Origin of the sequence: Citrobacter sp. wls615, from assembly GCF_005281355.1 — a bacterium.
In the GTDB taxonomy this organism is placed as follows: domain Bacteria; phylum Pseudomonadota; class Gammaproteobacteria; order Enterobacterales; family Enterobacteriaceae; genus Citrobacter; species Citrobacter werkmanii.
The window spans coordinates 1-115,343 of record NZ_SZXM01000019.1 but is presented as its reverse complement, the minus strand read 5'-3'; the positions used below and the strand labels follow the sequence as shown (position 1 = coordinate 115,343).

Below are 115,343 nucleotides of genomic sequence, written 5' to 3'. Positions count from 1 at the left end.
GGAACTGCGTAAACAACCCCACAGGATCACGCCGACAACCGCAAAAATTATCGGCGGCGCAACCATAATTACCCAATCAGGAAATTCGGAGCCATGACGTACGGTTGATGCCGAGCTGATAATCATGGCTATCGTACCCGGACCGGCAGTGCTTGGCATTGCCAGCGGTACAAATGCAATATTGGCAGTCGGTTCGTCTTCCAGCTCCTCTGATTTGCTTTTCGCCTCTGGAGACTCATGCGCCTTCTGCTGTGGAAACAACATCCGAAAACCGATAAACGCAACGATTAACCCACCTGCAATACGTAATCCGGGGATCGAAATCCCGAAGGTATTCATCACCAGCTGCCCGGCATAGTACGCCACCATCATGATGGCAAACACATACACAGACGCCATCAGGGACTGACGGTTACGCTCTGCGCTGTTCATATTACCGGCAAGGCCAAGGAACAACGCCACGGTGGTTAACGGGTTTGCCAACGGTAACAGGACTACCAGCCCCAGCCCTATTGCTTTAAACAAGTCCATCATAATGTCATCTTTCCTGTGCGTTAATCGTCAACGGCAAGTATAAGGTGAAAGCCGAGTGATAAGCCATTTTCACGGTGTAAGGATTCATTTTTCGCCCGCACCTATAACCCATAATTATCAGACCGTTAAAATTATATACGTCAGTTGATGAGCCTGCTGATTTAGCAAAACGTGGCATTTGCCGACCCATTCATTTGACTTATATTTGCCTAAGCAATAATATCAGCCGTGACTAACTACTTGCCAGGGCAACCATTGTGAAAAGCACCAGTGATCTGTTTAACGAAATCATCCCACTGGGTCGTTTGATCTATATGGTTAATCAGAAAAAAGATCGTTTGCTAAACGACTATCTGTCACCGCTGGATATCACAGCATCACAGTTCAAAGTGCTCTGCTCCATCCGTTGTGCGGTGTGCATTACCCCTGTCGAATTGAAAAAAGTGCTGTCTGTCGATCTTGGCGCCCTGACGCGGATGCTGGACAGGCTGGCCTGTAAAGGCTGGATAGAAAGGCTTCCGAATCCACATGATAAGCGTGGCGTGCTGGTGAAACTCACCGAGCATGGCGCAGCAATTTGCGAGCAGTGTCACCAATTAGTCGGGCAAGACCTGCACCAGGAACTAACAAAAAACTTAACGGCGGATGAAGTAGCCACGCTTGAGCATTTGCTTAAGAGAATCCTGCCGTAAACAGAAAAGAGGTATGACGATGTCCAGACGCAATACTGACACAATCACTATTCATAGCATTTTGGACTGGATCGAAAATAACCTTGAATCACCGCTCTCGCTGGAAAAAGTGTCTGAGCGTTCAGGTTACTCCAAATGGCACCTGCAACGGATGTTTAAAAAAGAAACCGGTCATTCACTGGGTCAATACATCCGCAGCCGTAAAATGACTGAAATAGCGCAAAAATTAAAAGAAAGTAACGAGCCGATTCTTTATCTGGCGGAGCGTTACGGCTTTGAATCTCAGCAAACGCTGACCAGAACGTTCAAAAACTATTTTGATGTTCCGCCGCATAAATACCGTATGACCAATATGCACGGCGAGTCACGCTACTTGCTTCCGCTCAATCAGTGTAATTGCTAATCGCCAGTTAACGACGTAACCGAGGAAATGATGAAAATTCTGTCTTATGCGATGCTGGCCCTGCTGTTGGTTGTTTCGGGCCAGAGCATGGCGGAACAGACTGCGCAACCCGCCACCCAGAACAGTCGTGACACAATGATTATGCCCCCTGCGCACGATCAGTCCCCGTTCGATTTTAATCATATGGGTGCCGGCAGTGATAAGTCCGACGAATTGGGGGTGCCTTATTACAATACACGCAACCTGTAATTCGTTTTTGCCCCGCCACGGCGGGGCTTTTTATTACCCTCTCACCTGCACTATCTTGCGCAAACGAAAGCCAAATACATTAATATACAGCCCAGCCATAATCAGCAGCGCACCCAGCAGTTGCAAACCCGTGAGCGTTTCATCCAGCAACACAGCTGCACTTGCCAGACCGACAACGGGCACTAACAGCGACAGCGGCGCTACCCGCCAGGTTTCATAACGCCCAAGTAATGAACCCCAGATTCCGTAACCCACAATGGTCGCCACAAACGCCAGATAAACCAGTGACAAAATGGTGATCATATCTATCGCCACCAGGCTCTGCACAATTTGTGTCGGACCATCAAGCAGTGCGGATGCCAAAAAGAACGGGATAATGGGAATTAAAGCGCTCCACACGACCAGGGACATCACAGCCGGACGCGACGTGTGCTGCATTATTTTTTTGTTAAAGATATTGCCGCAGGCCCAGCTTAGCGCCGCCGCCAGCGTCAGCATAAAACCGAGCATGCCGACATGCTGCCCGTTCAGACTAGCTTCAATCAATACCAGTACGCCAAAGACGGCCAGCGCAATCCCTACCAGCTGTTTCCCCTGCAAACGCTCGCCAAAAACGAATGCCCCCAGAATGATGGTGAAAAACGCCTGAGCTTGTAATACCAGCGAAGCTAACCCGGCAGGCATACCGAATTTGATGGCGCTAAAGAGAAACGCGAACTGCCCAAAACTGATGGTCAGGCCATAACCGAGTAACAGCGAAAGCGGGATTTTCGGGCGGGCAATAAAGAATATCGCCGGAAATGCCACCAGTAAAAATCGCAATCCTGCCAGCATCAATGGCGGCATATTGTGCAGGCCAACTTTAATGACGACAAAGTTCAGGCCCCAAACGACAACGACCAGCAACGCTAACAACCCGTCTTTACGTGACATACCACCGCCCTTGCAAATATTAAATTTTTGTAAACAAGTTAAGGTAACGGAAATCATTGTACCGGAACAGATCATTAATTCAGGTAGGCTATTGAGGGCATTTTCCGACAACTTATTGAGTGTACATCACACTTTTACCATACTATTTGTTTCTGATATCTAAAAAAAACATAACAACATGCATTGTCGGGCAGGAAAATGAATATCTCTCTGAGACGGTCCACTCTCGCGTTACTTGCATCATCCTTGTTATTAACCATTGGGCGCGGCGCTACGCTGCCATTCATGACGATTTACCTCAGTCGGCAGTATAACCTGAGCGTCGATCTGATCGGTTATGCGATGACGGTCGCCCTGACTATTGGCGTCGTTTTCAGCCTTGGCTTTGGTATTCTGGCCGACAAGTTCGATAAAAAACGCTACATGCTGCTGGCTATCTGCGGCTTTGCCTCTGGTTTTATTGCGATCCCACTGGTGCATAACGTCGTGGTGGTGGTGCTGCTCTTCGCCCTGATCAACTGCGCCTACTCCGTCTTCGCAACGGTGCTGAAGGCCTGGTTTGCCGATAATCTCTCTGCCACCAACAAAACGAAAATTTTCTCGCTTAACTATACCGTGCTGAACATCGGCTGGACCGTTGGCCCCCCGCTGGGCACCCTGCTGGTGATGCAAAGTATTAACTTACCGTTCTGGCTGGCGGCCGCCTGCTCGGCTTTACCACTGGTGTTTATCCAGACGTGGGTAAAACGTTCAACGGTAGTATCAGAAGGTTCAAACGCCGCGGTTTGGTCACCCTCGGTGCTCCTGCGCGACAGAGCCTTATGTTGGTTTACGTTGTCGGCATTTCTGGCGTCATTTGTTGGCGGCGCATTTGCCTCCTGTATTTCACAATACGTGATGGTAGTCGCCAACGGTGATTTTGCCGAAAAAGTGGTAGCGGTCGTTCTGCCCGTCAATGCCGCCATTGTGGTATCGCTGCAATATGCCCTTGGACGCAGGATCACTGCCGCTAACATTCGACCGCTGATGACAGTAGGCACAATCTTCTTTGTGCTCGGCCTGGTTGGTTTCATGTTTTCCGGCAATAGCTTATGGTTCTGGGGTATTTCTGCGGCCCTTTTCACGATCGGTGAAGTCATTTACGCCCCGGGCGAATATATGCTGATCGATAACATAGCCCCGGCCGGCATGAAAGCCAGCTATTTTTCCGCCCAGTCGCTGGGCTGGCTTGGTGCCGCGGTAAACCCATTGGTCAGCGGCGTCATTTTGACCACATTACCGCCATGGTCGCTGTTTGTAGCGCTGATCGTGGCGATTGTCCTTGCCTGGGCGTTAATGATAAAGGGTATGCGCGCCAAACCCTGGGATCAGACGGCGGTCTGCTGATTGTTATCGCGACAGATCCATAGTGGTTCTGTCGCTTATCTCAAATGGCCACCAGCCCTCGTACTCCCTCGGATTCCATATTCTCGCCGGAACCGCTTTGAATAATACTTCCGCGCGACATAAGCAGGTATTTGTCAGCCAGCTGCTGCGCAAAATCATAGAACTGTTCCACCAGCAAAATGGCCATATCACCCCGATGCGCCAGGTGAGAAATAACCTGACCAATCTCTTTAATTACTGACGGCTGGATCCCCTCGGTGGGCTCATCAAGGATCAACAACTGCGGCCGACTGGCCAGCGCCCGTCCAATAGCCAGTTGTTGTTGTTGTCCACCGGACAAATCTCCGCCCCGTCGATACTTCATCTCCTGTAGCACTGGAAATAGCGCGTAAATATCATCTGGCACTCGCCGGGCGTCCTGTGCTGAAAATCGGGAAAGGCCCAGCAGCAAGTTCTCTTCCACTGTCAGACGCGGAAAAATATCGCGTCCCTGCGGCACGTACGCTACACCGGCTCTGACCCGTTGATGTGGCTTCCAGTACGTGACATCTTTCTCCTGCCACAGCACGCTTCCACTACGGGCAGGGATAAGCCCCATCAGGCATTTTAAGAGCGTTGTTTTACCCACGCCGTTACGCCCCAGCAGACACGTCACCTCACCGATACGCGCTTCAAAGCTCACGCCACGCAGAATATGGCTGCCGCCATAATATTGATTCAGTTCATTTACCTGCAGCATCAGCCCTCCTTACCGTCCAAGATAAACTTCAATAACCTGCTCATTGGCCTGCACATCGCGCAGGCTCCCTTCAGCCAGCACTCGCCCTTGATGCAATACCGTAACGTGGTCAGCAATTGTCTCGACAAATCCCATATCATGCTCAACCACCATCAGCGAGTGCTTCCCGGCAAGCTGGCGAAACAGTTCCGCGGTGTATTCCGTCTCCGCATCCGTCATCCCCGCCGCCGGCTCATCCAGCAGTAGCAAATGCGGCTCCTGGACCAGCAACATGCCGATCTCAAGAAACTGCTTTTGCCCGTGCGAAAGCAGCCCGGCACGGCGTTCGCGATCGTTTCCCAGGCGCAACAGCACCAGCATTTCATCGATGCGGTCCCGCTGTTCACCCGAAAGGCGCGCCCGTAAAGACCCCCAAACGGATTTATCGTTTTTCAGTGCCAGCTCCAGATTCTCCACCACTGTTAATGCTTCAAATACCGTGGGCTTCTGAAATTTTCGTCCAATCCCCTGACGCGCAATGGCGATAGAATCAAACGCCATTAAATCAATCGACTGATCGTAAATCGCGCGGCCGCTTTGCGGTCTGGTTTTGCCGGTAATGACATCCATCAACGTCGTTTTTCCGGCACCATTAGGACCAATAATGCAGCGCAGTTCCCCTACGCCAATATCAAGTGTGAGATCCGTTAGCGCCTGAAACCCATCGAAGTTCACGTTGATTTTTTCCAGCTGCAATACCGGGTCGGTTTGATTGCGAAATCTGTCCCCTGGCAACTGGCGGGTAAAAAGACCTTCATCTGGCTGCATTATTTGTCTCCTTTGCGAAACAGACCAATCACGCCACGGGGTAAAAACAGCGTAACGCCAATAAAAATCAGGCCAAGAAACAGTTGCCAGTATTCAGGCATGATTACCGTAAACAGACTTTTAGCGCCGTTCACCAACACAGCGCCAAAAACCGGGCCAATCAGGGTTCCGCGACCACCGAGGGCGACCCAAATCGCCGCTTCAATCGAGTTGGTCGGTGACATTTCGCTGGGGTTAATGATGCCCACCTGCGGAACATACAGCGCACCAGCCAGCCCGCACAGCACAGCGGAAAGCGTCCATACCAGCAGCTTGAAGCCTTTCGGATCATAGCCACAGAACATCAGCCGATTCTCGGCATCGCGCACGGCAGTCAGGATACGACCAAACTTACTGCGCGCCAGCGCCAGTCCCAGCCATAACGCCAGCACCAGTAGCATCACCGTCGCCAGAAACAGCGCGATACGGGTTGAGGTCGCGGTCACGGGGAATCCCAGAATAGTGGTAAATCCGGTGAAACCGTTATTTCCACCAAACCCGGTTTCGTTACGGAAAAACAGCAACATGCCAGCGAAAGTCAGGGCCTGAGTCATGATGGAGAAATAGACGCCCTTGATTTTTGAGCGAAAGGCAAACCAGCCAAACACCAGAGCCAGCAGGCCGGGTACCAGCACAACCAGCAGCATGGCCCAGATAAAGTGTTGCGTTCCCCACCAAAACCAGGGCAGTTCGGTCCACGACAGAAACGACATAAAAGCCGGTAGTCCTTCGCCGGAGGCCTGACGCATCAGGTACATCCCCATCGCATATCCCCCCAGCGCAAAGAAAATGCCATGACCCAGTGAGAGCATTCCGGCATAGCCCCACACCAGATCCAGTGCGACCGCTACAATGGCATAGCACAGGATTTTCCCAGCCAACGTTAGTGTCCAGACGGAGATTGCCAGCGGATGATCCACCGGGAGCAGCGCCAGAAATGGCAGAATAATGAGCGCCAGCAGCAAAAACAGCCCCAGGATGCGCGTCACGCGCGGCGCTTTTCGTGCCAGCGTTAATGTCATTGGCATAGTCATTAGTCAATAACCCTCCCTTTCAATGCGAAAAGTCCCTGAGGTCGTTTCTGGATAAACAGAATGATCAGCACCAGGATCATAATTTTGCCGAGAACAGCCCCCATCTGAGGCTCAAGAATTTTATTGAAGATCCCGAGACCAAACGCCGCTGCCACACTCCCAGCGAGTTGTCCAACGCCGCCAAGCACCACCACCAGAAACGAATCAATAATGTAACTTTGCCCCAGTTCTGGCCCCACGTTACCCAACTGCGACAGCGCCACGCCACCCAGCCCGGCAATCCCTGAACCCAGCCCAAAGGCCAGCATATCGACTCGCCCGGTGGGCACGCCGCAGCAAGCCGCCATATTGCGGTTTTGCGTCACCGCGCGCACGCGCAGCCCAAGACGGGTCTTATTCAGCAATAACCAGGTGAAGAACAGCACCAGCATGGCAAAGCCAAGCACCACAATTCGGTTCCACGGCAAAATCAGATTGGCATAGACCTGAATCCCCCCGGAAAGCCATGTCGGATTGGCGACCTCGAGATTTTGTGCACCAAAGGTCATTCGCACCAACTGGATCAGCATCAGGCTGATCCCCCATGTAGCCAGTAGTGTTTCAAGCGGACGGCCATATAAATGGCGGATCACACCGCGCTCCAGCAGCATTCCTACTGCCGCGGTAAGTAAAAAGGCGACCGGAAGCGCAATGACCGGGTACCAGGCTAACCATTGCGGAAGAAACTGCCCCATCAGCTGTTGCACCATCCAGGTACAGTAAGCGCCGAGCATCAACATCTCGCCATGCGCCATATTGATGACACCCAGCAGCCCGTAAGTAATCGCCAGCCCTAACGCCGCCAGCAGCAAAATAGATCCCAGAGACAGCCCCATAAAGGCTTGCCCAAGAAGATCGCCAACCTTCATGCGGTGTGCGATGGAATTCAGACTTTCGTCGGCGGCAGCGCGAACGCGGGCATCAGGCTCATGTTCTGCGCGGGTGAAGGGTTGTAATTTCGCCTGGGTTTCAGGGTCGTTTGACGCCCCCAGCTGTTCAATTGCCTGCCGCCTGACCTCGGGCGAGGTGCTGGTCAGTCGCAGGTTAGCCAGAGCAATAACCAGGGCAGATTTCACATTAGCATCCGGTTCCTGCGCCAGTCGTTGCTGCAAAAATGACAGCATGCCAGGCTGAGCCTCACGCTGTAATATCCTGGCTGCGGTGCTCCTTTCCGTGACACTGTCACTTAAAAGTTGATGAACGGCCAACGTTCCGGCAACCAGATTGCGCAGCCGGTTAGTCAGCCGGACTTTTTTTAGCTCACCGTCAGGACCTGTTGCCCTCCCCAACGGTTGTGCTTGCGCCCCATCCATGACAAACGCATTTTTCGCGCTATCGGTCAGCAGATTTTCATCTCGCAGCGCCTTAAGCACGGGTAAACGCTTAAGGTCAGGATTTGTCGCCCACTGTTCAAGTAAGACAGCCTGCTGCGTCCGGTTGGCAGCGGTAAAAGTATCGGCATCTGATGCCTGCGCTATCCACGGCAAAAACCACGTCAGCAACATCACACCACGAATAAAGCGCATGGCTTTCATGAGCATTCTCCCAAGCGTTGCCCTCCCGCAGGAGGGCATAAGATCAGTTGCTGGCGGTTTTCACGGGTTGTTCAGATTTTTTATCATTGCCGGCGATATACGGGCTCCACGGCTGGGCACGGACCGGCTCATCGGTTTGCCACACCACATTAAACTGACCGTTGCCTTCAATCTCGCCAATCATGACGGGTTTATGCAGGTGATGGTTGGTGGCATCCATCGTGAGGGTAAAGCCAGATGGCGCGGCGAATGATTGCCCAGCCATTGCAGCACGGACTTTATCCACATCGGTAGTTCCGGCTTTTTCTACTGCCTGTGCCCACATATGTAGACCAACCCAGGTGGCTTCCATTGGGTCGTTTGTCACAACCGAATCCGCATTCGGTAATTTGTGCGCTTTGGCATACGCCCGGTAATCCGCGACAAACTTCTTGTTAGCCGCATTATCGACAGACTCAAAGTAGTTCCAGGCGGCAAGGTTGCCTACCAACGGTTTCGTATCAATACCGCGTAATTCTTCCTCGCCTACGGAGAAGGCCACTACCGGAACATCGGTGGCTTTCAGACCCTGGTTCGCTAACTCTTTATAGAATGGAACGTTAGAATCACCGTTGATGGTTGAGACCACCGCCGTTTTTCCCCCTGCGGCGAATTTTTTGATACTGGCGACAATGGTCTGATAATCACTGTGTCCGAACGGGGTGTACACCTCTTCGATGTCTTTATCGGCAACGCCTTTCGAATGCAAAAAGGCACGGAGAATTTTGTTAGTCGTGCGCGGATAAACATAATCAGTCCCCAGCAGGAAGAAGCGTTTCGCACCACCGCCATCCTCACTCATCAGATACTCAACCGCCGGAATCGCCTGCTGATTAGGTGCCGCGCCGGTATAGAAGACGTTAGGCGACATTTCCTCGCCTTCATACTGCACCGGATAAAACAGCAAACCATTTAACTCCTCGAATACCGGTAACACCGATTTACGCGAAACCGATGTCCAGCACCCAAACACCGCCGCCACTTTGTCCTGACTCAGCAACTGTCGGGCTTTTTCAGCAAATAAGGGCCAGTTCGAGGCCGGATCAACCACAACCGGCTCCAGCTTTTTGCCCAACACGCCGCCCTGCGCATTGATTTCGTCAATAGTCATCAACGCCACATCTTTCAACGGCGTTTCGGAAATCGCCATCGTTCCGGATAACGAATGCATGATGCCCACTTTAATAGTGTCAGCCGCCTGGACGCTAAAACTCATGCCCATTGCCATAACGGAGGCCGATAACGCAAAAGCTTTTAAAAATGTACGACGCTGCATAGTTTCACTCCTGAAATTAGATTCGCTGAAAGCTCCGGTGCAGCCGGGCAGACAAAACGGTGCAAATTAAGGGGATTCAGAAGTAATAAGGCAAAAACGATGCCAGATATTAAAACATCATATAAAATCAAGGCATTAGAATCGTATAACTCAGTAACTGGATGAAAACATTTCATCAAGAAGGGGGATCGCCAGGAAAATTGAACCACCATGAGACAGCGTTGCATTATAAACGTGCAACAATTTGCGTCGGGTTCGCATAGCAATGACTGTGGAAATCAGCATAAAATCGTGGTTAATTTGCGCAAGGATAAGCGCGCCTTGTCACTATTATTTATTTCCCCCGACGAAATCGCGTCAATTTTTTACATTTCAGACGAAATAATCACACAGTTCAGCCTTTGTTTAAGTTGCAATTGCTACTATAGTCATAAGCGAGGTGAACTTAAGGTAAGAGAGGAAACTCACAGATAAAGGAGCATTTACTATGCTGGGTAATATGAATATTTTTATGGCTGTTCTGGGAATTATTTTATTTTCCGGTTTCCTGGCCGCGTATTTTAGCCACAGATGGGATGATTGATGAACGGCGATAGTCCTGAACCGAACCGGCCCCTTGTCGCGTCACTGCACAAGGGGCCATTTTTTTACCTGCATCGCCTTTCCGGCACCTTTTCCCTGGCCACAGATAAAAAAAACCGCCGGATAAACCAGCGGTAAATGCTTGCATGGATAGATTTGTGTTTTGCTTTATACGCTATCTGGCAATTCCCTGCGAAGATAGCGGATAGTCTGCTAACCTAGCATCGGCAACCCCAATGAAAGCTAAACGAAACGCAACTAACATAAAACGGCTTAGATGAATTTCACGCGCTGAGGTGGAACGAAGGCCCATCACTGGCGTTAACCAGCGTGATCTGCTCGCGTTCATCCATAAACATACAGCGATTCCTGCCGCTCTGTTTTCCCTGGTACATCGCTCTGTCTGCCCGTCCAAGAGCGGTATCTAATTTTTCATCCCGCTGAGCTCTGGTGATACCGGCCGTTACGGTGATGGCGATCTCTCCATCTGCGTAGGGGATTTTTTGCTGGCCTACAAGCTGACACAATCGCAACCCTGCCTGGCGGGCCTGCTCGTCAGTTTTGGTTCGGATGATGATAATAAATTCTTCGCCACCGTAGCGGTACGCAACTTCATCATATCGCGTCCATGCCAAAAAATTTGCTGCCAGAGCGCGTAATACCACGTCCCCCACAAGATGACCATACGTATCATTAACGTGTTTAAAACGGTCGATATCCAGTAGCAATATATAAAGATTAAGCGGCCCGGCATCGATTAACTGTTGGTCAAAAGACTCATCGAGCATTCTTCTGCCAGGTAAGCCTGTTAATATGTCGATATTACTGCGGATACTCAGCAAATATATTTTATAGCCCATCACAGCAGACGTAAATGCCAGTAACGCATTCTCGAATTTGGTGAAATGCCATGGATAACTACGTTTCTCCAGTATTGCCGATAGCAAATCCTTCCCTGATAAATGCATTTTTTCGTGAACATTATTTATCTTATTCACATAGCTACAATCATCTTCATTGCGCAGCGATTGATTATTAAGCCACTGTCCAAACTGACAAACGAAATGCGCGTTGTCACCCATGATATCCGGTTGCGTAGCATTCGAGGTTACTGCGCAACGGAACATATTCACCAGCCATTTATAGTGGGCATCAATGGACTTGTTTAACTCGATCAAAATTGCATCTATTTCCGTAGTATTTCTCATCATCACGATCTTCCTCCCTGTTCGAACGTTTCTGATGCAATCATCTTAACGACAAAAAAGAAAACTTATGTAAATTTTTTATTTTGAGAATAAGCCTTATCAGTTTCAGTAATGAACATAAGATAAGACCGGGCATCACGCCCGGCTCTGCGCAAGATCTAAAAATGCTTACGCGCTCAAACCACGATGTGCCAGCATCGGCTCCATGCGGGGATCGCGCCCGCTCCACTTGCGATAAAGCTCAGCTAAATCAGTGCTATTCCCGCGGGACAAAATCGCTTCGCGGAATTTCTGTCCGTTTTCGCGGGTTAATCCGCCCTGCTCTACAAACCACTGATAACCGTCATCGGCCAGCATTTGCGTCCATAAATAGGCGTAATAACCCGCGGCATAGCCACCGCCAAAAATATGGGCAAAATAACTGCTGCGATAACGAGGCGGCACGGCCTGAAGATCCAGATCTTCTGCCGCCAGCGCCTGCTGCTCGAATTGATCAACCGAAGAAGATGACGCGCTCATCTCCAGACTGTGCCAACGCATGTCCAACAATGCGGCACTGAGCAGTTCGGTCATATCGTAGCCTTTATTAAACAGGCTGGCCCGCTGCATTTTATCCCGCAACGCCTGCGGCATTGGCTCTCCGGTTTCGACATGACGGGCAAATCGGGCAAAAACCTGCGGATGGCTCGCCCAGTGTTCGTTAATCTGCGAAGGAAACTCGACAAAATCACGCGGTGTGTTAGTCCCTGAAAGCGTGGCATAACGCTGAATGGCAAACAGACCGTGTAACGTGTGGCCAAATTCATGGAACAACGTAATGACATCATCCCACAACAGTAACGCGGGCTTACCCGTTGCGGGTTTTTGATAATTACAGACATTGTAAATAACCGGTCGGGTTTCGTTCAGCTCCGATTGCTCAACAAAATTGCCCATCCATGCCCCGCCGCTTTTTGATTCACGGGCGAAGAAATCACCGTAAAACAACGCTAGTCCTACGCCATCGTGGTCGAAAATTTCCCATACCCGCACGTCCGGGTGATAAACCGGAATGTCGAATCGCTCAACGAATTTGATACCAAAGAGCTGATTGGCCGTCCAGAAAACACCCTCGTTCAACACCGTATCCAGAGCAAAGTAAGGTTTAAGCTGTGCCTCATCAAGGGCGTATTTCTCACGGCGGACCTGCTCAGCATAAAATGCCCAGTCCCAGGCCCTGACACTAAACCCTCCCTGCTCTTGATCGATGACTTTCTGGATTTCTGCCTGTTCATCCAACGCACGCTGGCGCGCGGCCGGAACGATCGCCCGCATAAACGAAAGTGCCGCTTCAGGCGTTTTAGCCATCTGGTCGGCGGTTTTCCAGGCCGCATAATTGGCAAAACCGAGTAATTTCGCCTGTTGCATGCGGATGTCGACCAGACGCTGAATAATAGCCTGGGTATCGTTATCGTCATCGTGTTCAGCCCGCGTCCACGCCTGGGTAAACAGTTCTTCACGGATCTGTCGATTGCGTAACACGGCAAGCGCCGGTTGTTGAGTGGTATTCACTAACGGAATAACCCAACGTGATTCGAGCCCCTTTTCTTTTGCAGCCTCAGCGGCAACGGCAAGTTCTTCTGCGCTAAGCCCGTCAAGCCGCCGGACATCATCCACCACCAAAGCACCGGACTTGTTCGCCGCCAGCAGACGCTGATTAAACTGACTGGTCAGCGTGGCTGACTCGGTATTGAGCGCTTTGAGTCGTGCTTTGTCGGCCTCATTCAGACGGGCGCCTGCCAGTACAAAACGCTGGTAAATGACCTCCACCAGGCGCAATGATTCGCTATCCAAACCTAATGTATGACGTCGTTGCCAGACAGCCTCGACGCGGGCGAAAAGCGCACTATCAAGGTAGATATCATTGGCAAGCCCCGCCAGTTCTGCTGAGAACGCTTCGTCAAGGCGCTGTAGTTCATCGTTGGTGTGCGCCGACGTCATCGCGAAGAAAACGCTGGTTACGCGCGTGAGTAATGCGCCACTTTGTTCAAGTGCCAGGAGAGTATTGGCAAAATCAGGATCCTGAGGATTGTGTACAATCGCCTCGATCTCTGCGCGTTTTTGCCGCACGCCCTCATCAAACGCCGGACGATAATGCTGCACGTCAATCTGATCAAACTGCGGCGCCTGATACGGCAATGTGCTGTGGTGTAAAAAAGGATTCGTTAACGACATCTTTCACTCCTGAAAACGATTTGTTTACCAGAGTAGACTTCCCGGGAATCGACCGCAATCCTGTTAACCAGGAATAGCTCTGAACAGAAATGACGTGCTATGGTAGTACTACATAAAAAGCGTTGAGGAACAGTGAGATGATCGTTTTAGTAACCGGAGCAACCGCAGGTTTTGGTGAGTGCATTACGCGTCGTTTTATTGAGAATGGGCATAAAGTTATTGCCACCGGACGCCGTCAGGAGCGCCTGCAGGAACTTAAAGATGAGCTGGGTGACCGACTCTATATCGCGCAACTGGACGTACGTAATCGCGCATCGATTGAAGAGATGCTGGCGTCCTTACCTGCTGAATGGCGCGATATTGATGTTCTGGTCAACAACGCGGGTCTGGCGCTGGGCCTCGAGCCTGCCCACAAGGCCAGCATTGAAGACTGGGAAAACATGATCGATACCAACAACAAAGGCCTGGTTTATATGACCCGTGCCGTGCTGCCTGGTATGGTTGAGCGCAATCGCGGACATATTATCAATATCGGCTCTACCGCCGGTAGCTGGCCATACGCCGGCGGTAACGTTTATGGCGCGACCAAAGCGTTTGTCCGTCAGTTTAGTCTCAACTTGCGTACTGACTTACACGGGACAGCGATTCGTGTTACCGACATTGAACCAGGTCTGGTTGGCGGTACGGAATTCTCTAACGTGCGTTTCAAAGGCGATGATGCCAAGGCTGAAAAAGCTTACGAAAATACCACTGCGTTGACCCCGCAAGATGTTACAGAAGCGGTATGGTGGGTGGCTTCGTTACCTGCTCATGTCAACATTAACACCCTTGAAATGATGCCGGTCACGCAGTCTTTTGCCGGGCTGAGTGTCCATCGGAGCTAATTTCCCTGCCCGGCCTTGCGCCGGGTATAGATAGCCTGAAATAAGTGATAAAATATCTGGGTTAACTCTCTAAAAAGTAAGAATGAATGACCGTAGAAACGCAGCTCAACCCTACACAGCCTGTAAATCAGCAGATTTACCGTATTCTTCGTCGCGATATCGTGCATTGTCTGATTGCGCCTGGTACGCCGCTGTCGGAGAAAGAGGTTTCCGTACGCTTCAATGTTTCACGCCAGCCGGTACGAGAGGCATTCATCAAACTGGCAGAGAACGGTCTGATTCAGATCCGTCCGCAGCGTGGCAGCTACGTGAACAAAATTTCGTTGTCGCAGGTGCAAAACGGTTGTTTTGTTCGCCAGGCAATTGAATGTGCCGTGGTCCGCCGCGCCGCCACCCTGATCACCGATAAACAGTGCTATCAGCTCGAACAGAATCTGCATCAGCAGCGCATTGCGATTGACCGAAAACAAATTGATGATTTCTTCCAGCTTGACGATGAGTTTCATCAGAAACTGGCTTTAATCGCCGAGTGCCAGCTCGCCTGGGACACCGTCGAGAATATTAAAGCCACCATTGACCGCGTTCGCTATATGAGCCTGGATCATATTTCCCCTCCTGAAATGCTGCTTCGCCAGCATCACGATATCTTTGCCGCACTTGAAAAACATGATGGTGACGGCGTCGAGCGCGCAATGATGCTGCACCTTCAGGAGATCGGTGAGTCTGTGCAGCTTATTCGCCAGGAAAATAGCGACTGGTTCAGCGAAGATTAATTTTACGCTCACCTCTCTGCGGGGTGAGTTGTCCTGCGTTTACCCTCTCCTGCACATCTCTCTAAAAAAAGCTGTGATTTTGATCGAAAACAAAAAAAATCCTTAGCGAGAAGCGTATTTATATTGCGCCCGTTACGTGGGACCAGAGGCCCACGGGCTTTGACGGTGAGTTGGAAAGGAGAAAACACCATGAAAACATACGATCGTAACCGCAACGCAATCACCACTGGCAGCCGCGTCATGATTAGCGGCACCGGACTCACAGGCCGCATTACAGCGATAGACACCGATGGCCTGACCGCTGAGCAAATTCGCCGTGGCAAAACAGTGGCAATCGAAGGGTGTGAAGGTAAATATACCCCTATCGAGTTGATTCGTTTGGGCATGAACTAATTGGTGTGAATGCCAGAAAACTCTGCGCCATCTGGCTCGCTGAAAGCCAGATGGCGTCATAAATGATGCCCTTCGTTACTTCAGTTTTGCTGCATACTTCGCAACCGTTGCCTTCGCCCCTTCAGCCAGTAAAGCAAGATAGGCTTCTGTGACCTGGTTTTTGAATAGTTCTACCTGCGGTAATTCGCGACCAAAAATGGCATCAATCGCCAGTAACGCCTGAACGCGTGCTTCCCCCTCGGGACTACTGCGAACCGCAGTCTGGATCACCGGCAACAGCGGATCGCTGATTTCAATCGCCTGACCGTGTTCATCCACACCGCCGACATAGCGCATCCAGGCGGCTACGCCCAGTGCCAGCAGCGCAAAATGGCTGCCATGCGCAATGTGCCAACGAATTGAATCGAGCATACGCTGCGGCAGTTTTTGGCTACCATCCATCGCAATCTGCCAGGTACGGTGACGCAGAGCCGGGTTGCTGTAGCGCTCAATGAGCAGATCGGCATAGTGCTGCAGATCCACACCTTTCACTTTCAGCGTCGGCGCCTGTTCCTGCAACATCAACGCTCGCGCGGCAAGACGATAATTTTCATCCTCCATGCAGTCGTTGATATGCTGATAACCCGCCAGATAACCAAGATAGGCAAGGAAAGAGTGACTGCCGTTGAGCATACGCAGTTTCATCTCTTCAAAGGGGATCACATCCGATACCAGCTCCGCCCCGGCCTTTTCCCATGCCGGACGACCGGCGACAAAGTTATCTTCAATTACCCACTGACGGAACGGTTCACAGGCTACGCCTGCCGGGTCGCGTACCCCGGTGATGTGTTCAATTTTGTCCAGCGTCTCCGGGGTAACCGCAGGAACAATGCGGTCAACCATTGTAGACGGGAACGTCACATGCTGTTCGATCCATGCAGCCAGTTCAGCATCTACCGCTCGGGCATACGCAGTGACGACATTGCGCATCACGTGGCCGTTTTCAGGCATGTTGTCGCAGGACATCACGGTAAATGCGGCTAACCCCGCAGCTTTGCGGCGCGCCAGAGCTTCAACTACCACGCCTGGCGCAGTTTTTGGTTGTTTTGGATTTTGCAAATCGGCGGCAATCATGGGGTTGTCTAACATCAGTTGCCCCGTCGCCGGAGAGTGGCAATATCCTTTCTCGGTGATGGTGAGAGAAACGATCGCCACCTGCGGTTCGCACATCGCAGCCAGTACGCTTTCCAGACCATCTACCTGCGCATGCAGCGCGTTTTTCACCACACCAACGACTCTGGCAGTCCACGCATCCGCAGACATTTCCGCAACGGTATACAGATAATTTTGCTGTTTCAGATCGGCAATCTGCTGCTCACCGCCAATCAGATTTACTTCGCAATAACCCCAGTCACTGCCGTGTTCTGCAGCCAGGATGTCAGCATAAACACCCTGATGTGCGCGATGAAACGCGCCAAATCCCAGATGAACAATACGTGGGACCAGTGTGGTACGATCGTAGTCAGGAAGCGCAGCCTTTGCCGCTAAGAGCTTGTTTTGCATGGTATGGCCTACTTATCTATGAAATCAGGACTGTCTCAGAGTAACGCCTGTAGGGTTGTATGTTTTGATTTGCATTAAGCTTTTCATAATTGGTATGACATCATTTAAAGCTGTGTAATAGCATGGCGGAGCATAACCGTATCCGTCCATGCTATTACCAGGACTTAGCTTATCTGGGTCGCCGAACAACGAACTTTATTCGTCTGACTCACTTCAGCGGCATCCTCAAGCACACTCAGATCGCGGTCTTTCACTTCCGGCATCAGCAGCGCAGACACCAGACCGATCAGTGAATAGGCAATGACCATCGCCAGAATTGGCCACCAGGAATTGGTCATGTTACAGAAAATACCGGCCAGAACAGGTCCAAAACCAACGGCTACCAATCCGCCTGCCTCTTTTGAAATCGCCATTCGCGTAAAGCGATTACGGGCACCAAACATTTCAGCCATGGTGATATTTTCGAGAGCAAATAATCCCAACACAGCAAAGTTATGAATAACAATCAATGCTGTCATAATAACGCCCGGGCTATACGTTTTATCCACCACAATTGACAGCATCGGGTAAGCCAAAATAATGGCTGAGATATTGAGGATAATATAGGGTAAACGACGACCAAATTTATCAGACAACCAACCGAGCAGCGGTATGGTAATAAATCCAAGTACCGAGCTAATCATTAACGCATCGGTGGGTATTGATTTATCAAATAACAATGTCTGTACTAAATAACCGGCAAGAAAGGTTTGGATTAACCCAGAGTTGCCCGCCTGACCAAAGCGTAAACCGGTTGCCAGCCAGAACGATTTACTGGTAAACATCGCCCCCAGCGTATTTTCCGACGCATTGTTTAATGCCGACGCATTTTCTTCATCATTAACTTTCTCAAATACCGGGCTTTCTTTGAGATTCATACGTAACCAGATGGCAAAGATCATCACCACAATACTGGCAAGGAACGGAATGCGCCACCCCCAGGCTAATAATTCCTCACGGTCAAGAGCAAAGAACATCACCGCCCAGATTGCCGTTGCGCTAAGGGTCCCACAGTTGGTTCCCATGGCGACAAGTGAGGAAATAATCCCGCGTTTCCCTTTCGGCGCATACTCGGCAAGCATCGTTCCCGCCCCCGAGATCTCAGCCCCCGCGCCAAGCCCTTGCACAATACGCAGCGTCACCAGCAGTACGGGCGCAAAGATACCGATTTGCGCATAGGTTGGTAGAACGCCGATTAATGTTGTACAAATCCCCATCATGGTGATAGTAATAAACAACACCTTTTTACGCCCGATGCTGTCCCCCATCTTGCCAAATATAAATGCCCCGACGATACGAGCAATATATCCCGCACCGTAGGTTCCCATTGCTAAAATGAGGGCCATCGCCGCAGATTGTTCCGGGAAAAATATCTCATGGAATACCAGTGCGGCACCCAAAGAATATAACTGAAAATCCATAAATTCGAGCGCAGTACCTAACCATCCGGATACGGCGGCTCTGACCAGATCTTTGGTGGATCTTTCGTGTTTTTCTTGATTCATATTGGCTATCTCGTAGAGGTAAGATGCGTACCACTTACTCGCAGTTATTTATATTATTCAGTGAATGTGAGTAAAACTTTGCAGCAGTGCTGCTGATCTTTCTCGAACAATTCAATTGCGTCTGTAACGTGGTGATAGTCAAAAGTATGGGTAATAAGTTGATTAGGATTGATAAGTCCGTTAACTAACCAATCAATAACAATCGGGAATTTATTGGCATTTAATCTTGAGGAATAAATTGAAAGTTCTTTCCCGGTAATGCCCTGCTGAACAATCTGACAAGGTTCGCTGGAGAAGCCCATCAGGACAATCCGTGCGGCTGGCGATGCCAGCGTGATAGCCTCCTGTAAAATGGATGGATGACAAGCCGCATCCACGATGATGGTCGGCTTAAGCCCTTTTTCCGCCAGGAAATCTTGCAACGATTGCTGACCATTATTTATTACCCAGTCAGCGCCGCACTGCTTCGCCATGCTCAGGCGTTCTTCGATTCTGTCGGCAATCACCAAGGTTTTTACTTTATAGACACGTTTAAGCGCCTGTACGGTGGTTAGCCCCATAGGCCCTGCACCATAAATCAGCGCAATATCATTTTCTGTAGGTTTAATTTGTCCGGTTACGTTCGCGGCGATGGTAAAAGGCTCTACCATGACGGCATGTTCATCAGGAACGGCATCGGGGATCGTCCAGGCATTTTTTGCCGGTACCACGGCGTACTCGCTAAAACCACCATCGCGATGAACGCCCAGCACCACCAGCGATGTGCAAACGTTAGGTTTACCTATTGAACAGGGATAGCAATGCCCGCAGCTGATAACGGGATCAACGGATACTCGTTCCCCCATTCGCGCACGATCAACACCTTCCCCTACCGCATCGATCACGCCAAAAAATTCGTGGCCGATAACGCGAGGATACTGCGCAAATGGATTATGCCCACGGTAAATATGGCTATCGGAACCACAAATTCCCGCCAGTTTTACCTTCACCCTCACCTCTCCCGCTGATGGCTCTGGAACGGGCCGCTCGGCAATGACCAGCGTATTTGGTTTTTCAATCACAATACTTTTCATAGCAAATCACTCCTTACCAGTTCCACAGCGTGCCATCTTCCAGGCGAGCGACAGGCAGATATGCCGGGTCATACGGATATTTCGCCGCCAGTTTTTCATCAAACTCAATACCAAGGCCTGGCTTATCGCCCGGGTGCATGTAGCCGTTATCAAAAGTCCAGTTATGCGGGAACACTTCCAGCATTTGCTCGGAATACCCCATATATTCCTGAACGCCGAAGTTCGGCACCCACAGATCAAAATGCAGTGCTGCGGCCATGCATACGGGTGACAGATCGGAAGGTCCATGCGACCCCGTGCGTACCTGATACAGCGAGGCGAAATCGGCAATACGGCGCATACCGGTAATGCCGCCCGCATGGGTAATGGTGGTGCGGATATAGTCGATCAGCTGTTCTTCGATCAGCTGTTTGCAATCCCAGATGCTATTGAAAACTTCCCCTACTGCAATCGGCGTGACCGTATGCTGGCGGATCAGGCGGAAACACTCCTGGTTTTCGGCTGGGGTTGGGTCTTCCATCCAAAACAGACGATATTGCTCAATGCTTTTGCCAAACCGGGCAGCTTCAATCGGCGTCAGGCGATGGTGCATGTCATGTAGCAGATGTTCGTTAAAACCAAATTTATCGCGAACAGCGGCAAACAGTTTTGGCGTGAAATCGAGGTATTTCTCTGTAGACCACAACTGCTCTTCCGGCCACTGCCCTTTGGTCGCGGGTTCATAGGCCAAACCTTTGCCTTTTGACATACCGTAAGTGGTTTTCATGCCCGGTACGCCGCACTGTACGCGAATCGCTTTAAAGCCCATCTCTTTATGTCGCGCGTAATCTTCCAGCACATCATCTACGGTATGGCCTGTGGTGTGGCAGTAAACCATGACGCCTTCGCGAGACGCACCGCCGAGCAACTGATACAACGGCATGTTCGCCGCTTTCGCTTTGATGTCCCACAATGCCATATCTACTGCGGAAATCGCCGACATGGTGACCGGACCGCGACGCCAGTACGCGCCTTTGTAGAAAAACTGCCAGATGTCTTCGATTCGATGCGCGTCGCGACCAATAAGTTGCGGACAGACATGATCTTTCAGATAGGACGCCACGGATAATTCGCGGCCATTTAAGGTGGCATCGCCCAGCCCGGTGATCCCATCATCTGTCGTTATTTTTAACGTTACAAAATTACGCCCCGGGCAGGTGACAAAAACTTCAGCCCCGACAATCTTCATTTTTTCTTCCTTACATCTGTTCTTGAGATGCAGGAAATTTACTCAACTGAACTACTACCATACAAGTATAAAGATCGAAAAAGCGCTCGTTGATCACAAAAAAGGCGCTATGCGCGCCCCCATCCAGCCACGATAATCAGCATCCCGCACAAGGCCACCAGCGCACCAGACCAGTCATACAGGCTGAGTTTTACGCCATCGACAAAGCGCAGCCATAGCAGCGCAGTGACAACATAAACACCGCCATAGGCCGCGTAAACTCGCCCACTCGCGGCGGGATGCAGCGTCAGCAGCCAGACGAATAAGGCCAACGATACACCGGCGGGTACCAACAGCCACGCCGTAGCGCCTCGTTTAAGCCAGAGCCAGGGTAAAAAGCAGCCGATGATTTCGCATAAGGCGGTGACGAAAAAAAGAAAGGTGGTCTTAAGCATTGACGTTATTCAGTTACCTTCGGTTTAACCATGATACGACAGAATATCGCCAACGTATCCATATCCGCTCAGTGGGTATGCCCTGAAGCAGGAATAGTGTAGAATTTAGCCCTGTTTTATCGTTTTTCCCTTTCTCATAAAAGGAATTCGCCATGAATATTACACTGACCAAACGTCTGTGTCTGACGGCTATGCTGACGCTTGCGGCGGCTGTGTACACCTCTTCAGCATTTGCTGAAACCAGTAAACTGGTCATTGAATCCGGGGACAGTGCGCAAAGCCGTCAACAGGCCGCAATGGAAAAGGAACAATGGAACGATACCCGCCAACTACGTCAGAAAGTGAACAAGCGTACTGAGAAAGAGTGGGACAAAGCCGACGCGGCCTTTGATAGCCGTGATAAGTGCGAACAGAGCGCCAATATTAACGCCTACTGGGAACCTAACACCCTGCGCTGCCTCGACCGTCGTACTGGCCGTACCGTTGCACCATAATGACTGTGCCCCTAAAGGATATTGCAAGGATACAATATGACTAGCGCCCTCAGTGTTAAGCTGCGCCCGCTGGAGCGTGAAGATTTACGTTTTGTCCACCAGCTTGATAACAACGCCAGCGTTATGCGTTACTGGTTCGAAGAACCTTACGAAGCGTTTGTTGAGCTGTCAGACCTGTACGACAAGCATATTCACGACCAAAGCGAACGTCGCTTTGTGGTGGAATGCGAAGGTGAAAAAGCCGGGCTGGTGGAGCTGGTAGAGATTAACCACGTCCACCGCCGGGCTGAATTCCAGATTATTATTTCGCCCGAATATCAGGGTAAAGGTCTGGCTTCGCGGGCGGCAAAGCTGGCGATGGATTATGGCTTTACCGTTCTCAACTTATATAAGCTGTATCTAATCGTTGATAAAGAGAACGAAAAAGCCATCCACATCTACCGTAAACTCGGCTTTATGGTGGAAGGTGAACTGATTCATGAATTCTTTATCAACGGTCAGTACCGCAACACCATCCGTATGTGTATTTTCCAGCAGCAGTATCTGGCAGAACACAAAACGTCTGGTCCTAACCTGCTACAACCTACCGCTCAATAAAGGCGATTAGTAGTAATCGATGGTATTTTCAATCGAGTAATGATGTTCAACTGCTGGCTTCACGCTTTCGTCAACGATAACCAGCTGGCAGTTGACCGGGTTGGCGTAGTTATCGTACTTACAGGTTTGCCTGACATTACCTAATGGATGATTGTTCAGCATACTCACCGCCGTGTAATCCAGCTTCTTCAGCGGATCAACCGACGGTTTGGCATCAACCTGTAAGGTATTGTCTTTACTGACGGTAGTTTTACCCAGCGGGTAGCCTTCCGCGTCATAGCGGTACTGGACTTTCATCTCTTTTCCCGTGGCAGAAACGACAAAGCCGTTATCGTCGGTATCCCACACCACACCGGCAGCAGGCAGTTCCGCTAGCTGGCATTTACCTTGTAAGCGGATCTTTTTTTCCAGCGTTTCGGCATCGCGATAATAGTTGGCATCCAGAACCAGCGCCATTCCGGTATTATTTTCGATATCGTGCAGTTCAAGCGTATCGAAACACCCTTCCTGCGAGAGCGTACCGACAACGCGCTTGGAAACTTCACCTTTATCATTAAGAAGCGTCTGACTGAAATCTTTCACTGGCCCACGCAGCGGATCGAAATCAAATTCATTGGAAAAACTGGCCATTTCCGGTGTAAAAGAAACCAGCCCTTTGGCGTTATCACACCCGACCAGTACGGCGCACAGGAAAACTAACAGGGTCTGTTTCTTCACATTTTTCACCCGGATAAGAAGATAATTCTCAATCATATTAGCAAATACAATTATTTACACCAGAAATGCTACTCTTAGTTCATGTCGTTCACAAAAGGAGCTGATGATGAAATACATAACAGGAATTGCCGCAATCTTACTGGTAGCTGCCTCCCCACAAGTTCTGGCGGCACCAGCGTCCTGCGAACGCGTTAAGAGCGATATCGAACAGCGCATCATAAATAATGGCGTCGCAGAGTCCAGCTTTACACTGAACATTGTCCCCAACGATCAGGCCGATCAACCTGATTCACTGGTGGTAGGCCATTGTGCAAACGATACGCACAAAATTCTCTATACCCGGACTAACAGCGGCAACGCCCCTGCCAATAGTTCGCCTGCACAGGACGGGCACGCCGCCGAACCGCAATAAATCTCCCCCTCCGTACGCGGAGGGGTACTCCTGTTTGATATGCATTAAGATGGCATACCTATAAGGGGGTAAACTCATTCCATTATTAGCATGCTATTAATTTCGTTATAAATATTTATATATAACGATAACTATAATGGAGTGAGTTATGTCGGAAACTGAGCAATATGGAGGCATCAGCCGCAGGACATTAGTGAAATCCTCGGCTATCGGTTCGTTGGCGCTGGCCGCGGGCGGGTTATCGTTACCTTTTGGAATGCGCACCGCAGCGGCTGCGGTACAACAGGCGTTACAACCAGCTGAAGAGAAAGTGGTTTGGGGCGCTTGTTCCGTAAACTGCGGCAGCCGTTGTGCCCTGCAACTGCACGTCAAAGATGACGAGGTCGTATGGGTGGAGTCCGATACGACCGGAGACGATATTTATGGTCAGCACCAGGTGCGTGCCTGTTTGCGTGGACGCTCAATCCGTCGACGGATCAATCATCCGGATCGCCTCAATTATCCTATGAAGCGTGTGGGCAAACGCGGTGAGGGTAAATTCGAACGCATAACCTGGCAGGAAGCGCTGGATACCATCAGCACCAGTTTAAAAAATACCGTACAGAAATACGGTAATGAGGCCGTGTATATCAACTACACCTCTGGCATTGTCGGCGGCAATATTACTCGCTCCTCCCCTTATGCCTCGCTGGTCGCTCGCCTGATGAACTGCTATGGCGGATTCCTGAGCCATTACGGCACCTACAGTACCGCACAAATCGCGGCGGCAATGCCTTACACCTACGGCTCAAATGACGGCAACAGTACCTCCGACATTGAAAACACGAAGCTGGTGGTGATGTTCGGCAATAACCCTGCCGAAACGCGCATGAGCGGCGGTGGCATAACATACTTCCTTGAGCAGGCCCGGGAGCGTTCTAACGCCCGCATGATCGTCATCGACCCGCGTTATACCGATACCGCTGCGGGTCGTGAAGATGAGTGGATCCCTATCCGTCCGGGAACCGATGCCGCACTGGTGGCGGGAATCGCCTGGGTCCTGATTAACGAAGATCTGGTCGACCAGGCGTTCCTCGACACATATTGCGTCGGTTATGACGAGAAAACCCTACCCGCTGACGCCCCCGCTAACGGACACTACAAGGCCTATATACTTGGCAACGGCGATGACGGTATCGCTAAAACGCCCCAATGGGCCTCGCATGTCACCGGGATCCCGGCCGAGCGCATCATTAAACTGGCCAGAGAAATCGGTAGTACAAAACCGGCGTATATTTGTCAGGGTTGGGGTCCACAACGTCAGGCTAACGGCGAACTGACTTCGCGCGCGATCGCGATGCTGCCAATTCTTACCGGCAACGTTGGCATCAACGGTGGCAATAGCGGTGCACGAGAATCAACCTACACCATCACGATTGAACGCATGCCGCTGCCGGATAATCCCATCAAGACCCAGATATCCTGCTTTAGCTGGACCGACGCCATCGCCCGTGGCCCGGAAATGACCGCAACCCGCGATGGCGTGCGCGGGAAAGATAAGCTCGATGTACCGATTAAATTTATCTGGAACTACGCGGGCAATACCATTACTAATCAGCATTCAGATATCAATAAAACGCATGAGATCCTTCAGGATGATACGAAATGCGAAATGATAGTGGTCATCGAAAACTTCATGACTTCCTCGGCGAAATATGCCGATATTCTGCTGCCGGATTTAATGACCGTCGAACAGGAAGACATCATTCCTAACGACTATGCGGGCAACATGGGATACCTCATTTTTATTCAACCCGCGACGTCACCGAAGTTCGAACGCAAACCGATCTACTGGATAATGAGCGAAGTCGCCAAACGCCTTGGCAATGATATCTATCAACGGTTTACGGAAGGCCGTACTCAGGAACAGTGGCTCCAGTATCTGTATGCAAAAATGCTGGCCAAGGACCCCGCGCTCCCTTCTTATGACGAGCTGAAAAAAATGGGGATCTATAAACGCAAAGATCCTAACGGGCATTTTGTCGCCTACAAAAAATTCCGCGACGATCCGCAGGCAAATCCGCTAAAAACTCCGTCAGGAAAGATTGAAATTTACTCCAGCCGACTGGCGAAAATTGCCAACACCTGGGAATTGCAGAAGGACGAAGTAATTAGCCCGCTTCCCGTCTACGCCTCCACGTTTGAAGGGTGGGACGATCCTAAACGTAGCGCATTTCCGCTGCAGTTGTTTGGCTTCCATTACAAATCCCGTACGCACTCCAGCTACGGCAATATCGATGTTCTGCAAGCGTCCTGTCGTCAGGAAGTGTGGATCAACCCCGTCGATGCCCAAAAGCGTGGTATTGCAAATGGCGATATGGTGCGGGTCTTTAACGACCGCGGTGAAGTACGTATTCCGGCCAAAGTAACGCCACGGATCCTGCCTGGCGTCAGCGCAATGGGCCAGGGTGCATGGCACGATGCCGATATGGCCGGCGACAAAATTGACCATGGCGCCTGCGTCAATACGCTGACAACACAGCGCCCTTCACCGCTGGCAAAAGGCAACCCACAGCACACTAATCTGGTCGAGATCGAGAAGGTTTAAGGACTAACCCATGACAACTCAGTATGGATTTTTTATTGATTCCAGTCGTTGCACCGGGTGCAAAACCTGCGAGCTGGCCTGCAAAGACTACAAAGACCTCACTCCTGACGTCAGTTTCCGGCGGATATATGAATACGCTGGCGGTGACTGGCAGGAGGATAACGGCGTCTGGCATCAGAACGTTTTTGCCTACTATCTCTCCATATCCTGTAACCACTGCGAGGATCCAGCCTGCACCAAGGTTTGTCCTAGTGGGGCTATGCATAAGCGCGAAGATGGTTTTGTCGTGGTGGATGAAGACGTATGCATCGGCTGTCGCTACTGTCACATGGCCTGCCCATACGGTGCGCCGCAATACAATGCCGCCAAAGGTCATATGACCAAGTGCGATGGCTGTCATGATCGCGTCGCCGACGGCAAAAAGCCTATCTGCGTTGAGTCCTGTCCGCTACGCGCGCTGGACTTTGGTCCGATTGATGAGTTGCGCAAAAAACATGGTGAGCTGGCGGCGGTTGCCCCGTTACCGGGCGCACACTTCACCAAACCGAGTATTGTGATCAAACCCAATGCCAATTGCCGCCCGACCGGGGATACCACGGGTTTTCTGGCTAATCCGAAGGAGGTGTAAAATGGGAAATGGATGGCATGAATGGCCGCTGGTCCTGTTTACGGTGCTGGGCCAATGTGTGGCCGGGGCGCTGATCGTGAGTGGGTATGGCTGGTTAACCACCAAAGACGATGTGGCAAAACGACGTATCGTGCGCAGTATGTTTTTCCTGTGGCTGGTGATGGGCATCGCCTTTCTCGCCTCAATAATGCATTTAGGTTCACCGCTACGCGCGTTTAACTCGCTGAACAGAATCGGCGCATCGGCGCTCAGTAACGAAATCGCCAGCGGTTCGCTGTTTTTCGCGGTTGGTGGTCTGTGGTGGCTGGTGGCGTTTCTCGGTAAAATGCCGGCTACGTTAGGTAAAATCTGGCTGCTGCTCAGCATGTTGCTTGGTCTGGTTTTTGTTCTGGCGATGACTAACGTCTATCAGATAGACACCGTTCCGACCTGGTATAATGGCTATACTACGCTGGCGTTTTTCATGACGATGTTGCTGAGTGGCCCGATGTTTGCCGCCCTGCTGCTACGCGCTGCGAGCATGTCGTTTAACGCCGCCAGATTCGCCGGAATCAGCATTCTTGCCCTGCTGGTGACCGTGGCCGTTATCGTTTTGCAGGGCGTATCGCTCAGCGAAATTCACAGTTCGGTACAACACGCCAACGCTCTGGTTCCCGACTACGCAAGCTTACAGGTCTGGCGCATCGTGATGCTGGCTGCGGGGCTGGGTTGCTGGATATGCCCGCTAATTCGTCGCAAAGAACCGGCTGTCGGCGGATTGGCGCTGGGTTTAATTTTCGTGTTTGCCGGTGAAGTTATTGGCCGCGGTTTGTTTTATGGCTTACATATGACAGTCGGAATGGCTGTTGCAGGTTAACACTCGGGTGCGGGGCAACCCGCACTTTTCAGGATTGTTTGCATGACCCATTTTTCACAACGTGACAACTTCTCTACCGCGGCGCGCGTATTGGGTGCGCTGTTCTACTATGCGCCAGACAGTGCGGAAGCTTCTGCGCTGGTCAGTGCGCTTAAAACCGATGGCTGGCAGGCGCAGTGGCCGCTTGCACCCACGTCCCTTTCTGCGCTGGCTGAACAACTGCAGACCGAGGCTGATGAGCCGCTCCCGCAAGCCTGGCAGCAACTGTTTGTCGGCCCTTACGCGCTACCTTCTCCACCCTGGGGTTCTGTCTGGCTGGATCGTGAAAATGTCTTGTTTGGCGATTCCACACTGGCATTACGTCAGTGGATGCGGGACAACGGGATCCAGTTTGCCATGCAGCAAAATGAACCGGAAGATCACTTCGGCGCGTTGCTGTTACTGACGGCCTGGCTTGCTGAAAACGGACGCCACACGGAATGCGAACAGTTATTAGCCTGGCATCTGCTACCGTGGTCAACTCGCTTCCTTGACGTGTTTATCGAACATGCGAACCACCCGTTCTACCAGGCTTTGGGTGAACTGGCGCGACTGACGCTGGCACAGTGGCGATCGCAATTACTGATCCCAGTAGCCGATAAACCTATATTTCGTTAATTTCGCCGCAGGCAAGACGTTTCTTGCCTGCGTTCCATCCCGTTGCGCACGCTGAGCTTTTGCTTCTGCTGCCAAATAGCCGCAAAATAAAGCGTCTGAATTTCCCTGTCTGGCCACTCATGCATCATTTACATGCTTACCCTGACCTGCGTGCGATGTTTCGCCGCCTGCTGATCGCCGCGCTGATTGGTATCCTTGCCGCGTTAGCCGTCGCGGGTTTTCGCCATGCCATGTTCCTTCTTGAATGGTTGTTCCTGGGCAACGACACGGGCAGTCTGGTCAATGCGGCGACAAACCTTTCTCCTATAAGACGCATGCTGACGCCCGCGCTGGGCGGCCTGGCAGCTGGCTTACTGCTCTGGGGTTGGCAAAAATTCAACCGTTTACGACCACAGGCTCCTACAGATTACATGGAAGCCCTGCAAACGGATGGACAATTCGACGTCAGCGCAAGCCTGGTAAAGTCACTGGCATCGTTACTGGTTGTCGCCAGCGGCAGTGCTATCGGGCGCGAAGGCGCCATGATTTTGCTGGCGGCGCTGGCCGCGTCCAGCTTTGCCCAACGCTTTACACCCCGCGCTGAATGGAAATTATGGATTGCTTGTGGCGCGGCTGCAGGTATGGCCGGCGCGTATCATGCCCCGCTGGCGGGCAGTTTATTTATTGCTGAAGTCTTGTTTGGCACGATGATCCTCGCCTCGCTGGGGCCGGTGGTGGTATCCGCCGTCGTCGCTTTGCTCACCACTAATGTGCTGAGCGACAGCAATGCATTGCTCTATGCCGTGCACTTCACACGGGAACTGCATGTGCTGGAATACGTCATGATCGTCAGTACTGGTCTGGTTGCCGGCGTCTGCGGTCCGCTGTTCATGTGGTTGATGACCGCCAGCCATAATGGCTTTTTACGCTTAAAACTCTCGCCACCGTGGCAACTGGCGCTTGGCGGGCTGATCGTTGGCCTGTTGTCGCTGCTCACTCCTGCCGTTTGGGGAAATGGCTACAGCGTGGTGCAGTCATACCTACTCTCGCCACCGCTATTGACCGTGGTGAGTGGGATCTTTATCTGCAAGTTACTGGCTGTGCTTGCCAGCAGTGGCTCCGGTGCGCCGGGTGGGGTGTTTACGCCAACGCTGTTTGTCGGTATGTCTGTCGGCATGCTGCTGGGACGGGCGTGGGGATTATGGCTTCCGGGTCCGGATGAAATTGCCATTCTGCTGGGATTAACGGGGATGGCCACGCTACTGGCAGCCACCACGCATGCGCCAATTATGTCTACATTGATGGTTTGTGAAATGACCGGGGAGTATCGCTTGCTCCCCGGATTACTGATCGCCTGCGTGGTGGCGTCAGTGCTGTCGAGAACGTTACGCCACGACTCTATCTACCGACAGCACGCTGCCAAGCATTGACAGACGGATATACTGTGACAGCTCGCGCTGCTCTGCGCGAGGCAGATACGGCAGTTCGCCGATTAGCGGCGCAGGTAATTTTTTGCTCAGCACATCAATGATTTCCGCATAATGCGCCAGCCCTGGGTTGATTCGGTTTGCGACCCAGCCAAGCAGCGGCAATCCGTCGCTGGCAATCGCCTGTGCGGTAAGGATGGCATGATTAATACAACCTTCCTGAATACCGACTACCATCAGCACCGGCATTTGTTCCTGTACCACCCATTCAGATAGCGGACGCAGATCATTCATCAGACTCCGCCAGCCGCCGGTGCCTTCCACGACAACGTGATCGACTTTTTCACTCAGACTTGCGAGACCGTTGGAAAGCAAGGTGTAATTGACCGGACCACTATGCGCTACGCTACTTTCGTCCTCGCTCAGCGCAATCGGGTTGACCGCCTCATAAGGCAGTTCGATGGATGACACACTTTGCAGCACCAGCGCATCTTTGTTGCGCAAGCCTTCAGGTGTCTCTTTGCTTCCTTTGGCTACCGGTTTGTAGCCCGCGACACTTTTACCCCCTGACGCCAACGCTTGTAGTAATGCGCGGGAAACCACGGTCTTCCCAACAGAAGTGTCTGTACCTGTAATAAAGAAACGCTTCAGCATCACTAACTCCACCGTTATGCTTTGAAAATATAAGTCAGGAAAATAAAACAGTGGAGAAAGTCTAAGGTATGACGACCGGAATCAGCTTGAGATAGCGCAATTTTTCGTACAACAGTTAAAAAATGTTAACCCTGTAATAGACGTATCAACAAAGAACCGTTATACATCGCGTCCTTAACGAGCGCGGCCCCTGCCATCGTCCCCTGATTAGTAAACTGCGTACTTTCGACGACAATATGCCGACTGTAAGCCGGGAGCGCCTGCTGACGAATGCTGTCAGCAATGGTGGGAAACAAAATATCCGCCGCTTTACTGAGCGGAGAACCAATCAATATCTTTTGGGGGTTGAACAAATTCACCATAATAGCAAGGATACGTCCGACGTGGGTCCCGACACCGCTAATGATATCCTTCGCCAATAAATCACCCTGCATGGCTGCCAAACACAGCGCGTCCACTGTTAACGGTTGTCCATGCAGTGAAGAGCTCATTGACTGCTTCAGCCGCACCTGCGCGAGTTCCAGTACGCTGTCGACGCTGGCGATGGTTTCCAGACAGCCATGATTACCGCAATAGCAACGTTTACCGTAGGGATCGACCTGCGTATGACCAATTTCCACCAGGCTACTGCTACCGGCATGCAGTAAATGACCGTCGGTTATCACCCCTGCACCAACGTTATGATCAATGACGACCTGAATGACATCGCGTGCGCCACGCGACGCGCCAAAAAGCGCCTCCGCCATGGTCCAGGCGCTGATATCATGCTGAATATAGACCGGCACACCGGTATGGTTTTCGAGCGCTTCGCCCAGCGGCATCTCTTTGACGTCATCGTAAAACGGCATGCTATGAACGATGCCGTTTTCGGTATCGATTATGCCAGGTAGCGTGATGGCGATGGAGGTCAGGCGTTCCAGCTTTTGCTGGTGGCGGATGAAAAACTGATCGACCTGGGTAATGACACGTTGCAGCAGAGGTGTTTCACTGACCAGCGCCATTTCCAGGCAATCCTCAACCACCAACTTGCTGCTCAGATCGCGCAGCGCCAGAAAAATCTCGCCGCGACTGATGCGAATAGATAGATAGTGCCAGGCTTCGGTTTCGACAACCAGCCCCACGGCCGGACGCCCACGACTCCCCGCTTCCTTGATTTCCAGCTCTTGTACCAGGTGTGCTTCAAGCATTTCTCGGACAATTTTGGTAATACTGGCAGGCGCCAATTGTGCCAGGCGAGAGAGATCAATACGCGATACCGGTCCCAGCTGATCAATCAGGCGATAGACCGCGCCCGCATTGGTCTGCTTAATTTGATCGATATGCCCAGGCTGACTATCAGCAACCACCACTTACTCCCTTTATTTTCGCGCTCCGAAATAATCTGCGGGCTATGGTGAAGCACTTCAATGGCTCCCGTCAACTTTTTACTTAGCCTTGTGATTTACTGCACATTTTCACCCATATTTAAACTAAATTAATCGCCTGGACCGCCGCCAGCAGTTGTTCACGAAAACGTTGCGCGGCATGACTTTGCTCATGATGCTTAGGCCAGACTAACCACATTTCGGAGACGGCATCTTCTTCCGCTATCGGGATCCAGCACATTTCATACAGTTGCACACGTTTAAAGGAAGCAGGCAGGATCGAAACGCCCAATCCCGCGGCCACTAATCCAATGATGGTCATCGCCTCGCCAACCTCCTGAGTTATCGTCGGTTTGAGGTTATAGCGACGCATCAGGCCCAAAATGTCGTCATACAACCCCGTTCCCACATGCGGGTCAAAAAAGACAAAAGGCTCATTAGCCAGCTCAGCCAGCGTCACTACGGGCTTTTGCGCCAACGGGTGCGCTCGTGGGATCATCGCCATCAGCGGTTCATGCAGAATAACCTCTCGCGCCAGCGTTTCCGGGAGTTGCGTGTTACGCATAAGCCCCAAATCCAGAGTGCCTTCGTTAAGTGGAGCAATTTGCTCGCGCGTATTCATCTCGCGGGTTTGCATATGCACCACAGGATAGCGCTGGCGAAACAGGGAGAGCGTATCTGACACCGCTTTGATAAACGGCGCTGATGACGTAAAGCCGATACGCAACTCCCCCGCTTCTCCGAGATGCAAACGCTCTGCACGGGCGGCGGCTTCATTAACCATGCCAAGGATCTGCCGACTGTCCGCCAGAAACTGTTTTCCGGCGGCTGTGAGGGCCACGCTGCGGTTAGTTCGCGCCAATAACCGGGCGCCAATCTGCTGTTCCAGGATTTGGATCTGCTGGCTTAACGGTGGTTGCGAAATATTCAGCCGCGCTGCCGCCCGGCCAAAATGCAACTCTTCCGCAACCGCCACAAAGTAGCGTAAGTGACGAAGTTCAATATTCATATTTTTAAAATATTATTTGAGATTATTAATATATTAGACAGAATATTGGGATTTTCATACTCTTAAGGCTGGTCCTGTAGTAGCAAAATATTAAGCAAGGATTCCAAGTGAGTCGTACAACAACGGTCGATACCGCGCCGGCAAGCGATATTGACGAGAGCGTTACCCTGCCGGATGGTTTTATCAAACGCGGTACATCCCCTTTTATGCGCGTTACGCTGGCGCTGTTTTCTGCCGGGCTGGCGACATTTGCCCTGCTCTATTGCGTGCAGCCCATACTGCCGGTGCTCTCGTACGAGTTTGGGGTTTCCCCTGCCAGCAGCAGTATTTCGCTTTCCATCTCTACGGCAATGCTGGCCATCGGTTTACTGTTTACTGGCCCACTTTCCGATGCGATAGGTCGTAAGCCGGTAATGGTTACGGCACTGCTACTCGCCTCCTGCTGTACGCTGCTTTCAACAATGATGACCAGCTGGCACGGGATTTTAATCATGCGCGCGCTGATCGGTCTGTCGCTGAGCGGCGTGGCGGCAGTGGGGATGACCTATCTGAGTGAGGAAATTCATCCCAGCTTCGTGGCTTTCTCAATGGGTTTGTATATCAGTGGCAACTCAATTGGCGGTATGAGTGGTCGCTTGATCAGCGGCGTATTCACCGACTTTTTCAACTGGCGTATCGCGCTGGCGGCGATCGGCTGTTTTGCCCTCGCCTCCGCGCTGATGTTCTGGAAAATTTTGCCAGAGTCCCGTCATTTCAGGCCCACGTCGCTGCGACCTAAATCATTGTTCATCAATTTCCGTTTGCACTGGCGCGACAGGGGGTTACCGCTACTGTTTGCGGAAGGTTTTTTGCTGATGGGGTCGTTTGTCACACTGTTTAATTACATCGGCTATCGCCTGATGCTCTCTCCGTGGGAACTCAGTCAGGCAGTTGTCGGCCTGTTATCCGTGGCATATCTGACCGGGACCTGGAGTTCGCCGAAAGCAGGCTCCATGACCACCCGCTATGGTCGCGGCCCGGTGATGATCGTTTCAACCGGCGTGATGCTTTTTGGGCTATTGATGACCCTGTTTACCTCACTATGGCTGATCTTCGCCGGGATGCTGCTCTTTTCTGCCGGGTTCTTTGCCGCGCACTCCGTGGCAAGCAGTTGGATTGGGCCACGGGCGAAACGCGCTAAAGGCCAGGCCTCTTCCCTGTATCTGTTCAGCTATTACCTGGGCTCCAGTATTGCCGGTACGCTGGGCGGTGTGTTCTGGCATAGCTACGGCTGGAACGGCGTGGGCGGATTTATCGCCCTAATGCTGGTGCTGGCGTTGCTGGTCGGTGCGCGTTTGCACCATCGTCTGCACGTTTAATCAAGGATGCCCGGCTTCGGGCATCATCACTTATGAAGACGCTGCCATTTGCAGGACAATAACCGTCCCGTTCATCACGATATGCAGCGTCATCGGCATCAGCAGTCCGTTGCTTTTCAATCTGGCAAGGATTAAAACCTGCGACACAAGAAACAGCATCAGCAGCGTGCGCAGATCCACATACTGGGTATGCATCACGGCAAAAATGATCGATACCACGACTGACGACAGCCAGGTTTTATTATTGAACCAATACTGGAATGCGTTGAATAAACAGCCCCTGAAAACAATTTCTTCATAAACTGGCGCAAAAAATATCAGGGTCAAAGCGGATACCCACAGCGCGTAGCTGTTTAAGGATATCTGGCTGGTTACCCACGCTTCGGTTTGTCTGAGACCTATCAACCACGGCAAGATAAGCTGAATAAAAAGCAGGGCCGCAAATAAAATGCCAAACCACCGGGCATTGAAGATCCCTTTGCCCAGCCCTTCTCTTTTTCTGAAGAAGAAATAATACAGCGGAACCAATACGATAAATTCCAGCATAAACAACAGCGGGAAGAGTAATCCTTTGGCGAGCAGCTCCTGGCTTGCGGGAAAAAACAACGGGGTAAACGTGAGGCCAAACATCAGCAAAAACATAGAAAAACAGCCAGTAACGGCTTTGGTCCGGGCGATATATTGGTTGTCGACATCCTGTGACATACAATCTCCTTGCGCTTGTCGAGTATAAGATGATGAATTATCGATATATGATAAAAATTCTCATTATCATTGACAACCTACCAACATTTACCCTATGGAGAATCCGTCAGCGGCAACCAAAAACGGAAGCACGCGCCTGCCGTTGAATTAACCAGATTGATATCGCCTCCATGCAGTTCAAGCATTCTTCGCACAATCAACAATCCCAGACCGCCACGCTGCTCACGGGGAGTTAACGCTGTCGGGCGCTGAAATAATACTTCGCGTACTCCCATTTCCACGCCAGGACCACTGTCCTGCACTTCTGCTAACAGTCGATCTTCATCACGCCAGATTTTTAGCCATACATCCCCCCCGTCAGGCGTATGGCGGATAGCATTATCCAGCAAATTGGTCACTACCCTTTCCATCATCGATAAATCGGCATTTACCAGCGGTAACGGCCCCATCACGTCAAGGTGTAACTGCAAATGACGTGTGGCAACAGGGAGATCAAACTTCTGCGCCACATCCTGGATCAACTCGCCAAAAGCAAAACGTTCGCGCTGAGGTTTTATGCCTCCGTGCTCCAGCCTCGCCAGCTCAAACAGTTGTTGTGACAGATGGCGAACCTTATGCCCCTGGCGCAACGCGATACTAAGATAATGCCTGTTTTCCTCTGGCGTTATTGTGTCCGCTTTCAGCGACAACATTTCCAGATACCCCAGCAGCGAGGTGAGCGGCGTGCGTAAATCATGAGATATATTGGCAATAAACTCTCTGCGCTGGCGATCGCTGTCAGCTAACAAATCCCACTGCTGCGCAATTTGCTGTGCCAGTTCAATAAACGCATTGTTCAACAACGCAATTTCATTCCCCGGTGACGGTACGGGCTTTTTTTGCGCCAACTGCTTAATGACGCTAATACTGTCCTGCTCCATTTTGACCACCTGCGCGGTCAACCTTTTTACCGGATGCGTCACCCATCGCCACACCAACAAGCCCGCAATTCCGCCGGCTAATAAAACCAGAATTAATGTTCCTGTCACGGTGTTCAAGAGCGTTTTCTGCCAGGCGGTATTTGCCAGCATATGCAGATTTTCGCCCTGGAGAACAATGTACAGATAACCATGTAGTTGGCCGTTAAGCATCACTGGCGCCGCACTAAAGACCTTCTGCTGATTGCTGCGCGGATCATCGCCATACACTGGCAAAGCATCCGAATTTAGAAAACCCTGGATCGGCTGCACGGTAATTTTCTGGCGCTGAATATGCCCGGGCGGTGCGGCATCGGCGAGTATGTCACCTGCAGGTGAAACCAGATACAGTTCAACGCTTGGATTGAGCGTCATCAGGTGATTAAACAGTCCTTTTAATGTCTGTCGATTGATCTGCCCGCGGGTATCAATCAGAGCCTCACTTTTGACAATCTTGCTCGCCAGTTCCAGCGACAGCCTTTGCACCATGGCATCGCCATATTTTTGACTATTACGCAGCTGGACAACGCTGACGGCTACCGCGCAAATCAACATAATCGCGGTAAATACCAGGGTCAGCCGCTGGCTTAAAGACAGTCGATAAATCATGACTGATGCTCCGCGTTATTCGCCGCAAGCTTATAGCCTCGTCCCCAAACGGTAAGAATAATTTCCGGCTCAGCAGCATCTTTTTCAATCTTGGTCCGCAGACGATTAATATGACTGTTCACCGTATGCTCATACCCTTCGTGCTGGTAGCCCCACACATGATCCAACAGCGCCTGACGCGAAAAAACTTCGCCAGGATGACGAGCGAAAAAATAGAGCAGATCGAACTCACGGGGCGTCAAATCGATTGATTTGCCATGCTGGCGGACTTCACGGGCTAAGGGATCTATCTCCAAACCATGGATGTTAATGATCCCCGCTTCCACACGCAGATTCTGGCTCATCGCCTCCTGACGGCGAAACAACGCCTTCACGCGGGCCATCAGTTCCAGTATGGAGAAAGGTTTGGCTAAATAATCATCGGCTCCCATCTCCAGCCCCAGAACGCGGTGAGTTTCACTGGTACGGGCGCTAATAATGATGACGGGTAAATAGAAACTCATTTGACGAATGCGACGACATATTTCCAGACCATCGACACCCGGCAGCATTAAATCGAGGATAACCGCATCCCAGACATGTTTTTCCAGTTGTTCAAGCGCGCGCGTTCCATCCGCCTCATGGATAATTTCGTATCCCTCATCCTTCAGGCTAAGCTGCAAAAGTGAGGCAATATCGCTGTCATCTTCCACCAAAAATATCTTTTTTGCGCCGGCCATCAGTATCCTCTCCCTCTCATCGTTGTGAAAGCTTACCTCAGGCAAGGGGCGGAAGTTATCACAAAATTTTTAACTTTTCGTGAGGATCCTGGGATACGCCAGGATACAGGATGTCGTTACAGAAAGTCAGGCATCAACAGGGAAACGTCGCTTTGTTTTCCTTAACATGAAAATAAAAAGGAACAGTTATGCAGAAAAAACGTACACTTCGGGAAGCTGATGTTACCGCCGAATCAGTTTTTTTTATGCAAAGACGACAGGTCCTCAAAGCGCTTGGAATAGGCGCTGCAGCCGCTTCACTCTCCTCCCCGACACAGGCGAATCTACTGAATTGGTTTAAGGGCAACGATCGAACGCCTGCACCGGCGGGAAAACCGCTCGAGTTCATAAAACCGGCTGCCTGGCAAAGCACACTGCCCCTGACGCCGGAAGACAAGGTGACGGGCTATAACAATTTCTATGAATTTGGTCTGGATAAGGCCGATCCTGCCGCCAACGCCGGTAGCCTGAAAACCGATCCCTGGACATTAACCATCAGCGGTGAGGTGAACAAACCCTTAACGTTGGAGCATGATGCGTTGACCACACGTTTTCCGTTAGAAGAACGTATTTACCGGATGCGTTGCGTTGAAGCGTGGTCGATGGTTGTGCCGTGGATTGGCTTTCCCTTACATAAATTATTGGCGCAGGTTGAACCCACCAGCGACGCCAAATACGTTGCCTTTGAAACACGTTACGCCCCCGATGAAATGCCCGGTCAGAAAGATCGCTTCATTGGTGGCGGCTTGAAATACCCCTATGTTGAAGGTCTGCGTTTGGATGAGGCCATGCACCCTCTTACCCTTCTGACCGTGGGCGTGTATGGCAAAGCGTTGCCGCCGCAAAACGGGGCGCCGATACGCCTGACGGTCCCCTGGAAATATGGCTTCAAAGGTATTAAATCGATTGTCAGTATCAAGCTGACACGTGAGCGCCCGCCGACGACCTGGAATATGTCAGCACCGAATGAATACGGTTTTTACGCCAATGTTAATCCGCATGTCGATCATCCTCGGTGGTCTCAGGCGACGGAACGTTTTATCGGTTCCGGTGGGATTCTCGATGTGCAACGCCAGCCGACGTTGCTTTTTAACGGTTACGCCAGGGAGGTGGCATCGTTATATCGGGGCATGGATCTACGGGAGTATTTTTAAGTGAGGCTCACCGTAAAACAGATAACTGGCTTGAAAGTGCTGCTGCATCTCGCCGGTTTTTTACCCCTGCTATGGCTCTTCTGGGCAGTGCAACAGGGTGCGTTGGGCGCCGATCCCGGGAAAGACATTCAGCATTTTACCGGCATTACTGCGCTAAAATTTTTGCTTGCTACCCTGCTGGTATCGCCGCTCGCACGCTATGCAAAGCAGCCTTTGCTGTTTCGTACCCGACGGTTGTTAGGATTATGGTGTTTTGCCTGGGCCACACTGCATCTGACCAGCTATGCGCTATTGGAACTGGGTATACAAAATTTGGGATTGTTGGGACGTGAACTGGTTTCACGCCCATGGCTAACGTTGGGCATGGCGGGTTGGGTTATCTTACTCCTGCTGACGCTGACCTCCACGCAGGCCGCCCAGCGTAAAATGGGCAAACGCTGGCAAACGTTGCACAACTACGTCTACCTGACTGCCATTTTACTCCCGGTTCATTACCTATGGTCAGTCAAAGTGTTGTCACCGTCCCCTATTATCTACGCCTTCTGTTTTATTGTGCTGCTGGTATTTCGCTATAAAAAGTTGTTACGCAAAAGCGAATACAAAGGTGTGTTTATGAAAAGTGAATGAATCACGGTAAACTTCTTACCCACACCAAAACAGAACGAGAACAAAAAATGAGTAACAATGATAATTACCATCAACTCACCCGCACGTTCCAGCGCCTCTCTCGCTTCTCTCACCTTTCGGCTATCGCCAGTTGGGACATGTTTACCATGATGCCGCCGGGCGGCAGTAAAGCCCGCGGCGAAGCGTTGGCTGAACTAAGCGTGCTTGAACATCAGCTGTTAACCGACCCGAAGGTAGCCACGTGGATCGCCGCAGCAAAACAGGAAGATCTTAACGATGTTGAGCAAGCGAATTTGCGCGAAATGTCGCGACTGCATCACCAGGCATCCCTGCTGCCTGAATCACTGGTAGAAGCAAAGTCGCTGGCGGGCAGTCGCTGTGAGCATGCCTGGCGCAGCCAGAGACCCGCGAACGATTGGGAAGGATTCTCCGAGAACCTGAAAGAAGTCGTGAAGTACAGCCGCGAAGAAGCCCGACTGCGTGCAGACGCTAAAGGCTGTTCACCTTATGACGCGCTACTGGACATCTTTGAACCAGAAATGACCAGCGCCCAACTGGATGTCCTGTTTGCGGACGTGAAAAACTGGCTGCCCGATCTACTCACCAGGGCAGTGGCAAAACAGTCTCAGCAAACGCTTATCGCCCCGGTTGGCCCCTTTCCGACGGCTGTCCAGCGAGAGCTGGGTCTGGAAACGATGGCGCAGTTAGGATTCGACTTTACGGCTGGCCGACTGGATATCAGCGCACACCCCTTCTGTGGCGGCGTACCGGAAGATGTGCGCATTACTACCCGCTATGACGAAAATGAACTCCTCAGCGCGCTGTTTGGCGTGATTCATGAAACCGGTCATGCCCGCTATGAGCAAAACCTGCCGCGTAACTGGTCAGGACAACCTATCGCTCTGGCACGCTCAACAGCCATTCATGAGTCGCAAAGTCTGTTCTTTGAGATGCAATTGGGGCGCAGTAAAGCATTCCTGACGCGACTCATTCCGGCGGTGACGCGTCATTTTGGCGATCAGGCTGCGTTTGAAGAGAGCAATTTCATTGCCTGGAACCAGCAGGTAAAACCCGGGTTTATCCGCGTTGATGCCGACGAGGTGAGCTATCCTGCTCATGTGATCCTGCGTTATGAAATCGAGCGAGCGTTAATTAACGGCGACATTGAAGTGGATGATATTCCGGCGCTGTGGAATGAGAAGATGCAGGCCTGGCTTGGACTGTCAACGGTGGGGGATTATCGCAATGGCTGTATGCAGGATATTCACTGGACCGACGGCGGCTTTGGCTACTTCCCGTCTTACACTTTAGGCGCTATGTATGCGGCGCAATTGTTCAGCGCAGCTCACCGCGCATTACCGGATCTGAACCAGGAGATTGCGCAAGGAGAGTTTTGCGCCCTCTTTGACTGGCTACGCCAGAATATCTGGCAGCATGGCAGTCGTTTTACCACGGAACAACTCATTACCCAGGCCACCGGAGAGCCGCTCAGCAGCCGCTATTTCCGCGCTCACCTGGAAGCCCGTTATTTGTAATCTCCTGCCGTGAGTCATTGTACATATCGTTACACGCCGATACCAATGACTCACGGAAGCCCAGTAATTACAGCGATATAGTTATTTCAACGGCCCCGCAGTGGGGTTGAATGAAAAACCAAATCGAGGGTATGAGAATGAAAAAAGTATTAGCTCTGGTTGTTGCCGCTGCTATGGGTCTGTCTTCTGCTGCATTTGCTGCTGAAACAACTGCTACCACCGCGCCAACTGCTGCAACGACGAAAGCGGCCCCGGCGAAAACCACGCATCATAAAAAACAGCACAAAACTGCGACGCAAAAAGCGCCAGAACAGAAAGCTCAGGCGGCGAAAAAGCACACCAAAAAAGCAGCAACCAAACCTGCTGTAGAACAAAAAGCTCAGGCCGCTAAAAAACACACCAAAAAAACCGTAAAACACGACTCCGCGAAACCAGCCGCTCAGCCTGCTGCATAACACGCCTGTAGTCACTATGGCGCCCCCCACGCCGTAGCATACGGCGCTAAATCATCCAGATTTGGCGCCGCCTTTCGGAGGGTAAAATGGTGTCACATTACCGCTTTGAGTTCATTCTTACGGCCCTGATTATTTGTGCCCTCATCGCCATGCATTTTTATCTTTCCTGAGTGTAGTTATCTGATTTTACTCCCACTTTCCCGCCGTCCCGTCTATAGTATTAACTGAGGGTTTGCTGTTAAAAATCATAATTCCCCACCAGAGTGTGATATGCATAAAACCATTGCTATGTTACTGGGTTCAATTTTTTTAACTCCTGTCGTTGCGCATGCGGAACAGCCAGCAACGTCCAGCGCTGAAGCAGAAAATATAAAAACGCTGTTTTTTGGACATGACGATCGCATTAAGGTGACTGACCCAACGCAATCACCATGGGACGCTATCGGACAACTGGAAACCGCCAGCGGTAACCTGTGTACCGCTACGCTCATTTCACCCCATCTGGCTCTGACTGCCGGACACTGCTTACTTACGCCGCCAAAAGGTAAACCTGATAAAGCCGTGGCGTTACGCTTCGTGTCGAAAAAGGGTATCTGGCGTTATGAGATCCACGGAATTGAAGGCCGGGTTGATCCTTCGCTCGGCAAACGTTTAAAAGCCGATGGTGATGGCTGGATTGTGCCCCCCTCCGCCGCCCCATGGGATTTTGGTTTGGTGGTGTTGCGTTATCCACCTTCCGGTATCACACCGCTGCCATTATTTGAAGGTGATAAAGCGGCATTAACCGCGGCGCTGAAAACCGCGGATCGTAAAGTCACGCAGTCGGGCTATCCGGAAGATCATCTTGACGATTTGTACACGCATCAGGATTGCGTGGTGACCGGCTGGGCGCAAAATACCGTTTTGTCACATCAGTGCGATACGCTCCCGGGCGACAGTGGGTCGCCATTGATGCTGAAGACGGATTCCGGCTGGCAATTGATTGGCGTACAAAGCTCCGCTCCGGCGGCGAAAGATCGCTGGCGGGCAGATAACCGCGCGATTTCCGTGACCGGGTTTCGCGACAAACTGGAAGCGCTGGCCAAGGGATAACGCATACTGCCCGTATTAACGGGCAGCACTTTTATCAGGCCAGTTTTATCATGATCATTCCGGCCAACAGCAATGCCACGCCGATCCAGCCTTTATTGTTCAGACGCTGACCAAACAGCACCCAGCCTGCGGCTAACGTCGCGGCAATCCCGAATCCGCCCCATAAGGCATAGGCGACGGAGAGATCGATGCCTTTTACCGCCTGCGACAGCGCACTAAAAGCCGCTAAAACTGCAGCCAGCGACAGCACGCCATAAGCCTTGCGGCGAAAACCATCAGAAAACTTCAAAAAGACGTTAGCCACGATTTCCAGAACGATAGCCATGCCAAGCCAGGCGCCATGAACCCATTCAAACTGCTGCATGGGTCACCTCTCTGCCCGCTTTGGCAGGCTTTCGTGTACCGGATTTAATCAGCACAATACCTACCACCAGCGAGACCAGACCAGCCACCTTCATCGTGGACAAGGTTTCGTCAAATAACAGCACGCTGAACAGCGTAATAAATAAAATACCGATACCTTCCCATAAGGCATAAGCTACGCCGAGGGCAATTTTTTTAACGGCAAAACTGAGAAAAATATACGATAAGGCGATCATTACCAGCATTAAAATAAAGCCTGAATTACCATGGCCCACGCTCGCCCATTTCATTGACAGCGTACCGGTAATTTCAGCCGCGATGGCCAGACCTAATAATATCCAGTAAAACATGATGCTTCTCCTGCTTGAGAATATAGTCCTTTGGGCCTACTGCATGCAGTAAACCAAAAAATAAAATCAGTTAGCTCAGCGCACAGCGCCAGCTCAGGCAGAAGAAGGGACTAAAGCGCGTTGCGCCAGTGTTGCTCACCCGCAAGCAGGAAAGTGGAAGAGGTACGAAGAAGTGTAGGTAAAAGCAAAAACATCCTGAACATATTGTCCATAATATTACAATTATCCGCAGTGTTGCTTCTCATCATCGCGGATGATAATTGTCCTCGGTAGTTAAACACAGATGATTTGTATCATAGGTTCATTACGAACTCAAAGCCTTTTCACTTCTTTACCAGCCCCGTTTGATTTTTGTTATAACGGCTCGACGCAAATCACATTATTATTCAGATTCAAAAAGTAAAAGCACAGGAATACACATGGCGAAACCGATCATTACGCTTAACGGTCTAAAAATAGTCATTATGCTGGGCATGCTGGTTATCATACTGAGCGGCATCCGCGTTGCCGCAGATATCATCGTGCCCTTTATTCTGGCATTATTTATTGCCGTTGTGCTGAACCCTGTGGTGCAACGCATGGTGAAACTTCGCATACCGCGCGTATTCGCAGTGTCATTGCTGATCGTAATTATTGTAATGCTAATGGTGCTGCTATTAGCCTACTTAGGTACATCCTTAAATGAGCTTGCGCGGACGCTACCGCAATACCGTTCTTCACTGGTTATCCCGCTGAAAAATCTCGAGCCTTGGCTACAGCGCGCAGGGATAGGCGTTTCGGTGGATGAGCTCGTCAAATACATCGATCCGAACGCGGCAATGACGCTGGTCACTAATTTACTGGCGCAGCTGTCTAATGCCATGTCATCGATATTTTTACTGCTGCTGACGGTGGTTTTTATGCTGCTGGAAGTCCCGCAACTGCCCAACAAACTGAAACAAATGATGAGCCGGCCTATTGAGGGAATGGCAGCGATTCAACGCGCCATCGACAGCGTATCGCACTATCTGGTACTAAAAACGGCAATCAGCATTGTGACCGGACTGGTCGCCTGGGGCATGCTCGCCGCCCTCGACGTGCGCTTTGCCTTTGTCTGGGGATTGCTGGCCTTTGCCCTCAACTATATTCCTAATATCGGTTCCGTGCTGGCAGCCATCCCCCCTATTGCTCAGGTGCTGGTATTTAACGGTCTTTACGACGCCCTGGTGGTGCTGGCGGGTTATCTGATCATTAACCTGGTGTTCGGGAATATCCTCGAACCGCGGATTATGGGACGTGGGCTTGGACTGTCCACGCTGGTGGTGTTTCTGTCGTTGATCTTCTGGGGCTGGTTGCTGGGTCCTGTGGGGATGCTGCTTTCTGTCCCGCTGACCATCATCGTCAAAATTGCGCTTGAGCAAACCAACGGCGGGCAAAGCATTGCCGTTCTGCTTAGCGATCTCAACAAAGCGTAAATTGTCGCCCCGCCTGCGCGGGGCTTTCGTTTATCGTTTAGCACGTAGCGCCAGGGTGGCACTCAACAACGTAAATAACGCAATTATCCACGCCATGGTCCATGGCGTGCCGTCACTGAACGCGGCCAACAGTAATGATGAGATAATGCCGCTACCGTATTGTAATGCGCCAATCAGCGCGGAGGCTGAACCAGCGATGTTCGGTACCGCATCCAGCGCTGCGGCCGTTGAGGTGGCCGCAATAATGCCGTTCATTGAGAACAACAGGAATATGGTAATGATAATGGCCACAATTCCCCCGCACTCCAGCTTAACCAACAGGGCAAGCGCAACCGCAGCCAGCGCCGCCAGCATCGTCGCATATTTCAGCAGTTGCTCCAGGGGATGCCGTTGCACCAGCCTACGGTTTAACACGCTCATCGCCATGACGCCTACAATATTTAGCGCAAACAGCCAGCCATAATGCTGAGGATCAACATGGTAATAGCTAATATAAACAAATGGCGATCCGGTAATAAACGCATACGCGCCGACGTAATAAAACGTCAGGCTCAGGGTGTAGCGCATAAAACGCCCATTAGATAACAGGGAACGGTAATTACGAAATGCGCCCGTCAGAGAAGCTTTCACCCGTTTTGCTTCAGGTAGTGTTTCTGGTAGCCAACATAAAGAGACACACATTAGCGCGCCAATCAGCACCAGCAGCCAAAAAACTGCGTGCCAGGTGCTCAGGCGAATAATTTGCCCGCCAATCAATGGCCCAGCTATCGGCGCAATCGCCATTATCAGCACCAGCGTCGAGAGCATTTGCGCCGCACGGGTACGCGCAAAGAGATCGCGGATCATTGCCCGGGCCAGCATAGGCCCAGTACAGGCGCCAAGGGCCTGAAATACCCGCCAGAAAACAATCTGCGTGATGCTTGTAGACATCGCACATCCTGCAGACCCGATGATAAAAAGCACCATGCCAATAAACAGCGGTTTACGCCTGCCCAGATGATCGCTAATCGGTCCCCAAATCAGCTGTGCGATAGTAAAACCTACCAAAAATCCGGTGATCGTAAGTTCTACATTGCCATGTAAATCCGTGGCCATTGTCGGCATTGCCGGAAGATAAATATCGGTAGAAAGTGAGGTAAAGGCCATCAGGCCACTGAGGATCAGAATAAAACTAAGGCCGGTGTGGCTTGCTGTAGCCACCGGCGATGCCAGTTCATTTTTACGCATAGCGCTCTGTCATGTTGAAGAAACAGACCACAGTATATATGCGACGTATTGCGGTGATTAGAGGGCTAAAATGGCATAAGTTTATGAACCATAATCATGAATAATGGCAACGTTAGCGGCAGATACTGTGATTCCACTCCAGTATTTGCTATCCAGAAATGAATTTAACTCATAGGTCCATGCGGGATTCACAGACTAATAGTACCCACAGAAAATTGCTAATCTGCGGTCAATACAAAGATGAATGCTCAGGAGAATCCCATGAATACAAAAGTACTCAATAACGGTGTTGAGATGCCCCTGCTTGGTTTTGGCGTTTATCAAATGACCGATGCCGCCGAATGCGAGCAAGCCGTACGGGATGCCATTGATTCAGGTTATCGCCTGATTGATACCGCTGCCTCATATCTGAATGAAACTCAAGTAGGGAACGCACTCAGGCAAAGCAGTGTGCCACGTAATGAGCTTTTCGTGACCACCAAGCTGTGGTTACAAGATGCAAGCTATTCCGGCGCAAAGGCGCAATTTACGCGGTCCCTGCAACGCCTTCAGCTTGATTATATTGATCTTTATTTAATCCATCAGCCCTATGGAGATGTACATGGTGTCTGGCGCGCTATGGAGGAGTTATATGAGGAAGGAAAAATCCGTGCGATTGGCGTGAGTAATTTTCATCCGGATCGACTGGCTGATTTAATGGCCTTCAATCGCGTGATTCCTGCCGTAAACCAGATTGAGGTAAACCCATTCCATCAACAGCCACATGCGGTTGCCTGGATGCAGAGCAGAAACATTCAACCACAAGCCTGGGCACCGTTCGCCGAGGGACGTAATGACCTGTTTCAGAACCCGGTTTTAGCGGCTATTGGGGAAAAATATGGCAAAAGCATCGGTCAGATCGTGCTGCGCTGGATTTATCAGCGCGGAATTATTTCACTGGCGAAAACCGTGCGTAAAACGCGTATGACCGAAAATATTCAGGTGTTGGATTTTAGCTTGACCCCGGAAGAAATGACGCAAATTGCCGCCATGGACAGCGGAAGCAGCGCGTTTTTCTCGCATCGAGATCCGGCTCGAGTGGAATGGATCACCCAGCGGAAGCTGGACGTTTAAAAAAACGGCCTCCGCAGAGGCCGTCTTACTTTTAGCTAACGATTACAGCGCCTTCAGAATCGCATCCACGCTGGCCTTGGCATCGCCAAACAGCATATGGGTGTTTTCTTTAAAGAACAGCGGGTTTTGTACGCCAGCATAGCCGGTGTTCATTGAACGTTTAAACACGATAACGTTCTGCGCTTTCCACACTTCCAGCACTGGCATACCGGCGATCGGGCTGCGTGGGTCATCCTGCGCCGCCGGGTTTACCGTATCGTTGGCGCCAATAACCAGTACGGTATCGGTGTCGGCGAAATCATCATTGATTTCATCCATTTCCAGCACAATGTCATATGGCACTTTGGCTTCCGCCAGCAGCACGTTCATATGACCCGGCAAACGCCCTGCTACCGGGTGGATCCCGAAACGCACTTTGATGCCGCGGGCACGCAACTTCTCAGTAATTTCCGCCACCGGATATTGCGCCTGAGCCACAGCCATACCGTAGCCCGGAGTGATGATCACGGAATGCGAGTTCTTCAGCATTTCTGCTGTGTCTTCTGCATTAATCTCCCGGTGTTCACCCACCTCTTCATCAGAACCCGTAGATGAGCCATCAGAACCGAAGCCGCCCGCAATAACGCTGATGAACGAACGGTTCATTGCCTTACACATAATGTAAGACAGGATCGCACCGCTCGAACCTACCAGCGCACCGGTAACGATCAGCAGATCGTTGCTGAGCATAAAGCCTGCCGCTGCCGCCGCCCAACCTGAATAGGAGTTGAGCATTGAAACGACTACCGGCATGTCTGCCCCACCGATGGACGCCACCAGATGCCAGCCAAAGGCCAGCGCGATGATGGTCATCACCAGCAGCGCCAGAACCTGCAGGCCAACGCTTTCAGTACGAACAAACACCACCAACAGCAAGAAGGAAACGACCAGCGCCGCGAGATTCATCTTGTGACGATTTGGCAGCATTAGCGGTTTAGAGGAGATCTTGCCGCGCAGTTTGCCAAAGGCCACCACGGAACCGGTAAAGGTCACCGCACCGATGAAGATACCGAGGAACACTTCCGTCAGGTGAATGTTCACCAGAATCGGTTCCAGGCCCGTATCGTGATACAGGTAGCTGTTAAAGCCCACCAGTACCGCTGCCAGACCAACGAAGCTGTGCAGAATCGCCACCAACTCCGGCATCTCGGTCATCTCGACTTTTTTCGCCAGGCGGATACCAATCGCGCCGCCGATGATCATCGCCACCAGGATCCAGGCAACATTGCCGGTATCCGGGCCAAAAATCGTCGCAATCAGCGCAATCGCCATTCCGGCGATACCGTAGTTGTTACCCTGCTGGGAGGTTTCGTGTTTCGAAAGTCCCGCCAGGCTGAAAATAAACAGGATCGCGGCAACAATGTATGCAGCTGTAACTAATCCTCCAGACATATGCTACCCCTTAGTTTTTCCGGAACATTTTCAGCATGCGCTGAGTCACGGTGAAGCCACCGAAAATATTAATGCTGGCAATAAGCACCGCGATAAAGCTCAGGAAACTCACCCAGCCACCCTGGCCAATTTGTAACAACGCACCGACAACGATGATCCCGGAGATGGCGTTGGTCACGGACATCAGCGGAGTATGCAACGCGTGCGACACATTCCAGACCACGTAGTAACCCACCACGCAGGAAAGCGCGAACACCGTAAAGTGACCGAGGAACTCTTTCGGGGCGACGTCGGCAAGCCAGCCAAACAAAATGACTACCAGCGCCATCAGCGCATATTTACGCCATGGTGAAACAGGTTTTTTCTCTTCTTTCGGCGCTGGAGCCGCTTTTGGCGCAGCCTGCGGCTGAGCTGAAACCTGAATCGGTGGCGCAGGCCAGGTAATTTCACCCTCGCGAACCACCGTCACGCCACGCACCACCACATCGTCAAAATCAACGGTAATGTTGCCGTCTTTCTCTTTGCACAACAGTTTGAGCAGGTTGACGAGGTTGGTACCGTACAACTGGGAAGACTGCGTCGGCAGACGACCTGGCAAATCGGTATAACCGATAACCTTCACACCGTTCGCGGTGGTGGTCACCTGGTTTGGCACGGTATATTCGCAGTTACCGCCATTTTGCGCGGCGAGATCGACAATTACACTCCCCGCTTTCATCGAATCAACCATTTCGCGGGTGATCAGTTTCGGCGCTGGTTTGCCCGGGATCAATGCCGTTGTAACGATAATGTCGACATCTTTTGCCTGAGCGGCGAAAAGCGCCATCTCGGCTTTGATGAATGCTTCGGACATCACCTTAGCGTAGCCGTCGCCGCTGCCCGCCTCTTCTTTAAAGTCCAGTTCGAGAAATTCAGCGCCCATACTCTGAACTTGTTCTTTCACTTCCGGACGGGTATCAAACGCGCGGACGATAGCGCCCAGGCTGTTTGCCGCCCCGATCGCTGCCAGCCCCGCCACACCAGCACCAATCACCATGACCTTGGCAGGTGGAACCTTGCCCGCGGCGGTGATCTGTCCGGTAAAGAAACGGCCAAATTCATGTGCGGCTTCAACAATGGCGCGATAGCCGGCGATATTCGCCATCGAGCTTAAGGCATCAAGCGACTGCGCACGCGAAATACGCGGCACGGAGTCCATCGCCATCACCGTCACATTCCGCTCTGCAAGCTTTTGCAGCAGCTCCGGGTTTTGCGCGGGCCAAAGAAAACTCACCAACGTCGTGCCCGGATTCAGCAACGGAATTTCCGCCTCTTCCGGCGCATTGACCTTCAGAATAATCTCTGACTGCCAGACAGCATTCCCGTCCACAATTTCTGCGCCTGCCTGCACAAACGCGTTATCGTCAAAACTCGCCAGTTGACCTGCGCCGCTTTCAACCGCGACGCTAAAACCCAGCTTCAGCAGCTGCTCAACCGTTTTCGGCGTAGCTGCGACACGGGTTTCATTGGTTAACCGTTCTTTTGGTATGCCAATTCGCATAATGTTCCCTTCCATCTGTATTTATGATGATGGTTTATCAATGTTCGCACGAGGCATGCGCGCACTCTCGAAAGAGGTCAGTGTTACCTCAATAAAATAAAACAGTAACAAACTCTGTATAACCTACTGAAAATGGAGCCTGTGATCTAGCGCCAAAAAACAGTATTTATTATGAAATTCGCAAAACAGGGATGAATTCGCCCGCAGACAGGGATAATGCCCTTTAAATAGCCCGCAATGACTGATAATTCGCTCAAGCGAAGCGGCAAAACATGATTAAGCACCACCACAGAACAATTGGTTAACATTAAATTAACTTATGAAATTCAACTGTTTTATCAGTTTTAGCCTCCAAACGCCGAATTTTTGGACATATCACAAAATGTTATCGACACTGTTACACCCTGTGGCACGATGAGTGAAAAATGACGCAGACACTGACACAATTTAAATGCAATAATCAGCGACGTTTCTAGTCAATAACAATACCAGTACCTGGTTTGCGCAAGGCGAAGGATTATTTTTATGAAGCTTAAGAACACTCTCCTGGCGTCCGCACTTATTTCTGCGACTGCTTTTTCTGTAAATGCAGCGACAGAATTGACGCCGGAGCAAGCTGCTGCCCTGAAACCCTATGACCGCATTGTGGTTACCGGTCGTTTTAATGCGATCGGCGACGCGGTGAATGCCGTATCACGTCGTGCAGATAAAGACGGTGCAGCCTCTTTTTATGTTGTTGATACCTCAGATTTTGGCAGTGGCGGTAACTGGCGCGTTGTAGCCGACATCTATAAAGCCGACGCTGAAAAAGCGGAAGCATCCAAAAACCGTATCATTAACGGTGTGATGGAGTTACCTAAAGATCAGGCCGTTCTGATAGAACCTTACGATACCGTTACGGTACAGGGCTTCTACCGCAGCCAACCTGAAGTGAATGATGCCATCACCAAAGCGGCAAAAGAGAAAGGGGCTTACTCCTTCTATATCGTTCGCCAGGTCGATGCCAACCAGGGTGGTAACCAGCGTATTACCGCATTCATCTATAAAGCGGATGCGAAAAAACGCGTAGTACAAAGCCCTGATGCAATTCCGGCTGATTCTGATGCCGGTCGCGCCGCGTTAGCTGCAGGCGGTGAAGCTGCTAAGAAAGTTGAGATCCCGGGCGTTGCGACTACCGCATCTCCGAGTGCTGAAGTTGGTCGCTTCTTCGAAACGCAATCCACCAAAGGTGGACGTTACACCGTCACGCTGCCGGATGGAACGAAAGTTGAAGAGCTGAACAAAGCGACTGCTGCAATGATGGTTCCGTTCGACAGCATCAAGTTCACCGGTAACTACGGTAATATGACCGAAGTCTCTTATCAGGTTGCCAAGCGCGCAGCGAAGAAAGGCGCGAAGTATTATCACATTACTCGCCAGTGGTCAGAACGTGGTAACAACATGACCATTAGCGCTGACCTGTATAAGTAATATCCTATGCTCTATCAGGTCTACAGCTCTTGTAGACCTGATAATTTTTCCTCGTTAAATCCTCAGCCCGAACAAAAACACGAATATTAAGACAACTTTTCACACTATTAGTCACAAATCTCTCTATCCCCATTGCATGCGTTCTCTTCTCTCCGTAAAATCCCGCGCCTTAGTGGCTTTCACCATTTTTATGCGGTTTGCCAAAATAATTATTCTCTCACTCTCGTTTTAGTAACTGGATACAAATGGAAAAGAAATTGGGTCTGAGCGCACTGACCGCGCTGGTTCTAAGCTCAATGCTCGGCGCTGGTGTTTTCAGCCTGCCACAAAATATGGCGGCGGTTGCCAGCCCAGCTGCATTACTGATTGGTTGGGCGATTACCGGTGCGGGTATTCTGCTGCTCGCCTTTGCCATGCTGCTCCTGACGCGTATCCGACCTGATCTGGACGGTGGAATTTTTACCTACGCGCGCGAAGGTTTCGGGGAACTGATTGGCTTCTGCTCTGCATGGGGATACTGGCTGTGCGCCGTTATCGCTAACGTTTCGTATCTGGTTATCGTCTTCTCTGCGCTCAGCTTCTTTACCGACACGCCGGAATTACGCCTTTTTGGCGATGGTAATACCTGGCAGGCTATCGTTGGCGCATCAACGCTGCTGTGGATAGTCCATTTTCTGGTGCTGCGTGGGGTGCAAACCGCAGCCAGCATTAATCTGGTTGCGACCCTGGCCAAATTGCTGCCGCTTGGCCTGTTTATCGTGCTGGCGTTCATGCTATTTAAACTCGATACCTTCAGTCTGGATTTTACCGGCGTCGCGTTAGGCGTCCCCGTCTGGGAGCAGGTCAAAAACACTATGCTCATTACCCTGTGGGTATTCATCGGTGTGGAAGGCGCAGTGGTGGTTTCTGCCCGCGCGCGAAACAAACGCGATGTCGGACGCGCCACGCTGCTGGCGGTGCTTGCTGCGCTGGGCGTTTATCTGTTGGTCACCCTGCTGTCGCTGGGTGTTGTTGCGCGTCCCGAACTGGCAGAAATCCGCAACCCATCAATGGCCGGTCTGATGGTTAAAATGATGGGACCATGGGGCGAAATTATTATCGCCGCGGGCCTGATTGTCTCCGTTTGCGGTGCCTATTTAAGCTGGACGATTATGGCGGCGGAAGTGCCGTTCCTCGCCTCTACCCACAAAGCGTTTCCACGGATCTTCGCGCGTCAGAATGCGCAGGGTGCGCCATCCGCGTCGCTGTGGCTGACCAACATCTGCGTCCAAATCTGTCTGGTGCTGATCTGGCTCACAGGTTCCGACTACAATACGTTACTGACCATTGCCTCAGAGATGATTCTGGTGCCCTATTTGCTGGTCGGCGCATTTTTGCTGAAAATAGCGACCCGTCCGTTGCATAAAGCAGTTGGTGTCGGTGCGAGCATTTATGGCATATGGTTATTGTATGCGTCAGGTCCGATGCACTTGCTACTGTCTGTGGTGCTGTACGCGCCAGGACTACTGGTTTTCCTTTATGCCCGTAAAACACACGCGCATGAAAATGTATTAAAACGCCAGGAGATGGCACTGATCGGCCTGCTGCTTATTGCTGCAGTTCCGGCGACCTGGATGTTGGTGGGGTAACGCTATCCCCATCGTTTGCGAAACCTGGAGATTACGATGGGTAAAAAGCCCCCTTTGCCGATTCTTATCACTGGAGGAGGTCGTCGCATCGGCCTCGCCGTCGCATGGCATTTTCTCAATCAAAAACAGCCAGTTATTGTCAGTTACCGGACTCATTACCCGGCCATTGATGGCTTGTGCGAAGCTGGCGCGTTGTGTATCCAGGCTGACTTTTCTACCGATAAAGGCGTGTTAGCCTTTGCCGATGAGGTTAAAAGACAGACGAACGGTTTGCGCGCCATTGTGCATAATGCCAGTGCCTGGGTGGCAGAAAAGCCGGGCACGCCGCTAACCGAAGTGCTGTCGGCCATGATGCAAATTCATGTCAATACGCCCTACTTACTCAACCACGCCCTGGAAGAGTTGTTACGCGGTCACGGACATGCAGCCAGCGATATTATCCATTTTACGGATTATGTTGTAGAGCGTGGCAGCGACAAGCACATTGCTTATGCTGCCAGTAAAGCGGCGCTTGACAATATGACTCGCTCATTCGCCCGCAAACTGGCACCAGAAGTCAAAGTGAATTCAATTGCCCCCTCGCTGATCCTATTCAACGAGAGTGACAATGCTGAATATCGCCAGCAGGCTCTGAATAAATCATTGATGAAAACGGCGCCCGGTGAAAAAGAAGTCATTGATTTAATTGACTATCTATTGACCAGTTGCTTTGTCACAGGACGTAGTTTTGCCCTTGATGGCGGGCGTCATCTGCGTTAATGCAGTTTAATCCAACAAAAAATCAGCAACCACGCGCTCAGGCTCCAGCACACTACTGACCCGCCGAGCGCGACGGGTAAGCGCATAAAGCCGGTGAAATACCACAGCGAAACGAGGTAGACAAAATAGGGAATAATTGACCACATGCTGAATACAATGGTGGTACGCAACGCCTCGATCCCACGTTCACTGGCCACGATATAATGGGCAATTAACGCGAATGTCGGGAACAGCGGGATTAATCCAGCAATATAGTAATTCTTTGTTTTAGCGAGCAAACCAATCAATACGACCACCAGCGCACCCAGCGCCGCTTTGATAACGAGTCCCATCACCCTGCCTTAACACATCAATAACATCAGCCCCTAGCATAACGGAAGCGTTCTTGTTTAGAAAAGATTAATGGAAGGAAAAACGAGGGCGGTGTATGTTGGCGTTTTATATTCAAAATGAATGATATGAACACCATCGTATTTGTTGAAGATGATCCCGAAGTTGGCTCGCTGATTGCCGCCTATCTGGCCCGGCATGACATTGAGGTTATCCTTGAACCTCGTGGTGATTTGGCTGAGGAGAAAATCCTGCAAGTTCAACCCGATCTGGTGTTGTTAGATATCATGCTGCCGGGCAAAGACGGGATGACAATCTGCCGCGATTTACGTGGACGCTGGCAGGGTCCGATTGTCCTGCTGACCTCTCTGGACAGCGACATGAACCATATCCTGGCGCTGGAAATGGGTGCCTGCGACTACATCCTTAAAACAACGCCTCCGGCCGTGCTGCTTGCACGGCTACGCCTGCATTTGCGTCAGAGCGAACATTCAGCCCAGTCTAAAGGTATTCAGGCAGCGACCATCACACCGCATACCACGCTACGCTTTGGTACACTCACTATCGACCCAACCAACCGCTCCGTGCTACTCGGCGGCAAGCAAGTCTCTCTTTCCACCGCCGATTTTGAATTATTGTGGGAGCTGGCAACCCATGCCGGGCAGATTATGGACCGCGATGCGTTGCTGAAGAACCTGCGCGGTGTAAGCTATGACGGTATGGATCGCAGCGTCGATGTGGCGATTTCCCGGTTACGTAAAAAACTGCTCGATAACGCCATAGAGCCCTATCGAATCAAAACGGTACGCAACAAAGGTTACCTGTTCGCACCGCACGCCTGGGACGATGAATCTGACAAGTAAACCCATCGGGCCGTATCTCGCTTATTATACGGCCCTATAAACGTGACAGTGTCACAATAATTTATTAATCGGTTTTAGCTTGTATCTCAACTGAACGTCAGTCCGTCGTATTTTTTCCAACGGTAATTCACTGCGGAAATAATCCAGCAGCCGATGAAGACGCCAATAATCACGAAGCCGACATTCCCCATGTGGTCGCTCAAATTGCTGACGGTGTCCCACAATCCCCCCTGGAGTGAAAAGGCATCAGACAGCAGTCCGAGCGCCTCCAGTCCACCGATAAATAGCGCAACAATCACCGAGGTGCCGGTGATTGTCATATTGTAATAAAGCTTGCGCTGGGGCTTATTAAACGCCCATCCGTAGGCCTCAACCATCAGGATGCTATCAAGGCAATCAATCAGCGCCATGCCGCAGGTAAACAGCGCCGGGAAAACTAATATTGACCAGACCGACATTCCACTGGACGCGCTTGAGGCAGAAATACCCAGCAGAGAAATTTCAGTGGCAGTATCAAAACCCAGGCCAAACAAAAAACCGACAAAATACATATGCCAGTCTTTACCTACCAGGCGGAAAGCGGAGCGGAAAAGCCAGTTCAGCGGGCCTGAAACCGTCATATCTTCCGCATTGCCAGCGTAAGTACCGGTACGTTTAAGATGGCGAAAAGCCTTCCAGATATGGCAGAAAATAATGAGATTAATGGTAGCCAGAATCAGCAGAAATGCGGCAGAGACCGTGGTACCGATAAGACCGCCGACATTCTGAAACCATGCCATATGCTGCTTAAATACGCTGGTGGTCAGCGCAATACCAATGCTTGCCAGCACCACAATGGTAGAGTGACCAAGTGAAAACCAGGCTCCCGTCGTCAGGGCGCGTTTTTTCTGTTGCATGAGTTTACGCGTCGCACTGTCTATCGCGGCAATATGGTCGGCATCTACGGCATGGCGCAAACCATAGCACCACGCGATTAGACTCAGCGCCAGTAACGACGTGTTGTTGCTAAACGCGGTGAAAGCCCACAGCCACGCCACAATGTTTGCCCCGATGAGTAAAACCATCAACGAAATAATGTTTGGGCGTTTTTTTAATATTGAAAACAATGTGTTCATTGTTTCCAGCCTGTCAAATTTGCGCTAAACAACACACCACACCGCCGTTCACTGATTGATTAATAAAACGTTTACCAGGCTAATGATAACTCTTAAGAATTACCAACCCAGTGTCGTAGATCAAAGTTGATTACCACCTGATGCGAGTTCCTCCATCGCTAACTCCGCGATGCGCAGGGGTATAGCCGCGCAGTCCCCCTCTTGCAGAAACCAGGCGGACGATAATCCACACCAGGCAATAATCCACATTAACAGACGTTGCCGTTCAATCCCGGCAGCTTCTGATACGATATTCACGCGTTGCAGGAATCTTTCTGGCTCAATACCGACAGGCCGGGTCGGATCGGCAAGATCCGGATTGGTAAAAATATTGGCGTAATCAAACCCACGCTCGCCTACCAGCCCTTTCGGATCGATTGCCAGCCATCCTTTAATTTCGAAATCAAGAATATTGCCGTGGTGTAAGTCGCCGTGCAATACGACTTCATTCTGGGGAGATGAGAGCAGTACGTTTGCCACCTCAGCGCAACGTGTCATGATGCCGCCATGTTTTTTCGCTGCAGGAGCGAGATCGCGAAACCAATGATGCAGCGGGGTTAAAGCAGGCGTTAACGCATTCCACGGTAGATGGAGCCGACTGGCCGCATGGCAAATAATGCGACAGGCCTGCGCATCGTTGCCAGACCACGCCATTTCAGCTAAAGAACGCCTCCCTGTCGCACGGTCTAACAGAATCGCCCCATCATCATAGGCCAGTACCTTTGCTGCGCCATTACCATTCCACCAGACCATGAGTGCGCAGCCGTTGCGTTCACTGTCATCGTCGGTAAGCTTGAGCATCGCTTTCTGCCCATCCTTGACCACCACAGGCAAAAGCTGCGATGTGTGCGTTTCAAATGCCTCACCATCAGGAATGAGTCCCCAGCGGCTAAGCCAGGCGTTGAACAGACGATTTTTCAAACAATACCCTCATTTTTGCGCCGGAAGATGACAACCGACGTGGACTGTGTAGCCATTATTCCTGCTTTCACCTGATTGAGCCACCGCGTGCCGATTTCATCCTCTCTTGCTTATAGACCAGAGCACTAACGGGCACCTTCTTATGTCTCTGTGTGCCATGCTGATTGTGGTTGTTAAATGAGGAAGACGCGATGATCGTTTTATGCAAAGCCTGCGGGACATCCTATGAGAAAACGAATTCTCATCCACAACATTGCGCTATTTGTAATGATGAACGCCAGTATGTCCCCGCGACAGGGCAGAAATGGATCGATTTTGCCGCCCTTTGCGCTTCACACACAAATAAGTGGCAACAACACAACAGCGATCTTCTCAGCATCCACACCGTTCCTGATTTTGCGATTAATCAGCGCGCGTTTATCCTGCTCACTCCCGAGGGCAATATTTTGTGGGACTGTATTGCCACACTCGATGACGCCACGAAAATGCTCATAACCTCTTTGGGCGGGCTTAAGGCTATTGCGATATCACACCCTCACTACTACACCACTATGCAGGACTGGGCTGCAGAATTTAATGCCCCAATTTACCTCCATGCCAGTGATAGCGAGTGGGTAATGCGCGACAGCCCGTGGATTAAATTTTGGCAAGGCGACACCCTTGAACTGGCCCGAAACGTCAGTGTTATACGACTTGGGGGACATTTTTCCGGCGGCTGTGTTCTGCACTGGGCACGAAATGAAGGCCTGGTGCTTTCCGGCGACATCGTTCAGGTCACACCAGGGGCGCACGCCGTCTCCTTTATGTGGAGTTACCCCAATATGCTGCCGCTGCCAGCCGCTACGGTCAGCGACATCACCCAGCGCCTGAGTATGGTGAAATTTAAACAACTCTACGGTGCATTTGAGGGAAAAGATATTACGGACAATGCCGATGAAATCGTACGCCGTTCAGGCGAAAAGTATATCTCCTGCCTTAGATAATCGGGCCGTTTACTCTCCCCCTCATTCAGGAAGATGAAAATGGATAGAACTGATAAACCGCCCCCATCAGCGAGAGACTGACTATCACACTGATAATAAAATAGGTTTTGAATGGTTGCTTTTGTGTTTTATGGCGGAAAATTTGTTGACCCGCTATCGCACCAACCCACCCGCCAACAACACCAAACATCAGCAATGTAGACTCAGGCACCCTGCGCCAGGCCTGACGCGCGGCCATTTTGTCCACGCCGTATAGCGCCATCGTTAGTATATTGGCAAGTATGAGCCACATAACCCAGGGATGTGCGGTGAAAATACAGCCTGTTGCTGCGAAAATGAGTAGCAAATAACAACAACGATTGAAATTCATATTTTTATATCACAACAATTTTGAGAGTATCAGTACGCATTATATTGCGTATTCGGTGATTTCCTTGTTCAGGCGCTCATTCTGCTGCTAGCGGATGGGTTTTACAATCACTTCACCGATAATAGCATTTGCAAAATACTGCTGCTGGCGTAACGGTCTGGATACCGCCCAACCAGTCGCGTTTCGCCATTTTGTCGTAACCATTGGCACAATTCAGACTGATATCGCAGATTGTGGGATCAAGTATTAGCCCCATCATTTATTCATTATTTTTTTAGCCTTAATCTACTGACTATTCACCATAAAGCCACCCCTACAATCCTTGCAGCGCCAATATCACGCATATATTCACAGGGGAAATATTAATAATGTTAATATTGAGTTAACTTCATGTTAAATATTATTGCTTAATTTCGTCCATGAGACCACCCTGTAATTGGGAGAACACTACAACATCTTGCTAACCTATTACCGGGGATGATGATGTCTCATCCTCCGGCCCTTTTATTACAGACTACGATTAGCAATCATCTTTCGGTTGAGGTACACCGCGACAGGCCCACATGCAAACCTCCTGCTTTTTGGTGTGGGCAATAGCCATGCAACGATGATCAACATCACCGCCATTCAGAAACTCAACCTGTGCATATATTGACGTACCGCCAGCAGAATTAATACACTCTCTGTCTTTCGTGGTCACACTGGTACCATCTGCGATAATGACGTGTTTTGATTTTCTCAATCAGAGTTTTATGCTGGTTCGCCGATTATAACCCTGCAAACTGGCGAGACCATGAGATCTAAAAACAGATCGTTTATGCTGAAATAGAATAGATCATCAGCATTTTTTAGAATTTTGTAAATCAAAATGGGTTGATGCAGCCTCTAAATGTAGAAAACTAATATGCAGGCCAAAATATCGCCTACCATGTATCTCTACTTCGATCACCACCCAAAAGCCATCGCGCAAGCTCACCACCCAGTAGCGCCAAAAAGACCCGAGCACCTTGATTGAGTATAGAGAAAATGAGAATCAGCTAAACAGCTTTTAGAGCATAGATCTCACACCTGTTTAGTGACGTTGTCACGTAGTATTTTCTCCCGCTGGTTATCATCACGGTAACTCACCATGATCATCTGATAGCCTATCGGGTGTTCGCGTCCAACGTTGACAGCATTGCTGCAATGTCATCCCCGCGATTAAAAAATTACCCCCTGAGTTTCAACTTTGCCGTTTTGTTTGCAGCTTCTGTGCTTATGCTTTTGTCTTGCTAACCTACTTTAGCCGCGGGGATTATTGCCTAAGGAGCAATTAAAATTGTAAAAAACAACATTTCCAGCAACAATAATATTGTTCTATTTCTTCCAAAATACTACTTTAAAAAATATAATTAGTGGTTTAAATAAACAATATTTACAATGGAGGCATATTTCATGCCTAAATTTTTCACGCGCGATGGTAGTGAACATTACGCTAAAATAGTAAGTTACATTATCCAATATTGTATTTTTATCACATTAACTCTTTTGCTCTCATGCAAAGGTTTAATCGAAATCATTCAGACATTGTCTCCAGACGCTGGTATTCTGCAGTGGCAACTTTCGAAGCAACTCCTTAGTATAAATACATTATTGTATGTATCACTGGCACTCGCTATTTCGTGCGGCATTCAGTTAGCTTACATGTTAGTGACACACGGCCCAGATGAGGCATTTGAACCCGTTATGTTAGGCATTGCATCTGCTGTATTGCTGATATTATCCAAAATTGAACCGGATGAATGGACGGTTCAATACGCTTTGGTTATTTTGATAATGATTATATGTATTGCCATTTTGTTCTCACTTTCAATTTGGATGAATAAGGGAGCTACCCCCCCTTCAAATACCCGATAGTACAAGTTCTGGCTCCGCCAAACCCAACAAGGCATTTTTGGACCGCCCAAAACTCGTGCTGGCGAAAGAACCATAAAACTTCTTGCACCTACGCCAGCTGGATGCTTTCCGCCGGGGCCAACCCTGCGTTTATTGCAAATCAGATGGGCCGCGAGAATGCAGAAATGGTTTATACAGTGTACTCTGCCTGGATAAACGCGCTTGATGGTGATCGGATAGCCTTTCTGAACCCGCGCATCGGGGGATACAAGGGTGTCCCCCTGGTGCCCCCAGAGGTGGATGCGCACTAATTAAATCATTGAAATTCCGGTGATATTTCATGAAGAAGCTGTTTGTACAGTTTTATCTCCTGCTGTTTGTCTGCTTTCTGGTTATGACCCTGTTGGTCGGCCTGGTATATAAATTCACCGCAGAACGCGCGGGCAGGCAGTCGCTCGACGATTTAATGAAAAGCTCGTTGTACCTGATGCGCAGTGAGCTGCGCGAGATCCCACCACGTGACTGGGGTAAGACGCTAAAGGAGATGGATTTGAACCTCTCTTTTGATCTGCGCGTTGAACCGCTGAATAAATACACGCTGGACGCCCCAACCATGCAGCGCCTGCGCGAAGGCGATATTGTCGCACTCGACGATCAGTACACTTTTATTCAACGAATCCCGCGCAGCCATTACGTGCTGGCCGTTGGCCCGGTTCCCTATCTCTATTTTCTGCATCAAATGCGCTTGCTGGACGTCGCGCTGATGGCGTTCATTGCCATTTCACTGGCCTTCCCGGTGCTTATCTGGATGCGCCCCCACTGGCAGGAAATGCTCCGACTGGAAGCCGCAGCACAACGTTTTGGTGAAGGCCATCTGGGTGAACGCCTCCATTTTGATAACGGTTCCAGTTTTGAGCGTCTTGGTGTGGCGTTTAACCAGATGGCGGACAATATCAATGCGCTGATCGCCAGTAAAAAACAGCTCATCGATGGTATTGCCCATGAGCTTCGGACTCCACTGGTACGCTTACGTTACCGACTGGAGATGAGTGAGAATCTCACCGAGCAAGAATCTCAGGCACTGAATCGTGATATCGGCCAGTTGGAAGCGTTGATCGAAGAATTACTGACCTACGCCCGGCTGGATCGTCCCCAAAATGAATTGAAGCTCAGCGTACCCGACCTGCCCCTTTGGCTGACAACCCATCTTGAGGATGTGCAAAGCGTCAATCCTGACCATGCGGTGCGCCTTCGCCATCTTCAGAGTGGCGACTACGGTGCGCTGGACATGCGCCTGATGGAGCGCGTGCTGGATAATCTGCTGAATAACGCCCTGCGCTATTGCCAGTCGACGGTACAAGCCAGTCTGCGACTGGACGGTAATCAAGCAACGCTGATCGTGGAAGACGACGGCCCTGGTATCGCACCTGCGGCGCGCGAACAAGTTTTTGAGCCATTTGTACGCCTCGATCCCAGTCGTGACCGGGCGACCGGTGGTTGCGGGCTTGGGTTAGCCATCGTCCACTCGATCGCATTGGCTATGGGCGGTACGGTCGTTTGCGATGAAAGTGAACTGGGCGGGGCCCGTTTTTCTTTCAGTTGGCCCGTCTGGCATAACATTCCTGAATTTCCCACTGCCTGACCCATACCGCTCGGTGGTCAGGCGGCAGATGTTGTGCTATAAAAAAGTATGTTGTAACTAAAATGGTAAAACACATGGCCCGTTACGATCTCGTTGACCGTCTGAACAGCACCTTCCGCCAGATGGAACAGGAATTGGCGCTTCTGAGCGAAAATTTGTTGCAGCAGACGCTGCTGATTGCGCGCGTGTTCTCGTTACCAGAAGTCGTCAAGGAGGCAGAACATACCCCTTTGCAGAGCATCGATGTAAAACAACATTTAGGCAAAGAAGCTGAATCGCTGGCACTGCGTCACTATCGCCATCTGTTTATTCAGCAGCAATCTGAGAACCGCAGCAGCAAAGCGGCCGTCCGTCTTCCTGGCGTGTTGTGCTATCAGGTGGATAACGCGGCACAGTGTGCTCTGGAAGAACAAATACAGCGTATTAACCAGTTGAAAACAACGTTTGAGCGCATTGTCACTGTGGAATCGGAACTGGCGCCGGCGGCACGTTTCGAATGGGTGCATCGCCACCTGCCGGGACTGATTACGCTGAATGCCTACCGTACCCTCACGCTGGTGAAAGAACCCGCCACCCTGCGCTTTGGGTGGGCTAACAAGCACATCATTAAAAACCTGAAGCGCGATGAAGTCCTGCAGCAACTGGAAAAGAGTCTGACGTCGCCGCGCAGCGTACATCCCTGGACGCGTGAAGAGTGGCAGGCAAAGCTGGAGCGGGAATATCAGGACATTGCAGCCCTGCCACAGCAGGCAAAACTGAAGATTAAAAGACCGGTAAAAGTGCAGCCCATCGCTCGCGTGTGGTACAAAGGAGAACAAAAACAGGTGCAATACGCCTGCCCGACGCCATTGATTGCGCTAATCAACAACGACAACGGCATGACAGTACCCGATATCGGCGAGTTACTGAATTACGATGCCGACAACGTTCAGCATCGTTTTAAACCTCAGGCGCAGCCGTTGAGATTGATTATTCCCCGACTGCACCTGTACGTTGCGGATTAACTGCCTGGCCGCATGCTGCCAACCATCAGTTCCGGCCGTACCCAGCTGTCGAACTCCGCTTCGGTTAAATATCCCAGCGCAAGGGCAGATGCTTTTAACGTCAGCCCTTCCTTGTGCGCTTTTTTGGCTATCTCGGCGGCTTTGTCGTAACCAATATGGGTATTGAGTGCAGTAACCAGCATCAGCGACTCGTTGAGTAACTGGTCGATTCGCTCACGATTGGGTTCAATTCCCGTCGCGCAGTGCTCGTTAAAGCTTTCCATCCCGTCCGCCAGCAAACGCACTGATTGCAGGAAGTTGTGGATGACCATCGGTCGATATACGTTAAGCTCAAAGTTACCTGACGCCCCGCCCATATTAATGGCAACATCATTGCCCATCACCTGGCAGCACAGCATAGTCAGCGCCTCACACTGAGTCGGATTGACCTTACCCGGCATAATGGAGCTACCCGGCTCGTTTTCAGGAATTGAAATTTCACCAATACCACAGCGCGGACCGGATGCCAGCCAGCGTACATCGTTGGCGATTTTCATCAGCGATGCCGCCAGACCTTTCAGCGCGCCATGCGCGTGAACCAACGCATCGCAGGTCGCCAGTGCTTCAAATTTATTCGGTGCGGTAACAAACGGCGCGCAGGTAATTACCCGCAGTTCATCCGCAACCCGACGAGCATATTCCGGATGGGTGTTCAGCCCAGTTCCCACCGCGGTTCCCCCCAGCGCAAGTTCCGCCACATGAGGTAAACTGTTTTCAATGTGTCTGAGGTTATGTTCGAGCATTGCGACCCAGCCGGAAATTTCCTGGCCAAGCGTAAGCGGGGTTGCATCTTGCAGATGCGTCCGGCCAATTTTGACGATATCGGCAAAAGCGTGGGATTTATCACTGAGCGTTTTGGTCAACACCGTTAATTGTGGGATCAGTGATTTGCGTAGCGCCAACAGTGCGGCAACATGCATCGCAGTCGGAAAGACATCATTCGAGCTTTGGCTTTTATTAACATCATCGTTGGGGTGAATTTTTCGCTCCATTCCCCGCACGCCGCCCAGCAATTCGCTGGCACGGTTTGCCAGCACCTCGTTCATATTCATATTGCTTTGCGTGCCGGAACCTGTCTGCCAAATGGCCAACGGAAACTCATCGCGATGTTTATCCGCCAATACCTCATCTGCGGCCTGCATTATCGCGGTGGCTTTATCCTCCGCCAGCAGCCCGAGATCTAAATTAACCTTTGCTGCCGCCCGTTTCGTCAGCGCCAGCGCGTGGATCAGCGAGACCGGCATTTTCTCCGTAGAGATACGAAAATGCTCCAGCGACCGTTGGGTTTGCGCGCCCCAAAGCCTATCGGCAGGAACATCAATTGCGCCCATTGAATCATTCTCGCGGCGTACCGTTACCATTACCTGCTCCTTACATTAACAATTGATTAGGTTATGTTTCGACATTGCCCACTTGCATTGGTCTTATCAGTATTAACGAGGATTAAACCGTCGTTTGGTGGTTCGTGCGGTAAAAAAAAACCGCCCCAAAGGGCGGCTGACGTTACTTAACGCAGCGTGCGCACTGCGACGTCTGAATTTGCTTGAAGAAATCATTACCTTTGTCATCCACCAGGATAAACGCCGGGAAATCTTCCACTTCAATTTTCCAGATGGCTTCCATCCCCAGTTCAGGATATTCCACGCATTCCAGACTCTTGATACTGCCTTGGGCAAGCACCGCTGCGGGGCCGCCAATACTGCCTAAATAGAAGCCGCCATGCTTATGACAGGCGTCGGTCACCTGCTGGCTACGGTTGCCTTTCGCCAGCATGATCATGCTCCCACCCGCGGCCTGAAGCTGGTCAACATACGAGTCCATACGCCCGGCAGTGGTTGGGCCTAGCGAGCCTGATGCATAGCCTTCAGGCGTTTTTGCCGGGCCGGCGTAATAGATCGGGTGATCTTTAACATACTGCGGCAAACTTTCGCCGTTATCCAGACGTTCTTTCAGTTTCGCATGCGCAATATCACGACCAACAATAATGGTTCCGTTGAGCGACAGACGCGTGGACACCGGATATTGCGACAACTGAGCCAGGATCTCTTTCATTGGCCGATTGAGGTCAACACGCACCGCTTCGCCTTCGCCTGCCTGACGCAGCTCTTCTGGTATGTATTTACCCGGATTATGCTCCAGTTTTTCGATCCAGATACCTTCACGGTTGATCTTAGCTTTGATATTTCGATCGGCTGAGCAAGAAACACCCATACCAACCGGACACGACGCGCCATGACGCGGCAGACGGATCACACGGATATCATGAGCAAAATATTTGCCGCCAAACTGGGCGCCCAGTCCCAAATTCTGCGCTTCTATCAACAGTTCTTTTTCCAGCTCCACATCGCGGAATGCCTGACCATGCTCGTTACCTTCGGTCGGCAGTTCATCGTAGTATTTCGCCGAAGCCAGTTTGACGGTTTTCAGCGTGGCTTCCGCCGACGTACCACCAATCACAAACGCGATGTGATACGGCGGGCAAGCCGCTGTTCCCAACGTACGCATCTTCTCGACCAGGTAATTTTTTAATTTGCCCGGCGTGAGCAGCGCTTTGGTTTCCTGGTACAGATAGGTTTTGTTTGCCGAACCACCGCCTTTGGCAATACACAGGAATTTGTATTCATCGCCGTCAACGGTATACAAGTCAATCTGCGCTGGCAGGTTGGTGCCGGTGTTCACTTCTTTGTACATATCCAGCGCGGCGTTTTGTGAATAGCGCAGGTTGTCTTCGATATAGGTGTTATAGACCCCTCGCGCCAGTGCCGCTTCATCACCGCCGCCGGTCCAGACACGCTGACCTTTTTTACCCACGATTATCGCTGTGCCGGTATCCTGACAGGTCGGCAAAATACCTTTCGCCGCGATGTCGGAGTTGCGCAGGAATTGCAGGGCCACATATTTGTCGTTTTCACTGGCCTCAGGATCACGCAGGATATCGGCAACCTGTTGCTGATGCGCTGGACGCAGCATAAACGAAGCATCATGAAAAGCCTGGCGAGCCAGCAGGGTTAGCGCTTGCGGCGCGACTTTAATAACCTCTTGCCCTTCGAATTCGGCAACGGATACATAGTCGCTGGTCAGCAGATAATAGTCGGTATCATCCTTTTTCAGGGGGAAAGGATGCTGATAATGAAAGGGTTTGTTTGACATTGTGCTCTCACTTACTGCTCGGTCTGGTTATTCTCTGGGCAGATGTTCCGTTGCCCTGCTTCCCTGCCGTAGGTCGGGTTGGAGAAGGTAAGGCTTTCTGCAACCGGAATTACTCAGGGTATTAAAAGCGAGTCACCATATCCTACACAATTTTTTAACAAAAACTGAGACAAGTACGACTTTTTACATGTGCAGGTTACTTCCCTCAGGGTTTCTTGGTTTAATAGCCAGAGAAAATTCCACATTCAAACAGGGCTTGAGAATGCAAAAACTCATCAACTCAGTGCAGAACTACGCTTGGGGAAGTAAAACTGCGTTAACGGAACTTTATGGGATTGCCAACCCAACTCAGCAACCGATGGCTGAACTTTGGATGGGGGCGCACCCAAAAAGCAGTTCGCAAGTTCAGAGCGCTGATGGTCAGACGGTTGCTTTACGCGACGTTATTGAAAGCGATAAATCCGCGCTATTAGGCGATGCCGTTGCCGAACGCTTTGGTGAACTGCCCTTCCTGTTTAAAGTGCTCTGTGCTGCGCAACCTCTTTCGATTCAGGTTCATCCTAACAAACACAATTCTGAAATCGGGTTTGCCAAAGAAAACGCCGCCGGGATCCCGATGGATGCCGCCGAGCGCAACTACAAAGATCCTAACCACAAACCAGAACTGGTTTTTGCTTTAACGCCTTTCCTGGCGATGAACGCCTTTCGTGAGTTCTCCGATATTGTTGCGTTATTACAACCTGTTTCCGCTGCGCATCCGGCTATTGCGCATTTCCTGCAGGAGCCAAGTGCAGAGCGTTTGAGCTATCTCTTCGCCAGCTTGCTGAATATGCAGGATGAGGAGAAATCCCACGCGCTGGCGATCCTGAAATCGGCGCTGAACAGTCAGCAGGGCGAACCCTGGCAAACCATCCGCCTGATCGCCGACTTCTACCCTAACGACAGCGGACTCTTTTCCCCACTGCTGCTCAACGTGGTTAAACTCAATCCCGGCGAGGCCATGTTCTTGTTTGCCGAGACCCCGCACGCCTACCTGCAAGGTGTGGCGCTGGAGGTGATGGCGAACTCGGACAACGTGCTGCGCGCTGGGCTAACGCCAAAATACATTGATATCCCGGAACTGGTCGCCAACGTTAAGTTTGTCGCTAAGCCTGCAAACCAGTTGCTGAACACACCGGTTAAAACAGATGGTGAACTGGACTTCCCTATTCCGGTCGACGATTTCGCCTTCTCCCTACATGAGTTAACGGCCACTGGTGCAGAGATCGGCCAGCAAAGCGCCGCAATTCTGTTCTGCATTGAGGGTGAAGCCGTGTTGAGCAAAGGTGAGCAGCGTCTGGTCCTGCAGCCGGGTGAGTCGGCCTTTATTAGTGCGAATGAATCGCCGGTAAACGTCAGCGGCAAGGGCCGTTTAGCTCGGGTTTATAACAAGCTGTAGCAAGATACTGATATTTTTAACAACTCTTGCTAAGCTGTAGTGAGTTAAAGACAAGTCACTCCTCCAGGCGTCTTCAAACGCCTGGTTTTATTTTATGGATATCAAAATGAAAAAATCGCTGGTAGCTGCGGGTGTAGTGGTTGCACTGGGTATCGTCTGGACGGGCGGTGCCTGGTACACAGGTAAAAAACTCGAAACGCATCTCGCCGAGATGGTGACACAGGCAAACAATCAGTTGAAACGCTACTCCCCTGAGGCGGGCATTGAACTGAGTTATCAAAACTATCAGCGCGGCGTGTTCAATAGCCAACTGCAACTGGTGGTTAAACCCATCACCGGGCAGCAAGATTCCTGGCTGAAGCCAGGGCAAAGCATCGTCCTTAATGAAACAGTTGATCACGGTCCTTTCCCGCTCGCACAGCTGAAATCGCTGAATCTGGTTCCCGCTATGGCCTCGGTGAAAACAACGTTGGTGAATAACGACGTCACCAAACCACTGTTCGATATTGCCAAAGGCGAAACACCATTCGTCATTAACTCCCGTATCGGTTACAGCGGCGATACCCGTTCCGATCTCTCCCTCAAACCGCTGAACTACGAGAATGGCGATGAAAAAGTGGCCTTCAGCGGCGGGGAATTCCAGTTTACGGCTGACAAAGACGGTAATGCAGTTTCGCTAACTGGCGATGCGCAAAGTGGTCTGGTTAATGCGGTCAATGAGTACAACCAGAAAGTACAAATTACCTTCAATAACCTGAAAACTGAGGGTTCCAGCAGTATCGCCAGCTTTGGTGAGCGTATTGGCGACCAGAAGTTGTCACTCGAAAAACTGTCGATTGCAGTCGAGGGTAAAGAGTTGGCGGTTCTGGAAGGCATGAGTATCGATGGTAAATCCGATCTGATCAACGAGGGTAAAACCGTCAACAGCCAACTGGATTACACCCTGAACAGCCTTAAACTGCAGGGCCAGGATATGGGTAGCGGCAAACTGACGCTGAAAGTGGGCCAGATTGATGGTGAAGCCCTGCACCAGTTCAGTCAGCAGTATAGCGCCCAAACCAAGGCGTTGATGTCACAAATCGATGTGGTGCAAAACCCGGAGCTATATCAGCAGAAAGTCACCGAAGCCTTCTTTAATGCCCTGCCGATTCTGATGAAAGGCGAACCGGTTATCACTATTGCGCCGCTGAGCTGGAAAAATGCGAAAGGTGAAACCGCCTTTAATTTGTCTCTACTACTAAAAGATCCGACCGCAAACACCGTAGAGCCGCAAACGCTGGCCCAGGAAGTGGATCGCTCCGTCAAATCACTGGATGCTAAGCTGACGATCCCTGTCGATATGGCGACTGAATTCATGACGCAGATTGCCAAACTGGAAGGATATCAGCAGGAAGAAGCGGCGGGTCTGGCGAAGCAGCAGGTTAATGGCCTCGCGGCGATGGGTCAGATGTTCCGTATTACGACGCTGCAGGACAACGTTATCGGTTCCAGCCTGCAATATGCGAACGGTCAGGTAACACTTAACGGACAGAAAATGTCGCTGGATGAGTTTGTTGGCATGTTCGGTATGCCTGCCTTTGCTGAGCCGGATGCTCCTGCAGCCCCGCAACAGTAAATATCCGTTACGACAGGCCCGATAACATTGCTTATCGGGCTTTTTTTATTTCGCGACGACCAGTCGGGCGGCAAGCGTCAGATTGCGCGAATGGCTTTCATCGTGGCCAATGCGTTGTAGCATGCGTTCCGCAAGGGTGTATCCCATTTCACGGGCAGGCGTGCAAGCCCAAATGATGGGAATGTCATCCAGCGCGCTTTCCGCCACATCAGCAAATCCGGCCAATGATATTTGCTGTTCAAAGTAGCGATCCACGCCTGTTTCACCGCTCTGTCGCCCTGCTCTCATCAGGCCAAACCAGGCGCCTACGGCAATGGTTTCGTTGTAGCACACCACCGCACTGATTGTGGGATTCCGGCGTAACAGCGCCGTCACCTCTTCCGCGGCCTGCTTTTGGCTGGATGAACACTCCAGCACCCAGTCGCTATGAAACGGCAAACCATACTTTAACAATGTCGCACAATACCCGCCGACGCGCTCTGCCCGGGTTAATGAAGAGCTTTGCCCGCCCAGCCAGGCAATGCGCTGATGCCCATGACGTATCAGTTGTTCAACCAGAAGTTGCGCGGCCTGCATGTTATCAGGTCTGACGGTGTCAACGTCATCCATATAGCTGGCGCGTGACGCAAACACCACCGGGATCCCTTTCTCAGCGGCCAGTTGTTGTAGCGCGTCACTGCTGCCTGCGGCCCCAGCGATCACCACGCCATCAACCCCTTGATTAAGTAACAGTGTGAAGCGCTGCGTCAGCTGTTCGCCGTCTTTGCCGCCATGCAGTAAGAAGACCATGCGCCCCTGGGCTTCTAATGCTTCCGTCAGCCCCGCCGTCAGCTCGGCGTAAAACGGCGTAGAAAGATCGCGCACAATCAAACCCACGACCCCGCTCTGCCCACCGCGCAGGGCTGATGCTTGCCGATTACGCACAAACCCCAGTTGCTCAATGGCTGCATTTACCCGCTCACCGGTTGCTGATGAAATACGTCCTTTGCCGCTGAGTACCAATGAGACGGTACTGACCGAAACCCCCGCAGCCAGCGCAACATCATGGATCGTTATTTTTTTGGCTATAGCCATAAAAACAGAAAACTCCCTGATAACGTGACCGATAAAACGTTTTATCAATCACTTATATTTATACCCTCTATTATCGTTCGATAATGTGATTTATACCGCACTAAAATTAGGTAAAACGTTTTATCTTCTCGCCATCATTAGCCAGTCTGATTTTACAAGGAGTCGTTTAATGACGACGAGAACCACACCAAAAATAACGTTATGGGAATTTTTCCAGCAGTTGGGCAAAACCTTTATGTTGCCCGTGGCTCTGCTCTCATTTTGCGGGATCATGTTAGGGATTGGCAGTTCGTTAAGCAGCCACGATGTCTTAACGTTAATCCCGGTGTTAGGAAATCCGGTGCTACAGGCCATCTTTACCTGGATGAGCAAAGTTGGCTCATTTGCGTTTAGCTTCCTACCGGTGATGTTCTGTATTGCCATTCCTCTTGGCCTGGCGCGCGAGAATAAAGGCGTGGCGGCGTTTGCCGGTTTTGTCGGTTACGCGGTAATGAACCTTGCCGTCAACTTCTGGTTAACCGCCAAAGGCATCTTACCCACCACTGATGCGGCGATCCTGAAAGCCAACAACGTGCAAAATATTCTGGGGATCCAGTCGATCGACACAGGGATCCTCGGCGCCGTCATCGCTGGGATCATCGTCTGGATGCTGCATGAACGCTTCCATAACATTCGTCTGCCGGATGCCCTGGCCTTCTTCGGCGGCACTCGCTTCGTTCCCATCATCTCCTCGGTGGTGATGGGCCTGGTCGGTCTGGTTATTCCCCTGATTTGGCCGGTTTTCGCCATGGGCATTACCGGACTCGGTCACATCATCAACAGTGCAGGTGAATTTGGTCCTATGCTGTTTGGTACCGGCGAACGTCTGTTGTTGCCTTTTGGTCTGCATCATATTCTGGTGGCATTGATCCGCTTTACCGAAGCGGGCGGCACGCAGGAAGTCTGTGGTCATAGCGTGAGCGGTGCATTGACTATTTTCCAGGCTCAATTGAGCTGTCCGACAACGCAAGGTTTCTCTGAAAGCGCAACCCGCTTCCTGTCCCAGGGTAAAATGCCGGCGTTCCTCGGCGGGTTACCGGGTGCAGCGTTAGCGATGTACCACTGCGCACGTCCAGAGAATCGTCATAAAATTAAAGGATTATTAATTTCCGGTCTGATTGCCTGTGTAATTGGTGGTACGACCGAACCTCTCGAGTTCTTGTTTCTGTTCGTGGCTCCGGTTCTGTACGTGATCCATGCTTTGCTTACCGGTCTCGGCTTTACCGTGATGGCGGTGCTTGGCGTTACCATCGGTAACACTGACGGTAACCTGATCGACTTCGTGGTATTCGGCATCCTGCATGGATTGTCTACCAAGTGGTATCTGGTCCCTGTCGTCGCAGCTATCTGGTTTGCGGTGTATTACGTTATCTTCCGCTTCGCCATCACGCGCTTCAATCTGAAGACACCGGGTCGCGAAGTCGAAATGGCCAGCACTATCGAAAAAGTGATGGCTGGAGCGCCAGGTAAATCGGGTTATAACGTGCCAGCTATTCTGGCGGCGTTGGGCGGCGCGGAAAACATTGTTAGCCTGGATAACTGCATTACTCGTCTGCGCTTGTCAGTGAAAGATATGTCGCTTGTTAACGTACAAGCTCTGAAGGACAATCGTGCCATTGGCGTAGTACAACTCAATCAGCATAACCTTCAGGTTGTTATTGGTCCGCAGGTCCAGTCAGTGAAAGACGAAATCGCGGTTCTGATGAACACCGTACAGGCTTAAGGACAACAATATGTTTGATTTTTCTAAGGTTGTGGACCGACACGGCACCTGGTGTACCCAGTGGGATTATGTTGCCGACCGTTTTGGCTCAGCCGATCTTCTGCCGTTCACCATCTCTGACATGGATTTTGCCACTGCCCCCTGCATTCTTGAGGCGCTTACCCAGCGCCTGTCCCATGGCGTGTTGGGTTACAGCCGTTGGAAAAATGATGAACTTTTGGCGGCTATTCAGCACTGGTTTCTGACGCGTCACAATACAAAAATCGATCCTCAGTCGCTGGTATATGGTCCCTCGGTCATCTATATGGTGTCAGAGCTGATTCGCCAGTGGTCTTCCGCGGGTGATGCGGTGGTTATTCACACCCCGGCTTACGACGCGTTTTACAAAGCTATTGAGGGTAATCAGCGCGTGGTGCGCGCTGTCGAACTGGAAAAACGTACTGACGGTTGGTACTGCGACATGACCGCACTGGAGAATGCCCTGTCTCGTCCAGAGAGCAAAATTCTTCTGCTCTGTAGCCCACAAAATCCGACGGGCAAGGTGTGGAGGCGCGACGAACTGGAAACCATGGCGGAACTGTGTCAGCGCCATGGTGTAAAAGTCATTTCCGATGAGATCCATATGGATATGGTATGGGGGGATCAGCCGCATATCCCCTGGAGTAACGTCGCGCGTGACAGCTGGGCGCTGCTCACTTCCGGCTCAAAAAGTTTTAATATTCCGGCACTGACCGGGGCTTACGGGATTATTGAAGACGCTCAAAGCCGTAACGATTATCTCAGCGCATTAAAAGGTCGCGATGGTCTTTCCTCACCTGCGGTGCTGGCGCTGACAGCTCATATTGCCGCCTATCAACAGGGCGCAAGCTGGCTTGATGCGCTGCGGGATTATCTTGCCAGCAATCTGCATTACGTCGCCCGCGAGCTTAATGCCGCATTCCCCGAACTGAGCTGGCAGGTTCCACAATCTACCTATCTGGCGTGGATTGACCTGCGTCCGCTTAACATTGATGATCGCGCATTACAGGAAGCGCTTATCCACCAGCAGAAAGTTGCCATCATGCCAGGGTACACCTACGGCGAAGAAGGACGCGGTTTTGTGCGCCTGAATGCCGGATGTCCGCGCTCAAAACTTGAAAAAGGCGTTCAGGGGTTGATTAACGCTATCCGTACAATACGTTAAACAGGTTTGCGCAATGAAAACCTCATTGCGCGCCTTCTCTACCTGACGCTTTACCACCCTGTTCATCCAGCATCGTCGAAAAGGCCGCGTTATCCCTTGCACCGGGGAAAGAAGGTGAGCGTAGACAAAAATGAATATCATGACATTTAATAATGCTATTTTATGTCTGAGCGGAGCGCTTCGGTTTTATAATTTATTTATAATTTAAGAAAATTTACAAGAATAATCCTGATTGAGCACTCATATTTTTATTCCCTCTAACTCTCAGACGGTTACGATTATTTATTAATCAAACATCATTCATAATAAGCGAAGCGGTATTTCCCGCAATCCATTGAAAATTATCAATACGGACTGATTCGCCTATCAACATTAAATTTGACTTAATACAAATAGCCGCTAACTTTAAGCCTTGAACAACGACGGATACGAAATTATTTTTTGTATCTGACTGACATAACCGATATATGAGGTGATATATGGCAGAGCATCGTGGTGGTTCCGGTAACTTCGCAGAAGACCGAGAAAAAGCATCAGAAGCGGGCCGTAAAGGCGGTCAACATAGCGGTGGTAACTTCAAAAACGATCCACAACGCGCATCTGAAGCAGGTAAAAAAGGTGGGCAAAGCAGCCACGGCGGTGGCCGTAAGTCTGACAACTCCTGATAGTTAGCGTTATTTTCATCTTTTAATTAAAAGAGTGTCCTGCGGGTCTGTATGGGGCTCGCAGTTATTTTTAACCTCTAAAGGATATTGATATGCATATGAAAAGCATTGAAGACGTATTTATTCATCTACTTTCAGATACCTATAGCGCTGAAAAACAGTTAACGCGCGGACTGGCTAAACTCGCCAGAGCCGCCTCAAGCGAAAAACTCAGCAAAGCGTTTAATGCCCACCTGGAAGAAACCCAGGGGCAAATTGAACGTATTGACCAAATCGTTGAGCAAGAACCGGGAATTAAGATTAAACGCATGAAATGTGTGGCGATGGAAGGCTTAATTGAAGAGGCTAATGAGGTTATTGAAAGCACCGAGAAAAATGAAGTACGCGATGCAGCATTAATCGCAGCCGCCCAGAAAGTGGAACATTATGAAATTGCCAGCTACGGCACACTGGCAACCCTGGCAGAACAACTGGGATATAAAAAAGCCGTAAAACTCCTCGCAGAAACGCTTGAAGAAGAGAAACAAACCGATCTGAAATTAACCGATCTGGCGGTTGGTAACATTAATAAAGACGCTGAAAAACGATAACCATACTGACTCGAGGAAATTACGATGAATCACTTAGAACATTACCATGACTGGCTACGCGATGCGCACGCGATGGAAAAGCAAGCGGAGTCAATGCTGGAATCGATGGCGAGTCGTATCGATAATTATCCTGATTTGCGTGCCAGAATTGAGCAACATATTAATGAAACAAAAAGGCAAATTACCCTGCTGGAAGAGATCCTCGATCGAAACGATATTTCGCGTTCTGTATTAAAAGACTCCATGAGTAAAATGGCCGCTTTTGGCCAGTCGATTGGCGGCATGTTTCCTTCTGACGAAATTGTAAAAGGCGCAATCAGCGGCTATGTATTCGAGCAATTTGAAATAGCCTGCTACACATCGCTTTTGGCCGCTGCCAAAAAGGTCGGTGATACCGCCTCTATCCCCGCTATCGAAACGATTCTCGCAGAAGAACGTGAGATGGCCGACTGGCTGGTTAAACATATTCCGCAAACGACAGAACAATTTCTCTTACGGTCTGACGCTGACGGCGTTGTAGCCAAAAAATAATCTCATTACGCTCTGCTTCAGGCAGAGTTTACTCGGATGGGGTCTGTACCGTGCCTGAACTTGACGCTTTTTATTTAGCCCGTTTTCAGTTCGCCTTCACTGTCTCTTTCCATATTCTTTTTCCCGCGATTACGATTGGACTGGCCAGCTATCTGGTGGTGCTGGAGGGGATGTGGCTGCGCACGCGAAACAATCTCTGGCGCTCGCTCTATAATTTCTGGCTGCAAATCTTCGCCGTCAATTTTGGGATGGGTGTCGTATCCGGCCTGGTGATGGCTTATCAGTTTGGTACCAACTGGAGCGGCTTTTCGCAATTTGCCGGCAGTATTACCGGACCACTGCTGCTTTATGAAGTCCTGACCGCCTTTTTCCTCGAAGCGGGCTTCCTTGGCGTAATGCTATTCGGCTGGAACAAAGTATCTCCAGCGCTGCATTTCTTCACCACCTGTATGGTGGCGCTGGGCACGTTGCTATCTACCTTCTGGATCCTGGCTTCCAATAGTTGGATGCAAACACCTCAAGGTTTTAGCCTCGAAAATGGGCATGTCATTCCCCAGGATTGGCTGGCTATCGTATTTAATCCTTCCTTTCCGTATCGCTTATTGCATATGTCGATTGCTGCTTTTCTGAGTAGCGCGATGTTCGTTGGCGCATCTGCCGCCTGGCATTTACTGCGGGGTAACGATACCCCTGCCATTCGTAAAATGTTTTCGATGGCGCTGTGGATGGCTCTGATTGTCGCCCCTATTCAGGCGGTTGTTGGAGATATGCATGGCCTCAATACCCTTGAGCATCAGCCTGCAAAAATAGCGGCCATTGAGGGGCACTGGGAGAACCCCCCCGGAGAGGCAACGCCATTGACGCTGTTTGGCATGCCTGACATGGAGGAAGAGCGCACCAAATACGCTCTGGCGATCCCTGCGCTGGGCAGTCTGATTCTGACCCATAGTCTGGACAAGCAGGTTCCTGCGCTGAAGGATTTTCCCAAGGAAGATCGCCCCAACTCCGCGATTGTATTTTGGTCGTTTCGCATCATGGTTGGCATGGGCGTGTTGATGATCGTCCTGGGTATCTGCAGTGTCTGGTTACGTTGGCGCAAGCGCCTGTACCATTCCCGTCCATTCCAATGGTTTGCACTCTTGATGGGGCCTGCCGGACTATTGGCCTTATTGGCCGGTTGGGTGACCACGGAGGTTGGCCGCCAGCCCTGGGTCGTATACGGCTTTTTGCGCACCCGTGATGCCGTTTCGTTGCACAGTACAACGCAAATGGTCATCAGTTTGCTGGTATTTATCGTCGTTTACAGCACCGTCTTTGGCGTGGGTTACCACTACATATTCAGACTGATTAAAAAAGGTCCTCAGCCGGTCAGTGAACTGACCTCACAAACCGATGGCACCCCTGCGCGTCCGCTTTCCGCCGCAGAACCGGTAACGGATGAAGAGGAGAAAATCTGATGGACATCGATATCACCGTAATCTGGTTTATTATCATTGTCTTTGCCACGCTGATGTACATCGTAATGGATGGTTTCGATTTGGGCATTGGTATGTTGTTTAGCATTGTACATCCCCCCGGCGAACGAGATGTGATGGTGAACAGTGTGGCCCCCGTCTGGGACGGGAATGAAACCTGGCTGGTGCTCGGTGGGGCCGGTCTCTTTGGCGCCTTCCCTCTGGCTTATGCTGTGATTGCTGACGCACTGGCAATTCCACTCACGATGATGCTAATTGGGTTGATTTTTCGCGGTGTGGCGTTTGAGTTTCGCTTTAAAGCCACGCCGTCGCATCGGCTATTTTGGGACTACGCATTTGCCGGTGGATCGTTGCTGGCGACCGTGAGTCAGGGGATCGTTGTTGGCGCCGTGATTAACGGTTTCGATATAGCAGACCGTCGCTTTACCGGGTCGGCATTGGATTGGTTGACCCCATTTAATGTATTTTGCGGCCTCGGACTGGTTGCCGCCTATCTGTTACTCGGCAGCACCTGGCTGATAATGAAAAGCGATGGCGAGCTTCAGGAACGGATGCGTAAATTAACGCGCCATGTTCTGCTCGCTCTGCTGGCGGTTATTGCCGTGGTCAGCATCTGGACACCCCTTAACTTGCAATACATTGCAGAACGCTGGTTCACGCTACCTAATTTCTACTGGTTTGTGCCGGTCCCCATTCTGGTGACGATAATCAGCCTGTGGATTTGGCGTCTGAGCAGCGACAACACCAGCCATGCACGACCTTTTATCCTGACGCTGGGATTGATCTTTCTGGGATTTAGCGGCTTAGGTATCAGCCTGTGGCCCTATATTATTCCGCCGCATGTTACCTTGTGGGATGCAGCGGCTCCCCCTGCAAGCCAGATGTTTATGCTGGTTGGCACGCTTATTATTATTCCGGTCATTCTGATGTATACAGCATGGAGCTACTATGTCTTTCGCGGCAAAGTATCTGACGGAGAAGGCTACCATTGACCAGGATAGCGCGCCGATCGCCTGACTCATTGAAAACCTGAAATATATGTCCACAATGTTCCACTTTTACAAAGTGTTGGCGCACTTTATTCAAAGTTTTTAGAGAATTATGATTCTGTTGTATAATGCCCTGCACTTTACCTAAAAATACGAGTGCGACCATGATTGATACTTCTCTCCCCTTAACCGACGTCCATCGCCACCTTGATGGTAACATCCGTGCCCAAACGATTCTCGATCTGGGTCGCCAGTTTAATTTAACCCTCCCGGCACAGACGCTGGAAACGTTGATTCCTCATGTGCAAGTGACGTCAACCGAGCCTGATTTGGTCAGCTTTTTATCCAAACTGGACTGGGGCGTAAAGGTTCTGGCCTCGCTGGACGCCTGCCGCCGCGTCGCGTTTGAAAATATTGAGGATGCCGCACGCAACGGCCTGCACTATGTTGAACTACGTTTTTCCCCTGGCTACATGGCAATGGCCCACCAACTCCCTGTAGCAGGCGTGGTTGAAGCCGTAATTGCAGGCGTTCGCGAAGGCTGCAAAGCCTTTGGCGTTGAAGCGCGTTTAATTGGCATTATGAGTCGTACCTTCGGCGAAGCCGCCTGCCTGCAGGAACTTGATGCGCTGTTAGCACACCGTGATCATATTACTGCGCTGGATTTGGCCGGTGACGAACTGGGCTTCCCGGGTAGTTTGTTCCTGTCACACTTCAACCAGGCACGCGATGCAGGCTGGCATATCACGGTGCATGCCGGCGAAGCCGCCGGACCAGAAAGCATCTGGCAGGCCATAAAAGAATTGGGCGCTGAACGCATTGGCCATGGTGTTAAAGCGGTCGAAGATCGTGCGTTGATGGATTACCTCGCCGAGCATCGTATCGGCATTGAATCCTGCCTGACATCGAACATTCAGACCAGCACCGTCGCTGCGCTGGCGACCCATCCGCTGAAAACATTCCTTGAACATGGCGTTGTGGCCAGTCTGAATACGGACGACCCGGCTGTTCAGGGTGTCGATATTATTCACGAGTACACTATTGCCGCGCCTGCCGCAGGTTTAACTCGCGAACAGATCCGCCAGGCACAAATCAATGGTCTGGAAATGGCATTCCTGAGTAACGAAGAGAAACGTACGCTGCGCGAGAAAGTCGCCGCAGCGTAACGCTTATCCGGCCTACGTGGCGTTGCATTGTGGGCCGGATAAGATGCCAGGGCATCGCCATCCGGCATTTGCCTTATCAGGCAAGGCATAGCGTAGAGCGGTGTTTCGCGGACTCAATACCAAGCTCAATCAGCTCCATAATCTGGATCGCTTGTCTCGCCGGGACCGGGTTTTCACCGTTACCGTTCAGCGCATCACGGATGCCTGCATAGTATGCCGGGTAATTGCCCGGCACGGTCAGCCAGGTCTCTTCAACCCGCTCATCGCCTTCAACTCGCGTCAATACACCATCGCGCATGTCGTAACCCCAGTCTTCCTGAGGCAGACGCTCACCATTTTTCAGACGTTCTTCCTGTGGATCAAGACCATACTTGACGTAGCTCCCACGTGAGCCGTGCACGATATAGCGGGCCGATTCTGCGGCCGCCAGCATGGTTCCATGCAAAATCACACGACGCTGCGGATACGTCAGAATGGCATGGAAGTAATCTGTCGATTGCGCCCCCGGACGCAGTTGCGCCAGATCCACCGTCATACTGACCGGCAAACCAAACAGATTAATCGCCTGATCCAAAAGATGTGGCGCTAAATCATACCAAATACCGCTTCCCGGACCGCCTTGTTCACGCCAACGGTCACGAACCTGTGGGCGGAAACGATCGAAGTGGGATTCAAAATAGGCAACTTCGCCCAAAACACCATCCGCCAATAACGCTTTCAAAGTCAGAAAATCACTGTCCCAGCGCCGGTTATGGAAAACAGAGAGTACGCGTCCCAGACTACGCGCAAGTGCATCCAGCTCACGAGCTTGTGACAGTGTCACGGTGAAAGGTTTATCAACAACCACATGTTTACCCGCTTCCAGTGCAGCCTTCGCTAACGGGAAGTGCGTGTCATTTGGGGTAGGGATCACAATCAGGTCAATATTAGGATCGTTAAAAAGGTGCTTCGGTTCAGCAACAACCGTCACTGTAGGCCAGTCGGCCTTCACTTTTGCTTCATCACTACTGGACACCACAGCCAGTTCCAGGCCCGGTGTGCCCACAATCAGGGGGGCATGGAAGGTTTTACTGGCGTAACCATAGCCGATTAGCCCAACGCGGATGTTGTCACTCATGTTATTGCCTCTCAATTCAGACCGACCTATTTCACACCATACCTTGCAACGTCTCAATAGTTTAATAACCTTTGCGCTACAAAGGTTGTTTATTAACTTAAGTCAAACATATGCTTCTTAAGGCGAATTTGCCGCGAAAAAGTGGCAGAAATCGTTCCCAATCTTCTTGCTGTATTATGGAGAGATTAGTAACATTTGCGGCCTGTGTTTATGGATAAATCAAAGCAAATGTCATCAGTAATGAATCGCCTTATTGAGTTAGCAGGTTGGATTGTTCTTGCGGTCTCCGTGATCCTGCTGGGTATTGCCAATCATATTGACAATTACCAGCCACCGGAGCCAATTGCAGCAGTGCAGAAAAAATAAGCGTCATCAGCCTTTTTCGACCCGCAGTTCACATTCACGCATTGCTGGGTCCGGCTGTAAAAGATCCAATTCTGTCAAAAAAAGCGAATTATGCCGCATCCCGCTCCCGCGCGTATTGCCTGCGATTGCGAAGCGCGCTAACCTTGCCGCAAGCGTACATAGCGCCTGCTTTTTCACAGGTATGCATACTCTTCTTACATTTGCGCGCAAATCCGCTTTTACCTGTGCACATTGTTTATTTCTTAATATTTACTACTCCGTTGGTATTATTTTATATATGGATCGCTCTTTATGACTGTTCAGGATTACTTATTAAAATTCCGTAAAATTAGTTCACTCGAAAGTCTGGAAAAACTATTCGATCATCTTAACTACACGCTCACCGACGATAACGACATTATCAATATGTACCGTGCAGCAGACCACCGTCGTGCGGAGCTCATCTCCGGCGGTCGTCTGTTTGACGTCGGTCAGGTACCTAAATCAGTCTGGCATTACGTGCAATAAAGAAGAAAGTAGCGCTCAACGTTAAAAGCTTTATAATAATTGCCCCAAAATGAATGGCATGTTTGATCGCGCACGTAAACCTGGAGAAGAGATGACTACCACACCGGCACAACGTATCGGAGGCTGGCTACTTGGGCCATTGGCCTGGCTGTTAGTTGCGTTGTTGAGTGCTTCGCTGGCGTTGTTACTTTACGTCACTGCGCTGGCCACACCGCAAACCTTCCAAACGCTTGGTGAGCAAAGTACGACCAATTTGTTGTTATGGGGCGTCTCTTTTATTACGGCTATCGCCATGTGGTATTACACGTTATGGCTGACGATTGCGTTTTTCAAACGCAGAACCTGCGTGCCGAAGCACTATATTTTATGGCTGCTGATCTCTGTGTTACTGGCGATTAAAGCGTTTGCGTTTTCACCCGTCCCGGACGCCTTTGCCGTGCGCCAACTGCTGTTCCCTTTGTTAGCAGCAGCACTGCTGGTGCCCTATTTCAAGCGCTCACAGCGCGTTAAGTCGACGTTTGTGAACCCGTAATAACCCTACAGTTAACCTGTTGTCGCCTGTTGTAGATTGTCAGATAATAGGCGGCTTTTTTATTTCAGGCCGAAAAATGACTGATTACCTGCTGCTGTTTGTCGGAACTGTACTGGTCAACAACTTTGTACTGGTTAAGTTTCTGGGGCTCTGCCCGTTTATGGGCGTTTCCAAAAAACTGGAAACCGCAATGGGTATGGGCCTTGCCACGACGTTTGTCATGACGCTGGCCTCCATTTGCGCATGGTTGATTGATACCTGGATCCTCATTCCGCTCAATCTCATCTATCTGCGCACGCTGGCTTTTATTCTGGTCATCGCCGTCGTCGTGCAATTTACCGAGATGGTGGTCCGTAAAACCAGCCCTGCGCTATACCGCCTGTTGGGGATCTTCTTACCACTGATCACCACAAACTGTGCGGTGTTGGGGGTAGCGTTGCTGAATATTAACCTCGGCCATAACTTCTTACAGTCGGCGCTATACGGCTTTTCCGCCGCCGTCGGCTTCTCACTGGTAATGGTACTGTTTGCCGCTATTCGCGAACGTCTCGCTGTGGCAGACGTCCCTGCTCCGTTTCGCGGTAATGCGATTGCGCTGATTACCGCCGGTTTAATGTCATTGGCCTTTATGGGCTTTAGTGGTTTGGTGAAGTTGTAATGAATGCTATCTGGATTGCCGTTGCCGCAGTGAGTCTGCTGGGTCTGGCGTTCGGCGCTATTTTGGGTTACGCCTCGCGACGTTTTGCCGTTGAGGATGATCCGGTCGTGGAGAAAATTGATGAAATTCTCCCGCAAAGCCAGTGTGGGCAGTGCGGCTATCCGGGCTGTCATCCCTATGCTGAAGCGATCGGCTCGCAGGGGGAAAAAATCAATCGTTGCGCGCCCGGTGGTGAAGCGGTGATGTTAAAAATCGCTGCCCTGCTGAACGTCGACCCGCAGCCGATTGATGGTGATGAACAAGATGTGACACCCGTGCGTATGCTGGCGGTCATTGATGAAAATAACTGTATTGGTTGCACAAAGTGCATTCAGGCCTGTCCGGTCGATGCCATTGTGGGTGCAACCCGTGCCATGCACACAGTGATGAGCGATCTCTGTACCGGCTGCAACTTGTGCGTTGACCCATGTCCAACGCAATGTATCGAATTACGCCCGGTGGCTGAGACCCCCGATAGCTGGAAATGGGATTTAAACACTATCCCTGTGCGCATCATTCCTGTGGAACAACATGTTTAAGTTATTCTCTGCATTCAGAAAGAACAAAATCTGGGACTTTGATGGCGGCATTCATCCACCTGAAATGAAGACCCAGTCAAACGGTACGCCATTGCGACAGGTTCCGCTGGCGCCGCGATTCGTTATTCCGCTGAAACAACATATAGGCGCGCAGGGAGAACTGTGTGTCAACGTAGGCGACACCGTCCTGCGTGGCCAGGCGTTAACCATCGGACGCGGCAAAATGCTGCCGGTACATGCGCCAACGTCAGGTACCGTTGTGGCTATCGCGCCGCACTCCACCGCACATCCTTCGGCATTAGCAGAGCTAAGCGTCATCATTGATGCCGATGGCGAAGACCGCTGGATTGAGCGTGATGGCTGGGCCGATTACCGCTCCCGTAGCCGGGAAGAGCTTATTGCACGTATTCATCAGTATGGCGTCGCTGGCCTGGGCGGAGCAGGTTTCCCAACCGGCGTTAAGCTACAGGGCGGCGGTGATAAAATTGAAACCCTGATCATCAACGCCGCCGAATGTGAGCCGTACATTACGGCAGATGACCGCTTGATGCAGGACTGCGCGGCGCAGGTCGTCGAAGGTATCCGCATCCTCGCGCACATTCTTCAGCCGCGTGAGATCCTGCTGGGAATAGAAGATAACAAACCGCAGGCAATTTCCATGCTGCGTGCGGTGCTGGCCGATTCGCACGATATCAGCTTACGCGTGATCCCGACAAAGTACCCGTCAGGCGGCGCCAAACAGTTAACACAAATTCTGACCGGCAAACAGGTACCCCATGGCGGACGCTCCTCAGATATTGGCGTGCTGATGCAAAACGTCGGGACCGCCTACGCAATCAAACGCGCGGTCATTGACGGCGAACCCATTACCGAGCGTGTTGTGACACTTACAGGCGAAGCCGTCAGCCGTCCGGGCAACGTCTGGGCGCGATTAGGCACGCCGGTTCGTCATCTGCTCAACGACGCGGGTTTCTGCCCTTCCGCCGACCAGCTGGTCATTATGGGCGGGCCGCTGATGGGGTTCACGCTACCGTGGCTGGATGTACCGGTGGTGAAGATAACCAACTGCCTTCTGGCCCCCTCTGCCAGTGAAATGGGCGAAACGCCGGAAGAGAAAGGCTGCATTCGCTGTAGCGCCTGCGCTGATGCCTGCCCGGCGGATCTTCTGCCGCAGCAACTCTACTGGTTTAGTAAAGGGCAGCAGCACGATAAAGCCACAACCCACAACATCGCAGACTGCATCGAATGCGGCGCTTGTGCATGGGTATGCCCGAGCAACATTCCGCTGGTGCAGTATTTCCGCCAGGAAAAGGCCGAGATTTACGCTATTAGCCAGGAAGAAAAACGCGCCGCGGAAGCCAAAGCACGTTTTGAAGCCCGACAGGCGCGACTTGAGCGTGAGAAAGCCGCACGTCTTGAACGCCATAAAAGCGCTGCCGTACAGCCTGCGGCTAAAGATCATGATGCCATCGCCGCCGCGTTGGCTCGCGTAAAAGAGAAACAGGCTCAGACAATGCAACCGGTTGTTATTCAGGCTGGCGAAAAACCTGACAATAGCGCAGTGATTGCCGCTCGCGAGGCGCGTAAAGCACAGGCTCGTGCGGCCCGAGCGGAAAATTCAAACAAAATTGAAGACAGCAGCGCGAGTATCGATCCGCGTAAAGCCGCCGTTGAAGCGGCTATCGCCCGCGCCAAAGCCCGTAAGCTTGAGCAGCAGCCGGTGACTGAAACCGCTGAACCGGTGGATCCACGCAAAGCGGCAGTTGAAGCGGCTATCGCCCGCGCCAAGGCCCGTAAGCTTGAGCAGCAGACGGTGACTGAAACCGCTGAACCGGTGGATCCGCGTAAAGCCGCCGTTGAAGCGGCTATCGCCCGCGCCAAGGCCCGTAAACTTGAGCAACAGCCGGTTACTGAAACCGCTGAACCGGTTGACCCACGTAAAGCGGCAGTCGAAGCGGCTATCGCCCGCGCCAAAGCCCGTAAGCTTGAGCAGCAGTCGGTAACGGAAACAGCAGAACCGGTGGATCCGCGCAAAGCCGCCGTCGAAGCGGCAATCGCCCGCGCCAAAGCCCGTAAGCTTGAGCAGCAGCCGGTGACTGAAAGCGCTGAACCGGTGGATCCGCGTAAAGCCGCCGTCGCGGCCGCTATCGCACGCGCCCAGGCTAAAAAAGCCGCACAGCAGCAGGTTGTAAACGAGGAATAAATGGTATTCAGAATAGCAAGCTCCCCCTATACCCATAACCAGCGTCAAACATCACGCATCATGATGTTGGTGTTACTTGCTGCATTGCCGGGGATCGTCGCGCAGCTGTGGTTCTTTGGCTGGGGGACGTTGTTGCAGATCGTTCTGGCCGCCATTAGCGCTATCGCCGCCGAAGCGGTCGTACTTAAACTGCGTAAACAACCCATTGCGCCGATTTTAAAAGATAACTCCGCGCTCCTCACCGGGTTGTTGCTGGCCGTGAGTATTCCTCCGCTGGCTCCCTGGTGGATGGTGGTATTAGGCACGGTATTTGCCGTTATCATTGCAAAACAGCTGTATGGCGGCCTCGGACAAAACCCGTTCAATCCAGCGATGATTGGCTACGTCGTACTGCTTATCTCATTCCCGGTGCAGATGACAAGCTGGCTGCCGCCGCAGGAAATTGCAGCCACCGTACCCGGATTCTTTGACGCTCTGAATGTAATCTTTACCGGACATACCGCTGGTGGCAGCGATATGAACGCGCTCCGTATGGGAATCGACGGTATCAGCCAGGCTACGCCGCTTGATACCTTCAAGACATCTCTGCATGCAGGACGAACAATTGAACAGGTAATGCAGTACCCGATTTACAGCGGCATGCTCGCGGGCGCCGGATGGCAGTGGGTTAACCTTGCCTGGTTGGCTGGCGGCATTGTGCTGTTATGGCAAAAAGCGATTCGCTGGCATATCCCGGTTAGTTTCCTGCTGTCGCTCGCTATTTGCGCTACTTTAGGCTGGATTTTCTCGCCAGAGTCGCTGGCATCGCCTCAGTTACACCTACTCTCTGGCGCGACGATGCTCGGCGCTTTCTTTATTCTTACCGATCCCGTTACGGCATCAACCACCAACCGTGGTCGCCTGATTTTTGGCGCGCTTGCAGGTTTGTTAGTATGGTTAATCCGCAGTTTTGGTGGCTATCCCGATGGTGTGGCCTTTGCCGTGTTGCTGGCAAATATTACGGTTCCCCTGATTGATTATTACACCCGCCCTCGCGTGTACGGACATCGCTAAGGACAACATATGCTGAAAACGATTCGTAAACACGGTATTACTCTGGCGCTGTTTGCCGCCGGATCTACGGGGTTAACCGCGGCAATCAATCAATTAACCAAATCCACTATCGATGAACAAGCGGCGCTGCAACAAAAAGTATTGTTTGATCAGGTTCTGCCTGGCGATCGCTACAATAACGCGTTGTCTGAGAGTTGCTATCTGGTGAATGCGCAGGCGTTAGGTAAAGGGACTCACCGTGTATATATCGCGCGCCAGGACGATCGGCCTGTCGCGGCAATTCTCGAAGCCACGGCTCCAGATGGTTATTCTGGGGCTATTCAACTGCTGGTTGGTGTGGATTTCACAGGTACCGTATTGGGTACACGTGTGACTGAACATCATGAAACACCGGGGCTGGGCGATAAAATCGAACTGCGTCTGTCTGACTGGATCACCCACTTTAGCGGCAAAACGATCGGCGCGGGTAACGATGCCCACTGGGCAGTGAAGAAAGATGGCGGCGACTTCGACCAGTTTACTGGCGCAACCATTACACCTCGTGCGGTGGTTAATGCGGTGAAACGTGCGGGGCTGTATGCCCAGTCACTGCCTGCACAACTCCCTCAACTTAGCGCCTGTGGAGAATAAACCATGAGCGAAATCAAAGATGTCATTGTCCAGGGGTTATGGAAAAATAACTCCGCACTTGTGCAGTTACTTGGCATGTGCCCGCTGCTGGCGGTAACCTCTACCGCTACCAATGCGTTAGGCCTAGGACTGGCGACTACGCTCGTCCTGACGCTGACCAACCTGACCATTTCAGCCCTGCGTCGCTGGACGCCCTCTGAAATTCGTATTCCAATTTATGTCATGATCATCGCTTCCGTTGTGAGTGCGGTACAGATGCTGATTAATGCTTACGCTTTTGGTCTGTATCAGTCTCTTGGCATCTTTATCCCACTGATTGTGACTAACTGTATTGTTGTTGGTCGTGCTGAAGCCTTCGCGGCTAAAAAAGGCCCGGCATTATCCGCCCTTGATGGTTTCTCTATCGGTATGGGCGCAACTGGCGCCATGTTTGTTCTGGGTTCGCTACGTGAAATAATTGGTAACGGTACGCTATTTGATGGCGCAGACGGTTTACTTGGCAGTTGGGCTAAGGTATTACGCGTAGAGATCTTCCATACCGATACGCCGTTTCTGCTGGCTATGCTGCCACCGGGCGCGTTCATTGGCCTGGGCCTGATGCTGGCGGTGAAATATCTGATCGATGAGAAAATGAAGAAACGTCGTGCCGAAGCGGCTGTTGCAGACAGTCCGCTTGGTGAAACAGGGAATGTGTAATGAACAAAGCAAAACGGCTGGAAATACTGACACGCCTGCGTGATAACAATCCGCATCCGACAACTGAACTGAATTTTACATCGCCGTTCGAACTGCTGATTTCGGTCTTGCTCTCCGCGCAGGCCACCGATGTCAGCGTCAATAAAGCCACGGCTAAGCTGTACCCTGTCGCCAATACCCCTGCCGCTATGCTGGAGCTCGGCGTAGACGGGGTTAAGTCCTACATCAAAACAATCGGGTTATTCAACAGTAAAGCGGAGAACGTGATCAAAACCTGCCGCATTCTGCTGGAAAAACATAATGGTGAAGTGCCAGAAGACCGCGCCGCATTAGAAGCCCTGCCCGGTGTTGGGCGAAAAACAGCCAATGTAGTGTTAAATACCGCCTTTGGCTGGCCTACCATTGCGGTAGATACCCATATTTTTCGCGTCTGTAATCGCACGCAATTTGCGCCAGGCAAAAACGTCGAGCAGGTAGAGGAAAAATTACTGAAAGTCGTACCGAGTGAATTTAAAGTCGATTGCCATCACTGGTTAATCCTTCATGGCCGCTACACCTGTATTGCGAGAAAACCGCGCTGCGGTTCTTGCATCATCGAAGATCTCTGCGAATTCAAAGAGAAAGTTGATATCTGATACTAATGGGGCGTTCTCTTTGCCCCTTTGACACATAACGATTAGTTATGCACTCCCTAAACAATTTTTTCCCGTCGATGATGCCATTCAACTGCGCATATCTAACGCATTATTCTTGCGTATAAACACCTGAGCAGGTTAATCGTTTTTTTAGTAATAGAAATTTCTATCTATACGTGATGCAGATCACTCAGACAACACAATGTTAAATAATTTTTATTTTTTAGTTAAAGTGACAATCAGATGACCTTACTGAACAGTTTCTAAACAAAACATTACACTGGCTATTTTTCAGATAATGGCCTATATCACTGGATTCAACCGTAAATAGCAGAACATATCGCCGCATTGCGGTTTTTGGGTTGCTTAAACAGTGTAAAAATCTGCGATTTTTCAAATGAAGAAATTTAACGCTAGATAACATTTCTCTGTACCGATGATTTCACCACCCAGGATATATGTAACAGATTATTACAAACCACTTGTCTGAATGGTCAAGATAGTGAACATTACTTGCCGTTTCCCCTCCCACTATAACAATCGGACGGATGAACTTGATTCATCACGTACCTGAACACCCCCGTTGATATGGGATGTAAAAAAAGAGGTAAAAGTGTCTACTGCAAACAATAAACCAACAGAAAGCGTTAGTTTAAACGCCTTCAAACAACCGAAAGCGTTCTATCTCATTTTCTCGATAGAGCTGTGGGAACGTTTTGGTTATTACGGCCTGCAAGGGATTATGGCCGTCTACCTGGTTAAGCAACTGGGTATGTCAGAAGCGGATTCCATCACCCTTTTCTCGTCCTTTAGTGCACTGGTGTATGGTCTGGTTGCCATCGGCGGCTGGTTAGGCGATAAAGTTCTGGGAACAAAACGTGTCATTATGCTGGGCGCCATTGTTCTGGCCATCGGTTATGCGCTGGTTGCATGGTCCGGTCACGATGCTGGTATTGTTTATATGGGCATGGCGGCCATCGCGGTCGGTAACGGCCTGTTTAAAGCCAACCCATCCTCTCTGCTCTCTACCTGCTATGCAAAAGATGACCCGCGTCTTGATGGTGCATTTACCATGTACTACATGTCCGTCAACATCGGTTCATTCTTCTCTATGCTGGCAACGCCATGGTTAGCTGCGCGTTACGGCTGGAGCACCGCGTTCGCGCTGAGCGTCGTAGGTATGCTGATCACCGTGGTTAACTTCGCATTCTGTCAGCGCTGGGTTAAACAGTACGGTTCTAAACCTGACTTTGAGCCGATCAACTTCCGTAACCTGTTGCTGACCATCGTTGGCGTTGTGGTTCTGATCGCGATTGCGACCTGGCTGCTGCACAACCAGCAAATCGCCCGTATGGTTCTGGGTGTGATTGCCATTGGTATCGTATTTATCTTCGGTAAAGAAGCCTTCACCATGCACGGTGCTGCGCGTCGTAAAATGATCGTCGCCTTCATTCTGATGCTGGAAGCGATTATCTTCTTCGTGCTGTACAGCCAGATGCCGACCTCACTGAACTTCTTCGCGATTCGTAACGTTGAACACTCTATTCTGGGTATTGCTTTTGAACCTGAGCAGTACCAGGCGCTGAACCCGTTCTGGATCATCATTGGTAGCCCAATCCTCGCCGCTATCTATAACAAGATGGGTGATACGCTGCCGATGCCGACCAAGTTCGCGATTGGTATGGTGCTGTGCTCCGGTGCGTTCCTGATCCTGCCGCTGGGTGCGAAATTCGCCACCGATGCGGGCATCGTTTCCGTTAACTGGCTGATCATTTGCTACGGTCTGCAAAGTATCGGTGAGCTGATGATTTCCGGTCTGGGTCTGGCCATGGTGGCGCAGCTGGTTCCGCAACGTCTGATGGGCTTCATCATGGGTAGCTGGTTCCTGACCACTGCCGGTGCAAACATCATCGGCGGTTACGTCGCCAACATGATGGCAGTTCCAGAAAACGTGACTGACCCGCTGATGTCTCTGGAAGTCTACGGTCGTGTGTTCCTGCAAATTGGTGTTGCAACGGCGGTTATCGCTGTTCTGATGCTGCTGACGGCGCCGAAACTGAATCGTATGACTCAGGACGATGACGCTAATGAGAAAGCCTCTAAGGCCGCAACAGCGTAATTCTCAGGGAAACTCATTTTCAGGCCGCTAACTGTTGTTAGCGGCTTTTTTTTTGCCAGAGGTAGCACTACCATACGATAAACCTCAGCCAAAAGGAGTTACCGATGAAACTGTTCTACAAACCGGGCGCTTGTTCTCTCGCTTCCCACATCACACTTCGTGAGAGCGGTAAAGATTTCACGCTGGATGGTGTCGATTTGATGAAGAAACGTCTGGAAAACGGCGATGATTTTTTCGCGGTAAACCCAAAAGGACAAGTTCCCGCGCTGCTGCTGGACGACGGTACATTACTAACCGAAGGCGTCGCCATCATGCAATACCTGGCGGACACAGTGCCAGACCGCCAGCTCCTCGCCCCTACCAGCAGCCTATCCCGTTACAAAACCATCGAATGGCTTAATTACATTGCGACAGAACTGCATAAAGGTTTTACCCCACTGTTCCGTCCTGATACACCGGAAGACTTCAAGCCAACCGTTCGCGCACAGCTGGAGAAAAAAATGCAGTACGTGAATGAATCGCTGAAAGATGAGCAATGGATCTGCGGCCCACGCTTCAGCATTGCAGACGCTTATCTGTTCACCGTGCTGCGTTGGGCTTATGCGGTTAAGCTGAATATGGCAGGATTAAGCCATATCGAGGCGTATATGGCGCGTATGGCTGAACGCCCGGCGGTTGCCGCAGCGTTGAAGGCTGAAGGGTTGAATTAATTGGTGTTGCCGGGTAGCGCTTGCGGTTACCCGGCCTGTATACCCGATAAGCGTGAGCGCCATCGGGCATTGATTACAACTGCGTCGCGCTAAAGTAGTGTTCAGGCTTCGCGATACGATCCTGAGCGGCCACCACCTGCAACTCATACTCATGCATTTCTTTGGTGGCGATCATCACTTCATATACTGCCGCAGTCACATGCTCAAGCGCCTGCTGTAAAGACGCGCCCTGGAGCAGTTTCACCAGCAACAAGCCGCTGGTAACGTCACCCACGCCAACCGGCTGACGCGCGCCAAAATCGACTAATGGGCGGCTGATATGCCACGCCTGTTGCGCAGTGACCAACAGCATCTCGAAACGATCGGTGCTAATACCTGCGCGGGCCAGATGCTTCACCAGCACAATTTCTGGCCCCTGGGCGATCAGCTCACGGGCAGCCAGCACCGCTTCAGTCACATTGTGAACCGCATGTTCGCACAGAATTTCAAGTTCAACCAGGTTCGGGGCAATCATGTCGCTGGCGGGAAGCGCATGACGCACATGAAATTCCGCCACGCCCGGCGCGACGATACACCCTTTCTCCGGATGCCCCATCACGGGGTCACAAAAGTATTTTGCCCGCGGATTGGCCGCTTTCACTTGGCGCACAATACCCAGAATATGCTCACCCTGTTCTGCCGAGCCAAGATAGCCGCTCAGTACTGCATCACAGGTCTGGAGTTTATCGATATCGGCAATACCCTGCACGATTTCAGTCAGATGAGTCGGGGGCATAACGCAACCGGTCCATTTGCCGTACTGCGTGTGGTTAGAAAACTGCACGGTATTCAGCGGCCAGACATTTGCGCCAAGACGACGCATCGGAAATTCTGCCGCGCTGTTGCCCGCATGACCAAAAACAACGTGGGACTGGATGGCGAGGATATTTTTCATTTTACTTATCACAACCCTGAAAAAATAAAGGGGCGTAGTTTCCCACGCCCCTGCTAACTAAATCTTACTTCCAGCAAATCAGACAATAGTTCTTCTTGCCACGGCGCAGTAAGGTGTAGCGCCCGAAGAGGATATCACTCTCCTGGAAGAAATATTCCGGATCGGATTGCTTCTCACCGTTGATGGTCACCGCGTTAGACGCAATGGTCTTACGCGCCTGACCGCGAGACGGTTGCAGTTCGGAATCCACCAGCGCCTGCATCAGATCCGCACCTTTCTCCATCTCAATCATCGGCACGCCATCCTGCGCCAGCTGTTCGAAATCCGCTTCGCTCAAATCGCTCAGGTTGCCGTTGAACAAGCTTTCAGTAATGCGTTTTGCCGCAACCAGACCTTCTTCACCGTGAACCAGACGCGTGACCTGCTCAGCCAGAACATACTGGGCACGCGGTGCTTTACCACTATTCTTATCTTCTTCTTCCAGCGCATTGATCTCTTCAATATCCATGAACGTGAAGAATTTCAGGAAGCGATAAACGTCCGCATCGGCGGTGTTGATCCAGAACTGGTAGAATTTGTACGGACTGGTTTTCTTCGGATCCAGCCACACTGCGCCGCCTTCAGTTTTACCGAATTTGGTGCCATCCGCTTTGGTGATCAGCGGAACGGTTAAACCAAATACCTGATTCTGGTGCAGACGACGGGTCAAATCGATACCGGAGGTAATGTTACCCCACTGGTCAGAACCACCAATCTGCAGCGCCACGCCGTGCAGTTTATTCAGGCAGGCGAAGTCATAGCCCTGCAGCAGATTGTAAGAAAACTCGGTAAAGGAGATCCCCTGATCGTCACGGTTCAGACGTTGCTTAACCGCTTCTTTGTTGATCATCTGGTTAACAGAGAAGTGTTTGCCGATATCACGCAGGAAAGTCAGCACATTCATACCGCCAAACCAGTCGTAGTTGTTCGCAGCAATCGCCGAGTTGTCGCCACAGTCGAAATCAAGGAACGGTGCAACCTGCTTGCGGATTTTATCCACCCACTCCTGCACGGTGTCTTCGGTATTCAGTTTACGCTCGGCAGCTTTAAAGCTCGGGTCACCAATCAGACCGGTCGCGCCACCTACCAGTGCAACAGGCTTATGGCCTGCCTGCTGGAAGCGTTTCAGGCATAACAATGGAACCAGATGCCCCAAATGCAAGCTGTCAGCGGTAGGATCGAAGCCGCAATAGAGCGCGATCGGGCCTTGCGCCAGTCGCTCTGCTAACGCTTCCTCGTCCGTCACCTGGGCCACCAGCCCCCGCTCTTGCAATTGTTTAATCAAGTTACTGCTTGCCATCAAAATCTCCATGTATAAAACGACTGCACCTTTGCCGGTACACGACTTTTCGCCTGATGCGAAAGAAACATAGAATAAAGCGCCGGATTGATCAGCACCAGCGCTTAAAACAAGAATTTTGCATCTTTAGGGGGCCAGACGATCAATTTTCCACGCGTTATCTTCACGTTGGTATAAAAAACGATCGTGCAGACGATTTTCGCCGCCCTGCCAAAACTCCATTTGTTCAATACTCACGCGAAAGCCGCCCCAGAAACTGGGCAACGGAACTTCCCCTTGCTGAAACTTCTGCTTCAGCTCAAGGAATTTGCTTTCAAGTATGCCGCGAGCGGAGATCCGGCTGGACTGTTTAGATACCCAGGCGCCAATCTGGCTGTCGCGTGGGCGACTGTGGAAGTACTTCACCACCTCAAGCGTGGAAAGACGCTCAGCCTTACCGATCACCATCACCTGCCGTTCCAGGGTATGCCATGGGAACAACAGGCTGATACGAGGGTTATTCTCGATTTGATGTGCCTTGCGGCTACCGAGGTTGGTATAGAAAACCAGCCCTTTGTCATCATAATGTTTGAGCAACACGATGCGCTGATACGGCTGACCATTTTCATCGACGGTCGCAACAACCATAGCAGTAGGGTCTGCCAGTTTGGCATCGCAAGCTTGCCCCAGCCAACGCTCAAACAGCGCAAGGGGTTCGGCGGGAAGATCGTGGCGGCGAAGACCGCCTTTCGTGTATTCACGGCGCAGATGCGCGATTTGCTGCAATTCGTCGTTGTCAGACATGATGTTAGGCTACGGATTGTCAGTGGGTGACGCTATTGTGCGCCGCCCAGGTGAAAATCTCAACGCTTCGGGTTCTGTAACTGACAGTTATTTAGCACAATTCTGTCTCGTTTATAGACCGTTGCCTCGTCGCCTTTAGACCAGAAGACGTAGATACCATCCGTATAGCGCGCCCCCGATGCCGAGATGCCCTGTTTGAGGTTCAATAGTTGATTATCATAAACAAAGTTCACTTCCTGGCGCGTATTGTTCAGCTTCACGGTAAGCGGTTTTTCGTCACAACGGTATTCGAGCGTGTCGGTTTGCATACGTTCAACAAATTGGTTGTACACGCTGCACCCGCTAAGCAGTACCGGCAGACATACTAACAACAGTTTTTTCATAGCCCTATCCTGAAGACTTTCCTGGTCCCGGAGGGTAATCGCACCCTCCCTAATATCCCTAGTTTACCGGCATACCGCGCTGAATAATTTCAGTTAACTCTGAGTTCGTGGATTGGCAGGATAAATCGCCCCTAACACGCTCGGCTCTGACGCTCCGGTCACAGAAGGTAAATTTCCCGGTAATCCGGCCAGCGTTCGCCACGCCAGCCAGGCAAAGGCTAACGCTTCCATATCGTCGCCGCTAATCCCGGCGTCATCGGTAGAAGTGACTTCGGTACCTGGTAATAATGCTGCCAGACGCATCATCAGCAGAGGATTACGACTTCCGCCGCCACATACCATGAGTCGATCACAGCCGCCGCTTAACAGGACCTGCTCTGAAATGGTGACTGCCGTCAGTTCGGCAAGCGTCGCCTGTACATCTCGTGGGCTGATTCCCGGGAACTGCGCCAGATGACGCTCTATCCAGCCGTAATTGAAATACTCACGGCCTGTGCTTTTGGGCGCTGGCGCGGAAAAATAAGGGTCGTTAAGCATGTTTTGCAGTAACGGCAGGACCACCGTTCCTGAAATGGCCCACTGTGCATCTTTGTCGTAGGGTTGGCCGCATTGTCGCCAGATCCAGGCATCCATCAGCATATTGCCCGGCCCGGTGTCGTATCCGCGAACGGGTTGTTGCGGAATAAGCAGAGATAAATTGGCAATTCCGCCGATGTTCAGCACCATCCGCCGTTCCGTAGGATGGGCCAACAGTGCCTGATGAAACGCAGGAACTAACGGCGCGCCCTGCCCACCGAGCGCGATATCACGCCGACGAAAATCGCCGACGACGGTTATCCCGGTACGCGCGACAATCTGGTTGTTATCCCCAATTTGTAGCGTGTGCGGCGCAGCGCCGTTCGGTTCATGCCACACGGTTTGTCCGTGGCAACCAATCGCTACGATATCCTGCGGTTTCAATTTTTCCTTCGCCAGCAGCGCATTTACCGCCTCGGCAAAAAGATAACCCAGTTGCGCGTCCAGTTGTCCAAACTGAGAAAGCGTAAGCTGCTGCCCCTGGCAGATATCAAGAATCGCCTGTTTTACATGAATGGGGATAGGCCAGGTCAGACTCGCCTGCTGTGCAACCATCGTTTCATCTATTGTCGCCAGCACAACATCGACGCCATCAAGGCTGGTTCCAGACATAACACCGATAAAACGGCCCGATTTCATACGTCATCCTTTTAAGCAAATTAGCCTTGACACTCAACCATAAAGTGCAGACTAATGCCATGCTTCCTGAATGATTTTTGAGAGGAAATCATGTCAATGGTCGCTTAATTACATCAATTATATGAATGATTCGTTTATACTCGGTTGATCCGATTTCGGTTAAGATTTTCATATTGTGCCAGTGGCACATGTGACCTCAGGCTCACAAATGCCATATAATTTAACCATGATGGGGCTTTATTAGCGTTTCGTGGTGACAAAGGAGATTTGTAAATGATTAAACGTGTGCTGATTGTTTCATTAATGGGCGTATCTTTAGCGGGCTGCGTGAACAATGATAGCCTTTCCGGCGACGTATATACCGCATCCGAAGCGAAACAAGTTCAGAACGTTACCTACGGTACGATTGTTCATGTTCGTCCGGTGCAAATCCAGGGTGGCGATGACGCAAACGTAATTGGTGCTATCGGCGGTGCGGTGCTCGGCGGGTTCCTGGGTAACACCGTCGGCGGCGGTACGGGTCGTTCATTAGCAACGGCTGCAGGCGCAGTTGCCGGTGGCGTCGCGGGTCAGGGCGTACAAGGCGCGATGAATAAAACCCAGGGTGTCGAACTGGAAATCCGTAAGGATGATGGTAATACCATCATGGTGGTTCAGAAGCAGGGCGCGACCAAATTCTCTGCTGGTCAGCGCGTTGTTATGGCGAACAACGGCAGCCAGGTTACCGTGTCTCCACGTTAATCGAATTTACGTGTGGTCAGGCGCTGGCCACACGTTATCTCTCGTCTCAGCCCTGCGACTGCAGTTCAATAATATTGTGTTCCAGTCTGGCGACCAGTTTAATCAGCAGATCAATTTCCTCAGCTGAAATCCCTTCCAGAATCTCTCCACGTGTCTTGTTGATAACCGCTTCCATGTCTGCGATCAGTGGCTCGGCTTTCTCAGTCAGTTTAATTCTCTTTGCCCGACGATCGCTGGCGCAAGTCTGTCGTGAAATGAGTCCCTTTTCTTCCAACTGGTCGAGCGTACGTACCAGCGAAGGCTGTTCGATGCCAATCGCTTTAGCCAGTTGGATCTGCGATTGATCCGGCGGCAACTGATGAATGTTGTGCAGCGTAACCCAATGCGTCTGCGTCAACTCCAGAGGTTTCAGGCGATGGTCAATCAGAGCACGCCAAATGCGCACCAACCGTGCCAGATCAGAACCTAATGGCGATTCCAATTTCATCTCCTTATAATTAGCTTGCTAAGTTATTGTGCTGATTTTAGAATAGTGTGCAGCATTTGTATTCTCAAAACAAATGTATTGCCAAATTTGCTTACCGGTTGACATTTTTTCAGACATTATGTGTTACAGAGACTCATCGTCTCTTTTTTGCTAAACCTATAGCAATGCTCTCTTCCGTCAAGGATTTTGCCCGTGAAGTTTATGTTTAATGCAACAGGATTGCCCCTACAAGATTTAATGATCGGTGCATCTGTCTACTTCCCTCCCATTTTCAAGGCGTTTGTCGCAGGGTTTATTCTCTGGTTGGTTGTTCATCGCCTGCTGCGCGACTGGATTTATTCCGGTGAGATCTGGCATCCCCTGTTGATGGATCTGTCTCTCTTTACGCTTAGCGTAGGTCTGGCCTTTGTTATGCTGATTGTGTGGTGATTATGTCGCTCAAAACCATTAAATACTTCTCAACCATTATAGTCGCTGCAATCGCAGTTTTTGCCGGATGGTGGATGTGGAATTACTATATGCAGTCGCCCTGGACACGTGATGGCAAAGTGCGTGCAGAGCAGGTCAGCATCACACCACAGGTTTCGGGCAGCATTAATGAACTCAATATAAAAGATAACCAGTTCGTGAATAAAGATGATGTCCTGTTTACTATCGACAAGACGCCGTTTCACATTGCTGAACTGAATGCGCAAGCACAGCTGGCGAAAGCGCAATCCGATCTGGCAAAAGCGAATAATGAAGCCAATCGTCGTCGTCATTTATCGCAAAATTATATCTCAGCCGAAGATCTGGATACCGCCAACCTCAACGTAAAAGCGATGCAGGCAAGCGTTGAAGCAGCCGAGGCCAGTTTGCGCCAGGCGCAATGGCAATTGTCGCAAACGGTCGTCAAAGCGCCCGTAGCGGGCTGGGTCACCAACCTTTCAACCCGCACCGGCGACTACGCCTCAACCGGTAAGCCGCTGTTTGCTCTTGTCGACAGCCACTCTTTTTATGTGATGGGGTATTTTGAAGAAACTAAGTTGCGTCACATACGCGAAGGCGCACCGGCGTTTATTACGCTCTACAGCGGCAACGTTAAGTTACAGGGTCACGTCTCCAGTATCGGTCGCGCGATTTATGACCAAAGTGTAGAAAGCGATTCCGGCCTGATTCCTGACATCAAGCCAAACGTGCCGTGGGTACGTCTGGCACAGCGTGTCCCTGTGCGCATCGAATTTGACGCTTTGCCGCAGGATGTCACGCTGGTCTCTGGTACCACCTGTAGCGTCTATATCGGCCAGCGTAAATGAAAATGCCCCACCTGACGCCAGGCAATTGGCCATGGTTTAAAGCCACGTCGGCACAGTGGCGTTATGCGCTGCGTAACACCATTGCGATGTGTCTGGCGTTAACCTTCGCCTATTATCTGAATCTGGACGAACCCTATTGGGCGATGACTTCCGCGGCGGTGGTGAGTTTCCCAACCGTCGGCGGGGTCATCAGCAAAAGCCTGGGTCGTGTTGCCGGTAGTTTACTTGGCGCGACAGCCGCGCTGATTATTGCCGGCCATACCCTCAATGAACCGTGGCTTTTTCTGCTGAGCATGTCAGTCTGGATCGGCTTTTGTACCTGGGCCTGCGCGCATTTTACTAATAACGTCGCCTACGCCTTTCAACTGGCGGGTTACACGGCGGCGATCATTGCGTTTCCCATGGTCAATACCGTCGAGATCACGCAGTTATGGGATATCGCGCAGGCCCGCGTATGCGAGGTCATTGTGGGTATCTTGTGCGGGGGTATGATGATGATGATCCTACCCAGCACCTCCGATGGCACCACGTTGCTTACGGCACTGAAAAACATGCATACGCGTTTGCTCGAGCATGCCAGCTTGCTCTGGCAACCGGAGACAACGGATGCCATCCGCACGGCACATGAAGGTGTTATCGGTCAGATTCTGACCATGAACCTGTTGCGTATACAGGCGTTCTGGAGTCACTACCGCTTTCGCCGCCAAAATGCCTTACTCAATTCGCTGTTACATCAGCAGCTACGTATGACCAGCGTGATTTCCAGCCTGCGCAGAATGCTGCTGAACTGGCCTAATCCTCCGGCCAATACCCGCGATATCATTGAACAATTACTTGGCGCGCTGGTCAAATCCAATACCGACAGCTATACCGTCGCGCGTATTATCGCCCCACTGCGGCCCGTCGATGCCCGCGATTATCGACACGTCGCCTTCTGGCAACGGCTGCGCTATTTTTGCCGCCTCTACTTATGTAGCAGCCATTACCTGCATTTGCTGGAAAATGGCGTTACCGCCGAACGTATCAATGTTGCTCGTACGCCAGGGCTTGCCCGCCATACCGATAATGCGGAAGCTATCTGGAGCGGGTTACGCACGTTCTGCACTTTGATGCTTATCGGCGCATGGAGCATTGGCGCACAATGGGAATCAGGATCTGGCGCACTCACGCTCGCGGCCATCAGCAGCGTGTTGTATTCCGCCGTTGCCACGCCCTTCAAATCACTTTCCTTGTTAATGCGCACGTTGGTTCTGCTGTCGCTATTTAGCTTTGTGGTCAAGTTTGGTTTGATGGTACAAATTACCGACCTCTGGCAGTTCATCCTGTTTCTCTTCCCGCTCCTCGCCACCATGCAGCTGTTAAAGCTACAAATGCCTGCGCTGGCGGGGCTTTGGGGGCAGCTTATCGTGTTTATGGGATCGTTCATCGCGGTAACGAATCCCCCGGTATACGACTTTGCTGATTTTCTGAATGACAATTTGGCGAAAATCACCGGCGTGGCATTGTCATGGCTGGCATTCGCTATTCTACGCCCCGGATCGGATGCGCGGAAAAGCCGCCGTCATATACGCGCCCTGCGTCGGGATTTTGTCGATCAGCTCAGCCGACATCCTGCACTCAGTGAGAATGAATTTGAGTCGTTGACCTATCATCACGTCAGCCAGCTGAGTAACAGTCAGGATGCGCTGGCGAGGCGTTGGTTATTACGTTGGGGGGTTGTCTTGCTGAACTGCTCGCATGTGGTGTGGCAACTGCGTACCTGGGAGGCGCGCTCAGATCCGCTGGCTCGCGTCAGGGATGTGTGTATCTCGTTGCTACGCGACGTGATGAGTGAGCGCGGCGTCCAACAACGACCGTTGAATGCCACGCTAAGCGAGCTACAGCGTATCTGCGATACGCTCGCCCACCATCATCAACCTGCAGCACAAGAGCTGTCGGCCCTCGTCTGGCGGCTGCACTGCTCGCTGTCACAGCTTGAACAGGCGCCACCACCGGGTACGCTAAGCAGCTGACTATTTGATAACGCCGCAAGCGTAGCGCGCTCCGCCACCGCCAAGCGGTTTCGGTTGATCGGACATATTATCGCCGCCCACGTGAATCATCAGCGCCTTACCTTTTACCTCATCCAGGGATTTAAGCCGCGGCGCTACGACCGGTGTTGTGGCGTTACCGTCGTTATTCACCACCAGCAGCGGCAGGTCACCCATGTGACCTGCACCTTCCGGGCCTTCATGTTTACCCGTTTGGTGAGGATCGTAATGTCCTCCCGCTGATTCCGCCGCTGAAGCCTTCCCGTCTTTAATCGCCGGTTGGCAACTGCCGTTGGCATGCACATGGAAACCATGTTCACCCGGCGGCAACGCTTTTAAATCGGGGGTAAATTCCAGCCCTTTCCCGGTTTCAGTAATTGAGACAGTACCAATCGCCTGGCCGACGCCTTGCGACGTCACCAGATTCATCGTTACTTTTTCTTCACTGGCAGCCTGCGCACCTGCACAGGCCAGTAAGGTAATAATGGCTAAACTCAAACGCTTCATAAGACCTCCGTCTAAAAGGTGTCTGATTGGTAAGTGTAAACCAGTGACACAAATTTGAACGGTGAAGCGCCAAAAACGCGATTAAGGTACGTCGTAACCCAGCGCGGCTTTACGGATGCGGAACCATTGTTGGCGAGACATGCTCAGCGCTTCGGACTCAATGGCGGCACGAACACGCTCGATTTTACCCGAACCAATAATCGGCAGCGGTTGCGAAGGCAGACGTAAGATCCAGGCGTACACTACCTGCTCAATGGACTGCGCGTTCAACTCTTCTGCGATCGTGGCCAGTTCATTGCGCAGCGGCTGGAAGGCATCATCATTAAACAAACGACCGCCTCCGAGGCAGGACCAGGCCATCGGACGGATACGCAGCTGTTGCAGTTGATCTAAAGTACCATCCAGCAGGAGTGGCTGATGTACCGGTGAAATTTCAACCTGGTTGGTCGCCAGAGTGAACGGCAGACGCGATTGCAACAGCGAAAACTGCGCGGGGGTGAAGTTAGAGACGCCAAAGTGACGCACTTTGCCGCTATGGTGCAATTTTTTAAATGCGTCGGCCACATCGTCTGCATCCATCAGAGGATCTGGACGATGGATCAGCAGCAAATCAATATGATCGGTCGCCAACAGCTTTAGCGATTGTTCCGCGCTGGCAATAATATGGGCGCTGTCGGTAATATAGTGCCCAAGCGCATTTTCCGTGCGCGCCGTCGTGGCGATCCCGCATTTGGTGACAATCTGCATTTTCTCACGCAAATGCGGAGCCAGTTTCATCGCCTCGCCAAACGCTGCTTCACACTGGTATCCGCCGTAAATATCGGCGTGATCGACGGTGGTAACGCCAAGGTCAAGATGCTCTTCAATAAAGCTGACTAACTGACGCGTGGACATATTCCAGTCCATCAGGCGCCAGTAACCCATCACAAAGCGAGAAAATTCCGGGCCTTGCGGCGCAATAGTAATACGCTGAACCATAGCAGCTTCCTTATAGATGAATGTGCATCGAGTATACGCAATTACGCTTTTAAAAGAGTGAAGGTTGTTGCGGTTCTTCCGGTGGGTTGGGTTTATTTGCACGTAATTTACGCATCAGGCGCTGGCGACAAAGACGCAGCACGTCCTGCTTTTCGGCATCGCTCATTTTTTGCCAGTTAAAACGCTCATCCCGGCTACGAAAACAGCCACGGCAAAAGCCGCGCTCGTCAGACTGACATATACCACGGCATGGGCTCTGGACGGGGAAAAATTCCAGCTGTTCTGCCACATCCCCTCCTTTAGTAAGATTGATATATCTATTGAAGACGTTAACTGAATTTCTCGCAAGCGCTATTGCATTAGACCGACTGGTCTATTATGCTTCTTTCATGAACAAAATTACTGAACACGATACACGCGAACATCTTCTGGCGACTGGCGAGCTGCTGTGCATGCAGCGCGGCTTCACCGGCATGGGCTTGAGTGAGCTACTAAAAACCGCTGAAGTGCCTAAGGGTTCGTTTTATCACTATTTTCGCTCAAAAGAAGCGTTCGGTGTCGCGATGCTGGAACGCCACTATGCGGCTTATCATCTGCGACTGGCTACGCATTTTGATACGGGGGCGGGAAACTACCGCGACAGGATCCTGGCCTACTATCAGGAAACCCTGAATCAGTTTAGCCAGCACGGCATTATTAGCGGCTGTTTAACCGTAAAACTGTCTGCCGAAGTGTGCGATCTGTCAGAAGATATGCGTACAGCGATGGATAAAGGCGCACGGCACATCATTGCGCTGTTGGCGCAGGCGCTGGAGAAAGGTCAGGCCAATCATTGCCTGTCTTTCGTTGGCGAGCCATTACAGCAGGCACAGGTTCTGTATGCGCTGTGGCTGGGCGCCAATCTACAGGCCAAGATTTCTCGTAGCGCCACACCGCTGGAAAATGCGCTGGCGCACGTTAAAACCATCATTACGACGCCTGCCGTTTAACAGGCGTTTTTATTTCTTTTATTACTAGACGACCGGTCTATTCAGGAGTACCACATGTCATCTGAAAAACTGTTTTCCCCACTGAAAGTGGGTGCCATTACGGCGGCAAACCGCGTCTTTATGGCGCCATTGACGCGTCTGCGCAGCATTGAGCCTGGCGACATCCCTACTCCGCTGATGGCCGAGTATTATCGTCAACGCGCCAGCGCGGGACTCATCATCAGTGAAGCGACGCAGATTTCCGCCCAGGCGAAAGGTTATGCCGGAGCGCCGGGGCTACACAGCGAAGCGCAGATTGCCGCATGGAAGAAAATCACTGCAGCCGTCCATGCTGAGCAAGGTCATATTGCTGTCCAGCTGTGGCACACCGGGCGCATCTCCCACGCCAGTCTGCAGCCAAACGGCCAGGCCCCTGTAGCACCTTCCGCGATTAGCGCCGGTACTCGCACATCACTGCGCGATGAAAACGGTCTGGCGACGCGTGCCGATACTTCTATGCCGCGTGCACTCGAAACGGAAGAAATTCCGGGTATTGTTAATGATTTCCGTCAGGCAATTGCTAACGCGCGTGAAGCGGGTTTCGACATGGTAGAACTGCACTCCGCCCATGGCTACCTGCTGCACCAGTTCCTGTCGCCAACCTCTAACCAGCGTACCGATCAATACGGCGGTAGCGTCGAGAATCGTGCGCGTCTGGTACTGGAAGTTGTCGATGCCGGTATTAAAGAATGGGGTGCCGATCGCATTGGTATTCGCGTCTCTCCGATTGGCTCTTTCCAGAACGTCGACAACGGTCCGAATGAAGAAGCCGACGCACTGTATCTGATCGAGCAATTGGGTAAGCGTGGCATCGCTTATCTGCATATGTCTGAGCCAGACTGGGCCGGTGGTGAGCCGTATTCCGACGCGTTCCGCGAGAAAGTGCGTGCACGTTTCCACGGTCCGATCATTGGCGCGGGCGCTTACACGCCTGAAAAAGCCGAAACGCTGATCGAGAAAGGTCTGATCGACGCCGTTGCTTTTGGTCGCGCTTATATCGCAAACCCGGATCTGGTGGCACGTCTGCAACATAAAGCGGAACTGAACCCACAGCGTGCCGAAAGTTTCTACGGCGGCGGCGCGGAAGGTTACACCGATTACCCGACCCTCTAACGTCACAATCTCCGTTCTGCCATTGATAGCGGCGTAACAACGCCGCTATACTAAAACAACATTTTGAATGTATTAGCCATTTTCGAAGGGGAAAAAGATGCGTTTACTTCATACCATGCTGCGCGTGGGTGACCTGCAGCGTTCCATCGAGTTTTATACCAACGTGCTGGGCATGAAACTGCTGCGTACCAGCGAAAACCCTGAATACAAGTACTCTCTGGCCTTTGTTGGCTACGGTCCTGAAACCAGTGAAGCGGTGATCGAGCTGACCTATAACTGGGGCGTTGAAAAATATGAGCTGGGCACCGCCTACGGTCATATTGCCCTGAGCGTAGACAACGCGGCTGAAGCCTGTGAACGTATTCGTCAGAACGGTGGTAACGTGACGCGTGAAGCTGGCCCGGTAAAAGGTGGCACTACGGTGATTGCGTTTGTTGAAGATCCTGACGGCTACAAAATTGAACTGATTGAAGAGAAAGACGCCGGGCGCGGCCTGGGCGACTAACCTCCCCTCGGGCGCAGATCGTCTGTGCCCGTAGTTTTATACTCATCATTTTGCCATAATACGCGCTGCAATTTTCCCGTATTAAGAGACCCAGATGTCCGATAACGCTCAACTTTCCGGTCTGTGTGACCGTTTTCGTGGTTTTTACCCTGTCGTCATTGATGTCGAAACCGCAGGGTTTAATGCCAAAACCGATGCGCTGCTTGAGATCGCAGCCATCACATTGAAAATGGATGAACAAGGCTGGCTGATGCCGGACACGACGTTACATTTCCACGTAGAGCCGTTTGAAGGGGCAAATTTGCAGCCTGAAGCGCTCGCCTTTAACGGTATTGACCCTAACAATCCTTTACGTGGCGCGGTCAGCGAATACGACGCTCTGCATGCCATCTTTAAAATGGTACGTAAAGGCATTAAAGACAGCGGCTGCAATCGGGCAATTATGGTGGCGCATAACGCCACATTCGACCACAGTTTTATGATGGCCGCTGCAGAACGCGCCTCACTGAAACGTAACCCGTTTCACCCGTTCGTTACCTTTGATACTGCGGCATTAAGCGGTCTGTCGCTGGGGCAAACTGTGTTATCAAAAGCATGCCTGGCGGCAGGAATGGAATTTGATGGCACTCAGGCGCACTCGGCGCTGTATGACACCGAACGTACGGCCGTGCTGTTTTGTGAAATCGTTAACCGCTGGAAACGCCTCGGCGGCTGGCCTCTCCCCGTACCGGAAGACGCATAACGGACCGATAAAAAAAGCGACCCTCACAGGTCGCTTTTTTACTTCAGCTGATATTACTCAGCGTCCGGCTCTTCGGTTTTATACTTCGCCGCTGTTTCTTTAATCAGCTGCTGCAACTCACCGCGCTGGTACATTTCAATGAGAATGTCACAGCCGCCAACCAGCTCACCATCAACCCACAGCTGCGGGAAGGTCGGCCAGTTTGCGTATTTCGGCAGCTCGGCACGAATATCCGGGTTCTGCAGAATATCAACATAAGCAAAGCGTTCACCACAGGCGGACAGCGCCTGTACGGCCTGAGCGGAGAAACCGCAGCTTGGCAGTTTAGGAGAACCCTTCATGTACAGGAGAATTGGGTTTTCAGCGATCTGGCGCTGGATTTTTTCGATAGTGGTGCTCATTATCTTGCTTCCTTAAACTTCTTTTACGGCAGTAGTCTGACATTGTAGCGGGTCAGGCAGGCAACGGAAAATAACATTTTCATTACGCGTTATTATTTTATCGTTTGCCGTTAAAAGTTGCATTCATAATCTTACTTACCCACTCAAAGTGTACGGCCTTGATTATTTGTTCACCAATCATACGTTGAGTTGCTGTTTTTTTTTGCGGTCGGTAACGAAACGCAGGGTTAAACAAAAAAAGCTATTAACTTTCCCCGTTTCGATAGATTAGAATCATCAAGTTTTGAAAATCACACGCAGGTATGATAGACCTGCCTTACCAGAGGACTGCTCAGTGGCGCGGATAAACCGAATCTCGATCACGCTCTGTGCTTTACTTTTTACTACACTGCCTTTTACGCCTATGGCGCATGCTTCCAAGCAGGCCAGGACGACACCTACCAGTTCCCACACCGTCAAGACGGTAGATAAAAAGAAAAGCGCAACAACCAGCCAAAAAACAGCAAAGACCAACAAGAAATCGGCGACAAAGACCACCAGCAAAACCAGTAGCAAAACAGCCTCCTCTTCTAAAAAACGCACAGCCACTCCGGCAAAATCGACAAAAACTGCCAACCGTCGCAGTAAAACTGCCGCAGCACAAACCGCTGCCGTTACCTGGACTGAAAAATGTACGCCGCGCAAAGGTCATAAACCGCGCTGCGTGAAGGTGAAAACCGCCGCACCGACCACGCTTGCTGAGGCACATAAAGTCAAAGTGCAGAAAGCGACTAAAACCGCGATGTCCACCCTGATGAACCAAATCGGCAAACCTTACCGTTGGGGCGGATCTTCGCCAAGAACCGGCTTTGATTGCAGCGGTCTGGTCTATTACGCCTATAAAGATCTGGTTAAATTCCGCATTCCGCGTACGGCGAATGAAATGTACCACCTGCGCGACGCCGCGCCGATTGAACGTGGCGAGCTGAAAAACGGTGATTTGGTCTTCTTCCGCACGCAAGGTCGCGGCACAGCCGATCACGTTGGTGTTTACGTTGGTAACGGTAAATTTATTCAGTCACCACGCAGCGGTCAGGAAATTCAAATCACTTCTCTGAGCGAAGATTACTGGCAGCGCCACTATGTGGGCGCTCGCCGGGTAATGACACCGAAAACAATTCGCTAAAAACTTACCCTACAGAACATGCTGTAGGGTAAGTTCTTCTTTTGCATAACCTTTCAATTTGCTACCCTATCCTTACTCACAATGAGGCTATTGTGTGTACTCAATATAAATAATAAGGAGAGAAGCAATGTCGTTTGAATTACCTGCATTACCGTATGCCAAAGATGCTCTGGCACCGCACATTTCTGCCGAAACGCTGGAATACCACTATGGCAAACACCATCAAACCTACGTGACCAATCTGAACAACCTGATCAAAGGCACGGCGTTTGAAGGTAAATCACTGGAAGAGATCGTGCGTAGCTCTGAAGGCGGTGTATTCAATAATGCTGCACAGGTATGGAACCACACGTTCTACTGGAACTGCCTGGCGCCGAACGCAGGTGGCGAACCGACCGGTAAACTGGCCGATGCAATTGCCGCCTCCTTTGGCAGCTTTGCGGATTTCAAAGCGCAATTCACCGATGCCGCGATCAAAAACTTCGGTTCTGGCTGGACCTGGCTGGTTAAAGGAACGGATGGCAAACTGGCTATCGTTTCCACTTCCAACGCTGGTACTCCGCTGACGACCGACGCGACGCCGCTGATGACCGTTGACGTATGGGAACACGCCTACTACATCGATTATCGCAATGCCCGTCCTGGCTACCTGGAACACTTCTGGGCGCTGGTGAACTGGGAATTTGTTGCGAAGAACTTCGCAGCATAAAATGATAACGCAGAAGGGATCCCCTTCTGCGTTTTAGTGTTAGCTGGAGGCCGTGCAGAGTTCTTCAGGTTGTCTTCTTGCCGAGATAAAGACCAGCAATAACGCAAGCCCCGCCACAATCGCTCCCATCACCGGCACAAAACTGTAGCCCAGGCCACCGGAAATCACCGCCCCACCGGCTGCCGCACCTAACGCATTCCCCAGGTTAAACGCGCCAATGTTGACTGACGATGATAACCCTGGCGCTTCGCTGGCAACGCGCATCACCCGCATCTGCAACGGCGGAACCACCGCAAACGTCGCCGCGCCCCAGACTACCATACTGACCGCCGCCCCCAGTTCATTACGCGCCAGGAAGGGAATAGCCAGCATAATAACCATCAACAACAGCAAAAAGCCTTTAAGCGTACCGTTGACAGAACGATCCGCCAGTTTGCCGCCAAGATAGTTACCGATCGAGAAACCGACGCCAATTAATACCAGCATTCCGGTCACAAACGCCGGTGTGGCATGGGTAATGCTGTGCAGCACTGGCGAAATGTAAGTATAAAGCGTGAACATCGCGCCGGCGCCCAGCACGGTGGTCAGCAGAGCCGACAGCACCTGTGGGCGCATAAGTACCGCCAGTTCGCTGCGGACATCGGGGCGCGCTCCTGCCCCACCTTTTGGTAATGAGAAAAACAGGCTGACCATAGCGATGACGCCCAGACCCGCCGTCGCCATAAACGACATCCGCCAGCCGATAGTTTCACCAAGCCACGTCGCCGCGGGAACGCCGCCAATATTGGCAATCGTTAACCCCATGAACATGGTTGCCACGGCGCTGGCCTGCTTATGTTTAGGTACCACGCTTGCGGCGACCACAGAGCCGAGACCAAAAAATGCCCCGTGGTTAAGACTGGTCAAAATACGCGACAGCATCAGCGTGGTGTAATCCGGTGAAATAGCTGAAAGCACGTTGCCCAGCGTAAAAATCGCCATCAGGAATATCAACGCATTACGTCGCGCGCGATGGGACAGCAGCAGGGTCATCAGCGGAGCCCCCACCATAACGCCAACCGCATACGCGCTGATCAGCATCCCAGCCGCGGGAATCGAGACATCCACCCCTTTGGCAATCACGGGCAATAATCCCATTGGCGAAAATTCGGTGGTGCCAATGCCAAACGCGCCGATCGCCAGCGCCAGTAAGGGATAATTGATTTTCATATATCGACTCCGTAACGTCGAGCCATGGCGCGACATAAAATAAGAGTCAAAAGCATGACATTGATCGCAAAATTAATAAAGTTAACAAAATTGCAAAAGACTTTTGCTTATTCGCAAACAATAGAGGGGAAACAGATGCGGAGAGGATGAGGGAGAGCTAACTCCCTCGGGGAAATCAATGCAGCGCTGCGGTCAGGCCACCCGCGACGATCAAACCCAGAACAATAATGGTAGTCACTAACGAAAATTTCAGATCGGTGCTCATCAAGTTTTCTCCTTTTTATTCCCACACAAAAAGTGATATTGCGCATTTTTACACACTTGAAAGCAAAAATCTCTCACGATTTATATTGATAACTGCTTTTAACTCTTCCCCTTTTCGTTAAGATCAGACAAAATTCCACGCTTACTTGATTAGCGTACCGGCCATTGACCCCTTCCTGACGTTCCGTGTCGTTTTCCCGGCGTGCCGCAACCCCTACGTTGCGTTAAGGGTGTGTGAAGGCAAACGTTTACCTGGAGTATTCTCAGGAGCTTAGGATATGGTCTGGAGTGAGATGTAATGGCAACAATTAAAGATGTAGCGAAGCGAGCAAACGTTTCCACTACAACCGTATCACACGTAATTAACAAGACGCGCTTTGTCGCGGAAGAAACGCGTAATGCGGTTTGGGCTGCGATCAAAGAGCTGCACTATTCTCCAAGCGCAGTAGCGCGCAGCCTGAAGGTGAATCACACCAAGTCTATCGGCTTGCTGGCGACCAGCAGTGAAGCGGCCTATTTCGCCGAAATTATCGAAGCCGTTGAGAAAAACTGTTTCCAGAAAGGCTATACCCTGATTCTGGGTAACGCATGGAACAGTCTTGAAAAACAGCAGGCCTATCTGTCGATGATGGCGCAAAAGCGCGTTGATGGTCTGCTGGTGATGTGTTCTGAGTATCCGGAATCTCTGCTTTCGATGCTCGAAGAGTATCGCCATATTCCGATGGTTGTGATGGACTGGGGCGAAGCTAAAGCTGATTTTACCGATACGGTCATTGATAACGCTTTCGAGGGCGGTTACATGGCGGGTCGGTATCTGATAGAACGCGGCCATCGCGAAATTGGCGCGATCCCGGGCCCTATGGAGCGGAACACCGGGGCTGGTCGTCTGGCTGGCTTTATGAAAGCGATGGAAGAAGCGCTGATTAAGGTTCCCGAAAACTGGATTGTACAGGGCGATTTTGAACCTGAATCCGGTTATCGCGCCATGCAGCAAATTCTTTCACAGTCGCATCGTCCGACCGCCGTCTTCTGCGGTGGCGATATCATGGCGATGGGCGCGCTTTGCGCTGCTGACGAGATGGGACTGCGCGTACCACAGGATGTCTCGCTCATCGGTTATGATAACGTGCGCAACGCCCGCTTCTTCACGCCGGCACTGACGACCATTCATCAGCCTAAGGACTCACTGGGTGAAACGGCCTTCAACATGCTGTTAGACCGTATCGTGAATAAACGCGAAGAGTCGCAGTCGATCGAGGTTCATCCGCGTCTGGTAGAGCGCCGCTCCGTTGCTGACGGTCCATTCCGCGATTATCGTCGTTAAGCCTGTTGTGCGGGGGCCTCATCTGGCTCCCGCAGCCATTCTTTATTCAGCGTTTCGCTATCCCCCAAATAATCCAGCAACCAACTCAGTGCTGGCGAGGTATCGTTCTGTTGCCATGTCAGACAACACGCGGCATCAGGAAAGGGATTCTCCAACTGCAGCGAGACCCATTTACCGCTATCAATCCACGGCTTGGCAAAATGTGTTGGTACCATGCCCACACACAATCCCGCAGATAAACAGGTCGCGGAAGATTCCCAGTCAGGAACCACAACGCGCTTTTGGTTATCCAGTAACCAGGTAATACGCTTCGGCAATGTACGTGAGGTATCTTCGCGCACCAGCGACGGCCAGTTGCGCAACGTATCATCGCTTAGCGGCCCCGACATTGACGCCAGCGGATGATGGCTGGCCACCACGCAGCTCCAGCTCAGCATGCCCATGTCGCGGAAGGTATAGCGCCCCCCTACCGGGATGGCCTGTGTGGCGCCAATAGCCAGCTCTACACGCCCATCGGAAAGCGCATCCCAGACGCCATTAAACACTTCCTGAAAAACCAGCAGTTCCACATCGTCAAAGTGGCGATAGAAATCTACAATCATCTGTCGGGTACGTTCGGGACGGACAATGTTATCTACCGCGATTGCCAGTTGTCCTCGCCAGCCGTTGGCGATTTGTTGACATTGCTGACGAGTGATCTGCATTTTTTTGATAACAGAGCGCCCTTCTTTTAAAAACCACGCACCAGCAGGCGTTAATTCCACATCGCGATGGCGTCGCTCAAAAAGCGGTACAGCCAGCCACTCCTCCAGTTGGCGCACGGTGTAGCTTACCGCCGAAGGTACGCGGTGCAGCTCCTGCGCGGCTGAACTAAAACTGCCGTTACGCGCAACCGCATCAACCACTTCAAGTGAATATTCCGACCACATATTCTGCCTGCAAAAAATTTGAAATCAGTAAGCAAATATTAGCGTTTCACAGCGAGAATTACACTCACTACACTCAGCGGCATTGTTCTACTGCTAAAAAAAGAGAAATGATGATGCAACCTGGGAAAGGTTTTTTAGTCTGGTTGGCGGGTCTTAGCGTGCTTGGCTTTCTGGCGACGGATATGTATCTGCCCGCCTTTGCCACGATTCAGTCCGATCTGCAAACACCTGCCTCTGCCGTCAGCGCCAGCCTAAGTTTGTTTTTAGCGGGTTTCGCCGTCGCGCAACTTCTGTGGGGACCGCTCTCAGACCACTATGGCCGTAAACCGATTTTACTGCTGGGTTTATCTATCTTTGCGCTGGGTAGTCTGGGTATGCTGTGGGTTGAAAACGCCACAGGCTTGTTGGTATTGCGCTTTATTCAGGCTGTTGGCGTCTGTGCCGCGTCGGTTATCTGGCAGGCGCTGGTCACCGACTACTACCCATCACAAAAAGTAAACCGCATCTTTGCCACCATTATGCCGCTGGTCGGGTTATCTCCGGCTCTCGCGCCGTTATTAGGTAGCTGGATTCTGGTCCATTTCTCCTGGCAGGCCATTTTCGCGACCTTGTTTGCTATTACACTGATTCTGATGCTTCCGGCCCTGCGTTTAAAACCAACGGTTAAAGCACGCGACGACAGCCAGGATAAACTGACTTTCGCCACACTGTTGCGCTCGAAAGCATACCGTGGAAACGTACTCATTTATGCCGCCTGTTCCGCAAGCTTTTTCGCATGGCTGACAGGGTCGCCGTTCATTCTTAGCGAAATGGGCTACAGCCCGGCAGTGATTGGCCTGAGCTATGTTCCACAAACTATCGCTTTCTTAATTGGTGGTTACGGCTGCCGTGCGGCGCTGCAAAAATGGCAAGGCCGCCAGCTGCTGCCATGGTTACTGATACTTTATGCCATTAGCGTTGTAGCCACCTGGGCTACCGGCTTTATTCATCATGTTGCCCTGGCTGAAATTCTGATCCCATTCTGCGTAATGGCGATCGCGAACGGCGCAATCTACCCTATCGTCGTCGCACAGGCGTTACGTCCTTTCCCACAGGCCACAGGACGCGCAGCTGCATTGCAAAATACGCTGCAACTGGGTTTATGCTTCCTGGCAAGCCTTGTGGTGTCATGGTTGATCGCCACCCCGCTGCTCACCACCACCAGCGTGATGCTGACTACTGTGCTGCTGGCAGGCATGGGTTACAAAATGCAATCGCAGAGCGATAACGCCTCACAAACAGAGGACCGGGGGCAAATTGCCCATAGTGAGTCTCACTAATAATTGTCGCGGGCACATAGTTAGCCCGCTAACAATTTTCTATTGAATCGTCAAAAAATCAGGCTTATACTGATTTCCAGTTGTTACAAAAACGATAATTTTTAGGTATTAACGGGGACAAGAACGTTCCCGTTTTTCCACGGATGGCCTTTTCGGTAAGGGGTTCTCCCTTCCTCTGTTCTACGTCGGATTAAAGATTCGCGGATTAATTCCGTGAGATTTCTCACAAAGCCCAAAAAAGCGTCTACGCTGTTTTAAGGTTCTGATCACCGACCAGTGATGGAGAAGCTATGAGTTCATCGTGTATAGAAGACGTCAGCGTACCGGATGATGACTGGTACCGCATCACCAATGAATTATTGAGCCGTGCAGGTATTACCATTAATGGTTCGGCAGCGGCGGATATTCGCGTCAAAAACCCCGATTTTTTCAAACGCGTACTGCAGGAAGGATCGTTGGGTTTGGGTGAGAGTTATATGGACGGCTGGTGGGAGTGCGATCGGCTGGACATATTTTTCACCAAAGTGTTGCGCGCCGGGCTTGAAAATCAACTCCCCCGCCACTTCAAAGATACCTTACGTATCGCCACGGCACGGCTGTTCAATTTACAGACCAAAAAACGCGCATGGGTTGTCGGCAAAGAACATTACGATCTGGGCAACGACCTGTTTACCCGCATGCTTGATCCCTACATGCAGTATTCCTGCGCCTACTGGAAAGATGCCGATACCCTGGAATCTGCCCAACAGGCGAAGTTAAAAATGATTGCCGAAAAATTGCAGTTGAAGCCGGGTATGCGAGTGCTTGATATTGGTTGTGGCTGGGGTGGCTTGTCCTATTTTATGGCATCGCAATACGGTGTGAGCGTGGTAGGTGTGACCATCTCCGCAGAACAGCAGAAAATGGCGCAAGCGCGTTGCGCGGGACTGGATGTCACCATTTTGCTGCAAGATTACCGCGACCTGAACGATAAATTTGATCGTATTGTCTCCGTCGGCATGTTTGAGCATGTTGGTCCGAAAAACTACAAAACCTATTTCGACGTTGTCGATCATAATTTAAAACCGGACGGTCTCTTTTTGCTGCACAGCATCGGTTCGAATAAAACCGACAATAATGTTGATCCGTGGATTAATAAATACATCTTCCCGAACGGCTGTTTACCGTCAATTCGCCAGATTGCCAACGCCAGCGAGCCGCATTTTGTGATGGAAGACTGGCATAATTTTGGCGCAGATTACGACACCACACTGATGGCATGGCACGAGCGCTTCATGCGTTCCTGGCCTGAAATCGCCGATAACTATACCGAGCGTTTTAAACGGATGTTCAGCTATTACCTGAACGCCTGCGCCGGTGCGTTTCGTGCTCGCGATATCCAGCTTTGGCAGGTGGTTTTCTCCCGCGGTGTTGAGCACGGCCTGCGCGTCCCCCGCTAATGTCTACCGTCTACCGCCCCCGTGCTGACGGGGGCGTTTTGTTTCTGACCGGATTCAGACCTCGCCCGCTACGTTACTGATGGCGCTTTCGCGCGCAGCCAGTACACGTTCAACGGTATCAACAACCGCCTGCGTTTGCGGATCGATTTCGATATTAACCCGCGCACCCAGCTTTTTCTTACCCAGCGTCGTACGCTCCAACGTTTCCGGGATCAAATGCACGCAAAAGCGCGTTGGCGTGACTTCGCCGACCGTCAGGCTGATGCCGTCAATGCCGATAAATCCCTTGTACAGGATATATTTCATCAGCGATGGGTCCTGAACTTTAAACCATACCTGCCGGTTATTTTCCGAAGTCAAAATTTTAGACACCTCGGCGGTGGTCATAATATGGCCCGACATTAAATGCCCGCCAATCTCATCGCTGAATTTTGCCGCACGCTCAACGTTAACCATATCCCCGACCTTCAGGTCGCCCAGGTTGGTGATACGCAGCGTCTCTTTCATCAGATCGAAGCTTATGTGGTTACCGTTGATTTCGGTTACCGTCAGGCAACAGCCATTGTGGGCAACCGATGCGCCGGTCTCCAGCGCATCCAGCATATATTCAGGCAACTCCACGACATGCGTACGAAAATTTGGTTTTTCATCAATGGACACCAATTTTGCGGTGCCCTGCACAATACCCGTAAACATACTTCTCACTCCTGAACTCAATTAAGACATCTCTGCCCAGCACAATAGCAGGTGGAAATTCAGGTTGCCAGCAGTGCGCCACCGCTGCCTGTTTTTTCACTGGAGAATTACGTATTCCTCGCTACAATAGACTGAAATTTCCCCAGCTTTTTCTCCTTGCTGCCATATAAGGCGGCTTTTTTAGTCTCTCAAATAACAACAATATAGTGGTGTACACGTGCAAAAGTATGTAAGTGAAGCGCGTCAGTTATTAGCTCTGGCAATTCCGGTGATTCTTGCGCAAATCGCTCAAACCGCAATGGGATTCGTCGATACCGTCATGGCGGGCGGATACAGCGCGACGGATATGGCGGCCGTTGCCATTGGTACGTCCATCTGGCTGCCGGCTATTCTGTTTGGTCACGGACTCCTGCTGGCGTTGACGCCGGTCATTGCCCAACTCAATGGTTCTGGCCGCCGCGATCGTATCGCCCATCAGGTACGCCAGGGATTCTGGCTGGCTGGTAGCGTCTCCGTTTTGATTATGGTCGTGCTGTGGAATGCGGGATACATTATCCGCTCCATGCACAACATCGACCCGGCGCTGGCCGATAAAGCCGTCGGTTATCTGCGCGCATTGCTATGGGGTGCGCCGGGGTATTTATTTTTCCAGGTAGCCCGTAACCAGTGCGAAGGGCTGGCCAAGACTAAACCGGCAATGGTGATGGGGTTTATCGGCCTGCTGGTGAACATTCCGGTTAACTATGTTTTCATCTATGGACATTTAGGTATGCCGGAACTTGGCGGCGTGGGCTGTGGCGTGGCCACGGCAGCGGTTTACTGGGTAATGTTTGCCGCCATGCTGTCTTACGTCAAACACGCGCGTTCAATGCGTGATATCCGTAATGAGCGAGGCTTCCAGAAGCCAGACACTGCGGTGATGAAGCGTCTCGTGCAGCTGGGTTTACCCATCGCGCTGGCGTTATTTTTCGAAGTGACGCTGTTTGCTGTGGTTGCGCTGCTGGTTTCCCCGCTGGGGATCGTCGATGTGGCCGGGCACCAAATCGCGCTGAACTTTAGTTCGTTAATGTTCGTTCTGCCGATGTCGCTGGCGGCCGCTGTCACTATTCGTGTCGGTTATCGTTTGGGTCAGGGTTCCACGCTGGAGGCGCAAACGGCGGCCCGAACCGGTCTGGGCGTTGGTGTCTGCATGGCGGTTGTGACGGCGGTTTTCACCGTGACCTTCCGTGAGCACATTGCCCTGCTCTACAACGATAACCCGGAAGTGGTCGCTCTGGCGGCGCAGCTCATGTTACTGGCCGCGGTGTATCAAATATCGGACTCTATCCAGGTTATTGGCAGCGGTGTTCTGCGCGGTTACAAAGACACGCGCTCTATCTTCTTTATCACCTTTACAGCCTACTGGGTGCTGGGTCTGCCAAGCGGCTATATTCTGGCGCTCACCGATCTGGTGGTCGACAGGATGGGACCTGCGGGTTTCTGGATGGGCTTTATTATCGGTCTGACCTCTGCGGCCGTCTTAATGATGCTGCGGATGCGTTATCTGCAACGCCAGCCGTCAGCCGTCATTTTGCAACGCGCGGCACGATAACCGCACAATAGCCGCCGTCTGGCTAACACCGTTCACTTAAGATGTTTTG

The 115,343-nt window shown here is 51.3% G+C and carries 115 protein-coding genes and 1 pseudogene (1 of these 116 running past the window's edge); 68 read left to right on the top strand and 48 right to left on the bottom strand.

All coding sequences use genetic code 11. The features are described 5' to 3' along the window. A protein-coding gene (locus FDX04_RS05860) for a MarC family NAAT transporter (RefSeq protein WP_061381352.1) crosses the window boundary here: on the bottom strand, positions 1-534 show its 5' portion. It extends 132 nt beyond the left edge of the window; 534 of the gene's 666 nt are visible here — the first part of the coding sequence; it begins with the start codon at positions 532-534; the stop codon falls past the left edge of the window. Positions 535-791: 257 nt separating this feature from the next. On the opposite strand from FDX04_RS05860, the gene marR reads away from it, so the two are divergent. Genes marR through marB form a run of 3 tightly spaced genes read left to right on the top strand, consistent with a single transcriptional unit; the run spans position 792 to position 1,878 of the window. Further along, on the top strand, positions 792-1,226 hold the full coding sequence (gene marR, locus FDX04_RS05855) for a multiple antibiotic resistance transcriptional regulator MarR (protein WP_042308445.1): 435 nt from the start codon (positions 792-794) through the stop codon (positions 1,224-1,226). Positions 1,227-1,245: 19 nt separating this feature from the next. Further along, a complete protein-coding gene (gene marA, locus FDX04_RS05850; protein ID WP_003032424.1) occupies positions 1,246-1,629 on the top strand; it encodes an MDR efflux pump AcrAB transcriptional activator MarA in 384 nt (127 codons plus the stop codon). A 30-nt stretch (positions 1,630-1,659) separates the two neighbouring features. Beyond that, positions 1,660-1,878, top strand: coding sequence for a multiple antibiotic resistance protein MarB (gene marB / locus FDX04_RS05845; protein WP_137370605.1), 219 nt, complete (start codon positions 1,660-1,662; stop codon positions 1,876-1,878). 33 nt (positions 1,879-1,911) lie between these two features. Here marB and eamA read toward each other — a convergent pair whose 3' ends face one another. Beyond that, a complete protein-coding gene (gene eamA, locus FDX04_RS05840) occupies positions 1,912-2,811 on the bottom strand; it encodes an O-acetylserine/cysteine exporter (RefSeq protein ID WP_137370597.1) in 900 nt (299 codons plus the stop codon). A 198-nt stretch (positions 2,812-3,009) separates the two neighbouring features. On the opposite strand from eamA, the gene ydeE reads away from it, so the two are divergent. Then, the gene (ydeE, locus tag FDX04_RS05835; protein WP_042308451.1) at positions 3,010-4,197 is read left to right on the top strand and encodes an efflux MFS transporter YdeE; all 1,188 of its coding nucleotides are present in this window, start codon (positions 3,010-3,012) and stop codon (positions 4,195-4,197) included. A gap of 40 nt (positions 4,198-4,237) precedes the next feature. On the opposite strand, the gene urtE is transcribed toward ydeE, so the two are convergent. From urtE to urtA, 5 genes are read right to left on the bottom strand one after another with little or no spacing between them, the layout of a single operon-like run. Beyond that, positions 4,238-4,936, bottom strand: a complete 699-nt coding sequence (gene urtE, locus FDX04_RS05830; RefSeq protein WP_137370596.1) for an urea ABC transporter ATP-binding subunit UrtE — start codon at positions 4,934-4,936, stop codon at positions 4,238-4,240. A gap of 9 nt (positions 4,937-4,945) precedes the next feature. Next, complete coding sequence (gene urtD / locus FDX04_RS05825) at positions 4,946-5,743, bottom strand: urea ABC transporter ATP-binding protein UrtD (RefSeq protein WP_137370595.1); 798 nt, start codon at positions 5,741-5,743, stop codon at positions 4,946-4,948. Next, complete coding sequence (gene urtC, locus FDX04_RS05820) at positions 5,743-6,816, bottom strand: urea ABC transporter permease subunit UrtC (protein ID WP_061381356.1); 1,074 nt, start codon at positions 6,814-6,816, stop codon at positions 5,743-5,745. The genes urtD and urtC overlap by 1 nt, the downstream gene beginning before the upstream one ends. Continuing rightward, a complete protein-coding gene (urtB, locus tag FDX04_RS05815; protein WP_137370594.1) occupies positions 6,816-8,390 on the bottom strand; it encodes an urea ABC transporter permease subunit UrtB in 1,575 nt (524 codons plus the stop codon). Before urtB ends, urtC begins: the two co-directional genes overlap by 1 nt. A gap of 43 nt (positions 8,391-8,433) precedes the next feature. After that, positions 8,434-9,705 carry an urea ABC transporter substrate-binding protein gene (gene urtA, locus FDX04_RS05810; RefSeq protein WP_137365534.1) on the bottom strand — a complete coding sequence of 424 codons (1,272 nt, stop codon included), beginning with the start codon at positions 9,703-9,705 and terminating at the stop codon, positions 8,434-8,436. A gap of 487 nt (positions 9,706-10,192) precedes the next feature. On the opposite strand from urtA, the gene mgtS reads away from it, so the two are divergent. Beyond that, on the top strand, positions 10,193-10,288 hold the full coding sequence (gene mgtS, locus FDX04_RS05805) for a protein MgtS (protein WP_003032406.1): 96 nt from the start codon (positions 10,193-10,195) through the stop codon (positions 10,286-10,288). Between the two features lie 283 nt (positions 10,289-10,571). Here mgtS and FDX04_RS05795 read toward each other — a convergent pair whose 3' ends face one another. Both FDX04_RS05795 and dcp read right to left on the bottom strand, forming a co-directional pair. Further along, positions 10,572-11,498 (bottom strand): diguanylate cyclase, encoded by a 927-nt coding sequence (locus tag FDX04_RS05795; protein WP_137370593.1) that lies wholly within the window; start codon positions 11,496-11,498, stop codon positions 10,572-10,574. Between the two features lie 165 nt (positions 11,499-11,663). Continuing rightward, on the bottom strand, positions 11,664-13,709 hold the full coding sequence (gene dcp, locus FDX04_RS05790; protein ID WP_137370592.1) for a peptidyl-dipeptidase Dcp: 2,046 nt from the start codon (positions 13,707-13,709) through the stop codon (positions 11,664-11,666). Between the two features lie 137 nt (positions 13,710-13,846). Here dcp and ydfG point away from each other — a divergent pair, with 137 nt between their 5' ends. From ydfG to ydfZ, 3 genes are all read left to right on the top strand, one after another. Further along, complete coding sequence (gene ydfG / locus FDX04_RS05785; protein ID WP_042308469.1) at positions 13,847-14,593, top strand: bifunctional NADP-dependent 3-hydroxy acid dehydrogenase/3-hydroxypropionate dehydrogenase YdfG; 747 nt, start codon at positions 13,847-13,849, stop codon at positions 14,591-14,593. 86 nt (positions 14,594-14,679) lie between these two features. Continuing rightward, positions 14,680-15,366: a GntR family transcriptional regulator gene (locus FDX04_RS05780; protein WP_137370591.1), complete on the top strand. Its 687-nt coding sequence runs from the start codon at positions 14,680-14,682 to the stop codon at positions 15,364-15,366. A 189-nt stretch (positions 15,367-15,555) separates the two neighbouring features. After that, positions 15,556-15,759 (top strand): putative selenium delivery protein YdfZ, encoded by a 204-nt coding sequence (ydfZ, locus tag FDX04_RS05775; protein WP_042308473.1) that lies wholly within the window; start codon positions 15,556-15,558, stop codon positions 15,757-15,759. Between the two features lie 75 nt (positions 15,760-15,834). Here ydfZ and FDX04_RS05770 read toward each other — a convergent pair whose 3' ends face one another. The 5 genes from FDX04_RS05770 to FDX04_RS05750 all read right to left on the bottom strand — a co-directional run bounded on the left by FDX04_RS05770 (position 15,835) and on the right by FDX04_RS05750 (position 21,580). Beyond that, on the bottom strand, positions 15,835-17,301 hold the full coding sequence (locus FDX04_RS05770) for a mannitol dehydrogenase family protein (RefSeq protein ID WP_137370590.1): 1,467 nt from the start codon (positions 17,299-17,301) through the stop codon (positions 15,835-15,837). Between the two features lie 164 nt (positions 17,302-17,465). Continuing rightward, complete coding sequence (locus tag FDX04_RS05765; RefSeq protein ID WP_137370589.1) at positions 17,466-18,845, bottom strand: MFS transporter; 1,380 nt, start codon at positions 18,843-18,845, stop codon at positions 17,466-17,468. A 53-nt stretch (positions 18,846-18,898) separates the two neighbouring features. Beyond that, positions 18,899-19,918 (bottom strand): Zn-dependent oxidoreductase, encoded by a 1,020-nt coding sequence (locus FDX04_RS05760; protein ID WP_137370588.1) that lies wholly within the window; start codon positions 19,916-19,918, stop codon positions 18,899-18,901. Between the two features lie 13 nt (positions 19,919-19,931). Further along, a complete protein-coding gene (gene rspA / locus FDX04_RS05755) occupies positions 19,932-21,146 on the bottom strand; it encodes a starvation-sensing protein RspA (protein WP_042308480.1) in 1,215 nt (404 codons plus the stop codon). Positions 21,147-21,253: 107 nt separating this feature from the next. After that, positions 21,254-21,580 carry a YnfA family protein gene (locus FDX04_RS05750; protein WP_038640517.1) on the bottom strand — a complete coding sequence of 109 codons (327 nt, stop codon included), beginning with the start codon at positions 21,578-21,580 and terminating at the stop codon, positions 21,254-21,256. 152 nt (positions 21,581-21,732) lie between these two features. Between FDX04_RS05750 and FDX04_RS05745 the strand changes: the two genes are divergently transcribed. Together FDX04_RS05745 and speG are read left to right on the top strand one after the other, a co-directional pair. After that, positions 21,733-22,074 (top strand): DUF1283 family protein, encoded by a 342-nt coding sequence (locus FDX04_RS05745; RefSeq protein ID WP_038640515.1) that lies wholly within the window; start codon positions 21,733-21,735, stop codon positions 22,072-22,074. A 36-nt stretch (positions 22,075-22,110) separates the two neighbouring features. Beyond that, positions 22,111-22,671 carry a spermidine N1-acetyltransferase gene (speG, locus tag FDX04_RS05740; protein WP_038640513.1) on the top strand — a complete coding sequence of 187 codons (561 nt, stop codon included), beginning with the start codon at positions 22,111-22,113 and terminating at the stop codon, positions 22,669-22,671. 6 nt (positions 22,672-22,677) lie between these two features. On the opposite strand, the gene FDX04_RS05735 is transcribed toward speG, so the two are convergent. Beyond that, positions 22,678-23,388, bottom strand: a complete 711-nt coding sequence (locus tag FDX04_RS05735; protein ID WP_038643159.1) for a YnfC family lipoprotein — start codon at positions 23,386-23,388, stop codon at positions 22,678-22,680. 103 nt (positions 23,389-23,491) lie between these two features. Here FDX04_RS05735 and FDX04_RS05730 point away from each other — a divergent pair, with 103 nt between their 5' ends. From FDX04_RS05730 to clcB, 6 genes are all read left to right on the top strand, one after another. Beyond that, positions 23,492-23,800 (top strand): DUF1161 domain-containing protein, encoded by a 309-nt coding sequence (locus FDX04_RS05730; RefSeq protein ID WP_137370587.1) that lies wholly within the window; start codon positions 23,492-23,494, stop codon positions 23,798-23,800. Positions 23,801-23,948: 148 nt separating this feature from the next. Further along, a complete protein-coding gene (ynfE, locus tag FDX04_RS05725; protein WP_137370586.1) occupies positions 23,949-26,387 on the top strand; it encodes a selenate/tellurate reductase subunit YnfE in 2,439 nt (812 codons plus the stop codon). A 10-nt stretch (positions 26,388-26,397) separates the two neighbouring features. After that, complete coding sequence (gene dmsB, locus FDX04_RS05720; protein ID WP_042308489.1) at positions 26,398-27,015, top strand: dimethylsulfoxide reductase iron-sulfur subunit DmsB; 618 nt, start codon at positions 26,398-26,400, stop codon at positions 27,013-27,015. A 1-nt stretch (position 27,016) separates the two neighbouring features. Further along, on the top strand, positions 27,017-27,871 hold the full coding sequence (locus FDX04_RS05715; protein WP_137370585.1) for a dimethyl sulfoxide reductase anchor subunit family protein: 855 nt from the start codon (positions 27,017-27,019) through the stop codon (positions 27,869-27,871). 42 nt (positions 27,872-27,913) lie between these two features. Then, a complete protein-coding gene (dmsD, locus tag FDX04_RS05710) occupies positions 27,914-28,528 on the top strand; it encodes a Tat proofreading chaperone DmsD (RefSeq protein WP_137370584.1) in 615 nt (204 codons plus the stop codon). A gap of 119 nt (positions 28,529-28,647) precedes the next feature. Further along, positions 28,648-29,937 (top strand): voltage-gated ClC-type chloride channel ClcB, encoded by a 1,290-nt coding sequence (clcB, locus tag FDX04_RS05705; protein ID WP_137370583.1) that lies wholly within the window; start codon positions 28,648-28,650, stop codon positions 29,935-29,937. Here the strand turns inward: clcB and bioD are convergent. From bioD to FDX04_RS05690, 3 genes are all read right to left on the bottom strand, one after another. Continuing rightward, positions 29,893-30,588, bottom strand: coding sequence for a dethiobiotin synthase (gene bioD / locus FDX04_RS05700; RefSeq protein ID WP_042308499.1), 696 nt, complete (start codon positions 30,586-30,588; stop codon positions 29,893-29,895). The genes clcB and bioD overlap by 45 nt on opposite strands. A 125-nt stretch (positions 30,589-30,713) precedes the next feature. After that, positions 30,714-31,934 (bottom strand): sugar metabolism global transcriptional regulator Mlc, encoded by a 1,221-nt coding sequence (mlc, locus tag FDX04_RS05695; protein WP_042308501.1) that lies wholly within the window; start codon positions 31,932-31,934, stop codon positions 30,714-30,716. A gap of 118 nt (positions 31,935-32,052) precedes the next feature. Beyond that, positions 32,053-32,961 carry a LysR family transcriptional regulator gene (locus FDX04_RS05690; protein ID WP_137370582.1) on the bottom strand — a complete coding sequence of 303 codons (909 nt, stop codon included), beginning with the start codon at positions 32,959-32,961 and terminating at the stop codon, positions 32,053-32,055. 107 nt (positions 32,962-33,068) lie between these two features. Here FDX04_RS05690 and FDX04_RS05685 point away from each other — a divergent pair, with 107 nt between their 5' ends. Next, positions 33,069-34,319, top strand: coding sequence for an MFS transporter (locus FDX04_RS05685; protein ID WP_137370581.1), 1,251 nt, complete (start codon positions 33,069-33,071; stop codon positions 34,317-34,319). 30 nt (positions 34,320-34,349) lie between these two features. On the opposite strand, the gene FDX04_RS05680 is transcribed toward FDX04_RS05685, so the two are convergent. The 3 genes from FDX04_RS05680 to FDX04_RS05670 form a co-directional block, all read right to left on the bottom strand. Beyond that, positions 34,350-35,024, bottom strand: a complete 675-nt coding sequence (locus FDX04_RS05680; protein ID WP_137370580.1) for a CPBP family intramembrane glutamic endopeptidase — start codon at positions 35,022-35,024, stop codon at positions 34,350-34,352. A 92-nt stretch (positions 35,025-35,116) separates the two neighbouring features. Next, on the bottom strand, positions 35,117-36,589 hold the full coding sequence (locus tag FDX04_RS05675) for a HAMP domain-containing sensor histidine kinase (protein ID WP_137370579.1): 1,473 nt from the start codon (positions 36,587-36,589) through the stop codon (positions 35,117-35,119). Beyond that, complete coding sequence (locus tag FDX04_RS05670) at positions 36,586-37,308, bottom strand: response regulator transcription factor (protein WP_061381375.1); 723 nt, start codon at positions 37,306-37,308, stop codon at positions 36,586-36,588. Before FDX04_RS05670 ends, FDX04_RS05675 begins: the two co-directional genes overlap by 4 nt. A 188-nt stretch (positions 37,309-37,496) precedes the next feature. On the opposite strand from FDX04_RS05670, the gene msrP reads away from it, so the two are divergent. From msrP to FDX04_RS05645, 5 genes are all read left to right on the top strand, one after another. Continuing rightward, positions 37,497-38,501, top strand: coding sequence for a protein-methionine-sulfoxide reductase catalytic subunit MsrP (msrP, locus tag FDX04_RS05665; RefSeq protein ID WP_137370578.1), 1,005 nt, complete (start codon positions 37,497-37,499; stop codon positions 38,499-38,501). After that, positions 38,502-39,128: a protein-methionine-sulfoxide reductase heme-binding subunit MsrQ gene (gene msrQ, locus FDX04_RS05660; RefSeq protein WP_137370577.1), complete on the top strand. Its 627-nt coding sequence runs from the start codon at positions 38,502-38,504 to the stop codon at positions 39,126-39,128. It begins immediately after the preceding gene. 47 nt (positions 39,129-39,175) lie between these two features. After that, complete coding sequence (locus FDX04_RS05655) at positions 39,176-40,663, top strand: carboxypeptidase M32 (protein ID WP_137370576.1); 1,488 nt, start codon at positions 39,176-39,178, stop codon at positions 40,661-40,663. Between the two features lie 137 nt (positions 40,664-40,800). Beyond that, positions 40,801-41,118, top strand: coding sequence for an acid resistance repetitive basic protein Asr (gene asr / locus FDX04_RS05650; protein ID WP_137370575.1), 318 nt, complete (start codon positions 40,801-40,803; stop codon positions 41,116-41,118). A 270-nt stretch (positions 41,119-41,388) separates the two neighbouring features. Further along, positions 41,389-42,210: a serine protease gene (locus tag FDX04_RS05645; RefSeq protein ID WP_137349800.1), complete on the top strand. Its 822-nt coding sequence runs from the start codon at positions 41,389-41,391 to the stop codon at positions 42,208-42,210. Positions 42,211-42,244: 34 nt separating this feature from the next. Here FDX04_RS05645 and mdtI read toward each other — a convergent pair whose 3' ends face one another. Further along, the gene (gene mdtI, locus FDX04_RS05640) at positions 42,245-42,574 is read right to left on the bottom strand and encodes a multidrug/spermidine efflux SMR transporter subunit MdtI (RefSeq protein ID WP_038640477.1); all 330 of its coding nucleotides are present in this window, start codon (positions 42,572-42,574) and stop codon (positions 42,245-42,247) included. After that, complete coding sequence (gene mdtJ / locus FDX04_RS05635; protein WP_160956389.1) at positions 42,561-42,926, bottom strand: multidrug/spermidine efflux SMR transporter subunit MdtJ; 366 nt, start codon at positions 42,924-42,926, stop codon at positions 42,561-42,563. The genes mdtI and mdtJ overlap by 14 nt, the downstream gene beginning before the upstream one ends. A 416-nt stretch (positions 42,927-43,342) precedes the next feature. Here mdtJ and FDX04_RS05625 point away from each other — a divergent pair, with 416 nt between their 5' ends. Continuing rightward, positions 43,343-44,377, top strand: a complete 1,035-nt coding sequence (locus tag FDX04_RS05625) for an AI-2E family transporter (protein WP_137370574.1) — start codon at positions 43,343-43,345, stop codon at positions 44,375-44,377. A gap of 30 nt (positions 44,378-44,407) precedes the next feature. Here FDX04_RS05625 and FDX04_RS05620 read toward each other — a convergent pair whose 3' ends face one another. Beyond that, entirely contained in the window at positions 44,408-45,604 is a 1,197-nt protein-coding gene (locus FDX04_RS05620; RefSeq protein ID WP_137370573.1) for a multidrug effflux MFS transporter, read from the bottom strand. 261 nt (positions 45,605-45,865) lie between these two features. Here FDX04_RS05620 and FDX04_RS05615 point away from each other — a divergent pair, with 261 nt between their 5' ends. Continuing rightward, complete coding sequence (locus FDX04_RS05615; RefSeq protein WP_137370572.1) at positions 45,866-46,717, top strand: aldo/keto reductase; 852 nt, start codon at positions 45,866-45,868, stop codon at positions 46,715-46,717. Between the two features lie 42 nt (positions 46,718-46,759). Here the strand turns inward: FDX04_RS05615 and pntB are convergent, their stop codons facing one another. Together pntB and pntA are read right to left on the bottom strand one after the other, a co-directional pair. Next, entirely contained in the window at positions 46,760-48,148 is a 1,389-nt protein-coding gene (pntB, locus tag FDX04_RS05610; protein ID WP_038640472.1) for a Re/Si-specific NAD(P)(+) transhydrogenase subunit beta, read from the bottom strand. 10 nt (positions 48,149-48,158) lie between these two features. Then, a complete protein-coding gene (gene pntA / locus FDX04_RS05605; RefSeq protein ID WP_137370571.1) occupies positions 48,159-49,688 on the bottom strand; it encodes a Re/Si-specific NAD(P)(+) transhydrogenase subunit alpha in 1,530 nt (509 codons plus the stop codon). Between the two features lie 525 nt (positions 49,689-50,213). On the opposite strand from pntA, the gene ydgH reads away from it, so the two are divergent. The 3 genes from ydgH to folM all read left to right on the top strand — a co-directional run bounded on the left by ydgH (position 50,214) and on the right by folM (position 53,545). Continuing rightward, entirely contained in the window at positions 50,214-51,158 is a 945-nt protein-coding gene (gene ydgH, locus FDX04_RS05600; RefSeq protein ID WP_042308569.1) for a DUF1471 family protein YdgH, read from the top strand. A 245-nt stretch (positions 51,159-51,403) separates the two neighbouring features. Then, complete coding sequence (locus FDX04_RS05595) at positions 51,404-52,786, top strand: amino acid permease (protein ID WP_137370570.1); 1,383 nt, start codon at positions 51,404-51,406, stop codon at positions 52,784-52,786. A gap of 36 nt (positions 52,787-52,822) precedes the next feature. Further along, positions 52,823-53,545 (top strand): dihydromonapterin reductase, encoded by a 723-nt coding sequence (folM, locus tag FDX04_RS05590; protein ID WP_137370569.1) that lies wholly within the window; start codon positions 52,823-52,825, stop codon positions 53,543-53,545. On the opposite strand, the gene FDX04_RS05585 is transcribed toward folM, so the two are convergent. Beyond that, on the bottom strand, positions 53,542-53,877 hold the full coding sequence (locus FDX04_RS05585; RefSeq protein WP_032939759.1) for a GlpM family protein: 336 nt from the start codon (positions 53,875-53,877) through the stop codon (positions 53,542-53,544). The genes folM and FDX04_RS05585 overlap by 4 nt on opposite strands. Positions 53,878-54,003: 126 nt before the next feature. On the opposite strand from FDX04_RS05585, the gene rstA reads away from it, so the two are divergent. Next, positions 54,004-54,738, top strand: a complete 735-nt coding sequence (rstA, locus tag FDX04_RS05580; protein ID WP_170975143.1) for a two-component system response regulator RstA — start codon at positions 54,004-54,006, stop codon at positions 54,736-54,738. Positions 54,739-54,824: 86 nt separating this feature from the next. On the opposite strand, the gene FDX04_RS05575 is transcribed toward rstA, so the two are convergent. Further along, complete coding sequence (locus FDX04_RS05575) at positions 54,825-55,853, bottom strand: HoxN/HupN/NixA family nickel/cobalt transporter (protein WP_137370567.1); 1,029 nt, start codon at positions 55,851-55,853, stop codon at positions 54,825-54,827. Positions 55,854-55,973: 120 nt separating this feature from the next. Next, positions 55,974-56,813 carry an aminoglycoside phosphotransferase family protein gene (locus FDX04_RS05570; protein ID WP_137370566.1) on the bottom strand — a complete coding sequence of 280 codons (840 nt, stop codon included), beginning with the start codon at positions 56,811-56,813 and terminating at the stop codon, positions 55,974-55,976. 191 nt (positions 56,814-57,004) lie between these two features. Between FDX04_RS05570 and FDX04_RS05565 the strand changes: the two genes are divergently transcribed. Further along, positions 57,005-57,796: an MBL fold metallo-hydrolase gene (locus FDX04_RS05565; protein ID WP_137349801.1), complete on the top strand. Its 792-nt coding sequence runs from the start codon at positions 57,005-57,007 to the stop codon at positions 57,794-57,796. Between the two features lie 25 nt (positions 57,797-57,821). Here the strand turns inward: FDX04_RS05565 and FDX04_RS05560 are convergent, their stop codons facing one another. After that, the gene (locus tag FDX04_RS05560; RefSeq protein WP_137365550.1) at positions 57,822-58,166 is read right to left on the bottom strand and encodes a DUF1294 domain-containing protein; all 345 of its coding nucleotides are present in this window, start codon (positions 58,164-58,166) and stop codon (positions 57,822-57,824) included. Between the two features lie 1,434 nt (positions 58,167-59,600). On the opposite strand from FDX04_RS05560, the gene FDX04_RS05550 reads away from it, so the two are divergent. The 3 genes from FDX04_RS05550 (at position 59,601) to tus (ending at position 62,687) form a co-directional block, all read left to right on the top strand. Further along, positions 59,601-60,062 (top strand): hypothetical protein, encoded by a 462-nt coding sequence (locus FDX04_RS05550; RefSeq protein WP_137370564.1) that lies wholly within the window; start codon positions 59,601-59,603, stop codon positions 60,060-60,062. Positions 60,063-60,381: 319 nt separating this feature from the next. Further along, positions 60,382-61,683 carry a two-component system sensor histidine kinase RstB gene (rstB, locus tag FDX04_RS05540; RefSeq protein WP_137370563.1) on the top strand — a complete coding sequence of 434 codons (1,302 nt, stop codon included), beginning with the start codon at positions 60,382-60,384 and terminating at the stop codon, positions 61,681-61,683. Between the two features lie 74 nt (positions 61,684-61,757). After that, positions 61,758-62,687, top strand: a complete 930-nt coding sequence (tus, locus tag FDX04_RS05535) for a DNA replication terminus site-binding protein (RefSeq protein ID WP_137370562.1) — start codon at positions 61,758-61,760, stop codon at positions 62,685-62,687. On the opposite strand, the gene fumC is transcribed toward tus, so the two are convergent. Both fumC and fumB read right to left on the bottom strand, forming a co-directional pair. Further along, positions 62,684-64,087, bottom strand: a complete 1,404-nt coding sequence (gene fumC, locus FDX04_RS05530; RefSeq protein ID WP_137370561.1) for a class II fumarate hydratase — start codon at positions 64,085-64,087, stop codon at positions 62,684-62,686. The two genes, tus and fumC, sit on opposite strands and share 4 nt — an antisense overlap. Positions 64,088-64,229: 142 nt before the next feature. Beyond that, positions 64,230-65,876 (bottom strand): class I fumarate hydratase, encoded by a 1,647-nt coding sequence (gene fumB, locus FDX04_RS05525; protein WP_137370560.1) that lies wholly within the window; start codon positions 65,874-65,876, stop codon positions 64,230-64,232. 262 nt (positions 65,877-66,138) lie between these two features. Between fumB and manA the strand changes: the two genes are divergently transcribed. Both manA and FDX04_RS05515 read left to right on the top strand, forming a co-directional pair. Continuing rightward, positions 66,139-67,314, top strand: coding sequence for a mannose-6-phosphate isomerase (gene manA, locus FDX04_RS05520; protein ID WP_137370559.1), 1,176 nt, complete (start codon positions 66,139-66,141; stop codon positions 67,312-67,314). Between the two features lie 106 nt (positions 67,315-67,420). Continuing rightward, the gene (locus FDX04_RS05515) at positions 67,421-68,929 is read left to right on the top strand and encodes a YdgA family protein (RefSeq protein ID WP_137370558.1); all 1,509 of its coding nucleotides are present in this window, start codon (positions 67,421-67,423) and stop codon (positions 68,927-68,929) included. A 45-nt stretch (positions 68,930-68,974) separates the two neighbouring features. Here the strand turns inward: FDX04_RS05515 and FDX04_RS05510 are convergent, their stop codons facing one another. Next, complete coding sequence (locus FDX04_RS05510) at positions 68,975-70,003, bottom strand: Mal regulon transcriptional regulator MalI (protein WP_038640443.1); 1,029 nt, start codon at positions 70,001-70,003, stop codon at positions 68,975-68,977. A 169-nt stretch (positions 70,004-70,172) separates the two neighbouring features. On the opposite strand from FDX04_RS05510, the gene malX reads away from it, so the two are divergent. The 8 genes from malX (at position 70,173) to add (ending at position 78,364) form a co-directional block, all read left to right on the top strand. Further along, positions 70,173-71,765, top strand: a complete 1,593-nt coding sequence (gene malX, locus FDX04_RS05505) for a maltose/glucose-specific PTS transporter subunit IIBC (RefSeq protein ID WP_137370557.1) — start codon at positions 70,173-70,175, stop codon at positions 71,763-71,765. Between the two features lie 10 nt (positions 71,766-71,775). Continuing rightward, positions 71,776-72,948: a MalY/PatB family protein gene (locus FDX04_RS05500; protein ID WP_137370556.1), complete on the top strand. Its 1,173-nt coding sequence runs from the start codon at positions 71,776-71,778 to the stop codon at positions 72,946-72,948. Between the two features lie 479 nt (positions 72,949-73,427). Then, on the top strand, positions 73,428-73,613 hold the full coding sequence (locus FDX04_RS05495) for a general stress protein (protein ID WP_006684659.1): 186 nt from the start codon (positions 73,428-73,430) through the stop codon (positions 73,611-73,613). A 92-nt stretch (positions 73,614-73,705) separates the two neighbouring features. Further along, a complete protein-coding gene (locus tag FDX04_RS05490; protein WP_038640435.1) occupies positions 73,706-74,203 on the top strand; it encodes a ferritin-like domain-containing protein in 498 nt (165 codons plus the stop codon). A 24-nt stretch (positions 74,204-74,227) separates the two neighbouring features. Beyond that, a complete protein-coding gene (locus FDX04_RS05485) occupies positions 74,228-74,734 on the top strand; it encodes a ferritin-like domain-containing protein (protein ID WP_137370555.1) in 507 nt (168 codons plus the stop codon). Between the two features lie 50 nt (positions 74,735-74,784). Continuing rightward, positions 74,785-76,191, top strand: a complete 1,407-nt coding sequence (locus tag FDX04_RS05480) for a cytochrome ubiquinol oxidase subunit I (RefSeq protein WP_137370554.1) — start codon at positions 74,785-74,787, stop codon at positions 76,189-76,191. Continuing rightward, positions 76,191-77,201, top strand: coding sequence for a cytochrome d ubiquinol oxidase subunit II (cydB, locus tag FDX04_RS05475; protein ID WP_137370553.1), 1,011 nt, complete (start codon positions 76,191-76,193; stop codon positions 77,199-77,201). Before FDX04_RS05480 ends, cydB begins: the two co-directional genes overlap by 1 nt. Positions 77,202-77,362: 161 nt before the next feature. After that, positions 77,363-78,364, top strand: coding sequence for an adenosine deaminase (add, locus tag FDX04_RS05470; RefSeq protein WP_042308602.1), 1,002 nt, complete (start codon positions 77,363-77,365; stop codon positions 78,362-78,364). Between the two features lie 76 nt (positions 78,365-78,440). Here the strand turns inward: add and FDX04_RS05465 are convergent, their stop codons facing one another. After that, positions 78,441-79,481, bottom strand: a complete 1,041-nt coding sequence (locus tag FDX04_RS05465) for an oxidoreductase (protein WP_042308603.1) — start codon at positions 79,479-79,481, stop codon at positions 78,441-78,443. Between the two features lie 240 nt (positions 79,482-79,721). Here FDX04_RS05465 and blr point away from each other — a divergent pair, with 240 nt between their 5' ends. The 12 genes from blr (at position 79,722) to gstA (ending at position 90,168) form a co-directional block, all read left to right on the top strand. Further along, the gene (blr, locus tag FDX04_RS05460; RefSeq protein ID WP_038643149.1) at positions 79,722-79,847 is read left to right on the top strand and encodes a division septum protein Blr; all 126 of its coding nucleotides are present in this window, start codon (positions 79,722-79,724) and stop codon (positions 79,845-79,847) included. Positions 79,848-80,138: 291 nt separating this feature from the next. Further along, positions 80,139-80,354: a transcription modulator YdgT gene (gene ydgT / locus FDX04_RS05455; protein WP_008784684.1), complete on the top strand. Its 216-nt coding sequence runs from the start codon at positions 80,139-80,141 to the stop codon at positions 80,352-80,354. 91 nt (positions 80,355-80,445) lie between these two features. Next, entirely contained in the window at positions 80,446-80,886 is a 441-nt protein-coding gene (locus FDX04_RS05450) for a DUF2569 domain-containing protein (RefSeq protein WP_038640418.1), read from the top strand. Positions 80,887-80,962: 76 nt separating this feature from the next. Beyond that, the gene (gene rsxA / locus FDX04_RS05445; protein ID WP_003029144.1) at positions 80,963-81,544 is read left to right on the top strand and encodes an electron transport complex subunit RsxA; all 582 of its coding nucleotides are present in this window, start codon (positions 80,963-80,965) and stop codon (positions 81,542-81,544) included. Further along, complete coding sequence (gene rsxB / locus FDX04_RS05440) at positions 81,544-82,122, top strand: electron transport complex subunit RsxB (RefSeq protein WP_032943340.1); 579 nt, start codon at positions 81,544-81,546, stop codon at positions 82,120-82,122. Before rsxA ends, rsxB begins: the two co-directional genes overlap by 1 nt. After that, the gene (rsxC, locus tag FDX04_RS05435; RefSeq protein WP_137370552.1) at positions 82,115-84,325 is read left to right on the top strand and encodes an electron transport complex subunit RsxC; all 2,211 of its coding nucleotides are present in this window, start codon (positions 82,115-82,117) and stop codon (positions 84,323-84,325) included. The genes rsxB and rsxC overlap by 8 nt, the downstream gene beginning before the upstream one ends. Further along, complete coding sequence (gene rsxD / locus FDX04_RS05430) at positions 84,326-85,378, top strand: electron transport complex subunit RsxD (protein ID WP_137370551.1); 1,053 nt, start codon at positions 84,326-84,328, stop codon at positions 85,376-85,378. A gap of 9 nt (positions 85,379-85,387) precedes the next feature. Next, a complete protein-coding gene (rsxG, locus tag FDX04_RS05425) occupies positions 85,388-86,008 on the top strand; it encodes an electron transport complex subunit RsxG (RefSeq protein WP_061381400.1) in 621 nt (206 codons plus the stop codon). A 3-nt stretch (positions 86,009-86,011) separates the two neighbouring features. Continuing rightward, the gene (locus FDX04_RS05420; RefSeq protein WP_137370550.1) at positions 86,012-86,704 is read left to right on the top strand and encodes an electron transport complex subunit E; all 693 of its coding nucleotides are present in this window, start codon (positions 86,012-86,014) and stop codon (positions 86,702-86,704) included. Continuing rightward, positions 86,704-87,339, top strand: a complete 636-nt coding sequence (gene nth, locus FDX04_RS05415) for an endonuclease III (protein WP_038640407.1) — start codon at positions 86,704-86,706, stop codon at positions 87,337-87,339. Before FDX04_RS05420 ends, nth begins: the two co-directional genes overlap by 1 nt. A 613-nt stretch (positions 87,340-87,952) precedes the next feature. Continuing rightward, positions 87,953-89,458, top strand: a complete 1,506-nt coding sequence (gene dtpA, locus FDX04_RS05410; protein ID WP_137370549.1) for a dipeptide/tripeptide permease DtpA — start codon at positions 87,953-87,955, stop codon at positions 89,456-89,458. 104 nt (positions 89,459-89,562) lie between these two features. Continuing rightward, the gene (gene gstA / locus FDX04_RS05405; RefSeq protein WP_137370548.1) at positions 89,563-90,168 is read left to right on the top strand and encodes a glutathione transferase GstA; all 606 of its coding nucleotides are present in this window, start codon (positions 89,563-89,565) and stop codon (positions 90,166-90,168) included. A 73-nt stretch (positions 90,169-90,241) separates the two neighbouring features. On the opposite strand, the gene pdxY is transcribed toward gstA, so the two are convergent. The 5 genes from pdxY to anmK form a co-directional block, all read right to left on the bottom strand. After that, complete coding sequence (pdxY, locus tag FDX04_RS05400; protein ID WP_137370547.1) at positions 90,242-91,102, bottom strand: pyridoxal kinase PdxY; 861 nt, start codon at positions 91,100-91,102, stop codon at positions 90,242-90,244. Between the two features lie 64 nt (positions 91,103-91,166). Beyond that, on the bottom strand, positions 91,167-92,441 hold the full coding sequence (gene tyrS, locus FDX04_RS05395; protein WP_032939770.1) for a tyrosine--tRNA ligase: 1,275 nt from the start codon (positions 92,439-92,441) through the stop codon (positions 91,167-91,169). Positions 92,442-92,567: 126 nt separating this feature from the next. Beyond that, on the bottom strand, positions 92,568-93,224 hold the full coding sequence (gene pdxH, locus FDX04_RS05390; RefSeq protein WP_137360098.1) for a pyridoxamine 5'-phosphate oxidase: 657 nt from the start codon (positions 93,222-93,224) through the stop codon (positions 92,568-92,570). Between the two features lie 59 nt (positions 93,225-93,283). Further along, positions 93,284-93,607 (bottom strand): C-type lysozyme inhibitor, encoded by a 324-nt coding sequence (gene mliC / locus FDX04_RS05385; protein WP_042308632.1) that lies wholly within the window; start codon positions 93,605-93,607, stop codon positions 93,284-93,286. 93 nt (positions 93,608-93,700) lie between these two features. After that, positions 93,701-94,822, bottom strand: a complete 1,122-nt coding sequence (anmK, locus tag FDX04_RS05380; protein ID WP_079224337.1) for an anhydro-N-acetylmuramic acid kinase — start codon at positions 94,820-94,822, stop codon at positions 93,701-93,703. A gap of 273 nt (positions 94,823-95,095) precedes the next feature. On the opposite strand from anmK, the gene slyB reads away from it, so the two are divergent. Continuing rightward, complete coding sequence (slyB, locus tag FDX04_RS05375; RefSeq protein WP_003029175.1) at positions 95,096-95,563, top strand: outer membrane lipoprotein SlyB; 468 nt, start codon at positions 95,096-95,098, stop codon at positions 95,561-95,563. Positions 95,564-95,609: 46 nt separating this feature from the next. Here slyB and slyA read toward each other — a convergent pair whose 3' ends face one another. Then, on the bottom strand, positions 95,610-96,050 hold the full coding sequence (gene slyA, locus FDX04_RS05370; RefSeq protein WP_019076732.1) for a transcriptional regulator SlyA: 441 nt from the start codon (positions 96,048-96,050) through the stop codon (positions 95,610-95,612). 192 nt (positions 96,051-96,242) lie between these two features. Between slyA and FDX04_RS05365 the strand changes: the two genes are divergently transcribed. The 3 genes and pseudogenes from FDX04_RS05365 to FDX04_RS05355 all read left to right on the top strand — a co-directional run bounded on the left by FDX04_RS05365 (position 96,243) and on the right by FDX04_RS05355 (position 99,382). Then, positions 96,243-96,479, top strand: a complete 237-nt coding sequence (locus FDX04_RS05365; RefSeq protein WP_038640388.1) for a DUF1656 domain-containing protein — start codon at positions 96,243-96,245, stop codon at positions 96,477-96,479. A 2-nt stretch (positions 96,480-96,481) separates the two neighbouring features. Further along, a complete protein-coding gene (locus FDX04_RS05360) occupies positions 96,482-97,345 on the top strand; it encodes an HlyD family secretion protein (protein ID WP_137370546.1) in 864 nt (287 codons plus the stop codon). Continuing rightward, positions 97,342-99,382 (top strand): annotated as a pseudogene (locus tag FDX04_RS05355) (FUSC family protein). Before FDX04_RS05360 ends, FDX04_RS05355 begins: the two are co-directional and overlap by 4 nt. On the opposite strand, the gene sodC reads toward FDX04_RS05355, so the two are convergent. The 3 genes from sodC to FDX04_RS05340 all read right to left on the bottom strand — a co-directional run bounded on the left by sodC (position 99,358) and on the right by FDX04_RS05340 (position 101,149). Next, complete coding sequence (gene sodC, locus FDX04_RS05350; protein ID WP_038640384.1) at positions 99,358-99,882, bottom strand: superoxide dismutase [Cu-Zn] SodC; 525 nt, start codon at positions 99,880-99,882, stop codon at positions 99,358-99,360. The pseudogene FDX04_RS05355 and the gene sodC overlap by 25 nt on opposite strands. Positions 99,883-99,963: 81 nt before the next feature. Then, on the bottom strand, positions 99,964-100,860 hold the full coding sequence (locus FDX04_RS05345) for an aldo/keto reductase family oxidoreductase (protein WP_137370544.1): 897 nt from the start codon (positions 100,858-100,860) through the stop codon (positions 99,964-99,966). A gap of 49 nt (positions 100,861-100,909) precedes the next feature. Then, on the bottom strand, positions 100,910-101,149 hold the full coding sequence (locus FDX04_RS05340) for a DUF1289 domain-containing protein (protein ID WP_038640381.1): 240 nt from the start codon (positions 101,147-101,149) through the stop codon (positions 100,910-100,912). Between the two features lie 100 nt (positions 101,150-101,249). On the opposite strand from FDX04_RS05340, the gene FDX04_RS05335 reads away from it, so the two are divergent. From FDX04_RS05335 to rnt, 4 genes are all read left to right on the top strand, one after another. Further along, positions 101,250-101,849: a TetR/AcrR family transcriptional regulator gene (locus FDX04_RS05335; protein WP_137370543.1), complete on the top strand. Its 600-nt coding sequence runs from the start codon at positions 101,250-101,252 to the stop codon at positions 101,847-101,849. A gap of 54 nt (positions 101,850-101,903) precedes the next feature. Then, positions 101,904-103,001 (top strand): alkene reductase, encoded by a 1,098-nt coding sequence (locus FDX04_RS05330; RefSeq protein WP_042308647.1) that lies wholly within the window; start codon positions 101,904-101,906, stop codon positions 102,999-103,001. A gap of 97 nt (positions 103,002-103,098) precedes the next feature. Further along, positions 103,099-103,506, top strand: a complete 408-nt coding sequence (gloA, locus tag FDX04_RS05325; protein ID WP_042308649.1) for a lactoylglutathione lyase — start codon at positions 103,099-103,101, stop codon at positions 103,504-103,506. A 94-nt stretch (positions 103,507-103,600) separates the two neighbouring features. Further along, the gene (gene rnt, locus FDX04_RS05320) at positions 103,601-104,248 is read left to right on the top strand and encodes a ribonuclease T (protein ID WP_038640374.1); all 648 of its coding nucleotides are present in this window, start codon (positions 103,601-103,603) and stop codon (positions 104,246-104,248) included. Between the two features lie 53 nt (positions 104,249-104,301). Here rnt and grxD read toward each other — a convergent pair whose 3' ends face one another. Then, positions 104,302-104,649: a monothiol glutaredoxin 4 gene (gene grxD / locus FDX04_RS05315; RefSeq protein ID WP_003832760.1), complete on the bottom strand. Its 348-nt coding sequence runs from the start codon at positions 104,647-104,649 to the stop codon at positions 104,302-104,304. A gap of 334 nt (positions 104,650-104,983) precedes the next feature. Between grxD and FDX04_RS05310 the strand changes: the two genes are divergently transcribed. After that, a complete protein-coding gene (locus tag FDX04_RS05310; protein WP_137360090.1) occupies positions 104,984-105,814 on the top strand; it encodes a C40 family peptidase in 831 nt (276 codons plus the stop codon). A gap of 127 nt (positions 105,815-105,941) precedes the next feature. Further along, positions 105,942-106,523 carry a superoxide dismutase [Fe] gene (gene sodB, locus FDX04_RS05305; RefSeq protein WP_003029205.1) on the top strand — a complete coding sequence of 194 codons (582 nt, stop codon included), beginning with the start codon at positions 105,942-105,944 and terminating at the stop codon, positions 106,521-106,523. A gap of 39 nt (positions 106,524-106,562) precedes the next feature. Here sodB and FDX04_RS05300 read toward each other — a convergent pair whose 3' ends face one another. Both FDX04_RS05300 and cydH read right to left on the bottom strand, forming a co-directional pair. Continuing rightward, entirely contained in the window at positions 106,563-107,732 is a 1,170-nt protein-coding gene (locus tag FDX04_RS05300; RefSeq protein ID WP_137360089.1) for an MFS transporter, read from the bottom strand. Between the two features lie 175 nt (positions 107,733-107,907). Beyond that, complete coding sequence (gene cydH / locus FDX04_RS05295; RefSeq protein WP_003029209.1) at positions 107,908-107,997, bottom strand: cytochrome bd-I accessory subunit CydH; 90 nt, start codon at positions 107,995-107,997, stop codon at positions 107,908-107,910. Positions 107,998-108,294: 297 nt separating this feature from the next. On the opposite strand from cydH, the gene purR reads away from it, so the two are divergent. After that, positions 108,295-109,320: an HTH-type transcriptional repressor PurR gene (purR, locus tag FDX04_RS05290; protein WP_038640368.1), complete on the top strand. Its 1,026-nt coding sequence runs from the start codon at positions 108,295-108,297 to the stop codon at positions 109,318-109,320. On the opposite strand, the gene punR is transcribed toward purR, so the two are convergent. Next, on the bottom strand, positions 109,317-110,249 hold the full coding sequence (punR, locus tag FDX04_RS05285) for a DNA-binding transcriptional activator PunR (protein ID WP_038640367.1): 933 nt from the start codon (positions 110,247-110,249) through the stop codon (positions 109,317-109,319). The genes purR and punR overlap by 4 nt on opposite strands. A 113-nt stretch (positions 110,250-110,362) precedes the next feature. Here punR and punC point away from each other — a divergent pair, with 113 nt between their 5' ends. Further along, positions 110,363-111,568, top strand: coding sequence for a purine nucleoside transporter PunC (punC, locus tag FDX04_RS05280; RefSeq protein ID WP_137360106.1), 1,206 nt, complete (start codon positions 110,363-110,365; stop codon positions 111,566-111,568). 290 nt (positions 111,569-111,858) lie between these two features. After that, positions 111,859-113,007 (top strand): cyclopropane fatty acyl phospholipid synthase, encoded by a 1,149-nt coding sequence (gene cfa / locus FDX04_RS05275; protein ID WP_137360087.1) that lies wholly within the window; start codon positions 111,859-111,861, stop codon positions 113,005-113,007. 54 nt (positions 113,008-113,061) lie between these two features. Here cfa and FDX04_RS05270 read toward each other — a convergent pair whose 3' ends face one another. Further along, a complete protein-coding gene (locus tag FDX04_RS05270) occupies positions 113,062-113,703 on the bottom strand; it encodes a riboflavin synthase (protein WP_042308659.1) in 642 nt (213 codons plus the stop codon). Between the two features lie 217 nt (positions 113,704-113,920). On the opposite strand from FDX04_RS05270, the gene mdtK reads away from it, so the two are divergent. Then, positions 113,921-115,294, top strand: a complete 1,374-nt coding sequence (gene mdtK, locus FDX04_RS05265) for a multidrug efflux MATE transporter MdtK (RefSeq protein WP_042308660.1) — start codon at positions 113,921-113,923, stop codon at positions 115,292-115,294. The last annotated feature ends 49 nt before the right edge of the window (positions 115,295-115,343 follow it).

Bases quoted from the DNA above. Each gene is read 5' to 3' on its own strand.
- marA (WP_003032424.1), top strand. From the start codon at position 1,246: ATGTCCAGACGCAATACTGACACAATCACTATTCATAGCATTTTGGAC.
- marB (WP_137370605.1), top strand. From the start codon at position 1,660: ATGAAAATTCTGTCTTATGCGATGCTGGCCCTGCTGTTGGTTGTTTCG.
- eamA (WP_137370597.1), bottom strand. From the start codon at position 2,811: ATGTCACGTAAAGACGGGTTGTTAGCGTTGCTGGTCGTTGTCGTTTGG.
- ydeE (WP_042308451.1), top strand. From the start codon at position 3,010: ATGAATATCTCTCTGAGACGGTCCACTCTCGCGTTACTTGCATCATCC.
- urtE (WP_137370596.1), bottom strand. From the start codon at position 4,936: ATGCTGCAGGTAAATGAACTGAATCAATATTATGGCGGCAGCCATATT.
- urtD (WP_137370595.1), bottom strand. From the start codon at position 5,743: ATGCAGCCAGATGAAGGTCTTTTTACCCGCCAGTTGCCAGGGGACAGA.
- urtC (WP_061381356.1), bottom strand. From the start codon at position 6,816: ATGACTATGCCAATGACATTAACGCTGGCACGAAAAGCGCCGCGCGTG.
- urtB (WP_137370594.1), bottom strand. From the start codon at position 8,390: ATGAAAGCCATGCGCTTTATTCGTGGTGTGATGTTGCTGACGTGGTTT.
- urtA (WP_137365534.1), bottom strand. From the start codon at position 9,705: ATGCAGCGTCGTACATTTTTAAAAGCTTTTGCGTTATCGGCCTCCGTT.
- mgtS (WP_003032406.1), top strand. From the start codon at position 10,193: ATGCTGGGTAATATGAATATTTTTATGGCTGTTCTGGGAATTATTTTA.
- FDX04_RS05795 (WP_137370593.1), bottom strand. From the start codon at position 11,498: ATGATGAGAAATACTACGGAAATAGATGCAATTTTGATCGAGTTAAAC.
- dcp (WP_137370592.1), bottom strand. From the start codon at position 13,709: ATGTCGTTAACGAATCCTTTTTTACACCACAGCACATTGCCGTATCAG.
- ydfG (WP_042308469.1), top strand. From the start codon at position 13,847: ATGATCGTTTTAGTAACCGGAGCAACCGCAGGTTTTGGTGAGTGCATT.
- FDX04_RS05780 (WP_137370591.1), top strand. From the start codon at position 14,680: ATGACCGTAGAAACGCAGCTCAACCCTACACAGCCTGTAAATCAGCAG.
- ydfZ (WP_042308473.1), top strand. From the start codon at position 15,556: ATGAAAACATACGATCGTAACCGCAACGCAATCACCACTGGCAGCCGC.
- FDX04_RS05770 (WP_137370590.1), bottom strand. From the start codon at position 17,301: ATGCAAAACAAGCTCTTAGCGGCAAAGGCTGCGCTTCCTGACTACGAT.
- FDX04_RS05765 (WP_137370589.1), bottom strand. From the start codon at position 18,845: ATGAATCAAGAAAAACACGAAAGATCCACCAAAGATCTGGTCAGAGCC.
- FDX04_RS05760 (WP_137370588.1), bottom strand. From the start codon at position 19,918: ATGAAAAGTATTGTGATTGAAAAACCAAATACGCTGGTCATTGCCGAG.
- rspA (WP_042308480.1), bottom strand. From the start codon at position 21,146: ATGAAGATTGTCGGGGCTGAAGTTTTTGTCACCTGCCCGGGGCGTAAT.
- FDX04_RS05750 (WP_038640517.1), bottom strand. From the start codon at position 21,580: ATGCTTAAGACCACCTTTCTTTTTTTCGTCACCGCCTTATGCGAAATC.
- FDX04_RS05745 (WP_038640515.1), top strand. From the start codon at position 21,733: ATGAATATTACACTGACCAAACGTCTGTGTCTGACGGCTATGCTGACG.
- speG (WP_038640513.1), top strand. From the start codon at position 22,111: ATGACTAGCGCCCTCAGTGTTAAGCTGCGCCCGCTGGAGCGTGAAGAT.
- FDX04_RS05730 (WP_137370587.1), top strand. From the start codon at position 23,492: ATGATGAAATACATAACAGGAATTGCCGCAATCTTACTGGTAGCTGCC.
- ynfE (WP_137370586.1), top strand. From the start codon at position 23,949: ATGTCGGAAACTGAGCAATATGGAGGCATCAGCCGCAGGACATTAGTG.
- dmsB (WP_042308489.1), top strand. From the start codon at position 26,398: ATGACAACTCAGTATGGATTTTTTATTGATTCCAGTCGTTGCACCGGG.
- FDX04_RS05715 (WP_137370585.1), top strand. From the start codon at position 27,017: ATGGGAAATGGATGGCATGAATGGCCGCTGGTCCTGTTTACGGTGCTG.
- dmsD (WP_137370584.1), top strand. From the start codon at position 27,914: ATGACCCATTTTTCACAACGTGACAACTTCTCTACCGCGGCGCGCGTA.
- clcB (WP_137370583.1), top strand. From the start codon at position 28,648: ATGCATCATTTACATGCTTACCCTGACCTGCGTGCGATGTTTCGCCGC.
- bioD (WP_042308499.1), bottom strand. From the start codon at position 30,588: ATGCTGAAGCGTTTCTTTATTACAGGTACAGACACTTCTGTTGGGAAG.
- FDX04_RS05690 (WP_137370582.1), bottom strand. From the start codon at position 32,961: ATGAATATTGAACTTCGTCACTTACGCTACTTTGTGGCGGTTGCGGAA.
- FDX04_RS05680 (WP_137370580.1), bottom strand. From the start codon at position 35,024: ATGTCACAGGATGTCGACAACCAATATATCGCCCGGACCAAAGCCGTT.
- FDX04_RS05675 (WP_137370579.1), bottom strand. From the start codon at position 36,589: ATGATTTATCGACTGTCTTTAAGCCAGCGGCTGACCCTGGTATTTACC.
- FDX04_RS05670 (WP_061381375.1), bottom strand. From the start codon at position 37,308: ATGGCCGGCGCAAAAAAGATATTTTTGGTGGAAGATGACAGCGATATT.
- msrP (WP_137370578.1), top strand. From the start codon at position 37,497: ATGCAGAAAAAACGTACACTTCGGGAAGCTGATGTTACCGCCGAATCA.
- FDX04_RS05655 (WP_137370576.1), top strand. From the start codon at position 39,176: ATGAGTAACAATGATAATTACCATCAACTCACCCGCACGTTCCAGCGC.
- asr (WP_137370575.1), top strand. From the start codon at position 40,801: ATGAAAAAAGTATTAGCTCTGGTTGTTGCCGCTGCTATGGGTCTGTCT.
- FDX04_RS05645 (WP_137349800.1), top strand. From the start codon at position 41,389: ATGCATAAAACCATTGCTATGTTACTGGGTTCAATTTTTTTAACTCCT.
- mdtI (WP_038640477.1), bottom strand. From the start codon at position 42,574: ATGCAGCAGTTTGAATGGGTTCATGGCGCCTGGCTTGGCATGGCTATC.
- FDX04_RS05625 (WP_137370574.1), top strand. From the start codon at position 43,343: ATGGCGAAACCGATCATTACGCTTAACGGTCTAAAAATAGTCATTATG.
- FDX04_RS05620 (WP_137370573.1), bottom strand. From the start codon at position 45,604: ATGCGTAAAAATGAACTGGCATCGCCGGTGGCTACAGCAAGCCACACC.
- FDX04_RS05615 (WP_137370572.1), top strand. From the start codon at position 45,866: ATGAATACAAAAGTACTCAATAACGGTGTTGAGATGCCCCTGCTTGGT.
- pntB (WP_038640472.1), bottom strand. From the start codon at position 48,148: ATGTCTGGAGGATTAGTTACAGCTGCATACATTGTTGCCGCGATCCTG.
- pntA (WP_137370571.1), bottom strand. From the start codon at position 49,688: ATGCGAATTGGCATACCAAAAGAACGGTTAACCAATGAAACCCGTGTC.
- ydgH (WP_042308569.1), top strand. From the start codon at position 50,214: ATGAAGCTTAAGAACACTCTCCTGGCGTCCGCACTTATTTCTGCGACT.
- FDX04_RS05595 (WP_137370570.1), top strand. From the start codon at position 51,404: ATGGAAAAGAAATTGGGTCTGAGCGCACTGACCGCGCTGGTTCTAAGC.
- folM (WP_137370569.1), top strand. From the start codon at position 52,823: ATGGGTAAAAAGCCCCCTTTGCCGATTCTTATCACTGGAGGAGGTCGT.
- FDX04_RS05585 (WP_032939759.1), bottom strand. From the start codon at position 53,877: ATGGGACTCGTTATCAAAGCGGCGCTGGGTGCGCTGGTGGTCGTATTG.
- rstA (WP_170975143.1), top strand. From the start codon at position 54,004: ATGAACACCATCGTATTTGTTGAAGATGATCCCGAAGTTGGCTCGCTG.
- FDX04_RS05575 (WP_137370567.1), bottom strand. From the start codon at position 55,853: ATGAACACATTGTTTTCAATATTAAAAAAACGCCCAAACATTATTTCG.
- FDX04_RS05565 (WP_137349801.1), top strand. From the start codon at position 57,005: ATGATCGTTTTATGCAAAGCCTGCGGGACATCCTATGAGAAAACGAAT.
- FDX04_RS05560 (WP_137365550.1), bottom strand. From the start codon at position 58,166: ATGAATTTCAATCGTTGTTGTTATTTGCTACTCATTTTCGCAGCAACA.
- FDX04_RS05550 (WP_137370564.1), top strand. From the start codon at position 59,601: ATGCCTAAATTTTTCACGCGCGATGGTAGTGAACATTACGCTAAAATA.
- rstB (WP_137370563.1), top strand. From the start codon at position 60,382: ATGAAGAAGCTGTTTGTACAGTTTTATCTCCTGCTGTTTGTCTGCTTT.
- tus (WP_137370562.1), top strand. From the start codon at position 61,758: ATGGCCCGTTACGATCTCGTTGACCGTCTGAACAGCACCTTCCGCCAG.
- fumC (WP_137370561.1), bottom strand. From the start codon at position 64,087: ATGGTAACGGTACGCCGCGAGAATGATTCAATGGGCGCAATTGATGTT.
- fumB (WP_137370560.1), bottom strand. From the start codon at position 65,876: ATGTCAAACAAACCCTTTCATTATCAGCATCCTTTCCCCCTGAAAAAG.
- manA (WP_137370559.1), top strand. From the start codon at position 66,139: ATGCAAAAACTCATCAACTCAGTGCAGAACTACGCTTGGGGAAGTAAA.
- FDX04_RS05515 (WP_137370558.1), top strand. From the start codon at position 67,421: ATGAAAAAATCGCTGGTAGCTGCGGGTGTAGTGGTTGCACTGGGTATC.
- FDX04_RS05510 (WP_038640443.1), bottom strand. From the start codon at position 70,003: ATGGCTATAGCCAAAAAAATAACGATCCATGATGTTGCGCTGGCTGCG.
- malX (WP_137370557.1), top strand. From the start codon at position 70,173: ATGACGACGAGAACCACACCAAAAATAACGTTATGGGAATTTTTCCAG.
- FDX04_RS05500 (WP_137370556.1), top strand. From the start codon at position 71,776: ATGTTTGATTTTTCTAAGGTTGTGGACCGACACGGCACCTGGTGTACC.
- FDX04_RS05495 (WP_006684659.1), top strand. From the start codon at position 73,428: ATGGCAGAGCATCGTGGTGGTTCCGGTAACTTCGCAGAAGACCGAGAA.
- FDX04_RS05490 (WP_038640435.1), top strand. From the start codon at position 73,706: ATGCATATGAAAAGCATTGAAGACGTATTTATTCATCTACTTTCAGAT.
- FDX04_RS05485 (WP_137370555.1), top strand. From the start codon at position 74,228: ATGAATCACTTAGAACATTACCATGACTGGCTACGCGATGCGCACGCG.
- cydB (WP_137370553.1), top strand. From the start codon at position 76,191: ATGGACATCGATATCACCGTAATCTGGTTTATTATCATTGTCTTTGCC.
- add (WP_042308602.1), top strand. From the start codon at position 77,363: ATGATTGATACTTCTCTCCCCTTAACCGACGTCCATCGCCACCTTGAT.
- FDX04_RS05465 (WP_042308603.1), bottom strand. From the start codon at position 79,481: ATGAGTGACAACATCCGCGTTGGGCTAATCGGCTATGGTTACGCCAGT.
- blr (WP_038643149.1), top strand. From the start codon at position 79,722: ATGAATCGCCTTATTGAGTTAGCAGGTTGGATTGTTCTTGCGGTCTCC.
- ydgT (WP_008784684.1), top strand. From the start codon at position 80,139: ATGACTGTTCAGGATTACTTATTAAAATTCCGTAAAATTAGTTCACTC.
- FDX04_RS05450 (WP_038640418.1), top strand. From the start codon at position 80,446: ATGACTACCACACCGGCACAACGTATCGGAGGCTGGCTACTTGGGCCA.
- rsxA (WP_003029144.1), top strand. From the start codon at position 80,963: ATGACTGATTACCTGCTGCTGTTTGTCGGAACTGTACTGGTCAACAAC.
- rsxB (WP_032943340.1), top strand. From the start codon at position 81,544: ATGAATGCTATCTGGATTGCCGTTGCCGCAGTGAGTCTGCTGGGTCTG.
- rsxC (WP_137370552.1), top strand. From the start codon at position 82,115: ATGTTTAAGTTATTCTCTGCATTCAGAAAGAACAAAATCTGGGACTTT.
- rsxD (WP_137370551.1), top strand. From the start codon at position 84,326: ATGGTATTCAGAATAGCAAGCTCCCCCTATACCCATAACCAGCGTCAA.
- rsxG (WP_061381400.1), top strand. From the start codon at position 85,388: ATGCTGAAAACGATTCGTAAACACGGTATTACTCTGGCGCTGTTTGCC.
- FDX04_RS05420 (WP_137370550.1), top strand. From the start codon at position 86,012: ATGAGCGAAATCAAAGATGTCATTGTCCAGGGGTTATGGAAAAATAAC.
- nth (WP_038640407.1), top strand. From the start codon at position 86,704: ATGAACAAAGCAAAACGGCTGGAAATACTGACACGCCTGCGTGATAAC.
- gstA (WP_137370548.1), top strand. From the start codon at position 89,563: ATGAAACTGTTCTACAAACCGGGCGCTTGTTCTCTCGCTTCCCACATC.
- pdxY (WP_137370547.1), bottom strand. From the start codon at position 91,102: ATGAAAAATATCCTCGCCATCCAGTCCCACGTTGTTTTTGGTCATGCG.
- tyrS (WP_032939770.1), bottom strand. From the start codon at position 92,441: ATGGCAAGCAGTAACTTGATTAAACAATTGCAAGAGCGGGGGCTGGTG.
- pdxH (WP_137360098.1), bottom strand. From the start codon at position 93,224: ATGTCTGACAACGACGAATTGCAGCAAATCGCGCATCTGCGCCGTGAA.
- mliC (WP_042308632.1), bottom strand. From the start codon at position 93,607: ATGAAAAAACTGTTGTTAGTATGTCTGCCGGTACTGCTTAGCGGGTGC.
- anmK (WP_079224337.1), bottom strand. From the start codon at position 94,822: ATGAAATCGGGCCGTTTTATCGGTGTTATGTCTGGAACCAGCCTTGAT.
- slyB (WP_003029175.1), top strand. From the start codon at position 95,096: ATGATTAAACGTGTGCTGATTGTTTCATTAATGGGCGTATCTTTAGCG.
- slyA (WP_019076732.1), bottom strand. From the start codon at position 96,050: ATGAAATTGGAATCGCCATTAGGTTCTGATCTGGCACGGTTGGTGCGC.
- FDX04_RS05360 (WP_137370546.1), top strand. From the start codon at position 96,482: ATGTCGCTCAAAACCATTAAATACTTCTCAACCATTATAGTCGCTGCA.
- sodC (WP_038640384.1), bottom strand. From the start codon at position 99,882: ATGAAGCGTTTGAGTTTAGCCATTATTACCTTACTGGCCTGTGCAGGT.
- FDX04_RS05345 (WP_137370544.1), bottom strand. From the start codon at position 100,860: ATGGTTCAGCGTATTACTATTGCGCCGCAAGGCCCGGAATTTTCTCGC.
- FDX04_RS05335 (WP_137370543.1), top strand. From the start codon at position 101,250: ATGAACAAAATTACTGAACACGATACACGCGAACATCTTCTGGCGACT.
- FDX04_RS05330 (WP_042308647.1), top strand. From the start codon at position 101,904: ATGTCATCTGAAAAACTGTTTTCCCCACTGAAAGTGGGTGCCATTACG.
- gloA (WP_042308649.1), top strand. From the start codon at position 103,099: ATGCGTTTACTTCATACCATGCTGCGCGTGGGTGACCTGCAGCGTTCC.
- rnt (WP_038640374.1), top strand. From the start codon at position 103,601: ATGTCCGATAACGCTCAACTTTCCGGTCTGTGTGACCGTTTTCGTGGT.
- grxD (WP_003832760.1), bottom strand. From the start codon at position 104,649: ATGAGCACCACTATCGAAAAAATCCAGCGCCAGATCGCTGAAAACCCA.
- sodB (WP_003029205.1), top strand. From the start codon at position 105,942: ATGTCGTTTGAATTACCTGCATTACCGTATGCCAAAGATGCTCTGGCA.
- FDX04_RS05300 (WP_137360089.1), bottom strand. From the start codon at position 107,732: ATGAAAATCAATTATCCCTTACTGGCGCTGGCGATCGGCGCGTTTGGC.
- cydH (WP_003029209.1), bottom strand. From the start codon at position 107,997: ATGAGCACCGATCTGAAATTTTCGTTAGTGACTACCATTATTGTTCTG.
- purR (WP_038640368.1), top strand. From the start codon at position 108,295: ATGGCAACAATTAAAGATGTAGCGAAGCGAGCAAACGTTTCCACTACA.
- punR (WP_038640367.1), bottom strand. From the start codon at position 110,249: ATGTGGTCGGAATATTCACTTGAAGTGGTTGATGCGGTTGCGCGTAAC.
- punC (WP_137360106.1), top strand. From the start codon at position 110,363: ATGCAACCTGGGAAAGGTTTTTTAGTCTGGTTGGCGGGTCTTAGCGTG.
- cfa (WP_137360087.1), top strand. From the start codon at position 111,859: ATGAGTTCATCGTGTATAGAAGACGTCAGCGTACCGGATGATGACTGG.
- FDX04_RS05270 (WP_042308659.1), bottom strand. From the start codon at position 113,703: ATGTTTACGGGTATTGTGCAGGGCACCGCAAAATTGGTGTCCATTGAT.